This is a genomic window from Candidatus Hydrogenedentota bacterium (assembly GCA_013359265.1).
Lineage (GTDB): Bacteria > Hydrogenedentota > Hydrogenedentia > Hydrogenedentales > SLHB01 > JABWCD01.
The window spans coordinates 1-115343 of sequence record JABWCD010000023.1 but is presented as its reverse complement, the minus strand read 5'-3'; the positions used below and the strand labels follow the sequence as shown (position 1 = coordinate 115343).

Sequence of the window (115343 nt, the reverse complement as noted above, 5' to 3'; positions counted from 1 at the left end):
GACATCGTCGCCAACCTGATATCCGATTGCCAGGGCAAGCGCGTCAAGTACTTCAACAAAGGGATCGGCGCGAACGCGATCTCGCCGCGCAGTCCGGGCTATGCAAATTCGCGCAAACCCAGCGCGATGGAACGATTCGAGAAAGACGTTATCGCGTTGAAGCCCGACCTGTTTATTCTCTGTTACGGCCTGAACGATATGCGCGCCGGCATGCCCATCGACGAGTTCCGTGAAGACATGGCGAGGATCATCGGCGGCGTGAAGGCGGCCTGCGATCCCGTCATCGTCTTGACCACCGTTTACTACATGACCGGATGGCGCAGCTACCCGCCCTACGACAAGGGCAGCGTCGAAGTAACGCTCGCGTACAACGACTGCATTCGTTCGCTGGCGGCGGAGTTCGATTGCATCCTCGCGGACGTGTGGGAAGCGGAAGGCGGCGCCGACTGGCTAATCGATCCCGACGGCGTTCACGCCAACCGCGTGGGCAACATGGTCATCGCACACCGTATCTTCGAAGCTCTGGCTCAACACGCAAGCTGCCTCACCAACGAGACATTCCGCCGCACCACCGACACGAAATGGCGCACGAACACAACCAACGCCCGTGAAAAATCCGGCGACCCATTTGTAAAGACGTGGTGATTACGGCGCGTTCGCCTGCTTGACCCGCCGCGACCAGAACCGCTCCGCGTCGCGGTGCGGCGCAAGCACTTCCTCCAACTTTCGCGGGTCGTCATGCTTGATGCGCGCGATGCGCTCACGGACCCAGTCGAGAAAGAACTGCGCGGACGCGCGGCTGATGCGCTCCTTGCGCTCGCCGACTTCCACATAGTACGGCGCGGTCGAGGCGAAGCGGAACGTCTTGGAATTGTCGGTCACGGCGCGAACGATGAACCAGCCGCATTCGTCGAATCGAAGTGCGCCGAGCGAGCCGGTACGCTTCCATTCCTCGAATGGCACAGTGTGATCGATTGCGCCGTTCTTAATCACTTCGACGTACGGAATTGTGTCCTGGGTCAGAATCTCGGCGGTAATCGCGATATCGATCGGCTCGCCCGATTGGAAGACGTGGCCGGGAATCTCGCCGTTTGCTTTGACAAACAGCATAGGGCCGTTCGTGACGAAACTGCGCCCGGCCCGCAACCCCTCCCACCACGCGTCCCACTGCAGGGCTCCGTCAAGGTGCACGTACACACGGTTGTACCCGACCGGGTTCGGCAACACGCCGGACGCGCTGCCTGCCGATGGAGCAATGCGAATACCGCTGCTCAAAAGCTCGTAATAGATTTCCTGCGACCAGTAACCGTTGCCGCGCGGTCTGGGGAGTCGGGCCGTGTCGCGCCGCTTGCCCCAAGCTTCGCTCTCGTACATGCCGCGCCGGCACATGTGATTGTTCGCGATGCCAATCGAATCGCACAGGCCCTGCGCGATCGCCGTGGGCACGTCCCACCAGAACGGTTTCTCGATATCGATCCACAGTCCCGAATTCGCCCGCTTCGCGTCTGCGAGTATTGTTAACGGTGACGGCCATTCCTTGTCGCACATGGACAAGTCCACCGGCGATGTCCCATTGAAATACAGGAACGCGCCGCCTTCGCGTTCGTCTTCGCCGGCCATCAGGTGATAGAAGCGGTTATCGTCGAACTTCATGGACGGATCGTTCGGGACGCTTCGATTCGACCAATAGTTCTTCGTGTTCCACCACGTAATCACCGGCGCGACATGTACGTCCTCCGCCCGCATCAACAATTCGATGTCCTCCGGCGGACGATGCACGTGCAAGTCTCCGGGCCACCACCCGGCTGCCTGAACGTCGACAAATCGATCCGTTGTCACGGCAACTTCAGTAGTCTGATTGCCACGGATCGAGAAATCCGCCCGCGCGGCACGATATTCCGCGCCGCGTTCAACGATCGCGTGGTAGTGGCTTTCCGGCAAAGACAACGTACCCCCGCCGGGAACGACAAAATGGTCGTGCCACCAGGGAAACTCCGTCACCTTTACGGTTTTCCCATCGAGGTCGGTCAGGTGAACGCGCGCCGGCGTTTCCGTGCCTGCTGCGGCGTCAACGACGCGGATCGACAGCGTTCCCATCGGCTCGGTCTTTTCTCCATCCGCCATGTTCTGTCTCCTCGCGCCCTGCGTGATAGAATCCATGCGCTGTGCGTAAGGGCTGCACACGAATCCGCACTGCAAAAAGGGGGCCCCATGAGTCTATCCCACGCGGCGTACCCGCGCATCATTGCCGTCACGTTCTTCGTAGCGCTCTCGTTTACGGCCCATGCTGCATTCAATGTGCGCGATCATGGCGCCACAGGCAACGGCGAAACGGACGACACCGCCGCGATACAGGCAACCATCGACGCCCTGTCCAATCGCGGCGGGACGGTTTACTTTGAACCGGGCGAGTACCTCACCGGAAGCCTTCATCTCCGCAGCAACATCGCACTCCATCTCGATTCCGGCGCTGTTCTCAAGGGCATACCGGACAGAAACGCGTACGACCCGTACGAAGACCTCGGATTCAAGAACGAGTCCGACGAGGAAACCTCCTATTTCCATCATGCGCTCATCTGGGGTGAGGACATCGAGAACGTCGCGATCTACGGCGGCGGCACAATCGACGCGAACTTTACGAAGCGGCATGGCCCAAAACCGATCGCGCTCAAGCGTTGCAGGTTTGTGCGCATCGGGGGCATCCGCATTTTGAATGCGCCGAACTATTGCATCAGCCTGTTGGGCACCGACTACGTCGAGATCGATGGCGTCACGATCCTCAACGCCTTTTGCGACGGCATCGATCCCGATTCGTGCAAGAACGTGCGCATCTCGAACTGCCACATCGAATCCTGGGACGACGCAATTGTGCCGAAAGCGAGCTTCACGCTTGGCGAGCGCCGCGCAACGGAGAACCTGACGGTAACGAACTGCTACCTTGCGACCGCGTGCAATGCGTTCAAACTTGGTACGGAGTCCGCGGGGGATTTCAAGCGCATAGCCGTCAGCAATTGCGTAATGGATGGGCTGAAAGGAAAACGCGACGCGGTCAGCGGCATTGCCATCGAGTCGGTGGACGGATCGAACATCGACGGCGTTGTCGTGTCGAACATTACAATGGTGAACGTCTGCTCGCCGATCTTCATCCGTCTTGGGAATCGCGGACGCGATATGGAACCGGATGTCCCGGGCACCCTGCGCAACGTATCGATCGACAACGTCGTCGCGACGAACGCGTCGCTCGTATGTTCGATCACCGGCATTCCGGACCGCAACGTCGAAAAAGTTTCGATATCGAACGTGCGGCTGTCGTTCGTCGGCGGCGCACCGTATCGGCCGGTGGAAGAAGCGGTGCCGGAGGTCATTCAGGGCTATCCCAGCGCCGATAACTTCGGCGCGATGCCGGGCTACGCCTTCTACTGTCAGCATGTGCGCGGGCTAACGTTCTCAAATGTCGACGTAAGCTGGGAAGACGGTTTTTGGCGTGCCATGCCGACGGATAAGGATGATTGGGACCTGCCGCTGCGCGGCGTGCCGAAGCAGACGACGCCAAACCCGGAAATCGGAAACGCGCTTGTGATCGACGACGTCCATAACCTTAACATCGCCAATCTGCGTGCGCGGCCGTCCGCCCAAAAACATGCCGTGCTGCGGCTGAACAATGTTCAGAATGCCCTGATCGAATCGTGCGTAGCGCAGGAGTCCACCGATGTTTTTCTCGACGTCCGCGGTGAATTAAGCCGCGACATCGTCTTCTCGGGAAATTCCATGCTGCGTGCGCGCAACAGCGTGTCGACCGGCCCGCTGCCCGCCGATGTGGTGAAGCAAATCGCAAACACCGATCCTGGGCCCTAGGTTGCCGCCCGTGTCGAACGCGAAACCCCACCTCGAACGGACCATCGGTCTCGCGGGCGCGGTCGCTCTCGTCATCGGCGGCGTGATTGGCGCGGGCATCTACGCGTTGATCGGATCGATTGGCGCGAAAGCCGGCAGCGCAACGTGGCTCGCCTTCGTTATCGCGATGTTCGTTTCCGTGGTAGGCGCAATTCCCGTGATCCAGGTGGCAAGCGCGATGCCGCGCGCCGGCGCGGGCTACCTGTTTGCGAGCCGCCTGCTCTTTCCCATGGCGGGCACGGTCACGTCCGGGATCATACTCGTCGCGGGCGCGAGTTCGACTGCGCTCACCATGATCGCGTTGACTACCTATTTGCCCCCTGCTCTCACATTCGGCGCGCCGCCACATTGGATCGCCGTCGGCATGCTCGTAGCCTTCTACCTGATCATGCTGCTCGGCCTGCGCATGGCCATTGGCCTGCAAGTGATCATGGTCGCGCACATGCTCGTCGCGCTGGGCATCTATTGCGTCGCGGGGTTTGCCACGACGCCGCTCGAGTTCTCCTTCACGCCGCGGCTCGGCGGCGGCGAGTTCTTCATCGCAGTTGTTCTCTGCTACAACGCGTGCATGGGGTTTCAGGTACTTGCGGAAATGGGCGAAGAAATTCGCCACGCGAAACGCACCATCCCGCTCGCACTGATCATCGGCGGCGCGATCGTGTCGATCATCTACATCGTCATCGGAACGGTCCTCGTCAACTCACTGCCCTACACGCCCGAGGCCTACGATCCCGGAAACGCGCCGCTCAACGCAAGCGCGCTCCTGTTCCTTCCCGCACCCGTCGTTACCTTCGTTGGTCTTGGCGCGTTGACCGCGGGCCTGACCTCGTTGAATGCCGCCGCCGTCGCCCTGCCGCGCGAACTCTTCGCGCAGTCGCGCGACGGCATGCTGCCAGAGGCCCTCAGCCGCGTCGCGCCGCACACCCACTCGCCCCTCCGCGCGATTACCGCATTCTTCGCGCTGGTCGTAGCGCTCGTGTTGCCCAATCTCGAGCAGGATTTCTACGGGCTTATGGCCGCGATCGGGATTCAGATTGTTACCGCCATGATCTGTCTCGGTTCGCTGCGGCTTTACGTCAAGTATCCCGAACTGTATCGTAGCGCGTACATCGTATTTCCCGTATGGATGCTGTGGGCCTGCACCATCGTAACCGTCGTCGTGACGGCCGGCTTCGTCGTCATGATGGCGGGTGAAATGCCGATCGTGATTGTGTGCTACGCAGTCTTGGCCGTGTGCCTCGCCGTGTACCACGCCGCGCGCGTGGCGTATGCGCGGCGTGCGGGCATTCCGTATGATGAACGCGTGCGCCGAATCCCCGGTGATGACGAAATAGAAAACGATCGCGCGCCGCTGCTCGAAGAGCAAGAGTCCGAGGCGCAGTAGGAGGACACCGCCGTGCTCGCATTTGTGACCATTTGCCTAATGTCCGCGTCCGATCTGCCCGTGATGTTCTTGTCGCCCAGCGACATTTCGGATGCAAACAGCGTGCGCATTGCGCCGCAATTGCCGGAGCCGGGCCTCACGCTCTTGTTCAACAATCACCAGCCTGACCTGTGGTACGCGCCGGTCGCCTCGATTCCCGAAGGCGAGATCGTGCGCATCTGGTACCAGCGCGTGTGCAAAAGCGAAAAGGAGTACTCGGACCAGCGCACGCTGTGCATGGGCGAACTGCGCAGCGACAAATGGTCCTTGCCGGAACTGGACCCGGCGCCGCCCGCGTGGGGCGGGCCCAACAACGTCGTCATGCGGCGGTCGCCGCACAAACCCACCTGGGGCGGGTTCAACGTATTCCAAATCGTGCGCGCGGGCGAGTTCTACCGCATGCTGTATTGGGACCAGCCCGAACTGCCCGCGGAAGCCGGCGCGATGGTCGCGGAATCGAAGGACGGAATTCGATGGGAAAAGCGCGAGGGCACGGTATTCACCGAACACAACGACGCGTACTCGCTCGTCGCCAAGGACAGCGAGTACATTGTCTACCAAACCGCGCTCGAGCCGTGGCCGGACAAGCCGTATCCCGACAACCTCGACAAGTTCAAGCGCGTGCTCTGCGTCCGCACATCGCCGGACCTGATGACCTGGTCGCCGCAAGAGATATTCTTGCGGCCCGACAAAGACGACGCGCCGGAAACCGAGTTCTACCTGCTCAAGGTATTTCCGTATGGCGACGGGTACGCCGGCCTGATCATGAAGTACTACGGCGACCCAAAATTGCCCAACAAGCACAGCGGCATTCTCAAGTACGAACTTATCGTCAGCGACGATGCGCGCACCTGGCAACGGCCGTATCGCGGCGTTGATCTCGGGTTCTGGAGCTACGCCGATCCGTTCGAGAGCAATGGAAAGATGCACTTCGTGATCTGGAAAGACGGGGGTATGAATACCGTCGCGTATCGCAGGAACGGATTGACCGCCGTCGTCGCGGCGGACGCCGGTTCGTTCACGACCCGCGCATTCACCATGCCCGCAAACGGCATCACGCTCAACGCCGACGCGAGCGACGGCTGGATCGAAGCCCAACTCCTCGACGAGTCCGGCAAACCGCTCGATTCCGTACGCGCCCGCGTGGGCCAAACGGATAAGGAAAACATCCCCCTCAATCTCAGCGAGGAGACCATAAAGAAGTTCGCGGGCCACGCGTGCAAACTGCGCATTAGCCTGCAAAACGCGAGGCTATACTCGATTGGCGCCTAGTGGTGGCAAGGCGCTGAAAACGTAAGCTGTCTACAGGAGATTAATTGCATGCTTCGTTCCTGCGCATCGATGCTGGTAGTCGTGTTTGCCGCATCCTCCGACCCCATTAACCCCGCGTTGGGTCCGGGCGACGACGCATTCATGTCCCGCCAGTCGGAAGCGTTTCTGTCGGAGATCGCCAAGACGCTGGACACCGTGCCGCCCGCCGTCCCGGAGCCGCGCGAACGCACGCTCGCTCTACGCCTGTTGGACGCCGTACTGCACGACACACATTCCCCCAACCAGCCCTCCGTGCAGGCCTTCTACCACGCGCGGATGGAACGCGCGATACAACAGATGGAAAAATCGCGCACCACCGAGGGAATGCAGATTTGGAAGGCATACAACCACGGGTTTGTCGTCCGCACTTCATCAATCACGGTTGGCTTCGATCTCTTTCGCGGGCCCGCTCGGTTCCGGTGGGACGGACCGGAAGGCCGCAAGGGAGTCGACGCCCCCGGCTTTCCAATCCCCGATGCGTGGGCCGATCGCCTCGCCGCGCAGTGCGACGTACTGTTCATCAGCCACGAACACCGCGACCATGCGGACCCCTATGTCGCGGAAGCGTTTCTCAAGCTCGGCAAGCCCGTCGTAGCGCCCGTGTCGGTGTTTGCAGACACGCCGCTGCAAGGGCGCATAACGCACATGAAACGCGAAGCCCACACGGTTCAGGAGCTACCCATCCAAAACGGGAAGGTCCAACTGCAGGTCGTCGTCTACCCCGGCTTTCAGTACCAGGACGGCGGACCCGAGAACAACGTAACGCTCGTGATTTCTCCCGAGGGGTATTCGTTCGCGCACAACGGCGATCAGATCAACGACCCATACCCGCAGTATCAGGAAGACTTCAAATGGATCGACGCCGTCAAGGACCATCATCGCGTCGACCTGTTGATGACGAACAACTGGACGAACGACGTCCTGCGCATGGCGCGCGGATTCAACCCGCAACTCGTCATCCCCGGCCACGAGAACGAACTCGGCCACCAGGCGAACGACCGTGTCCCGTACTGGGGCGACGAAACCTTCCTGAAGTTGAATTTCACCGAGATGAAGGCCCAGTTCCCGGCGGTTGTAATGACGTGGGGAGAGACGTATCGATTCGTGCCGAATCGATGAACCGCGCATACGCCCCGCCCGCCGCCTTGCTGTTATCGGCGCAGTCTGGTTAAATACGCGCTTGGGCTTTGGCGCGTTTGCGCACCGACGGAGTAGCGGACGGGGCATCCGGCCCCGTCACCAACCCCACACTGCACGCCATTTCGCGTACGCACGCGTGAAAACATGCAACGGGAGAACTTGGAATGAAGTTGTTTAAGGGTCCCTTCGTAGAGCTTTTTGTCGCGCTGGTACTTATGCTCGTCTTGGCGCCGGCCGTGTCTGCCGACGCGCCCGCGGCTGTCAAGACCACGCCGCTGGACGAATACGTCGCCAAACCCGATCCCGCGTTTGCCTTCGACGAAACGCCCGCTAAGGTCGTGGAAGAGACGGACTATACCGCGCGCACCTACCATATGGTGTCGCAGGAATGGCTCGACCCCACCAAGGTCGATCGCACGAAATGGGAGCATTGGATCGTCGTCTTCGAGCCGAAGGTCGTGGATCACAAAGAGCACGCACTCGTCTTCATCAACGGCGGTAGCAACCGCGACGGAGAAGCCCCCGGCGGCGACGGCGCGTTATCGCGCGTGGCCGTACTCTCGAAATCAATCGTCGTGGACGTCAAGCAGATTCCCAACCAGCCACTCAAGTTTCCCGACGAGAAGATGGACAAGTACAAAGAGCGCGGCCGCAGCGAAGATGAAATGATCTCGTACGCGTGGGACAAGTTTCTGCTCACAAAGGACCCGCTCTGGCTCCCGCGCCTGCCGATGACAAAGGCCGTCGTCCGCGCGATGGACATGACCCAAAAGCTCCATCCCGACATACAACACTTCTTTGTCTGCGGCGGGTCGAAACGCGGCTGGACGACGTGGACCGTTGCCGCCGTGGACAAGCGCGTCTCCGGCATCGCGCCCGCGGTTATCGACGTATTGAGCGTGACGGAATCGCTCGACAACCACTACAAATCCTACGGCTTCTGGGCGCCGGCCATCGGCGATTACGTCGAGATGGATATCGTTTCGCGCATCCACACGCCGGAATTCGCCGAACTGCGCAAAATCGTCGATCCCTACAGCTACATCGATCGCCTCACGATGCCGAAGTTCATCCTCAACGGCGGTGGCGACCAGTTCTTCCCGCCGGATTCGTGGAAGTTCTACTTCGATGATCTCAAAGGCGAAAAGTACATGCGGTACATCGCAAACACGGACCACGGCCTGAACATCGACGCGTACTTCAATCTCGCGTCGTTCTACACAGCGATCCGCACCAATACGCCGCGTCCATCCTTCGCCTGGAAAAAGAACGACGATGGCTCGCTCGAAGTGACCTGCGAAACAAAGCCCACCAAAGTTACCCTGTGGCAGGCGACCAATCCCGAAGGCCGCGACTTCCGCCTCGAGAAGATCGGAAAGGTGTACACGAGTACGCCGGTTGCCGAATCGTCGCCGGGCATGTACCGCGCGGATGTCAAAGCACCCGAAAAAGGCTGGACCGCATTCTTCCTCGAAATGGAATTCCCAAACCCCAGCTTCCCGCACCCGTTCAAATTCTCCACAGGCGTCAGTATCGTGCCGGATACGTATCCCGCGGCGGCCAAATAGTCCGCGAACAATCAACGCTCGTAATCTCTTGTCGAGTGCGGTGGCAAAGTCCGCTTCGGACAGCGCTACCGCTTTCGCTTTCGGCGGAGCCGAGTTCCCGCGGGACTGGCCACCGCGACATTTGACGCGCCGCTCCCAGTTACGGCAATCACACCAATCATGGCGCCGCCGCAAACGATCTACTCGGCAAACAGGCGCGTAGCTGTCTCTTCGTGCTCGTGCTTCGCCACCAGAGCCCCCCTGTGTTTCACGTGACAAGCCAACTATATCCACCGAGCACTGAACGATGTCATGGCACAAGATTCAATGAACGATGTGGTGGCGCTTGAGAAGTACGAGCACGAAGAATTGAGGCAGTCATTCATCCTGAGAATCGTTGGCAGCCAATTCGTCTTCCTCGACAGCGCGCCCCAACCGATCCCCAAACTCTGCTTCTTTTCCGCGATCGACGGGATGGTAATACGATCCGCGTTCGACGCCGTAGTGCTGGGGGACATAGCCGCCGGGAAAGTCGTGCGGGTACTTGTAGCCTTCGCCGCGGCCGAGGCGTTGCGAGCCGGGATAGTGCGTGTCCTGCAAGTGTTTCGGCACGGCGACGGCCTTGCCTTGCTGCACGTCTTCCATCGCGGCGGCGATGCCCAAGTACGCTGCGTTGCTCTTTGGCGCGCATGCTACGTAGGTCGCGGCCTGCGCGAGGATAATCTGCGCTTCGGGCATGCCGATGAATTCGCAGGCCTGCCACGCGGCGGTCGCGACGACGATCGCCATCGGATCGGCGTTGCCGACATCTTCGGACGCGGCGATGCAGATGCGGCGCGCGACGAAGCGCGGGCTTTCGCCCGCGTGCAGCATGCGCGCCATCCAATAGAGCGCGGAATCGGGATCGGTGCCGCGCATACTCTTGATGAACGCGGACGCGGCGTCGTAATGCTCGTCGCCCGTGCCGTCGTAGTGGATGAGCTTGCGCTGGATCGATTCTTCGGCGCCGGCGCGGGTGATGTGGACTGCGCCGGCTTCCCGCGGCGTCGTGAGAACGGCGATCTCGAGCGCGTTCAGCGCGCGCCGCGCGTCGCCTTCGGCGTAGCGCGCGATGTGGTGTAATGCGTCGTCGTCCGCGTTGACGTCGAGGTCTTTCCAGCCGCGTTCAGGGTGCGACAGGGAGCGCCGCAACAATGCGATGACGTGGTCCTCGGTGAGCGGGTGCAGTTCGAATATCTGCGAACGCGACAGCAGCGGCGCAACGACGGAGAAGAACGGGTTTTCCGTTGTGGCGCCGATCAAAACGATGTTGCCGTTTTCGACGTCGGGCAGCAGCGCGTCCTGTTGGGCGCGGTTGAAGCGGTGGATTTCGTCGACGAAGACAATGGTCTTCTTCCCGTCGTGGAGGCGCCGCGCTTTGGCAGTGTCGATGAGCGCGCGCAGTTCCTTTACGCCCGAGGTGACCGCGTTCAGATTGTCGAATGCGGACTGCGTGCGCATGGCAATGACGCGCGCGAGCGCGGTTTTCCCGCAACCCGGGGGGCCGTAGAGAATTAGCGAGGTGATGCGGTCCGCTTCGATTGCGCGGCGCAGGATTTTGCCGGGCCCGAGGATGTGTTCCTGGCCGATGATGTCATCGATTGAGCGCGGGGCGACGCGGCGGGCGAGGGGCGCTTCCTTCTTGATGCGATCGGCGGCGGCGTGTGTGAAGAGGTCTTCGGGCATAGGGACATCGTACAAGAAAACGCTGTGTTCGGGCGCAACCGGTGTTCAAGGGTTTGCGTTTCCGATAGGTCCGGTTTTCGAGCCGCAAAAGGAGGGAGCGGCGGGCCTTGGGAACCCGCCGCTCAGTGCGGGGAGTGCCTGGATACCGTGTTATCCGTGTTCTTGGCGCAAGAGGGTCACGGTATAGCGTACTAACCTGAAACCATTGGGCTGCGGTCGTTGGCCTCAGACGCTACATAGAGCGTGTGGATCCTTAGTGGTCTGGGCTGCGGAACGACCTCCACGGTGCAATGGGGTCGTTGACCAGATCCACACCAAGTGGTTCCAAGCACTGGAGGCATGTTACCACAACATATAGGGGTTGTCAACACCTTTCTTCGGGTTGTCAACAAGAATTTTTTGGGGTGATTTTCACCATAAACTGTAGGCTATTCTATGAGTTGTAGCATGTATTGTGGCTAGTGTAATTGCTCCGTCGAGTAGTATGTTTACAGCTCGCCGTCATCGACGATCTAGATATAGTGGTCTGTATGAAATGCATGCTGCGGATAAATGCGAAAAGCGCCTATTCTTGCGGGTATTTCGTGCGTGTGTTAGGATTTGGATGTGCGGAAGAACGTCTAATTTGGGGCGCGGGAGAATGATCGCATGCCGTTGTTTGGGTTCGTTTGCGAGGATTGCCAGCAGGAGCACGAGCTGTTGGTTCGGGCTGACGCGAAGCCGCTATGTCCGGACTGTGGGTCGAACCGGATGGCAAAGCAACTGAGCGCGTTTGCGGCGGTGACGTCGCGCGCGGCGGAGCCGGCAATGCCATGCGGGGCGCCGTCGTGCTGCCGGATGCCGGGCGGCTGTGGGATGAACTGAGGGCCCACTCGATGGCGGACAGGTCCGACAAATCCGGCGCTGGGGACGAGCCGAAGGAGGTGAAGACCCTCGGCATGCACGTGCGCAAGGGGTGGCAGACCATCGCGGAGTACCGGCCCACCAGCTTCTACCTGTTGCTTGCGATCATCGTTGTCCTGCTGTTGGGGTTGCAGATAGCCGAGTATCGGGAGAACCCTAAGCAGTCGGTCTTCGTGCTCATCTGCCTGTTTATCTTCTTTTTCGCGGTGATGGTGTTTGCGATTCTGGAGGCGGGCCAAATCATCCGCCGGCACTTGCGCGACAAGCGCGAGCTGTGGCAGTCCACCCTTGGCGAGGAAGAGTTCCTCACCGAACTCGGCAAACGTGTCCGCCAACACCGTGATTCCTAGCCAGTCATTTCCGAGAGGACCTTCTTCTTTGCGGAGAGAAAAAGGTTCTCTCGCGCTCTCTCCAAAAAGAAACGGGCTGTGAAGCGTATTCTCGCGCTGGCGCCGAACTGGGTGGGCGACGTGGCGATGTGCACGCCGGCGTTGCGCGCAATTGCGCGGCGGTATCCCGAGGCGGAATTGACCGTGGCGGGTCGGCAGACTGCGTGCGATTTGCTCGACGGATTGCCGTACATTGCGCGGCGCGTTGCGGTGGTGTCGAGGCCGACCTTAATCCAGATATTGAACGCTGCGCGAGAATTGCGGCCGTTCGCGCGCGATGCCGCGATCGTTTTTCCGCACTCGGCGCGCGCGGCAATTCTCGCGTGGATGACGGGCGCGCGGCGGCGCGTCGGATACAAGCGCGGGAACCGTTCGTGGTTGTTGACGGATCGCGTCGAGCCGCATCGCGTGAACGGCGTCATCGAACCGATTTACATGGCGTCGGAGTATCTCCATCTGCTGGCGCCATTGGATTGCGCGGACGACGGGAAGGGACTCGAGCTGCGCGCGAGCGAGGAGGCGCTGGCGCAGGTGCGTCCGCATCTCGAAGGCGGGGGGCCGCTGGTGGGCATTGCGCCGGGCGCGGCGTTTGGTCCGAGCAAGCTGTGGCCGGCGGACCGGTATGCAGCAGTTGCAGATGAACTGAAGGAGAAATCGGGCGCGCGGTGCGTGTTGTTAACTGGGCCCGGCGAGGAAGAGACGCGCAATGCGGTTATTCGCAATGCGAAGTATCCGCTGATTCGGTACGACGAAGGCACACAGACGATCGTGAAACTGAAGGCGGCGATTTCACAGCTCGATCTGTTGATCGGAAACGACTCGGGCACACGCCACATCGCGGTGGCGTTCGGCGTGCCGGTGGTGTGCATCATGGGGCCAACGTCGCCGAAGTATTCGTGCGGGCCGTATGAGAAGGGGAAAGTGCTGCGCGTGGATGTCGATTGCGGACCGTGCCAGAAGCCGGTTTGTTCGACGGATCACCGGTGCATGACGTGGATTACGGTGGAGCGGGTGGTGAGTTCGGCGTTGAAGTATCTGTAGACGTAGCGTTTTACGCCCAACGTTTGAGTGGGTGGGTGCGGTCCTCTACGGGAATTTCCACGCGCTTACCTTGGACGCAGGAGTCGAAGACGGCCTGGATGAGTTCGAGGGCGTCGCGGCCGGAGTTGAGATTGATGACCGGTTGCTTGTCCTTTTCGATCGAGTCGATGAGATCGTTGACGATAATCGAGTAGCGCTGCAGGTGATCGCCTTGGTCGGGGGATTGGGGCGCGTTGGGCAGGGGTTCCCACTTTTTGTCGCTGCCGCCAGGTGACCAGGAGCTGTCTTTCAACACGAAGATTTCGGGGCCGATGTTCTGGCGGATGGACATGACGCCTTGCGTGCCGTAGACGTCGATGCCCCAGCGTCCGCCGTTACCGTCTTTGCTTTTCATACTCGAGAAGAATGCGGGGACGCCGTTGCCGAGACCGAAGGCCGCGGTGATACGATTGCCGACGATGGGGCCGAGGGGTTCGGTCGCTTCGGTGACGTTTTCCTTCGTGGCGGGTTTGCCGTTGAACGTGATGTCCGAATAGCACCACTGCGGTTTGCCGAAGAGGAAGTTGATCATGTCGAAGAGGTGGACACCCAGCACGATCAGGTCTTCGCCGCCGGCGCGGTCATCTTCCTTTCCACGGCTGCGGACTTCGAGGATCGAACCGACAATTCTGTCTTCCACGAGCAGTTTGCGCGCGTGTTGTACGAGGGGCGTCGAGCGGAAATTGAAGCCGATGGTCCACTTCAGTTTCTTTGCGTCGATTGCCGCGATAATCTCGTCGGCTTCGGCGAGATCGACGCAGAGCGGTTTTTCGATGAAGCCGTGCGCGCCGATTTCCGCGCACGCGAGCAGGTACTCCTTGTGGCGGGGCGTCGTGCGCGGGCATACGGCGACAAGGTCCGGTTTTTCCTTCGCGAGCATTTCCTTGTAGTCGGCGTACTGCGTCTTCGCGCCGCAGTCGGCGGCGCGCTGGGCGCGGCCCGCTTCATCAGGATCGGCGAGACCGACGACTTCAACGTCCGGGCGTGTCTTGAAGATGAGGTGGACGTCGTGTCCGTAGCCGCCGTCCTTCGTGTCACCGATGACGCATGCGCGGTATTTCTTGCCTTGGGCGATTGCGCCGCCCGATGCGGACGCGATCGATGCCGCCGCCGTTGCCGCCAAGAAGGTCCGTCGATCGATGGACATGGTTGCTCTCCCACTGGCTATAGTTTCAGTGCCCAGATTCCCGCGATTGTACCGTTTGCGCCGCGCCCCGCACGATATCGCACTTGCCACGCTGCACACAATGGCGCGTGCTGGAGCGCCGGCGCGTTGTTTGTGGTGCGTGGGCAAACAAAGAAGAAAGGCGGAGTTGCCGCTCCGCACTCCAAGGTGCTTCGCGCGAATGCGGGGACTATTAGCGAGGTGCTTCACGCGAACGGGCTGTAAACCCTGCGGGGCGGCGAAGCATCGTAGAATGTGGCGGGAGGGACGAGTTTCAATGTCGGTAGAAGCGAGTACAGAGCACGAGCGACAGCCTGCGTGGTGGCGGACAGACTACGCGATCATCGGATATTTCGCGTTGTTCAAGGTGGTCTTGAACGGCGCGTTTATTACGCGGTACGGATTTCAGCGGGACGAGCTGTACTTCATCGCGTGCGGGCGTCACCTGAGTTTCGGGTATGTGGATCACACGCCGATGGTGCCGTGGATGGCGCGGCTGACGCAGACGCTGTTCGGGGAATCGCTGCTGGCGTTGCGAATCCCGTCGCTCGTGGCGGGAGCGTTGAGTGTGATACTCGCGGGCCTGCTGGTGCGGGAGATGGGCGGTCGGCGGTGGGCGCAGGCGTTCGTGTGCGCGGTGATGGTGGCGACGCCGGCGTATCTGCGGGCGCACAGCATTCTGCACATTCCGACGTTCGAGATGGTGTATTGGACGGCGTGTTTCCTGGTGCTGGCGCGCATCGTGAACGGCGGCAACGAAAAGCTATGGCTGGTGTTTGGCGCGATTGCGGGCGTGGGATTGCTGAACAAGCCGACAGTGCTTTTTCTCGGAACGGGCGTGGCGGTCGCGATTGTGCTCACGCCGCTGCGCAAACACCTCTTGCGTCCGTGGGTGTACTTGGGCGGGGCAATCGCGTTGCTAATCTTCCTGCCGAACCTGATCTGGCAGTACAACCACGATTGGGCAACGTACCGGTTCGTGAAGCAGCTCAACGAGCACACGATGCAGCGAATCTCGTTTCTCGATTTCATGTTGGGGCAGGTGCTTTATATGGGACCGCTCAACGCGTTCGTGTGGGCGCCGGGGCTTGTGTTTCTGTTGTTCACGAAGCGCGGTGGAACGTATCGCGCGCTGGGGCTCATCTGCGCGACGGTGTACACGATCATGGTGATATCGAAAGCGAAGGTGTACTACCTCGCGCCGGTGTATCCCGCGTTGTTCGCGGGCGGCGCGCTCGCGTGGCAGGCGTTTGTCGCGGACAGCCGGTGGCTGAAGCGCGCGGCGTTCGCGTTGCCGGTTGCGGGTCTCATCTGGACGGCGCCGTTGGGATTGCCAATGCTCGATATCGAGACTGCGCCCAAAGCAATCCGAACCATGACGGGCGGCTTGGTTGACGAGAACACGGCGCACGAAATTACCGGCGATTGGCGGGATCAGCACGGTTGGGAAAACCTGGTTGCTGAGGTTGCGAAGGTGTACGAGTCGCTCAGTGCCGAGGAACAGAAGAACTGCATCATCATCACGCGGAATTACGGGCAGGCGGGCGCGATCGATTTCTTCGGGAAGCAGTACGGGTTGCCGGATGCGTTGTGCACGTTTATGACGTATTACTATTGGGGTCCGGGGGAGCGCACGGGCGAGGTTGGCATCACGGTTGGACTCACGCGCGAGAACGTTGCGTTGTATGAAGAAGTGGAGTTGGCGGCGACGGTTACCGGCGAGCACGTGAATCGGTTCGAGAATAATGTGCCAATCCAGATCTGCCGTAAGCCGACGAAGACGGTCCAGGAGGCGTGGAAGACGATCACGCCGCAGGGGTTCTGAGTTGCGGTGCGCTTTCAGCGCGCGTTCGGCAGCGTGTTCGACTTGGTCGACGTGCGAGCACGCGTGCAGTTTGCGTGGGGGCGGGAGGCCAAAGCGGAGCTTTTCAAGAGCGCGTTACCAACTGGAAAGTTTGTAGCGAGAATGGTACTGGGAACGAGGAATCGATGAACGCGACGGCCTATTCAGACCACGCGGGGCTTGAGACGACGCAACGGTAGTTCGAGTCGTTGTAGTGGGGATTGCGCGCGGGTTTGTAGAGTTTGCCGGATTTTGGGTTGTCGCTTTGGGTGTAAACCCAGAGTTCAGTTGGGTCCCACACGACCACTTCGTCGCGGCAGTCGCCGGTTACATCGATGACGTTGTAGGCCATGTCGGGGTGGCCGTCGGCGGGCAAGCGCACGGCGCGTCGTCCCCAGCCATCGACCATTCCGCCTTCGTCGGCGTTGACGGAGAGCACGACAAACTCGGGCGGCGCACCGGTCCAATTGATTGGCATGCAGAGGCTGCCGTGTTGGAACGGTTCGAAATCGAGGTAGGGATCGCCTTCGGCGTTGTAGAAATGAACGATGCCCTGGTTGCTCCAGTAGTTGATCGAGACGGTTTCGAGTCCCAGGAGGTCGGGGCGGAACTCCGCGATGCCGGGGTTCTGCACGTGGCCGAGGCGGTGATGCCTCAATACGTTGCCTTGCATGTCCGCGACGATTGTGCCTTCGTCGCTGCCGACCCACAACGCGCGCCAGGGGCCGTTGTCTGTAAATCGTGCCATTGCGATGCCGTCGGCGTGATCTTTCAGGCCGCTTTCGATCGACCATAGCTTTGTGCCGTCGTTGTCGACGAGCGTGTAGCCGATCAGGACTTCGTCCTTTCCGTCATTGTCGACGTCGGCGGCGTAGGGATAGTGGCCGGTCATGCATTGGCCGCGCCACATGATGTTCAGATCGTTGTCGTAGGCCCAATAGTTCATGTACCGGTCCTTGAGGATCATGTCGGCGTCGCGTCCGGCGCCACGAAGATCACAGAAGTAGATCGAGTCGCCGAGAATCTGTTTGAAGGCGTTGTGCGGGGGCTTCGCATTGGGCGGCGTGTTGGGCGTGGGGACGCGTTTCTTCACGTCGCCGGTCGCGCCATCCAGGACGACGATCTCGAAGTTTGCGCAGTAAATGACTTCGTTCTTGCCGTCGCCGTCCCAGTCGTGAATCTGAAACGCGACGTCGTTCGTGAGATGGTTGCGCCACGTGTCCGGTTTGCCAACCTGCCAGAGCTTCTCACCGTCGAAGGTGTACGCGGTGATGCAACTGATCTCGCTGTTGGTGTCTTTGGGCCCGTGGTGAATGACTTGCCCGGCGGCGAAGTCGATTTGCCCGTCGCCATCGAGATCGCCGAAGCGCAGGTTGCGGCCGACGCCGGTGTCGCGCAGCGCGACTTTCTTCCACAGGACGGTCTCTGGGTTTGCGTCCTGCAGCGCGCTCTCTTCCGCCGCGCGTTTTGCGTTCAGCGCGTGGATACGGTCTTTTTCCTCGGCGCTCATTATGACGAGGGTGCTAAGAAATGTGACCGGCACATCAGACAGCAGCCCCACGCGCCCCCGGTCATATGTTGAATCTTCCGCATTCAGGGAGACAGCGTCGCCCAATTTCGCGTGTAGCTTCGGGCCGTCGACGACGACAAGCGCTCGAATCGTCTTGCCCGGTTCGGGCGTGAAAGGGGCTTGCGCCAACACGACCTCATCGGGATCGCGAAACGCTTTTTCGTGGCGCACGCGAACGAGCAAGGCATTCCGGTCTTGTATGCCAAAGAAATAGTAGCAGCGGTCGTTCTGGTAGCGGACGGCGACGCCGCAACGGCCGGTACTTTCAGGAACGATAAACTCGACCGCAAACGCGTAGTGGGTCCACAGTGGGTCGCCCGCGACGACCATTGGGTGCGTGTGTTTCATCTTGTTCGGCGTCATCATCGCGAGCGCGGGTTTGCCGTCAACGCGAATGGCGCGCCACGCGAGTTGCGACTCGGAGTCGGAGCGGAAGGTGGAAACGGCCCAAGGTCCGCGCGGGGTGGTTTCGGGGAGGTAGTGGTACTCCGCGCGGGCGCCGACGACGCCGAGCAGCGGACCCGCGGGATACGAATTGAAGCTGTTCTGGAGAAAGACGGCTTCCTCGGAGAAAGAGGCTACGGCGGCGAACAGTATCGACACAATTTGCACGTTATGGCGCACGGTATCCTCCGCTTCGATGGTGTGCATGCGTGCTCGCGGGAAGTGTAGCGGGTTCGTTTACGGCAAGGAAAATGGGGCATGCTACTTTTAGGCAGGGCTTGATCTAGGATTAGGGCAATTCCGGAGGGGGCGCGCACATGCTCTTCGAACGGTTTGTATTGTCGGCGCCGGTGGGCATGGCTGTGATCGCGGCATTCGTTGGAGCGGCGCTGCTAACGATGGGGCGGGGGTACCGGCGGTTGGGTGCGGCGTTGGCCATTGTGTTTGGCGCGAGCGTCGTGTTCAGCATCGTGGGATGGTTCGGCGGCGCAGCCGTTGGGCTGGCGATCACGTCGCCGGGCGAAGGCGCGGGCGTCGCGGTGATGCTGTTTGCGTTCCTCGTTGCTGGACTGTGCGGCGCGGGTGCGCTGTTTGGTGGCATTGGTTGGATTGTCTGGAAACGGGAGCGGTATCTCGCCCGTGGGAAACGATCGCGCGCGCTTGTGGCTTTTGCGATTGCGATGTTCGCCGGCGGGGCGGCCCTGGCCGGGATGCAGCTTGTTCGCGTGACGCCGGGGCTGATGTCCGACCGTATGCTCTCGGGTCAGGCATCAGGACCAAATGGTTCGCTGCGGGCGGAGGCGCGCGAGGAATTATTGTCGCGCGGACAGGAAGCGGTGCCTGAAGTTATCGCGGCGCTGCGGTCCGCCGACAAGTCGGATGTGCATATTTTCGAGTCGGGGATCAATGGTGGAATCTTGTATCACCTCGAAATGCTTGGCTTGTTGGGCGGTCCGCAGGCGATTGCGGAGTTGCGCACGTGGTTCATCAGCGATTACGCGCCGGACATTCGGGCGGCGGCGGCGCGCGGGTTGGGCGAGTCGGGTGACTCCGAAAGCGCGCACGCGATTGCCGTGTTGTTGGAGGAGAGGTCGTACGAGTGGCGCAAGAGCCATTTTCAGTTGTTGCGCGCGCTCGCGCTGCTAAAGGCGAAGGACGAATTGCCGCATATCAAAAGCGCGTTGCAGTTTACGCCGGACGAGGAGGGTACGTCGTTTCAGATCGGGTTGCTGGGCGAAGGGATCGCGGCATTGGTCGAGTTCGACACGCCCGAGGCGTGGGAGGCTGTTTCCGAAGTCGCCAACAGCGGGAGCGGCGCGCGCAGGGAGACGGTCGAGCGAATACTGCGCGAGATGGGTAAGGCGTTGCCGGCGGGGAAATGACGCGGAGGACTAAAGGGACCTGAAGGACCTAAACGACCAAGAGGACGAAAAGGACCTAGTGGTCCCCGTCAATCGATTTTGTTGATGTTTGTAGCGCCCGGTCTCCGTGCCGGGCGGTATTCCACGTGACTGGAACCGCAAAATTCAAATGACGTAGAGCACTAGATTTGTGGGGGCGGTCTGACGGGAATTGCGATTGGCTAACGCCGCAGCGCGGGGTACACGCCCACGCTGTAGACGCCCGCAGCGACGGTGCCCAATAGCGCGATGACGAGCAACAACGTCTGGTTCGGGTCCGTTGACGGATCCGGAGCAAAGTGTTGCGGGTAGGCGTCGGGTATGAACGATGGTAATGCGATTTCGCCGGTGGTTGAGCCGGCGTTAACGATGTAGCCGGTGGCAACGAACGTGCGCGCCGATAATTCTGGGGGAAAAGAAAACGCCGGAACAGACACCGCAGTGGACCGCGCCTGCGTGCGCGCGACATCGGGCTGTTGGTATAGGCCGTGCCACCACGCCGTCATTGGAACGGCAAACGCCAGGGCAACGGCGATCAATGCGATTTCGGGCCCGCCGAACTTGCGGCCCATGGGCACTCTGTGCATGGAAGGACTCCCGCACCCCCGCGAGATGACTCCGCACACCGCGCCGCGCAAAACCCAAGTTGCGCCGCGCAACGGAAAAAGGGCTTCTCTCCGCAGCGAGAGAAGCCCTTCATTATCGCGTGCGATGACGCGCTTGTCAATGATCTCGGGCGCGCAAGGTACCCTTGGCGACTCGATTACGCCAACTGCGGGACCTCGAAGCCTTTGCGGTACTCCTTCGTCAGCAGGGCGTTCGCTTCGTCGTCGCCGATGAATTTTTCGGTGGCGGGGTCGAAATTGAGCGAGCGGCCGAGCCGGTACGAAATGTTCGCGAGGTGGCAGTGTGCCGCGGAGATATGCCCTACGAGCGCGTCGCAGGGGTTATCCTCGGGCTTGCGGGAGAGCACGGCCTTCGCGAAATTGATGAAGTTCGAATGGGACGGTGTTTCCGGGTTTGGCGGCGTTTCGATGGGTTTGTCCTCCGTGTCGAAAAAGCCGACGCCTTCGATGTAGTAGCCCTTCGAACCGTAGGCCATCGCGCCGCAGCCGGGACACTCCTTGAACTTGCCGCCGCCGGTGACAGTGCCGTCTTTCTCGATGGTGCCGCCGAGAATCCTGCCGCCTTCTCGGTTGGTGAAGCGATTGCGCACATCGAAGATCAGTTCGGTGCCGTCGGCGTAGGTGAAGATGGCGGTGTTCGTGTTCGGCGTTTCGCCTTGGTCTTTGTACGTGTACCGGCCGCCCGCGCTGTACACGCGTACGGGGAGCCCCTTGTTCATAATCCAAACGGACTTGTCCATTTCGTGGACGCCCTGGTTGCCGATTTCGCCGTTGCCGTAGCGCCAGAACCAGTGCCAGTTGTAGGGCACGTAGTTTTCGTTGTACGGATGATCGGGCACGGGACCCTGCCACAAAGTCCAGTTCAGGCCTTCAGGCGGATCGCTGTCCTCGTGATGGTCGAGTTTTCCGCGGTTGCCATTCTTGTATCCCGTGCCGCGCGCCGTGTGGATTTCGCCGATGATGCCTTCGCGCATGAGTTCGATATCGCGAATCCACGTGTTGCTCGAACGGCTTTGCGTGCCGTGCATCACGACGCGGTTGTACTTCTTTTGCGCGGCGACGAGTTGGCGCCCTTCCCACACGGTATGCGAGAGCGGCTTTTCCACATACACGTCCTTGCCCGCCTGGCAGGCCCAGATTGACACGAGCGTATGCCAATGGTTCGGCGTCGCGGTGGTGACGGCGTCGACGTCGTCGCGCGACATGATCTCGCGCATGTCCACCGTTGCGAACGGCGTCTTGCCGGAGACTTCCTTTACCTTTGCGGCGACACCATCGAGCCGCCCTTTGTCGACGTCGCAGACTGCGACGAGGTCGGCGCACTCGTGTTGCGAGTAGAAGCCGACGTGGCCGGAGCCGCGTCCGCCCGTGCCGATGACCGCGATTTGCACGCGCTCGTTCGCGCCGAATACTTTTCCTTTCGCCATTGTGCCCGCGACGATGACCGCTGTCGCCGAGCTGCCCAAGAATGTCCTTCGATTCATGCCCATACCCTCCCAGAGTTCACTGTGCGTTCAACAATTCCCGGTAGAGCGCCTCGTATTGCGCAACAATCGGGTCGCGCGCGAAATGCGCTTCCGCGTGTTTGCGGCCGCGCGCGCCCATGCCGCGCGCCCGCTCGTCGTCCGTGAGGATGTCGATGGCCCGCGCCGCCATCGTCTCGATGTCGCCCACTTCGCAAAGATACCCCGTTTCGCCGTTGACCACAACTTCGCGGACGCCGCCGCTGTCCGTGCCGAGGACGGGGACGCCGCAGGCCATTGCTTCGAGGGCGACGAGGCCGAAACTTTCGTGTTCACTGGGCTGGAACACGAGATCGGCGCAGGGCAGGATCATCTCGATGTTTTCATTGTTGCCGAGGTACTTGATGCGGTCGGTGATGCCGAGCTGGCGCGCGACACCGACCGCGGAAAGGCGCTCGGGACCGTCGCCGACCATGATAAGGCGCGCATTGACGCGGTCGCTGATCTTCTTGAATGCGCGGACGACGTCGGTGACGCGCTTGACGGGCCGGAAGTTCGAGATGTGCATGACGATCTTCTCGCCCTTTTCGGCGAGCGAGCAGCGTTCGACCTGTTGCGTACCGAACTTTTCCAGGTTGATGAAGTTGTAAATCGTGCGGACGGGGACGCTGAGTTTGAACGCCCGCTGCGTTTCCTCCGTAAGCCAATTCGAAACGGAGGTGACGGCGTCGCTGCTCTCCATGGCGTACTTCGTGAGGCGGAAGAAACCGGGGTCGGTGCCGACGAGGGTGATGTCGGTGCCGTGCAGCGTGGTGACGAGTTTGAACTTTTTCCCGTTGGTCATCATGTCGCGCGCGAGAATGGCGCAGACTGCATGGGGGATGGCGTAATGCGCGTGCCAAATTTCGATGTCGTGTTCCTCGGCCACTTCGGCCATCTTGGTCGTAAGGGCGAGCGAGTACGGCGGGTGGCGGAACAACGGATAGGTCACGAAGTCGACGGAGTGATAGAAGATGTTTTGGTGGAATCCCTGCAAGCGAAACGGAATTTCGTAGCTGACGAAGTGAACGATGTGCCCGCGCTCGGCAAGGGCCAGGCCGAGTTCGGTCGCGAGGATTCCGCTGCCGCCGGCAGACGGATGACACGTGATTCCAATGCGCATGCAGACTCCTTTTCACATCAGTGCGCGCAGACCATTTTCATGCCCACCGCGCCGCGCGACGCGTTACAGCACAGAACTTATCCAAGGCGCCAACTCCGACGGGAGCCAAAGCGGCAGCGTCGTCCGCAGCGGATTCTACGCCCAACCGCACTCCGAAACGCTACAGGCCCGGTAATGTCGAAAGCGCGATTGGCGTTTCGCTGTAGAGCGGTTCACCGTACGCGACGCCGATGCGCGCGCCCCAGTAGGAAGCGCGGGTGGCAATTGAATTCCAGAACGTTTCCGACGACACGAATGTTTCCGCGCCTTCGTATTGGGGGTTGAACAATTGCGATTTGTACGCGCGCAACGCGGCGAGCTTTGTCTCGAAGGTTTCGGACACGTCGATCACCGCATTGGGCGGTGTAGTCTCGCCATAGACGCGGTAGTAGCAAACATGCGCCGCGCGGTGCGGGGCGTGGCCGGTATCGATACGGGCCAACCCGGCGAGGTAGTTCGCGTCGCGCACGAGATAGTGCGCGGCGTCGTGATCCGGATGACGGTCCGTGTGCATCGGACACAGCAAGACGCGCGGGCGTAGCGAACGCAGTATGCCGATGAGCGTCTGGCGCATGGGTCCATCGTTTGCGATGGCTCCATCGGGCAGTTTCGCGTTCGCGCGCTGCGCGATGCCCAGAATCCTTGCGGCGAACTGGGCTTCCGCGCGGCGTTCTTCGACGCTGCCGCGGGTGGCGAGTTCGCCTTCGGTCAGGTCGAGTATCGCGACGCGATGGCCCTGCTTCGCCAATTTCGCGACGATGCCGCCGATTCCCACCTCGACGTCGTCGGGGTGCGCGCCGACGGCCAATACATCTAACTCTGTCATTTGGCTCACAATTCGATCTCGTCGATTCCAAACGTCTCGATATCAATTCCCCGCACGATACGTGGAATAAGGTCCCAGCCGTGCTCGAAGAGGAACGAGAAGATTGTATAGACGCGCTCCTGCGGTTTGCGAAACGGCGCGAAGGCATTGCAGAGGCGTGTAATTTGTCGTCGAACCGCATCGGCCTGCGTCTCGTTGCGCTGAAGTAATTCCGACTCGAACTTTTCAAGTAGTCCACCGACGCGCTCGGCCAAGTCACGCGACGCGGCCACCGACTTGGTGAGTTCGTTCGATAACGAGGTCAATTCTTCCAGGATCGCCTTACGGCGATTTCTGAATCGATCCAACTCCGGGTCTGTAATCGCGGAACGCAGCGCGCTATCCAGCAGTGCCTCGGGCGCGCTTTCGGCCAGATGCGCGGGTTCCAGACCAAACTTAGCGCACAATTGGGCCAACTTTGTAGTCGTGAGCACACACCGCGCGCGCGGATATACCGTCGGCATGGTGACCTCGAAGTGTTCGAACAGCGTCTTGAATTGCGCCCAATACGAAATCTCGCCGGGACCGCCTATGTACGCTCGCGGTACGAAAAGCAACTGCTGCGCAATGCAGCGCAGCGCGACATTCGGCGAAAACAGGAGCGGCTCGTCCTGGAGCATCGAGAGCATCTCGCTCTGCGAATACTTGCTGCGAGCGGTATGCACGACGAAAAGGCCATCGTCGTAGGTGACCTTCGATCGGCGGCCGGCCACTTCGACAAAGAAACCGCACTCGTTGTCTTTCTTCTGGATTTGCGGGGCGAATCCAAGAGATTGAAGACGCCTACCCTGTTCGTTTACAAGCCGCGTTGAAATGAGCGGCTCTTGTATCTCCTTTTCGATGACGTGTTGTGAATAGCCCCGGACCTCAGGCAGTTCCGGCGTTACGATGAGCAGGTTCATCCCGCGAAATAGCCGGGCGATTATTCGCGCGTTCCATTCGGAAAACGACTCCGATGCATCGAGCGAATCGTGCAAGAACGACTGTACCTCTGCGCGGTAATCCGAGCCCGGGGCCGCGTCCGCGGCGTGATCGATTAGCGTATGCAACGCCGGTTCAAGCGGAACCCTGTATAAAGGCATGTCCGCAATGTCCGACGCGGGCTTATAGGTCAGCGCCAGCGGCTCGTGCTTTTTTGTCAGAATGTGTGCGGTGCTTGCTTCCTCGAAGTCGTGGTCGTCACTTCCCATCCAATAGATAGGCGTGACTCGCGACCCGAACTTACTGCCCAGGTGTTCGGCCAAGCGAATCGTTGTCGCGATTTTGTATATCGTGTAAAGGGGGCCGCTCAATAGTGCCGGCTGCTGGCCCGTAACTACTTCGGTGCATTCCATCGCGGGAATGTCATTGCCAATACGTCGTTGGTAAGCTTCAAGTTCCGCCAGCCGATCGGGGTGAACAAAAGCCTCGATCGGCTCCCAGTCGAACAGCGACTCCGGGAAACCGTTATAGAAGGGGAGTAATTCTTCACTGCCGTCCAAATAGGCAGTATCGATTCGCTTTAGCGGCATCGGCAACCTACGAGAATCATTCGTTCAGGTAATGGGCCCTGGGCGTCACAGTATCCACCAAAGATGCGTTGAATCTGCAGGCCCGCAATTGGCAACAATGACCGCATTTCTTGCTCGCTATACAATCGAACAGACTCGAAAAACCGATACGTATCGACACCGTTTGTGCGCACTGTTATGCGCTTGTTGATACGATGCGTTGCCTCATCTATCCAGCGCTTTTCAGCAATCTCGTACCTGCCAGAAACGCGTCGTGATTCGGGTTCCAGTGTATCGCGCACGTGGGCGGGGTTGACGTAGTCGATGAAGAAACGTCCGCCGGGTTTGAGCGCGCGCGCCATTTCGGAGATCACCTGCATGTTGTCCGCGTCGTCCAGAAAGTATCCGAAGCTCGTGAAAAAATTCGTGACTGCGTCAAACGCGGCGTCAAACGGGACGGCCCGCATGTCCGCGCGCACAAGGCGCGTACGCGGCCCGAGAAGCCCACGGCCCTGTAGTAACAAGGGCCGGGAGTAATCTAATCCCACGGCGCAGCCGGCAACTTTCGCGAGGTGGACAAGGTGGCGGCCGCTGCCGCAGCAGAGATCGAGGACGCGGTCGTGCGACGTGAGTTTGAGCACCTGCACGGCGAATGCGGCTTCGGGTGCGGCGGCCTCGACCGTGCGATGCGCGTATATGACGTTGTAAAGATCGCCGAATGCGTCTTCGTACCAATCGGGTGGCGGGGAGATGGGCGGTCGGTCGCTGGGCATGAGGTGTCAGCCGGTCGCACGCCAATTGGGCGGCGGCGGGGACAAGAAAATTTTGGATTTTGGATCTTGGATCTTGGATTGCGGCTGGGAATGGCAGATCGCGGATGCGACGGGTGAAGTAAAGGACGAAAAGGACCAATAGGACGAAGTCAACGCGGACGGGTTGGGTGAGGAGTGTGGCGAGCGTAGGCAACGTGTATTTGGATCGATGAGCATGCCACTACTGCGGGTCCGGACTTTGTTTGCCTGGGCTCCAATCCAAAATCCAAAATCCAAAATCCAAAACTCTTTTTCTATTTGGCTACGTGTCGTCATCGCGTCACACGCTGTGCTCTTCACCGACGCGGTGGAGATGAACGAGGTTAGTGCGGCCGCCGGCGCCGAGGGGAACGCCCGCCACGATGAGAAGTGAATCGCCGAGTGACGCGAGGGACCTTTCGACCATGATTTCGTCGATGTCGCGGATGAGCGCGGTGAGTTCGTCGTGTGGGACGCAGGCGACGGCGTCGACGCCCCAAAAGAGGGCGCACCGCCGCATGGTGTCTTCGCGCAATGTGATGGCGGTGATGGGCGTGCGCGGACGGTAGCGTGAGACGGCGATGGCGCTAAAGCCGGACTTTGTGAGCACGACGATGCGTTTGACATTGATGACCTGTGTGATGCGGACGACGGCCTGGCCTATCGCTTCCTTGAAGCCGGCTTCGTGCGCGCGGCGGTCGCGCAGGCGCGCGTGCATCTCGTGCGCGGGCGCCGCGGCGATCGCGTCGTCGGCGCACGCGACGATTTGCGCCATCGTTTCGACGGTCTCGACGGGGTACTGTCCGTTCGCGGTTTCGCCGGAGAGCATGACGGCGTCGGTGCCGTCGTAGATCGCGTTGGCGACGTCGGCGGCCTCGGCGCGCGTGGGGCGCGCATTGGTCATCATGGATTCGAGCATCTGCGTCGCGGTGATGACGGGCACGCCCATTTCGTTGCACATGCGGATTAGCGTCTTTTGAATCTGCGGGACGCGGTGCAACTCGACTTCGACGCCGAGGTCGCCCCGCGCGACCATGATGGCGTCCGCTGTCTCGATGATGTCCGCGAACCGGGAGAGGGCTTCGGGACGCTCTATCTTCGCGATGACGGCGGCCTGCTTGCCCGTGCGCGCGATGCGCTTCTTGAGATCGATGACATCCTCCGGGCTGCGGACGAAAGAGAGCGCGACATAGTCCACACCGAGGTCGAGGCCGAATTCGAGGTCTTCGATATCCTTTTCGGTGAGGCACGGCGCGCTGACAGCAACCCCAGGGAGGTTCATGCCCTTCTTCTCGCCGAGCATACCGCCGCGCAGCACGGTGCAATACACCTCGGGAGGGGTGACGCGATCGACGCGCAGTTCCATGACGCCATCCGCGAGCAGAATGCGATCGCCGGGTTTGACATCGTGAGCGAGGCGCTCGTACACGGTGGAAATCCGAGTGGCATTTCCGGGCACTTGCTCAGTTGTGACAATTATGGGAGCGTTCGGTACGAGTTGGATCGGTTTACCGTCTTCGAGTTTGCCCGTTCGGATTTTCGGGCCCTGGAGGTCCATGAGCACGGCGACGTTTCGGCCGAGGTCCGACGCGACGCGGCGCAGTAGCGTGTAGGTCTTGCGATGGTCGTCGTGCGAGCCGTGGGAAAAGTTCAGGCGGGCGACGTCCATCCCCGCGCGCATGAGGGCTTCGATCGTTTCGCGCGTGTTGGAACTGGGGCCGAGCGTGCAGACGATTTTGGTGCGGCGCATTACGTGGCTCCAGTTACCCTAGCCGGTAAAGGCGTGGTAGATTGCCCGGACTGCGTGCTCGAGATCGCCTTCTTCCACCCCAACGATGATGTTGTTTTCGGATGACCCCTGATCGATCACGCGGATATTCACGTTTGCGTTCGCAAGCGCGGTAGTGAGGCGCGCGGCGACACCGACGGCGCCGGCCATGCCCTGGCCGACGGTCGCAATCAGCGCGAGGTTTTCGGTCACGGAGATTCTGTCGGGCTGGCAGGTGCGCCGAATCGACTTGATGATGGCGCTCGTCTTGTGCTCGACTTCCTCGTCCTCGATGATAATGGACAAGTTGTCGATTCCCGACGGCATCAGCTCCCAGCTAATGCCGAATTCTTCGAGCACCGTCAGCACACGCCTGCCGAAGCCGCGCTCCTTATTCATCAGGGCCTTTTCGATGTTGATCATCATGAAGCCTTTGCGCCCCGCGATGCCGACGATAGGCTCCCGGGAGACGCGCTCCGCGAGGATCATCGTGCCGGGGTGTTCCGGTTTTTTCGTGTTCCGGATGTTGATGGGAATCCCGGGCTCGCGCACGGGGAAAATGGCTTCGTCGTGGAGCACGTTAGCCCCCATGTACGAAAGCTCGCGGAGTTCCCGATACGTAATTTCGGGGATACCGCGGGCTTCGGGGACGATACGTGGGTCCGCGACGAGAAAGCCGGAGACATCGGTCCAGTTTTCGTAGAGGGACGACTTGGAAGCGCGGGCGACGACGGACCCGGTTACGTCGCTGCCGCCGCGCGAGAATGTCTTGATCCGGCCGTTGGGCAGGGAGCCGTAGAACCCGGGAATGACAAAGATACCGGGACCTTTCAGCTTGTCGCCGAGCAGATCGTAGGTCTGCGAGTCGAGATCGCCGTCGTCCTCGAACAGGACGCATTGCGCGGGATCGACGAAGGTGGCGCCGAGCAGGCGCGCGAGCAATTGTCCGCTGAGGTATTCTCCGCGCGACGCGAGGTAGTCCGGCTCGGCGTACTTTGCGGCTTCGCTCGCGATGCGTTCGAGATGGTCCTGTACGGGGAAATCGATCTGGAGTTCGCGCGCGAGCTCCTCGAAACGCTTGGCAATGATCGTGCGCGGCTGGACGGGGTCGAGTTCCTGCTTCAGGAGGCCGTGCCACGCGTAGAGCAGGTCGGTTATTTTTTTGTCGTCGGGTTTCCGCTTGCCCGGCGCGGACGGAACGATGAAGCGGCGGTCCGGATTGCTCTTGACGATATCGGCGACGGCGCGGTAGCACGACGCGTCCGCGAGTGAAGTCCCGCCGAATTTACATGTAATAGCGCCCATAGATGAATCTACATCCCCCCTGAATCCCCCTCCAAAGGGGGACTAACACCAATTGCCTTTCGAAGGTGCAGCCAATGTCCCGCTCGCAATCGTCCTTTTACGGCATTAAACCCCGAAGCAACCGGCCGATATCGTTGTACGTCACGAACAGCATCAGGCCGATGATGAACACAAGGCCGGCCTGCTGTACCCACTCCATTACTTTCGCGCTGACCGGCTTGCGGCGCACGGCTTCAATGCCGAGGAACAACAGGTGTCCGCCGTCGAGCACCGGCAGCGGAAGCAGATTGAAAATGGCGAGGTTCACGCTGATGAGCGCGGTGATGGCGAGGAGATCGCCTGCGCTGCCGAACCGCGCGGTCGTAGTTGTGATTTGATAGATCATGATCGGCCCGCCCAATTCCTTCGCGCTCACCGCGCCGGTGAGCAGCGATTGGATGGTGCGGACGGTCAGCTTGATGACGCGCTGCGTTTCGTGTAGCGCTTCGGGGAGCACCTGGGCGAGCGGCGCGCGGTAGAACACTTTCCGGTCGTCGAACAGAATACCGACTTTTCCGACGGGCGTTATGGGGACGGAAACGTCCTTCATCGATTCGCCGCGCATGACGCCAAGCGCGATGGCGGGTTTCTTTATCTTGAAGGTGACCGTCTCGCCCATGCGCGTGTTTTGGATTTCGTAGAGCGCGGCCCACGTCGCGGGCTTGCCGTCAACTTGTTCGATGATGTCCTTTGTCTGAAGTCCGGTTGATTCGCTGACCTCTTTCGTTGCGTACAGGACGGTGGGTTGCGCGGTGATATCAAACGGTGTAATCGCCTCGATGAACTGGGCCGCGGTAATATCAGGCAACGTCACCACTTCCGGTTTGCCCAGACCGAAGATGCCGGGGCGCTCGACGACAACCTGGAGCTTGTCCGCGTCCGGCCGGGTCACTATCTGTTTGACAATACCTTCCTTAATGGCTTCGCCGTCGATCGAGATGACCCTATCGCCCTCCTCGAACCCGGTGCCCTGAAGCTTTGCGGCATCCGCTTCATTGACGGGAATTGGTTTTGATTCGTCGATCATAGTCTCTGGCCAGTCGACGGGCGGGTCCAGGAGAATGTCCTTGAACGTGCCGATGGGTTTTGGAGCGACCGTTACTGCGAGCGCTTGTCCGCCCCGATTGACTTCGGCGTTGATGGGTCGGCCGTCAGTGATTTGCGACACGGTCTCCATGAACGACTTTCTGTCGATCAGCTCACCGTTCAGGCGCGTGATAATATCGCCGGGCTGGAATCCCGCGGCGGCGGCCGGCAAGTCGGGAGATACGGACTTTACAAGCGCGGTGCGGAACTCCTCGATTCCCGTGCGCACTTGTTTCTCATCGTCCTGTTCGAGTTCGCGCGGCGTGACCGGCGAGAGATAGTGCGTCACTTTGCCGTCGGGCACGGTGCGTTCGAGTTCAACCAATACACTCTTGCCGCCGCTGAGAATTCCTTCGAGTGCAACGTCACGGATATTGGTGATGCGGTTGCCGTCCACCGAGATGATGGTGTCGCCGGTTTTCCAGCCAGTGGCATCCGGCTGGCGCGAGAAGTCAACGGTCTGTTTTGTATCCGCGACTGCGAACATGGGCGCGGACGCGGCGGGCGAATTGGGTTCGACATGGCCAATGCGGCGGTCGTGCTTCCATTCCGGCTGATTCGCGCCGAAACCGACGAGGATGGCGTAGAGCGCGACGGCGAGCACAAAGTTCATGAATGGCCCGGCGAAGATCACGATGACGCGTTGCCAGACCGGTTTGTTCATGAACCAGCGGTTCGGCGGGATCGTTCCGTACTGTTCCTTGCGTTCTTCTTCGGAGAGCGGTACGTCTTCCTGGCCGGCCATCTTCACGTAGCCGCCGATAGGCAAGAGGCCGATGCAGTAATCCGTCTCGCCGAACTTGAATCCGAACAGGCGCGGCGGCATGCCGAGGCTGAAACGCTCGCAGTAGATGCCGCACGCCTTCGCCGCGAGGAAGTGGCCGAGCTCGTGGAAGAACACGAGTTCTCCGAGCACGAGAATGAAGACTGCGATGTCGAATAGATACGTCAACTTCTATACTCCAAGACCCGTCATGACGTGGCTTGCGCGCTCCCGCGCGAGCGCGTCTGCTTCCAAAACCGACTCGAGCGTCACGTCGCGCGACGCCGGACATTCGTCCATTACATCGCGCACGACTTCACTGATGCGCAGAAACTCGATCTGGCCTTTGCAGAACGCGCCGACGGCGCATTCGTTCGCGGCGTTCAGTATCGCGGGCGCCGTACCGCCCGTGCGCGCGGCCTCGATCGCATAGGCCAAACACGGAAACTCCGAGAAGTCCGGTTTGGCGAAAGTCAGTTCGCGCATCGCCGTCAGGTCGAGCCGGCCCATGGGTTCCGGCACACGTTCCGGCCATGTTAACGCATACTGGATGGGGAATTTCATGTTCGTCAGCCCGAGATGAGCGAGGATGCTGCCATCGGTGAATTCGACGAGGCTGTGGACAATGCTTTGCGGATGGATGACGACCTCGACTTTTTCGAGGGGGAGCCCAAACAACCACATAGCTTCGACGACTTCAAGGCCCTTGTTCATGAGCGTGGCGGAATCGACGCTGATCTTCGCACCCATGTTCCACGTAGGGTGGCGCGTCGCCTGCGCGGGCGTGACGCCCATGAGCGATTCGCGCGGTTTACCGTAGAACGGCCCGCCGGATGCGGTGAGGTGGATGCACTGCACGTCTTCGATGCGGTGGCCCTGAAGGCATTGGAAGATGGCGTTGTGCTCGCTGTCGACCGGGAGCACCATCACATTCTTTCCGCGCGCGCGATCCATGATGAGCGGGCCGGCCATCACGAGCGGTTCCTTGTTCGCGAGGGCGATGGCGTTGCCGGCGTCGATGGCGCTGAGGACGGGTTTGAGCCCGACGGCGCCCACCATGCCACAGAGGACCACATCCGCGGGCACGGCGGCGATTTCTTCGAGGCCTTCGGGACCGGAAGCGACGCGCACACCCGGGAGCCGATCGGCGAGTGTGCGGGCGGCGTCGCGGTCGGCAACTGCAACACATTGTGGACGGAACTCGCGCACCTGTTCGGCGAGCGCGGAAATGTTGGAATGGGCCGCGAGACCGACCACTTCCAGGCGATCGGGATAGTGGCGCACGACATCGAGCGCGCTGGTCCCGATGGACCCGGTCGATCCGAGAATGGTGATTCGGCGCCGCGTAGTAGCCATCACAAAGCGTCCAGGTCCTCGTCCGAGAACTCGCCGAGATATTCTTTCATCGCCCTGCGCTGTTTCGAGCGCCGTTGCATCGTGTCGAGAATCTCGGCTCCGGACGACATGCGCACGGCGCGGAGCGCGAACCGCTTTGCGAGCGACAAGCGAATCTGCGAGATTTCCGCGCGCACGGCCGGGATGGCGACGGAGGACATACTCAACGAAGTGACGCCGAAACCGACCAGAATCTCGCTGAATAGCGGGTCGCCCGCCATTTCGCCGCAGACGCCGATGGGGATGCGGGCGGCCCTTGCGGCGCGCACGGCGCGGCGAATCAGCCGGAGCACGGCGGGATGCGCCGGTTCGTACATGTGCGCGATGCGCGCGTTGTCGCGATCGACGGCGAGGGAGTATTGAATTAAATCGTTTGTGCCGACACTGAAAAAATCGCACTCCCGCGCGAGCACTTCGGCGAGTTCGACGGCGCTTGGCACTTCGATCATCGAACCGACGGGGATTTTCTTCTTGAACTGTACGCCGCGCTTTTCGAGATCGGCGTACACGTCCTTGAGGATCGCTTTTGCGCGCAGGAGTTCGTCCAATCCACTGATCAGCGGAAACATGATTTGGATGTTGCCGTGAACGCTTGCACGGCACATCGCGCGGAGTTGCGCCTTGAAGATGTCCGTCTGTTCGAGGCAAAACCGGATTGCGCGCCAACCCATCTGGGGATTGGTCTCTCCTCCGTCGCCGAGATTATTGGCGACTTTGTCGCCGCCGATATCCAGGGTGCGCAGCGACACGGGCAGCGGATTCATTGTCTGCGCGGCGGAAGCGTAGGCCTCGTACTGCTCTTCCTCGGTCGGGAGCGTGTTGCGGTTCAGGAAGAGGTACTCGGTGCGAAACAGGCCGATGCCCTGCGCGCCGATGCGTTTGCTGTGCTCGACTTCTTCGGGCAGTTCGATGTTCGCCATCGTCGGCACTTCGTGGCCGTCGATGGTGACGCTCGGTTTTTGCACGGCGGCAAGCAGCGCTTCGCGAACGCGGTCTTCGCGCACCTTGCGCGACTCATACTTCGCCAGGGTTTCCTTCGCGGGGCGGATGACGACGTCGCCCTTCGTGCCGTCCACGATAATGGTGTCGCTCGGCATCGCATAGGAACCAACAAAGCGCAGCCCAACCACCGCGGGAATCTCGAAGGCGCGCGCGAGGATCGCGGTGTGCGACGTGGGACCGCCGACGTCCGTGGCGATGCCTTTGACGTTCTTGCGATCGATCTTGGCCGCAACCGAGGGGGGGACGTCGTGCGCGACGACGACGCTGGCGCGTTCGAGACGCTCGAGCGATTCGAGGTCGGTGTTCAGCATGCGCGCAAGGATGCGGTTACCGACATCGACGAAGTCCTGGGTGCGCTCGCGGAAGCGCGGGTCTTCGACGGTTTCGAGCACTTTCGAGTAGCGCGCGATGAGTTCGTTCACGACAAACTCGGGGTTGACCTTTTCCTCGCGCACCTGGCGCTCGACTTCTTCGCGCATGGTGACGTCTTCGAGGAGCAACAGGTGCGCCTTGAAGATGTCTGCATGTTTTTCTCCGATGGCGAGCGCCGTCTGTTCGTGAAGGCGTTGCAATTCGGCGCGCACTTCGGTGACGGCCCGATCGAACCGCGCGATTTCGGCGTCCGCGTTCTTTATTTTTGTGCGCGAGACCTCGATGGAATTGACACGGAAGGTCAGCGCGGGGCCAATGGCAATCCCCGGGGAAACGCCGTCTCCATGCAGCACGATTTCCACTACAATTCCCCGAACCCGGACTCGAACAGAACGCGAACCGCGTCGAGCGCTTGCTGCGCGTCGGCGCCGGTACAGGTGACCGTGACGGTGCTGCCGTGGGCGGCGGCAAGGGTCAACAGGCCCATGATGCTTTTCGCATTGACGCGGTGACCGTTGAGCGAGAGGTAGACATCGCATTTGAACTTGAGCACGGTCTGGACGAGCGCCGCCGCGGGGCGTGCGTGCAGGCCCAGTGGATTGATGATTTGGATGTCTTCGGTTAGTTCGGTCGTTTCCATTGCGTGCTCACTTCCAGGCGCCGCGCCACAGCGATCGCGATACGAGAATGGCGAGAATTACGGTATAGCGTTTTGCCGGCGAGCGACAGAACATGCCAGCGCACCATCTTAGCGCATAACGCCGGAACGATGCAAAAGTTCGGCTCGACGATCAACGGCTAACTGGTTCGTCCGAGCAGGGTTACAGCGGGGTCACACGGGGCGCGGCGCGGCTCACGGCTCGTTGTCGGACATCAGGCTCATAAGCTTCTGGTTGAGCTCCTGGGCGGGGTGGATGCCGAGCTCCTTGAGGCGGTGGTTGAGCGCTGCGACCTCGAGGATGATGGCGATGTTACGGCCGGGGCGCACGGGGATCAGCAGGTAGGGAATGCGCACCCCGAGGATGGAGACGAATTCCTCCGAGAGGCCCGTGCGGTCGTACTGGGACTCTTTGCTCCATTCCTCGAGCTCGATTAACATGCCGATACGCTTGGAGTTACGCACGCGACCGACGCCGTAAACGCTCTTAATGTCGATGATGCCGATACCGCGGATTTCCATGTGGTGCTCGATCATCGGGGAGGACTCGGCGTACAGGGAATCTTCGCGGCGGCGCTTTACTGCGACCACGTCGTCCGCCACGAGACGGTGGCCGCGCTCGACGAGCTCCAGCGCCGTTTCCGACTTACCGATACCCGGAGCGCCGACAATGAGGCAGCCTACGCCGTAGCAGTCGACGGCCGTGCCGTGAACTATGGTTTCCGGCGAGAACTCCTCTGCGAGGAAGAGGATGATGCGGCTGATGACTTCGTCCGTGGACCTCTTGCTGCGCAGGACGGGGATGCCGCGGCGGTTGCACATGTCGAGAAAGAGGTTGCTGGGCATGAGTTGGCGCGAGAGGACAAATGCGGGAATCTCGAACGAAAACATGCTCTCGAGCCGGTGCTGGAGTTGCGCGGCGGAGAGGCGTTCCATGTAGTGGATTTCGGTGTTGCCGAGAATCTGGACGCGGTCGCTCGCGAAATAGTCGAGGTAGCCGCTCAAGGCCAGTCCGGGGCGGTTGATGTCCTGCACGAACACCTGGCGCCCCACACCTTGAAACCCGCCGACGACCTCGAGCTCAAGGTCGTCGGCCATCTGGTCCAACAGCCGCGCGATGGCGATGCTGGTCTTGCGGTTTACGGGGAGGCTTTGGGTATCCATGTATCTAGGTCGAGGTTGGTTCGGATTTGTTTCGTAATCGTAATCGATCTAAACCGTCGGATCGAACGCTGGCGCTACGGCGTAACGAGTGGAACATTCGGAAAGTATGTCCGGTAGCGAGTGGGGTCACGCGTTACCAGTGTCAGCCCTTCAAGCTCGGCATGTGCGCCCACATAGAAGTCCGGCAGCGGAGAGACTTTCGATCCTCCCGTGCGCGGATACTTAACGAACGCTTGCGCCGCGAGCCAGCCCGCCGCATACGGCAACGGAAGCCGACGGAAGATTGCCGGGTCAAGCCAGCGATCTAGGTCGGACTGGGTCGTGAAGGCTGGTGCAAGTTCGGCATAGACGATTGGGTTAATCGCGATCGCACCTTGCGCGACAAATCTGCGCAACTGCCCCTCAGACCAGGCCGACCATGTAGTATCAAGGGTTGCGATGTCGAGCAATACGTTGGTGTCGAATAGTATTCCGCTCATTCCTCGCCACGCGTGACGGCCATTACATCAGCCGTGGTTACACCCGGACGGGCGGCACCGCGCGCCTGCTCGAGCCACAGGTCGGCATTTGCAGACGATTCGCGCGAGGCACGGTGGGCATCGAGCCACGCAGCAAGTTCTTCGACTTGCGGCGTTGGCAGTCGTTCGATGGCTTGCTCAATCTCGATAATGGTGCTCATGCGCCGATTCCCTTGTCTCTCTACTCCGGATCGATATGCCCTATCGTACCGTCGTTCTTCGCATAGACGACGTTGACTTCCTGGGTTTGGGAGTTGCGAAACACGAGAAACGTGTCCTTGGAGAGTTCGAGCTGCATGGCGGCTTCGTCCACGCTCATGGGTTTCATCGGGATGGGCTCGTGAACGACCCTCTTGTGCTCGCCGGGGGTTTGCTCGATGCGCTCCTCGACGGGGACTTCCATGGCTTCGAGGGTCACCACAGCGACCTTTCCGTCGCGGGGCTGGAACCGGTGCTTGCGGTCTTTGAACTTCAGAATCTGCCGGTCAATCTTGCCGATCGCCGTGTCCACGGACGTGTACATGTCCGAGGTGGTTTCCTTGCCGTGCATGCGGACGCCGTTGGCGTGCACGGTGACATCGGCGGTGTGACGGTGCTTTTCGACGCTGAGGACGACGTCTACGTCGATAACGCGGTCGAAGTGGTGGCGCACTTTGTCGAGCCGCGACTCGACGTGCGACCGGAGGGCGTCGGTAAGATCGAGATGACGGGCTGCTATGGATACGCGCATGATGTTGTACCTCCAATGCCGCGTGAGAATGAAGACTCCTGACCGTGATCTTAGCAACCAGCGGAAAAGTTCGTCAATTCCCCAAACGGAAAGATTTCGCCAAGTACACCAATTCCATGCCGGCAGCTTGCCCGCCTAACCGCCAGAACATGAGCAGAAGGGCGTCCTACCCGTTTAATTGCCGGCGGCTGCGTAGACCGGCCACTATTTGCTATGGTGGTGGGAAGCGCAGGAATCATCGTCTCCCATGGGCACACTCATTGTAGTTCGGCACGGCCAGGCCTCTTTTCACGAGGAGGACTACGACAAGTTGTCTCCGCTTGGGGAAGAGCAGGCGCGGCGTTTGGGTAAATACTGGGCGGAACACGGCGTGCGCGTCGATCGCGCGGTGTCGGGGCCGTTGCTGCGGCAGAAGCGCTCGGCGGAATTGGTGCGCGAGGAATACGAGCGGGCGGGCGGCGCATTTCCGGAGATCGAGATTGACGACGCCTTGGCGGAGATGCCGGTCGAACTGCTCGCGAAGCGGTTCATCGCGCAGCTCTGCGCGGAGGACGAGGAGAGTCTTCAGCACATCCAGCGGTTCATGGCTTCGACGGACAAAAAGGAGAAGGAGCGGCTGTTCCAGAAGCCGTTCGAGAAGATGATGCTGAAATGGGCGGCGAAGGACTACCACGACCCGGAGATCGAGACGTTCGACGCGTTTGTCCGGCGGGTGAAAGACAGTTTCGGCGGGCTTATGTCGGGGGGCACAAACGGACAGCGCGTCGCTGCGTTCACGTCCGGCGGGCCGACGGCGGTTGCCATGCACCTCGCGCTGGGCACGTCGTTCGAGACCACGCTCGAACTCGTCTGGCAGGTGCGCAACGCGTCACTCACGGAGTTCATGTTCACCGAGGGACGGTTTACGCTGAGTTCGTTCAATAACGTATCGCACCTGCGCGAACCGGAATTGTGGACATACCGATAGGCAACGAATATCTCATTCTGGGGGAGCTATGGACTTTTCGTTATCACCGCAAATGGAAGAGCTGCTGCCGCAGGTTCGCGAATTTATCGACACGAAAGTGATTCCGCTGGAGCTCTCCGTGAAGAAGAAGGGCTTTCGCGCGTCGCTGCCGGAACTTAACGTGGTCCGCGCGGAGGTGAAGCGGCGCGGGTGGTGGACGCCGCAGATGCACAAGGAGCACGGCGGCATGGGGCTGAGCCTTGTTGACCACGGGTTGCTTAGCGTCGAACTTGGGCGCTGTTCGCTGGGGCATTACGCGTTCAACTGCCAGGCGCCGGACGCGGGGAACATGGAAATCCTCGCGTTGTTTGGCAGCGACGAGCAAAAAGAAACCTATCTGCATCCGATGGTGCGCGGCGAGATTCGCAGTTGTTTCGCGATGACCGAACCGGAACACGCGGGGTCGAACCCGGTGTGGATGAGCACCACCGCGGTGAAGGATGGCGGCGACTATGTCATCAACGGTCACAAGTGGTATACGTCGTCCGCGGACGGCGCGAACTTCACGATCGTGATGGCGGTGACCGATCCGAACCAGCAGCCGCATTTTCGCGCGAGCATGATCATCGTGCCGCTGGACAACCCCGGCTACAAGTTCGTGCGGAACATTTCCGTGATGGGCGACACCGGCGACGACTGGGCGAGCCACGCGGAAGTGCGCTTCGAGGATTGCCGCGTGCCGCAATCGAACTTGCTGGGCGGCGAGGGCATGGGGTTTGCCATCGCACAGGAGCGGCTTGGCCCGGGCCGGATTCATCATTGCATGCGGTGGCTCGGCATCTGCGAGCGCAGCTTCGAGATCATGTGCCAGTACGCGGCGAAACGCGAAGTGGCGCCGGGCGTGCCGCTGGGTACGCGGCAAATGGTGCAACAGTGGATCGCGGAGAGCCGCGCCGAGATCGACGCGGCGAAGTGGATGGTGCTGCACGCGGCATGGGCCATCGAGAAGCACGGACAGAAAGAAGCGCGCGACGAGGTGTCGTGCATCAAGTTCTTTGTCGCGGGCGTTTTGCAGCGCGTCGTGGACCGCGCAGTGCAGGCGCTCGGCGGGCTGGGGGTTTGCGACGATACCCCGCTTTCCTACTACTACCGGCACGAACGCCCCGCACGCATCTACGACGGGCCGGACGAAGTGCACAAGCAGTCGGTGGCGAAGCGCATCCTGAAGCGCTATGGAATCTCGATTACAAAATGAGTTCCGCCTCGATTGACTCGACCGCGGCGATTCGCAACGGCGAAGAACTAAACGCCGCCGCGCTGGAAGCATATCTGCACAACGCCGTCGATGGCGCAATCGGTCCGCTGTCGATCGAGCAGTTTCCAAGCGGTCATTCCAACCTTACGTATCTGTTGCGGCTTGGCGACCGCGAACTCGTATTGCGGCGGCCGCCGTTCGGCAGCAAGGTGAAATCGGCTCACGACATGGGTCGTGAGTACAAGGTGCTGTCGCACCTGCATCCGGTCTATTCGCCCGCGCCGCGCCCGCTCCTGTATTGCGAGGACGAGTCGGTCATCGGCGCGAAGTTTTACGTGATGGAACGCATAAAGGGCGCGATCTTTCGCGCGAAGAAGCCGGCGGACCTTACGCTGACGCCGGACGTCGTGCGCGGGTGCTGCCGGTCGCTGATCGAAAATCTCGCCGACCTGCATGCAATCGATTACACGAAGATTGGCTTGGAAGAACTCTATAAGGGCAGCCACTACGTCGAGCGGCAAGTGAACGGGTGGGCGGAACGCTATAAGGGATCGCAGACCGACGAGATATCCGAAATTGATCAGGTCTTTGCATGGCTGAAAGAACGCATTCCGGCGGATACCGGCACAGTGCTCGTGCACAACGATTACAAGTTCGACAACATCGTGCTCGATCCGGGCGACATCACGAAGATCGTGGGTGTGCTCGATTGGGAGATGGCGACGATCGGCGATCCGCTCGCGGACCTGGGCACCGCGCTGGGCTATTGGATTGAGCCCGACGACGACGCGATGAAGGTTGTGCAGTGCTTCATGACGACGGAGCCCGGCGCGCTTACGCGCATGCAACTCGCGGAAATCTACGCACAACGCACGGGGCGCGACGTCTCGAACATTCTCTATTACTACATTCTTGCGCTGATGAAGCTGGCGGTCATCGTGCAGCAAATCTACTTTCGCTACAAGCAGGGCCTCACGACGGACGAACGCTTCGCGTCCATGATCTTCATGGTTGCGGTCCTCGGGCAGAAAGCCGCCGCGAGCATCGAGTCCGGGCGGATGTAACAATCGACTACAATTACGTAATCGTCTGCATTCCGTGGAGACCTGCGTTGACATCGCGCTCGATGCCGGTCGAGTCAGTACGATTCAAAGTGAGATTTGGAGGAGTTTGATTACGTTCACAAGCGCAGCGGAAGCGACACTCGCGAAGAGAGACGACTTATTCCGTCGCCAACCGAAAAATCTCCCACGCAATCGCGCTGTTCACAATCCCCGACGGCGGCAGCATCGGAATGTCGTAGTTCGGCAACGTCACCACCGCATCGTCCCAAGGCCACATCGGATCAACCCAAATCACGTGCGGATCGTGTATCCAATCGCGGTGCTCGAGCAAGTCAACGTACACGATCTTCGCGCCGCTCGGACGCGCCCGCTCGTATAACCCGTTCGGCGGGTGCTGATACCCAATGTGTATCGCGACATCGCCCATCGCATACGCGTCATCCGGCGGCGCGATCACGGTGAATCCCGAGTTCCACGTCGCCGCCTTGAACTTCGACGCAATCTCGCTCTTCGCCACCTCGTCCGGAACAAAATGCCCCATGCAATACAGGTACACAGTCTTATTGTCCGCCAACGCGCGCGCCGCCCATTCTCCCGCGCGATTCAATTTCTCGCGTTCTTCCTTCTCGACGCGCCGCAATATGCGCGCAACGTCGTGCGCGTACTTGCCCCCGAGACTCAGCGGTCCTTTTACGTGCCAATGGTCCGCGTTATAGTCGATCCAGTACACACCCTTGGCTTGATACTGCTGAATGCGCGGATAACCTCCCGGCAACCCAATCGTCTCGAATGTCACCGGCATCTTGCCCTGCTGCGCGCACGCCTCGATCAAATATCCGGTGTAAACCCACGCGGGAATGATCGACGCCAGCGTCGGCGATATTCCATGCTGCTCCGCATGGCCGGAGAAAACACTCGCCACGCCATCCGTCGGTCCGTCGCCGAACGCGACGATCTGTGCGCCCGATATCAACGTCCCTTCGGCAATCGGTGGCGCGTCCGCCGGACAATACATCACCACGTCGCCCGCGCCCGGCACGTTCTCTCCAAGCGCCTGAATCATCATCAGTCCGCCCGCACGCCCGGACAATTCGCTCACGAACGCGGCATTCCCCGCCGCCCACAACTTCCCTCCCGCGATAAGCCGATTCGCCGCTTCGTGCGCGGACGCCTGCATCGCCGAATTCACCGGCGCGCTCTCGCTGCCCACCTGCTCGACCGCCGCCGCCACGCGCAGGAGGTACGACCCCGCTTCCGCCAACGACGAAACATTCGCGATGAACAACCCGATCGCGGCTATAGCGCAAGGTCTCATCGTTCAACCGAAAGTTCTTGGATGTCCGGATACGTCGTGTTCAGCAGATCGATGAGGTCCTCGACCGATCGCTTTCGGGGCGCACCAATTACAAACTGCATCTCGACCGCTTCTGCGTGCTCGCGCACGGTGAGCCGCGTGTTGTTGATGTGGTACCCATGCTTTTCGATGCACTGCTCGACGTCCCGCACGCGAATCGGTCCGCCTGGCAAACGCACGCGCAATGAAAACTCCGACGTCGCGGACACCCATTCGCTCAACGGTTCGAACAACAGCACCGCCGCAAGCGCTGCCACCGTCGAACACGCGGCAAGCAGGAAATACCCAAGCCCCACCGCAACGCCGAGCACCGCCGCAAACCAGATCATCGCCGCCGTCGTCAGCCCGCGATGAATGTTTCCGACATTGATGATCGCGCCCGCGCCGATGAATCCAATCCCCTGCAAAATACCCGCGACAATACGTCCGCGATCCAATGGCTCTCCCGAATACGCATTCGACCATTCATCGGCCAGGCGGTTCGAGATAATCATGACAAGCGTCGCGGCAAGGCAAACGACAATGTGCGTACGCAGACCCGCGGCACGGTGTTTGCGCTCCCGCTCGAGGCCAAGCAGGCCCCCAAGCGCCGTCGCCAACACAAGCTTGTACACGGCATCCATGACTTCGGGAGGTATCGACATGGCTGCACTCCCCCCTCGATTTCCTTCGCGGCGCTACTGAAGGATGGTGCGCGATTTCTGCTTTTCTTCTTCCGGCGTCGCCCCGGCCTTCTCGCGGCGCGGCGCAACCCGCGCCGGATCGGCGCCGAGACGCTCCGCTTCATCAAGGTACCGCCGCGCCTGCGGCAGGTTCTCACTCGCAATCGCGATGTCGCTTTGGAGCAGCCACGGCTCGGGATCGGCCGCATCCGCCTTCGCCGCATCGGCGAGAATTGCCGACGCGATCGCCGGCTGCTCGAGCTCGATCGCAAGCGCACCAAGGCGAACCAACGGCTTCGCATAGTCCGCGGACTGCGTCGCCGCATGCTCGATGTACGCGCGCGCCGCCGTCCAACGCCCCAGTTCCGCGCACCGCCGCACGAGCTGCATCCAAATCGGCGCGGCCCCTTCCTTCGCCAACGGCGCGACACCGTACTCCTTAATGAATGCGTCCGGCCCGCCCGTTTGCGCGCGCGTCGTGCCCAGCATCAGCCACGCGTCCGCGTCGTCCGGATGCAACTGAAGATACCGCTCGAGTTGGTAGAACGCCGGCAACAGTTGACCGTTCGCAAGCGACGCCTCAATCCGCAGTTTGATGGCCTCGCCGCTGCCGGGATTCGCCCTTTCGGCTTCCTGCGCCTTCACTTCCGCGTCGCGCACCTTTTCGATCAGCGGCTTCAATTGCTCGAGCATCGCCGCTCCCGGCGACTGCGCGTTCCCCGGGGCCGCGAGCGGCGCAACCACCTGCGCCGCGCCGACCGGATTGCCCATCCGCACAAGCAGGTCCGCATAACCCGCCGCAATGTTCGGCGGCAGCGGCCCCAACCGCGCCGCGCGCTGGTAATAATCGTTCGCGCGCAGACGCCCCTCCGTATTGGTGGGATCGGCCGGGTTTGTCGCATACAAGGAACCGAGCGCCGCGGCAATCTCCTGCGATGACGGGCTCAGCCGCAACGCCTCCGTCAGCGCGGCGATCGCTTTGTCGCGCTGGTTCATGAACTGATAAATGCTCCCCAGCGTACCGCGCAACGCCGCGTCGTCCGGTTTCTTTTCCAGCGCCTGCTCGAGCAGGTTCATCGCCGCGCCGAAGTCGCGCTGCGCCTCTTCGCGTTTCGTAAGCGCCGCCGGACGCTGGTTCTCCCGCGCAAGCGTTTCGGCTTCTATCAGCGCGCGCTGACCCGATTCGTACCGCATCGTGCCGAGTCGAATCAGCGGTTCCGGCGTGTACGGCGATTTCAACGCCGCGTCTTCCCACAACTCGACTTCGTTTTGCCATACCCCATTGCGCGTGAACGTGCCCGCCGCCGCCAACAACAAGACCGCGGCCGACGCAAGCCCCGCCGCAAGCTTCAACTTCTTCTTCGTGATCGCCTTCGACACCACCCACGGCGCCAACAGCGCGACGCCGCACAAACTGAAATACAGCGCGCGCTCGCTGAACCGCGTGTACGGCGGAACGAAATACGCCGCCGGTACCAGCGCCACGAGAAACCAAATCAACCCCAGGCCCGCGGCGGATCGCGTCGCCACCAGAATCAGCGCAACAAGACCAAGTCCTACCGCCGTCGAAAACGTCAGGAACGGGTTCGTGCCGGACATCTCGGGATCGAGATAACCGCTCGCCGGCGGAAGATCGTGTTCGATCGCGAGATCGATCGGGTTGATTCCCATCGCCATGCCCAGCGAGTACGCCGCCGACTTCACCGGCGGCGGCACCATTAGCTCGGGATCGAACACCTCGTACGGATTCTTCTCGAGGTTCGACACCGTCATCCACCACGCGCCGAACGCAATCCCTATTGCCCAAAACGCGGCGTGAACGGGAACACGCCTCTTCACGCCCGCGCCGTTCGCAATCCAATCCGCCATCAACACAAACGCCGGCACAAACAGCGCCGAGATGTCGCACGCCCACGCAAGCCCAAAGCTCGCGCCCGCGCCAATGAGCGTGCCCACCGCCCATCCCTCTTCGCGGTCCGCCGCGCGCAACACCAACACAATCGCCAGCAGCGAGAACGTCGTGCACATCAGCGCCGGGCGGCCAATCACCAGGTTCACGCTCTCTGTCGCCAACGGGTGCAGCGCCATCAGCAACCCGCCCAGCATCGCCACGGGCTCGCTGAGTTCGAACCCCGCCTGATCGGGTGCGCGCTTCTTGTTCAACCCCAGCAAGCGCCGCGCGAGAAGATAGACCAGTATTCCGTTCAACGCGTGCAGCACAATGTTCAGCGCGTGATACAGCCCAAGCGAATCCGGCGCGACCTGCCCGTTCAGCGCAATCGTGACCATCGGCAAGAGCGGAATGCCCGTGGACTTCGCGCCCATCGGCGCCATCGCGATCGAGTGTGCTCCCGGATTGCCGGTGATCGCAGTGCGATCGGGATAGGGCAGCGGAATGCCAATCGAATTCGAGTACACGATCAGCGCAACGACTACTATCAAAAACGCGCCAATCCAAACCTGCGCCGCCTCGATTCCCGTACTCCCGTCAAATACGGGTTTGGCAAGCTGATCGTCGAGGTCCGCCTGGCCCGTCAGCTCCTCATCCGCCGACGCCGTTCGGGCGGGTACGGGCGGCTCGCACTCAACTTGCGACGCATTGGTGTCGCGCACGGATTCCTCCGGCGGCGAACCCGTCTCCACTGATTGTTCCGTTACCTCGTCGTGCCCGGCGCTCACGGCAGCCACTTCCTTGATGAGAAACCGCGTTTGAAGAACGCATACTATAGAATGAAGGGGTCAACCCGTTCCAACATCACACGAGGACCGAATTCGTTGATTTCGCGCGACGTGCCTTGCAGGGCGGCGCTGCAACGCCTCCTTCCCGCGCCCGCGACGCGCGGCGCTCCGGGTCGTGCCGGAACCGCCCGCGCACTGGCGGCCACTTCTTTCTCTTGTGCAATTTCTCCAACCAGTGATAGCATGGACCCCGCAAGGCACGCCCTCCGCGGGCCATCTATACCAAAGGAGCCCTCACCGTGAAGAAGCTGTTGGCCGCCTTTGCAGTTCTGGTCCTGTCTATCTGCGCGGGGTGCGGCGGGTCGCAATCCGCCGCGAAGAACGAACCGCCCGACGAGTCCAAAGCGACCCGTCCGAAGAATCTCAACGACCTCGCCGATAAGGCAGGCGTCCAGGCACCCAACCCCGGGGGCTAGCATCCCCGCCTCGGACTCGCGCCCACGCCCCGTAACCCTACCCCGCCGGGGAAGCCGATTTCTCTCGAGTGCAGCAAAGGGCATGAAGCCCACCAGAGCGGCGCGAAGGTCGATGTCACCACCGTTCCAGCCCCGGCGGTGCCTGCCCAGCCCCCCAAAGTCATCGAACCGCTCCCGCAAGCGTATCAACCAACAAATGCACCTCATTATCATTAAAATTAGGGTAAACTTACGTAATATTGATTAAGCTGAGAAATATCGATTGAAAAATATTAAACTCTGATTTAGTATTGACAAATGAGTCAGCTTTCACTGCCCCCGTGGCTCTCCGTGTTCAATGACGCAGACCTTCTATTCCTGAAACGTTTCCTGCTCGCCTCCGGCTCTCTCAAGCAGCTCGCGGAAGTCTACGGCGTCTCCTACCCCACCATTCGTGCGCGCCTCGACCGGCTCATCGAACGCGTCAACGCCGTCGAAGCCCCCGCCACTGGCGACTCCTTCGAGCAACTCGTCGAAACGCTCGTCACCCACGGCGTAATGCTCACCGGCACCGGCCGCACCCTCCTCCAGACCCACAGGCGCATCCTCAAGGAAACAACCGAACGCGCCGCCCGCAACGCGACATCCCCCCCAACCGAAGACGAATGGCAGGAATAAGCCGGGACAACAGGTGCCCATTCGCGCGCAGTTAAATGTGGCGCAGCCGCCAACCATGGCGCGATCTCCAAGTTGCCTTTGAATCCCTTCGGCCCCTTTTGGTCCTTTGGATTCCCTTGATCCTTGGGTCCTTTTAGTCCCTTTGGTCCCTTTCGTCCTTTCGATCCCGTCACAGTCTTCAATGTGCCATCTGATGCGACGATTTCAACAGAGCACGCCTCTACTGAGTACGGTTTCCGCCTTTTCCCCGAAGGGGATGTAGCGCGCAGCAAAGGGTTGGTCCACTGACGCCGCTTCGACGCAGGTGGATGGATCTACCCTGGGAAGGGACGCCACCTACAAATCTTTCAACCCTGTACGGGTTACAGCTTTCTTGTCCGAGGCCTAAAGAAGTGGCACCCGCTCAATCGACGCCGACGATCGTGCTCCTGCGCTCGAACAACACAACATCGCGCCATACCCCGTTCAGCTTGCCCAACTGTTTGCGCGTGCCGATCTCGCGGAACCCGCACCGGGTGTGCAGCGCAATGCTGATCGTATTCTCGGGAAAGATGCCCGCCTGAATCGTCCAGATGCCGTGTCGTTCCGATTCGGCGATGATCGCCTGCAACAGCGCCCGGCCGATGCCCTGCCCCCGCGCGCGTTCCGCGATGTAAATGCTCACTTCCGCCACGCCGCTATACGCGGACCGCACGGAGAACGGCCCCAACGCCGCCCACCCCACAACAATATCCCCGCGCCGCGCGACCAACCGGCAATGTTTCAAATGCCGCCCGTTCCACACCTCCCACGTCGGCGGCTCCGTCTCGATGGACGCGTTCCCAGTCGCAATCCCCTCCGCATAGATGTCGCGCACGGCGTCCCAATCGGCGTCGTACATCTCGCCGATCGTCACATCCGCCCCAACTGTCCGCGCAATCGCCATCGTCTCCACGAATTCTCCAACCAAGTTGGAGAATTATTTTAGGGAGTGCGCCCAACTTGCGCAAGAATTTGCCATCACCAAAACGGGGCTTCTCATGCGTGCAGTTAGTCGGGCACGCAACCCGCGAAGTCGCGCCAGTGCTATACTGCCGCGTGCCGCAGGAGGTCCAACATTATGCGAGGATTCGTGCTAGCCCTGGCGCTCGTGATCCCTTCGCTACATACGCAGGCGTACGTAGGAGTCTCTACTCTGCACGAAGTCGTTGACAACTCGGACGCGATATACGTTGCGAAAGTGGTTGAGATCATCGAATACAAGTCCTATAAGATCGCGAAGGCTCGGGTGAGCGACATACTGAAAGGCCCGCATTACGAATTCGCCTTTTTCCGCGCCGTTTCTACATGGACGTGCGATATCAGTTCGGCCGAGCTTGGCGAGGATGTCGTTCTGGTATTGAACGACAACGTTGATCGGACCATCGTTGACTCGGACAAATACACGAGAGCGACATTCGACGGTGTTTCTGAATTGGAAGCACGGCGGCTAAGCGAGACGCATGTCCCGCTGGCGCTAACGAACAACGAGCGGTTCTACGATCTCGCGTTCTTTGGTCGGGGATATATCCCGATATACAGGTATAACGGCGCAAGGCGAGTTGAAGTATTTGGCGACCTGTATTTGCCCGACGATTTGAAACTGAAGCGAAGCAAATTGGGGCGGGGATACCAATGCGCTGACTTGCACGACTTCCTTGTCGTCGTTAAAGACGCCATTGCACGGCCAGACACAACTAACATGCGTTATGCGTGGTTTAGGGAAGCGTCGAAACGAACTGAAGACGCGCACAAAGAGAGAGCGCTTGGCAAGTCTTCAACGCTGCGTCATGGCAGGTAGCCGAAAAATGCGATAGTATTCTGGGTTACTTTTCACTGAGGGAAATCTGTATGCGCTTCGTATTCATATTTCGTGTCATCGCGCCCGCGTTGTGCCTGGCGCTTATCGGCTGTGCCACGGCAAATGCGCCGTCAACCGCAACCACGCTCGAACCCAAAGCAAGCGCATCCGACGCGTCCCCCAAAAAACTCGGGCAAAAGGAAAAAATCCCCGGCTTCGCGATGACGCACAACGTCAAAAAAGACGGCTCCCCCAACGGCGAATCCTTCGTCACCGAAGCGGACTTCCGCGTTGCCGATTACATCGGTTCCGGCGGCGTCTCCGTCGAAGGCGACGTGTGCCACCTCGCCGAAGGCAACGACATGACCGGCATCACCTGGATCGGCCCCCTCCCAAAAATGAACTTCGAAGTCACCCTCGAAGCCCAACGCACCGCCGGCAGCGACTTCTTCTGCGGCCTCACCGTCCCTTACAACGACAGCAACGTCTCTCTCGTCGTCGGCGGTTGGGGCGGACGCCTCGTCGGCATCTCCTCGCTCGATTGGCTCGACGCCTCCGAAAACGGCACCGCCAAATGGCGCGACTTCGACAACAACAAGTGGTACTCCATCCGCCTCCGGATCACTCCCGAACGTATCGAAGCCTGGATCGACGGCGAACAATTCGTCGACGTCGAAACCAAAGACCGCGGCGTCGGCATTCGCTTCGAAATGGACCCCACCCGCCCCCTCGGCGTCGCCACCTGGCGCACCGCCGGCGCCATAAAAAACATCCGCCTCCGAGCCTTCGAAGAGGGAAGACCATGAGCCCGCTCGCAGTCGATGAGTTCTCAATAGAGCATAGTTAGAATTAACTCGTTACGAAGTTTCCACTTCGTAACGCGCTCTTGAAAAGCTCTGCTTTGTCTTCTTTTGCGATCTACGAACCCAAACGATGTCGCATCAAGGAGCATAGAAAACTGAACGGTTACACGATTTACCGTAAGAGCATTGGCCCTGCGATTCGCCTGTTGGTGTGGACAGTAGGGATCGCTTTCGCCGTTGCATCCGAACTCGGTAGCGTGCCCCCCGGCGGATTCCAATCGCCCGAAGCCGATCCCCGCTTCGCTCCCGAGGCCGGCGTCAAACCGCTCAACAACCTTGTCTTCGAACTGGTCAACCAGGAATCCCCCGGCACCGAACCGCACACCTTCCGCAACCCACGGGACGGCTGGATTTACATCCGCGTTCTTCCGACGGGCGACAACGCCCCCACCTCAATCCTTCTTGACGACACAACCGTCGCGCTAAAAAAGTTTGGCGGACACCTCGAAGCGATGCGCTACGTCTCCGCAGGCGCGCATACCGTTGCGCTCAACGATCAACACGAACCGGCCAAACGCCTGGAAGTGCGTGCCATCGGCGAACTCGTCTACGCGACCTACGGAGACAATCCGCACATCGCGGAGACCGGCGTCTACACCTGGGAGTATCTCCGCGAACACTGCCTCGACCATTACAACAGCATCATTGGCACGACTACGCGAACAGAGGACGGCAAGAGCGCACAGGAAGCGGAAATTCGCGAGTGGACCGCCGAGGGCAAGCGTTGGTTCGTCCGCGAGGACGTACCCTACGATGTATCGACGGTGGACGAAGCCTACGATCGCTGGTCGAACTCGTTGGGCATGCAGCACCCGCTGATGAGCGGCATCTGGGCGGACGAATTCGGGGTCGGCGAAAAGTACGGCAAGCAAACTGCGGAGATGTATCCCATTTGGATCGGCGCGATTAAAAAACTTCGCGCGGACCCCGCCTTCTCGAATCGCATCTTCTACGCCTACGGCCCCTCGCGCCTATTGCCCGCCGAACGGTTCGAGCAGATGTACCCCTTCATCCAAACCATCGTGGAATGCGGCTACCGGCTCGGGCCCGAATGGTACCTCCCCGAATCCCAATCGCGGCCGGGTCGAGTGATCGTCGAAACCGGAGACCTGCTTGCCGAGTTCAGTCCCGCGTGGGAAATGGCCAGCCGCGAATCGTTCGAGCGCGCGAGCAAGGGCGCGGCAACGGAGCGGCTCGTCGTCGTGTCGCTCCTGTCCGAGCCCGGATGGGAGACGGGCGACCTGTTTCCAAACTACGACTTCAACGTCTTTCTCGATTGCGAAATGCAGTTCATCTCGACCGACTCCGCATTCTTCGGCGTCCGTGGGCTGCACGGCTACGTCTCCGGCTACTGCGCCGAGGAGCAGACACGCCTCTTCGCGAAACTCGTCCGCCACTACGCCATCGAGGGCAACACCCACCGTTTCCTCGCCGATCCCTACGTCCTCAGGCACATTCAAAACGCAGACCTCGCAAACGGAACCGACGGGTGGACGCTAAGCCCCGCAATCGACACGCTGGGACAAGAGAGCATCGCCGTCAAGACCGTTCCCGGTTTCGGCACCTTGCAGGCGAAGTACCATGGCCCCGAAGGCGCTGGCGATGTGGCATTGTGGACCCGCCGCTGCGGCGACAAGCCGAACGTCATCTCGCAGCAAATTCAAAACCTCACCCCCGGCCGGCTCTACTCGCTCCGCTTCATCACCGGCGATTTCCAGGGACTCGGAAACGGCGCGTCGAATCGCAGACAACACGCCGTCTCCGCGACCATCCAAAACGCCGACCGGATGATGGAAAAATGCTTCCAGGCAATCGTCCAATGCGGCTACTGGCAACCCTATGGCGAATTCAATTCCAGCAACCCCTACTGGATCAATTACCATCAATACGTGTTTCGTGCGCACGCAATCAACGCCGAATTGCGACTCTCCGATTGGCCCTCAGACAACCCCCCCGGCGCCGACATCGGACAAGAACTAATCTGGAACTTCATCCAGGTGCAACCGTATTTCGAGTAGTCGCGAACATCCGAGTTCCGATTCGGCTACGTTGAATGCAGCCCTCCTTTGCTCGTGACGAAGCTTCCACGTCGTGACGCACTCTTGAAAAGCTCCGCTTTGATCTTCCCCCGCACAACCCACGCAAATTCACTCGTCGATACGCAGCGTCACAATCCCGCTCGCGGGTATCGCGATGCCCCCGGACACCGCCGCCCCCTTGCGCTCCGTCAGGTCGCTATGCCAGACAGACCGCGCATCGTTCCCCGGCCGCGACAGCGTCGCAACGACCGGCCGGCCGGACATGTTCGCCAGCCGCACGATCGTCGCCTTGCCGTCCTCACTCTGCTTGATCGCCGTCACGAACACCGACTCCGGCGAGACAGCCAACGGCGCAGCGCGATCGGTCGCATCCTTTTCCACCGGTATCACAACGAATGGTTGCGTCATCCCCACGGCAAACTGCTCGACGGCGCACTGATCGAACATTCCATGCGGCATGATCGTGTACCGGAACAGGTGGTTGCCGCTCTGGGAATCGCGGTAGTTCGTATGCCAATAGTTGTTCATGACGTACGAGAGGACCGTCTGCGTCGGCTCGAGCCGCGTTATCCACGGCGACTCCGCCGTCGGACTTCCCAGTTCGACCAGTGGCGCGTCGATTGGCGCCCACGCCACGCCGTAATCCTGGTTCGCGACATCGACCCAACGCTGCACCGTAATCCAGTTCTTGCACGACCCGGGCAACTGATCGTATTCGGGCCGCATCACGCTCCACGCAAGGCTCGTGCGCACCACGCCGTCCGGCACGTTAAACGGAAACGCGAAGTGGACGCCCTCTTTCTTGCGCTGTTGGTGTTTGTCGATCCAGTTCCCGATCGAGAGATAGGGCATGCCGTCGACGACTGATATCTCGCGCACCACGCCGTTCGTGCTCGGCGCGCTCGTCGTCACTCTCAACGTTGCAACCACCGGGCCGTTGTCCACGATTTCGATGGTGGCGCGCCCCGCGCGCATCGCGCCTTTCGGGTCCGTTCCCGGCACGTAGAGGTATTCGTTCAGCCCAGGGCCGGCGGCCTGGTTCACAAGGTCCGCGGAAATGTTCCGCGCGGTCAACGATGAAATCGTCCCGTCTTTCAGATTCACAACCGCGGTAACCGATCCATTGCGAATCGTCGTACCATCGATCTGCGCCGCGCCCTCGGCCGTGGCCCTTCCACGCACGACGGTGTAACGGCGCGCGCTCAGCCCGGGCACATCAGCGGCAACGAAAACCAGATCGCCATTCGCCAGTCGCTGCGACGGTACCGGTCTGCCGTCGCGTTCGACACGATCGCCCACACGGCCGGCGCTCTCGGGGACCGCAACCAGTTGCGAACGCGTGAACGAACACGTGTTGAAGACGAGCAGGCCCTCCGCTGTGCCGCTGGCGCGCAGCCCTTGCACGGCGTCGTCTACCAGCGTGCGCGACTGCTTGTCCGCGTCCACCGCAAACGCCTGCTTGATGTCCCACTGCGCCTTGACGAAATCCGAATCCGGTTCGCTGATGCTGTTGTGCGCGCCCCACGTATGTTCGTCATACAGGATTACGTTCCTCCACGCCTCCCGGAACCGATCCAGCGGATACGTCTGCGGCGAAAGCAGCGACCACAATACTTCCGCTTGCACCAACCGTTCCGCGGCGCGGCGGTTGAGCGCCGTCTCCCGCGCCGACGACGCCGCACCATCCTCCCAATACGGCGTTAAGTCGCCCGAGAACGACGGAATGCGGTCCCCGTAACGCTGCTCGAAGTCGGCGAAGCATTCTCTCACCAGCGCGATCCGCAACTTGGGCTGGACATACTTTGCGTTCCAATCTTTGACCGTGTCGGCAATCGTGGTATCGGGCGGCCCGTTATCGCCCCCGATGTTGTACCGCAGTTGAACGACATCGTATGGATAGTTGGACGCTTCCAATTCGTTCAGGTAGGTGACCACCTTGTCGCCAACCGATCCCGCCTTGCCATGGAACCACGAATAACCCTGCGCGGCGATCCAGCACAGGACCTTCTCCTGGCCCGACGGCGACACCCAATAGAACGGCCGATCGCCCCACGCGCTGAGGGTCGTCCCAATGCGGTCGCTTCGGTTCGGCCCGACCGAAAAATAGCGCACGCCGCTTTGCGCGAACACCGGCACAATGCCCCACGTGTACCCCGGCACATCACTGATCATCGCGGTGTCGATCGGCACATCGAGCTCGTCGCGCACCCGGCACGCATAGCTCGTCAACCGCACCAATTCCTCCGGGCGGCACAGCGCAGTCAACTCGTTTCCGTACAGCGCGTCGAGACCGATCGCGCCGCCGCGGACCGCCTCGGCAAACGCCGCCCGCTTTTCCGACGGGGCTGCCCGCAGATACGAGTCGACAGCCCACATGACTTCCGAGTTCCACTTGAACCGGCTGCCGTCGGGATACTCCTTGGTACGCTCCGATTCCGCCAGCGCGTCATCCAGAAAACGCACCTGATCGGCTTCCACCTCCGTCTGCACCTTCGTGTAGCCAATGTCCACGTGCGAATGAGGCAACAGGTACACCGTCCAGTCGCGCACCGGCCGCAACACGACCGTTGCGCTGCCCGCCGGTTTCCCCCGCACCGCCAGCGACACCTCTGCCACGCGCTCGTCCGCAATCGCGGGCACGGCAATGTCGATCGTGTTTTGACCCGAGACGAGTTCAACGCGCCGCTGTCCTGCGGACTCGATTCGAACAGCAGCCTTCGTGGGTTTGCCGGGATTTGCGATGTTCAATCGGACATACTGGCGCTGCCCCTTGCTGTCTTCCGACAAAAGCTGCAGCGGGACCGCCGAAACCAATGCGACAGCGCCCGGCTCGTCCCCGTACGCCTGCACCCCCAGCCCCAGCAGGCAAACCCCCACAACAAACAAAGCGATTCCGGTACGCATAGTAGATCCCCCTCTACTCGGTGACCGCCACAAAGTATACGCCAGCCCCGCCCGGCGATACACCGTCCGGTAAGATAAGCAAACGTCCTGACAGGCGTCCCGAAATTCCCAACTCGTTGCGGAGTCTCGCCCGCGGCGGCGGCGCTTCCTCGCCTTACAGCACCACGACTCGCGACTCGCCTCTCAAGTGCAACACGGTGGGCTAAGGTATAGACATAGGCCATTGCCTGTCCACCGCCCGTCGCCTATACTCGACCCGACACCCGAGTCTTGGCGATGCGGAGGTGCGGTCCATGGCCACCGTGGTATTCACGCTGAACGGCGAGACAAAGTCGGTCACGACGGACGCCGCGCGCACCGTGCTCGAGGTGTTGCGCGAAGACCTCGACACCACCGGCGCGAAGTACGGCTGCGGCGAAGGCTCCTGCCGCGCGTGCGTCGTGCTCGTCGACGGCAGACCCGTAACGTCGTGCCAGACGCCGCTGTCGAAAATCGAGGGCAAGAGTGTTGTGACCATCGAAGGACTCGCGCAGGGCGACGCGCTGCATCCCGTCCAGGAAGCGTTCGTCGCCGAGGGCGCGATGCAATGCGGCTACTGCGTGCCCGGCATGATCCTCACCGCCGTCGCGCTGTTGAAAGCCAACCCGCAACCCACGCGCGCGCAAATCGTCGAGTTCATGGACGGCAACCTCTGTCGCTGCTGTAACTATCCGAACATCGTCCGCGCCATCGAGCGCGCCGCACTCCAGATGCAAGGAGCGGCGAAATGAATCGCGAACTTGAAGCCATCGAACCGGAACGCTACGAACTGGCCGAACCGCCGCGCTACGTGTTTAGCCTGTCGCGCCGCGCGTTCGTGCAAAGCGTCGGCGCGGGCCTGCTTATCACCGCGATCGCCGACGGCGGTTTCGCGCAGGAACGCGGCGGGCGCGGCGAACAGAATCGACCCGCCGCCGGCCGCTTCCACGTCGACAAAGCCGGCCGCATCACCGCGTTCACCGGCAAAGTCGAAGTAGGCCAGGGCGCGCGCACGCAATTGACGATGGCCGCCGCCGAGGAATTGCACGTGCCGCTCTCGGCGATCGCGCTTGTGATGGCGGACACGTCGATTGTACCGAACGACGGCATCACCGCCGGCAGCCGCACCACGCCAAGCACCGTGCCCGCAATGCGCAAGGCCGCCGCCGCCGCGCGCGAACTGCTCCTCGAACTCGCATGCAGGAAATGGAACGTCTCGACCGATGGCGCGGCCATGCGCGACGGGACGATCGAGCATTCGTCCGGTAAGAAGTTGACGCTTGCCGAGTTGGTCGCGGACGCGGGCGATATCGACGCGGCGCTGCGCGAGCGTTCCTCGAGCGACGCCACACTCGCCGCGCCGGACGCGTGGACCATTCTGGGCAAGACTACTCCGCGCATTAACGCCGCGGACGTCGTCACCGGAAAGCACCGTTACACCTCCGACATGAAACGTCCGGGCATGCTCTACGGCGGTGTGTTGCGCCCACCAAGTTACGGCGCAGAGTTGGTCGAAGTCGATCTGAAAGCGGTCGAAAATATGGACGGCATAATCGCCGTGCGCGACGGCGCGTTTGTCGGCGTCGCCGCTCCCACGTCGTATGACGCGCAGAAAGCGATTACCGCGCTCGCATCCACGGCGAAATGGTCCGAAGCCCCGCCGCAACCCTCGAGCGAAGAACTCTTCGCGCATCTCAAGGCGAGCGTGCGCGAAGGTTCCGGCCGCCAGCGTTCGCGCGAAGATGCCGCGGGCGACGTGGACGCCGCCCTGAGCACCGCAAGAAATGTCCTACGCGCGGAATATCACATCCCGTACATCCAGCACGCGCCGATGGAGACGCGCGCCGCCGTCGCCGAGTTCGAGGGCGACGACCTCACCGTCTGGACCGGCACGCAAAATCCGTTCGGCGTAGTCGGCGATGTTGCTGAAGCGCTCGGTATGCCTCCAGGCAACGTGCGCGTCATCGTGCCCGATACCGGCGGCGGCTTCGGCGGAAAGCATCAGGGCGACGCCGCGGTCGAGGCGGCGCGCCTCGCGAAAGCGGCAAAGCGTCCCGTCTCGCTGCAATGGACGCGCAAGGAAGAATTCACATGGGCTTACTTCCGGCCCGCCGGCGTGATCGAGATCGCCGCCGTGCTGGACGAAGCGGGAAAGCTGCTCGCGTGGGACTTCACCAACTACAACTCCGGTACCTCGGGCATCGCCTGCCCCTACGCCACGCCAAACGAGCGGACCCGATTCCGGAACACCGATTCGCCGTTGCGCCAAGGCTCGTACCGCGCGCTCGGGTCCACCGCAAACAACTTCGCGCGTGAAGCGTTCATCGATGAACTCGCCGCGGCCGCGAAGACCGATCCGCTGACATTTCGACAAGAACTACTGGAAGAACCCCGCCTCAAGGCCGTACTGAACGCAGCCGCGGAAAAGTTCGATTTCGCGAACCGCCGCAAGAATGCCGCGAAGAATACCGGCTACGGAATCGCCTGCGGCACCGAGAAGGGTTCATTCGTTGCGTCGTGCGCGGAAGTCACCGTCAACCCCGCCACGAATGAGTACGCCATTGGCCGCACGTGCACCGCGTTCGAGTGCGGCGCGATTCATAACCCGCAAAATCTACAAGCGCAAGTCGAAGGCTGCGTCGTGATGGGTCTCGGCGCGGTCCTGCGCGAAGCAATGGTTTTCGAAGGAGGCAAGATCGCCAATCCCCACTTCACCCAATACGAAGTCCCGCGCTTCAGCGACGTCCCCGAACACGAAATCATCCTCCTCAACCGCCCCGACCTGCCCTCCGCCGGCGCCGGCGAAACCCCCATCATAGCCATCGCCCCCGCCATCGCCAACGCAATTTTTCAAGCGGCCGGAAAACCGCTCCACGCACTACCCCTCAAACTCGCATAGCCGCGAAAGATCGCAAAAAAACTTTTCACCATTTCTTGTGAATTCTCTTTGTGGTCTTTGTGTTCCCTTGTGGCTATTTCCAATTCGAATCAATTATCGAGCGCCCGTGCCGCCACTTCTTCCTTCAGCTTCGCGACGAGCGCGTCGAGCGTTTGCGCGCCGAGATCTCCTTTGCGCCGATGTCGAATCGCCGCGGACATGCTCGCCTGTTCGCGTTCGCCCACGACGAGCATGTACGGCACCTGTCGCGTCTGCGCCTGGCGAATCTTGTACTTCATTGTGTCGGGACCCAAGTCCGCTTCGGCGCGCAGGCCCGCTTCCTGCAACCGGTCGCGCACGTACTTCGCGTAGTTGTCGAACGCGTCAGCCACCGGCACGACGACCGCCTGTACCGGCGCGAGCCACAGCGGAAACGCACCGGCGAAGTGCTCGATCAGAATGCCAAGAAACCGCTCGATCGACCCGTAGATCACCCGGTGAATCACCACCGGCCGGTGCCGATTGCCGTCCGGCCCAATGTACTCGAGATCGAACTTCTCCGGCATCGCGAAATCGAGCTGAATCGTCGCGCACTGCCACGAGCGTTTGAGACTGTCGCGAATGTGGAAGTCGATCTTCGGTCCGTAAAACGCGCCGTCGCCTTCGTTGATCTTGAACGGCATGCCCTTCGCCTCGAGCGCGTTGCGCAGCGCCGTCGTCGCCTTTTCCCACACTTCGTCCGAACCGATCGACTTCTCCGGCCGCGTGCTGAGTTCCACGCCGTACTCGAACCCGAACGCCGTGTACACGTAACCGACGAAATCGATAATCGCGAGCACCTCGTCCTGGATTTGCTCCGGCGTGAGGAACAGGTGCGCATCGTCCTGCGTGAACATGCGCACGCGCGTAAGCCCGTGCAGCACGCCCGACTTCTCGTGCCGGTGTACCGTCCCCACTTCCGCGAGCCGCAACGGCAGGTCGCGGTAACTGCGCAGATCGGTCTTGAACACCAGCATGCTGCCCGGACAGTTCATCGGCTTCACCGCAAAGTCGCGCTCGTCGATCTGCGTGAAGTACATGTTCTCTTTGTAGTGGTCCCAGTGGCCCGACTGCTCCCACAAGACGCGATCGAGAATCATCGGCGTGCGGATTTCCGAGTAGCCGCGCTTCACGTGCTCCTCGCGCCAGAACTGCATCAGCGCGTTCAACACCACCATGCCGTTCGGATGGAAGAACGGAAACCCCGGGCCGTAGGGCTGAAAGCTGAACAGATCGAGTTGGCGCCCAAGCTTGCGGTGATCGCGCTTCTCCGCCTCCGCGCGGAATGCGAGGTACTCGTCCAACTCCTTCTTGCTCGGAAACGCCGTGCCGTAAATGCGCTGCAACATCGGGCGTTTCTCGTCGCCGCGCCAATACGCTCCCGCTACGCTCAACAGCTTGAATGCCTTGATGCGCCCGGTCGACGGCAGGTGCGGGCCGCGGCACAGATCCGTAAAATCGCCGTTCTGGTAGTACGTGATTGGCGCATCCACGGGCAGGTCTTCGATCAACTCGACTTTGTACGTGTCGTTCAATGCGCGGAACCGCGCAAGCGCCTCGTCGCGCCCCACCTCGATGCGCTGAAACGCCAGGTCTTCCTGGACAACCTTCGCCATCTCCGCTTCGATCGCCGGGAAATCCTCTTCGGTGATCGGCGCGTCCAGCTCCATGTCGTAGTAAAAACCGTCCTCGATCGCCGGGCCAATCGCCAGTTTCGTGTTCGGGCGCAACCGCATGATCGCCGTCGCCATCACGTGCGCGCAGCTATGCCGGAACACGTCCTGCCCCGCGCGCGAATCGAAGGTGAGAATCTCGACCGTATCTCCATCGGCCAGCGGCGTCGGCAGGCTCTTTACCTCGCCATTGATGCGCGCGCCCATCGCCGCCTTCGCCAACCGCGGCCCAATCGCCGCCGCCAAATCCAACGCCGAACTCCCCGGCGCCATCTCCCGCGCCGACCCGTCCGGCAGCTTAATCGTCATCATCTGGACACCCACTCCAACCGATTCGCCACGGCTAACCGCCTTATGCCCCTTGGGAATATGCACATAGACCGGTCGCCTCACCACACCACAAAACCGTGCAATTGTGCCACGCACCCGCATCGAATTGCGAGAGGTCCGGGTGTCGCTCGAATGGGATTGCGGCAGCCCCCGAACATGGCATTCAGCACGAAGCCCCAAAACCATCGCCCGACTGCGGACTTAGCGGAGTGTTTTTCTGGAATTTATACATAATATCTTGACAAATGCGCCGTATATCCCTAGTATTGTGGCCGTGAGCGCCTATTCACAGAACGTGGCCAAATGGGCCGTCGTGGTAGCAACCGGGGGACTGGTCGCCGGGCTCCTGGCGGTCTACCCATCGCTGTCCAGGGTCGGCCGGGACATGGGTGTACCGGTGGCCGCGGCAACGGTTTCAGCCGAGGTCAAGCCGACGCCGATCGATGGGGGCAACGCCCTGGCCTTTGCCAAGGCGCTCCAGGCCAACGATTGCGACGAGGTGATCCGCTTGACAGCATGGATGTCGGACCGGCTGCGGCGCGTGGCGCTCGAGTCGTCCGACCCGGTGTACGTTGCGAAGGCGCGCAAGAAACTGTGCGAGAAGATTCTCGCGCGGCCCTACGAGGACAACGTGCTGCGCAAGGAAGGGATCGACGATCAGTTTGTGTTTGCGCCGGGAGCGCAGCTCGAGGTCGTGTCCAAGGACGATGGCCGTTCGGATTTGGGTACCGCCGTGGCCGAGCGCGTGTGGATTCGCGTGACGTATCCGCGGCGCGAGACGGCGCCGCTTGCGCCCGTCGCGGCGGGCAGCCCGGACATGAAGCCGGTGCGGCAGTGGACCGTTGGCGTGAACATCGCCCGCGAGGGCGAACAGGTGTTGAAGGCCGCCGTACAAGGGAACCTGGAGATCAAGAGGGATTCGGCCGTGTTCGATTGGCCGCAGTAGCCGCAGGAGAGACCATATGGCGTTGGCGAGTTGTCGGTCGTGCAAGAAGCTCTTCGAGAAAGTACGGAAAAGCATCTGCCCGGCGTGTGAGGCCGCGGAAGAGGTCCACTACGAGACGGTCCGCGCATTCCTCGCGGAAAACCCCGGCGTCAACGCCGAGCGGGTTGCCGAGGGGACGGCCGTGCCGATCGAAACGGTGTTGCGCTTCATCCAGGAGGGACGAGTCGAGGCATTCGGTATCGGTTCGACCATACCCTGTGGCCAATGCGGCGAACCGGCCATCAGCCCGACCAAGCGGCTGTGCAAATCCTGCCTTGGAAAACTGGAGGCGCAAATCCAGCAGCAACAGTCCCGCATCAAGCTGCCCGAGAAGCGGGACGTCGACGTGGGCAAAGCGCTGAACACGTTTCGCGTGCCGCTGAAAGGCGGCGGACTACCGGGGACAAGCGCGAGCTAGCCCGCATTTCTCACCGCCCCACGACGCGGTAGTGGAAGTAAAGACCTTCGGTGCGGTGAGAAATGCTCACGAGTTGGCGAGAGGATTTTTCACGCGAACAGCCTGTTTAGACGGGAGACTAAGGAACTTCATGTGACGCAACGGATAGCACACGTTTTGGCTGTTCGCGTGAAAAATCCGGACTAGAGCGTTTCAAGGTCGACTGCACCGCGTGCTCGTGCTCCTGCTTCGTCATCGTACTCGATTTTTTCGAGTATCGAGTGCGAGTACGACCCTCCTTTGCCCTCCAAAGTAGCAGGGCTACGGAGGACGGGTGACGACTCACGCAGGAGCACGAAACTGACAGTGTGCTCAAACTTGAATTGCGCTAGCTGAACAACGCTACTTTACGAAAATTTCGTCCTGGCCTACTTCGCGAATTGGGCCGATTTTTGCGAGCCGTGTCATGTCGATCTTGGACTTGTCGCCCGTGATCGAAATCAGTTTCGGGCGGCCGCTAATCTGCGTCTTGTAGAAATCCATCAAGAGATTAACGTCCGCATTGACGGCGGCTTCGTACCGCGCTTTGCGCGGGTCGGGCTCGAGACCGAGCCGTTCCCACGAGCGCACCGAGTTGAGGACCTCGCGGAACCCCAGGCGTGACGAGGTGAAGCTGTTTAACAACGACGCCCTCGAGATAGCGAATCGGTCTTCCGAGACCGGCATAGCGTCGAACAACTCGACAAACCCTTCGATCGCCTCGGGCGTCTTGTCCGTCTGCGTGCCGATGCCGCCCACCATGTAGTTCTGATCGACCGCGCGCGCGCCGGTTACGTACCGGGCGCCGACGGCGTACGCGAGCGCGCGCGCCTCGCGCAGTTCCTGAAACACGAGGCCCGCCATGCCGCCGCCGAAGTAGTTGTTGAACATGTTTATCGCGGGCACGCGCGCCTCGTTATACGGTTCGCTGGGGAAATCGATCTGCACCTGCGACTGCGCCGTTTCCTTGTCGTAGAAGTAGATCTCGGTTCGTTCCGGCTGCCGCATTTGTTTCACGCGATACGGCGGTACGTCTTTCAGCGCACCGTTAATCGGGTGGTACTTTCGGATCAATTCGATAACCCGCTCGCGCGGCAACGACCCAACATAGGAGACCGCGTGTTTGTATTCGAGCAGGCCTTTCGTCAGGCCGAAGAGTTCTTCCGACGTCAGTTGCTTCACTTGATCGCCGGGCATCATGCGGAGGAACGACGAATCCGGTCCATACCGGTGGAACTGCACGACCGCGGCGGAGATGGTCGCCGGGTCTTTTTTGGCATCTTCACGGCGTTCGATGATGATCTGCTTCAATTGATCGACGGTCTGCTGATCCGTGGAGGGATTGTTGATGACGTCCATCATCAACTCGATCGACTTCTCGAGGTTCTCGTCCAGTCCATCGATCGAAAAACTCGATTCCGAATCGCTCACGCCGAAATTGAAGTTGGTGCCGAGCTTGTACCATTCCTTCTTTAGTTCCTCGGCGGGGTACTTCGATGTGCCGGCGAGATCGATCAGTTCGCGCGCGGCGGCGAGCCGATTGTCGTGGTCCGTCCCGAAATCCACGGCAAAGCTCAGCGCAAAGAGGTCGTTCAGGGGGTTGTGCGTGTAGTAGAACCGGATGCCGCCTGGATCGTCGGTGATCGAATAGTCGCCCGGATCGAGAAAGGCCGGCTGCAGCGGCTCGACCGCCATCGCGAGTACGGTCTTCGCGAATTGCGACTCGCGCCCGGGATCGATCTGCACGAGATCAATCTTCGGCTTCTCGATCTTGGGCACGTCATGCTGACCGTCCACGCGGTGGCCCGCGACGAAATCGCCCTTGAAGTACTTCTTCGCCACGCGCTGAATGTCGCGTTTTGTGAGCTTTGCCATGCGGTCCAACTGCGCGACTGAGCGGTCCCAATCCTGAAACGCGATGTACGATTCGCGCATGCTCGATACGCGCGACTCGTCGGATTCCAGTCCGGCCTTCCGCATCTTCTTGAAGTCGGTGATAATCGCGGGGATCACCCAGTCCTCGAGTTCGCCCGATTTGATGATCTCGATCTGATCGAGCAGCAGCTTCTCGACGTCCTCGAGGGATTGTCCGTCTTTTGGAATCCCGAACAGGAATTGCGCGCCATAGTCGTTCTGCAGATACGGAAACGCGCCTGCGCCGCGCACCTTCTGCTGCTGCACGAGGTTCAAGTCGATCAGGCCCGCGGCGGTGTTCGACAACGCCATATCGAGCAGGCTCAGGGCGTCGGCGTCTTTGTGGTTCAGCGGCGCGGTGCGAAACGCAAGCAGCACATACTCCTCGCCCGGATATTGCACGGTCACACGCTCGATCCCGTCCAGCGGTCTCTCGCGCCACCTCGCGGGTTTGGGCAATTTCTGCGGTTTCCACGCCGAGAAGTGCTCGTCAATGACCGCAATCGCTTCGTCCTTCTTGATGTCGCCGGAAACGCAGATCGCCATGTTGTTCGGCACGTAATAGGTCTCGTAGAACTCCATGATGTTGACGAGCGACGGTTTTTTCAGGTGCTCGACCGTGCCCAACGTCGTCTGCTGACCGTAGGGGTGGACCTTATATAGTTTCTCCGAGACCGCTTCGTGAATGAGGCGGTCCTTGTTGTCCATCGATCGGTTCTTCTCTTCGTACACGATCTCGAGTTCCGGTTGAAACAGCCGGAAGATTGGCGCGGTGAACCGTTCCGTCTCGATGACCGCCCACTGCTCGAAACGGTTCGACGGTAGCTCGACCTTGTACACGGTCTCTTCGGTCGAGGTGTGCGCATTGAGATCGGTCGCACCCATCGCCTTGTACAGGCGGTCGAACTCGTTCGGGATGGCGTACTGCGCCGCCTGCTTCGATTCGTCGTTGATGCGCGCGTAGATGGCCTTGCGCTTCTCCGTGTCGTCCTCGTTGAAGTGCTCCTCGTACAACGCGGTGATTGCATCGAGATGGGCTTTCTCCTTCTCATAGTCGAGCGTGCCCATCTTCTGCGTGCCTTTGAACAACAGGTGTTCGAGGTAGTGCGCGAGACCCGTCGTGTCCGCGGGATCATGCTTGCTCCCCGCGCGCACCACGATCTCCGAGTAGAACCGCGGCTGCTCATGGTTTTCGGTGAGGTAGACCGTCAATCCGTTGTCGAGTTCGTATATCGTCACCGCCATCGGATCGTTCGCGGCGGGCTCATGGACTACCTTATAACCCGCCCACGAGGGAAAAGCACTTAGGAAAAAAAGCAACAGACCAGTGCCGAATCTTCCGCTGATACGAGAAATCATTGAGGTGTCTCCAATGCTGACGAAGTTTGCAGTGAATGCGTTCTCTTGTAGGCTGACACCATTATGAGCGCTGTGATCCATAGAATGGCGCCCGGGAGCATTTCGAATATACCCCACCATAGGAGTGCAATCTTGCGTTCGGAAGATAAGGAATTGCCGAGAACCATAGGAAGTTGGATGAACTTGCCATAGGCTAACTGGCCCCGGATCATTAGGTCCCCTATGCCACCGCCAATGATCAGGATATAGATATGGCCGAGTAGTTGCTTCCAAACAATGAGCGCGAGTGTGGCGACGGCGACGATGACTATTAGATCGCTAAACACGGTGCTTGTTCCCGCCTTTATGCCCAGGACATGCGAGAATACCGAAAACAAAGTTCGGACGCTGCCTAGTATTACGATTACTACCGCTAGCTTACTTTTGGTCATGCTTGCCTCCAAGAGTCCCGCAGGTTTGGCGGACGCCTATTCGGTATGCGCAACCCTGTCCGGGTCCCGCTGAAAAATGAAGAAATGCTGCGACGGCAGGAACTCGAGCAGGTCAACCAACTCGAACCCCGCTTCATTCCACTCTGCGAGAACCTGCCTCACCGACATGCGGTGCTCTTCCTTGATGTGCTTTGCGGTATCGCCCAACAACCGGTATTCGATGAGAGCGACCTTACCGTCCGGCTTCAGGCATTCGAGCATCCGCGCCAACATCGGTTCCGGCTGTTGGAACTCGTGGTAGACGTCCGTCAGCAGAATCCAGTCAATCGCCGCCTTGGGCAACTTCGGATCGTCTTCCGCACCCAGAACGGTCTCGACGTTCGTCACGCCTTCCTTCGCGCAATTGGCTTTAACCATTTCAAGGAATTCGGGCTGGATGTCGTTCGCGTAGACCTTCCCGTTTGGCGCGACCGCCTTCGCCATGCGCCGCGAGAAGTAGCCCGTGCCGCAGCCGATATCCGCGACGATATCGCCCGGCTTTAGGCCCATCGTCCTGATGACCTCGTCCGGCATTTCTTCCTGTTCGCGCTCGGGCCGCTCGAGCCACTCCGCCCCGTGGAAGGTCATCACCGGCGCCGGTTTGCGCGGGGCCGGTTCGTCCGCCCAGACAGCGAAGCAGACCGCAAGCGTCACCGCAACAACGCGGGCGATTGGTTCACGGCAAGAACGCAGCATCATCGCAGCCAGACTCCTCGAAGGGGGACACGCTTTGCCGGATGACTATAGGCCAATCGCCGGCGGCGCGACAACCGCATGACGCAACACGCCGTCGTACGCTCGACTGCCCGTCACCCCGGCTGGGCGAGACGTTTTGGACTGCGCCCCTTGGCGGCGCATTTCGTCCGCGGCAGTCAATGTCGGGTCCATTTCCTTCGTTGCGACCGGAGAGTCGCTCCTACTTATACTCCCGCGTTGTTGCACTCCTTCGACGGGAGGTCGGCCCGCGAATTAAGCCGTGATCGGGTGACGACCGGCGCAGATTGGGCGGGTTTGGTTTGGGACGTGACCGGGAGAGAGGATCACGGTGCGTAACCGCATGCTGCGAAACGACCCGTGTTTAATTGACAAGACAGCAAGAATATTGAATTTGGCAGGCGTGAAGCACAAGGACAAAGCGGAGCTTTTCAAGAGCGCGTTACGAAGTGGAAACTTCGTAACGAGTTGAATAATGACTTTGGCGGGCGTGTAGTGCGAGGACAAAGCGGAGCTTTTCAAGAGCGCGCTACGAAGTGGAAACTTCGTAACGAGTTAAGCCGCAGGCGGCCAGTCGATGGGGTGGTCGGAGGACAAAGCAGAGCTTTACAAGAGTGCGTTACGAGGTGGGAACGTTTCTCGATATTCATCGAACATCGGCAACGGATGTGGCGCCCGGCTACCATGCCGGGCATCTGTGCGACACGTGGCGCTACGTGTCCGCGCCCTCCCACCGCAACAGCACCGCCAATACGTCACTGGCCACTTCGGCCCGCGCGTCGCTCCGGTCCCATCCCTTTGCGAGGAGCCGGTCATACTTCGTGTGGACGTGGCGGACATGCGCCTTTACGGCAAGGTCGATCATGGCGGGGTCAAACTCTTTCGCGGCGGCCGAACGCCCGACCCGTCCGCTGTACTTCTCGCAGGCGTGTTCGGCAATAGTTTCCGCTTCGCCGCGCGGACATCCGGGATACCTCGCTGCGATTTGATCGGCGAACGCCGCCACATACTTGGCGTCCGCTTTCTCGCGCAGGACGGCGGCCCGTTCACGCGCCGCGAGCCGTTGCGCTTCGTCGCCGAGGCACTCCTGTTCCGCGCGCGCCAACGCTTCCGGTTCGACGAGCACGCCTTGGCGTTCATAACGCCCGCGCGACCGGCTGAACCGCACCACCACCGCGGACAGCGGAGAATACTTTCGCGCACGGCGCGTCAGCGCGACGTTCCCGCGCGGCAGATACACCAACCGATCCAGGTCCGCGCAGGCCATGCACAGCGGTTTTTCCTTCTCGATGCGAAGGAACGACCCGCGGTCCAGTTCCTCCCCGCATTCCGAACACTTCGACGGATTCACGATCGAGAAGACGACAAGTTCCGCAGCGCCTTTCGCGGTCTCTTCGGACGGGTCGCCTGTCTTTGCGCGGCTCATCGGGTGAACGCCCTGATTTCCCGCTCGGATCGCTCGATGAAATCCAAGTCCCGCAGCTTCCACCGGCCCACCCACTTACGCTTGTGCGGCTTGCACAACGCGCAACTCCGCCGCTTGTCTTTAAGCCGTTTTCGCATGTCTCAACTCCCACCCGCCCCGGATCGTCCCTCGGGGCGTACAATACTCTCCGAGAAAGATTCTACTCCGTTCGCGTAATCCGCTTGGGGAGCGCGACGCCATTCTATCGAAAGGGGGTACTTGCCATGAAAACCTGTCGCAACTTAGCGCCGTTGGTTCCAATCCTTATACTCGCCATTTTCCTCGTCGTCGCCGCAGGATGCCCGGCGATAGACGACTCCGGGTGCGACTGCATCAATCTCGCGGCGGTCATCGTGGGCACCTGGGAACTCCACCAAGGCGGCACGATCACGTTCTACGCGAACGGCGACTTCGAGACCAGCGAAGGGACGGAAGGGGAATACCGGATCGTGAACCAGTCGGTCCTGCTCGATATTGCGAGCATCGAGGGGGAACTGAACCAGGTCCTGACTTACCTCGGCGAACTCCCGAACGGTAGCCTGCTCTTCTCCCAGGAAACCCCGATGGGGTTCGAGCGCGTATAGCAAGTTTTTTGCGCGAGCACCGTGCGTGCCGTATGTCGTTGCCACTGCCTGGCGCGATTGATAGACTGGCTCCGAGGTCGGGCTGCAATCGGAACCAGAATGGATGAGTATGCCGCACGCGAATACGCTGAAATTTGACGGCACGGATCGGTATTACCTCGATCCGGAGTTGAAAGCCATCGTGAACATGGCGCTGGCGATGGAGAAGCCGTTGCTGCTTACGGGCGAGGCGGGCACGGGCAAGACGCAGCTCGCGCTCGAGGTGGCGCGGGCGCTGGGTCTCGATACCGAAATCCTGCGCGCGAAATCGACCATCAAGGGCGAGGAAGCGTGCTACGTACAGGACACCGTCCTACGGCTGAATGACGCACGGTTCGGCAGCGGCGAGACCGGCCGCGTCGTTGACAACTTTTTCGATTACATCATCTGGGGGCCGATTGGCCGGGCATTCCGAGCGGACAAGAAGGTCGTTCTGTTGCTGGACGAGATCGACAAGACGGAGTCGGACGTTCAGGACAACCTGCTCGATATTCTCGAGGAATGCCAATTCACGATTCGCGAAGTGAACCACACCGTGAGAGCGGACATCCGGCCCGCGATCTTCCTGACGTCGAACGCGAAACGCGAGCTGTCCGACCCGTTTCTGCGGCGGTGCTTTTGCCATCACATTGCGTTTCCATCGCCGGACCAGATGCACGAGATTCTCAAGCTGCACTTTCCGAAGACGAGCGCGAAGCTCATGGAGACGGCGATTGCGGTCTTCTACGAATTGCGCGAGCGTGGCTTCGAGAAACCGCCGGCGACGAGCGAACTCATCAACTGGATCGGAGCGCTCGAGCGCAGCGGTGAAATGCCAAACGCAAAGGAACCGCAACTGATCGGCATACTGCTCAAACGCGCCGGCGATATCGCCATGTACCGCGAAGGCGGCAAAGGCAGGAGATACTTGTAGGACCGGGGACAGCCACAGGCCCTGTCGAGGTTTCGTGATATCGTGTCAGTTGACACAGGCAACCGGTGACAGTCCCCGACGCGCAGTAGTGGAGGCGCCATGATCGTACGGAAACGGCGAGGCAGGTTGTGGGAGTTGGTCCACCGTTTGTGGAAGTTCGTGACGCCCATCTCCGCGAACATCGGTATAGTCCCCTCTCTGGTCGGCGGTGTCGCGCTTATGTTGCTTGGGTTCGTGATTCCGGGACTTTTCTCCGTTTCGATTCCGCTGGCGATTCTTGGTTATTTCATCGGGATCCCCGTGTTTATTTTTGGACTGTTCCTTTTCGCGCGCGGAATCATTTAGATGCGCAACGTGACATCGGATTATTCGACTTCACTATTCGCGGACTTGTTTTACCTTCTGCGCGATTACGGTGTACCGGTGAGTCCAAAGGACCTGATTGACTTGAATCAGGGATTCGATCGTGGGCTGGTGAAAACGCTCGACGATCTGTTCGTCTTGTCGAAGCTGACCTTCGTGCGGCGCAAGGAACATCTTGACGCGTTCGAGCGCGCGTTTTCGTATTACTTCTTCGGCATCGAGATTCCCGCGGTCGCGGAGGGCGATCTCGATTTGCTGCGTACGAAGCCGTTCAAGGACTGGCTCGCGCAACAAATCAAGGACGGCAAACTGCCCGAGCGTGCAATCTACACCATGTCCGCCCAGGAACTCATGGACAAGTTCTGGGAAACGCTGCGCGAGCAAATGGAAGCGCACGAAGGCGGAAGTAAATGGGTGGGACAATACGGGAATTCGCCGTTCGGCAATTCGGGAAACGCGCAGCGCGGGGTTCGTGTCGAAGGCGAATCTCGTAACCGTAGCGCGCTTGCGGTCATCGCGAACCGCCGGTATTTATCGTACGCAGACAAGACGGCCGTGCGCTCGGAAAACATCCGCGAAGCGCTCGAATCGATGAAGCACATGAAGGACGTCGGTCCGCGCGCCGTCCTAAATCTCGACGAGACAATCCGGCGCACGGCCCAAAACGGCGGTGAAATTGACCTCGTGTTCGAGCGTGAGTTGCGCGACCGTATCAGTATCGTGCTCTTGATCGACAACGGCGGCTACTCGATGGACCCGTTCATTCAACTTACACGGCTGCTGTTCAAGAAGATGCACGAGCGCTTCGAGGACATGACGACCTATTATTTTCATAACACGATCTATCAGAACGTGTATACGGATTTCCGGCGGACGAAGAAACTGGGCACGGAGCAACTGCTTCAGCGCAATCCGGATACCCGCATCGTCTTCTTCGGCGACGCAACCATGGCCCCGGAAGAGTTGGAGATGCCCCACGGCTCCCTCTATCACTATGCGCGCGAGGCGCGACCCAGCGCATATTGGCTGCGCCGAATAGCGGAACGGTTCAAACACACGGTCTGGCTCAACCCTATCGCCAAGACGTCGTGGCCGAATGCCTACGGCGGCTACACGCTCAATCGCATTCGTCAAATCTTCCATATGGAGGACATGACACTTGGTGGTATTAAGGGAATGGTCGAGCGGCTCAGCGAATCATAGCGAGCGGGGTATCTTCTGGTTTCGTCGAGCCGAACCCTGGGATACGTCCAGCAACCCAAAAAGTCCTTAACTCACAAGTTATCCACACCACAAGAGACCACAGTTTACGTTTCGGAGCGGGTTATTGGAAAATCCATAAAACATATCGGATCACCCGCTTCTCCTTTATAAAGCATTATATTCATTATATTTACAAATTGGACACGATTAGTGATCCAATCGCCAGGACACCCACAAGTGTACATCTTCCCGTGAAACGATGTTCCATAGGCTCTGGAATAGGGTAACTTATCCACAGGCGGGTTTTGGTGCGTAAACTGGGTAATATCCGGGTATTCTGCGAATAGCTTACCGTATACACCGCACGGCGCATTACAGAACACTACCCCGTCAGATGTGACCAGATAGAGTGGGGATTAAAGGCGGATCGGCATCACCACATTTAGGTACTGGTGGGAGGATTTTTCTTCGTAAGGTTTTATCAAGCCGGGGCTTGAAGCATCTTTTAAGATGAGACACAGTTTTTCGGACTCGATTCGGCGCAATACTTCGAGGACATAGTCTGGGTTAAACGCAATATCGAGGTTACCGCCCTCAAACTCAACTTCGAGTTCTTCTTCATACTCGCCGACCTCGGGCGTTACAACATTCAGCTTCATCACAGAACCATTCACGGTGATGCGCACAGAATTGAACTTGTCGTTAGTCATCGTGCGCGTACGGCGCATAGCTTCCATGAACGTCGAGGTCGCAATAATTCCTTCTTTATCGTGCTTTTTCGGGATCACCATGTCGTAATTCGGGAAATTTCCTTCGATCAACGCGGTCACAAGCCGGAGCGAATCAAACTGGAACGCAGCCTGCGCTTCATCAAGGAACAACTGCACCTCGCCATTGTCAGCCAGTAAACGCTCGAGTTCAGTAATCATCTTGCCGGGAATAATGACTTTGGTATTCGCCCCCTTCGGAATACCTTCTCTTTCTGAGTACAGGCTCATGCGACGGCCATCTGTCGCCACAACAGTCAACTTTCCATCGGCGAGTTCGAAGAGTAGACCCGTAAGATTATAGCGACCCTGATCGGTAGATATCGCGAAACTTGTCTTTTGGAACATCTTCCGAAGCAGCTTCTGTTCGATGGCCAGGGGCTCGATGCCCTCGAACGCGCGAACAGGCGGGAATTCCTCCGCACTCATACTGAACAACTTTGTCTTAATCTTGCCGCATTCGAGATTGATCACGTTATTACCTGCGAGGTCAAGCGTGATCTCGCCCTCCGGTAATTCGGCAAGAATGGACGACAAACGTTGCGACGAGACAGTTAACGAACCCGCTTCTTTCACCGTACAATCGACTGTACACTCGATACTGACTTTGAGATCGGTGGCGGTCAGTTTAAGCTGAGATTCGTCGGCCTCCATCAGGATGTGCGAAAGGATCGGCAGCGCCGACTTTGGCGACACAACGGTCTTCACTTTGTTGACGGCATCGAGCAACTCTTGCCGTGGGATGCTAATCTTCATTCGATCTTCTCCACTACTCGGATTCAGCGCGGTTCTTGGTCAGAATTCTCTATCTATTTTGTATCTAAAACTCGTAGTCTTAATAGTAAGCGTATCGAAAGTGTGGATACGTGCTTTAACGAGTTACCTTTACTCAAGATGTGACGTGAGTGAATCCTGTAAAAACGGTCCAATCTTGCATTACCTTTACACAGTCGGGCGATCCACTGTCTCTTCAACCCTACCATGCGGTTAGTAATTAGCCGGAGAAGCACTCACTATCCACCTCGAAATCATCCGGCTATCCACAGCTTATTAGAAGTAGAAGTGAATGAACGCATCTTTACTTATCCACAGCGCGATCCAGCGCAAGTGCTAACATACAGATGCCGGCTATCCACAGGTTCTACACGAAGTTCTACATATTCAACTTTCACTCGGAAGTGTGCCGCAGTAGATTTCACCACAGTGCACAACTACTTATATTCCAGTTCCTTATCAGACCAGGATTATCCAGTGCTCGGCGGCGATATCGAGTACAAACCTGCGCTAAAACACGGGCGTCACGGCGCTGGACGAAAGAATGGATTGGGCCTGGTGTAGACCGGAAACTGGCTCTTATCCACACCTTATACACAGCAACCGCTGTTCTCGGCGGTTTCCCCGCGCGGCATGCTAACAAAGGGTCAAGGGAAAAGCAAGCATCGATCCCACATGTTGTTCGTGTGAAGAATCCCGCTCAGTCCGATGAAACAACGCAGGTCCCGTCATATTGTCGGGAGAAGAGAACGAGCAATCGTGCGCTCATCTGATATGACAACATTCCTGCGTCCACCCGATTAGCCTTGAGGTACGCGTCATTTACTGCGCGGCCAAGGTCTTGGGCGCGACCACCGAAGATGCGCCAGAAGAACTTACTGTACAGCACATCGCTCTGGACGCCCTTGCACCGCAACGCAATAAGGGCACGCGCCGCGGCAGGGTCAATTCGGATCAGCTCGTTCAAAAGTTGCCGTTGTGCAAAGAGATAGCCCGAGTACCGAGTATAAGGATTGTCACTCAGCGCACACGCCAGGAAACCAAAGAAGTTGGCCTCGTCTTCGCTGGAGACACAACGCTGGTGGGCCTTTTCGTGCGCGATGGTCAGGGGCAGTTGAAAAGGTGGAAGTTCGTAGTTGTAGTTCGCTTCGCCGGTCCAAGGCGAATAGAATCCTGCGACGCCCAACCTGCTCATCAAGCGCGAGGCGAGAACTGCTTTGGCCGGGCCGCGCGTCTGCGCAAATGACGGGTCAAGGTCGAGCAGCCGCGCCGCCCGCGCAAATCCGGTCTCCAAGGCTTCGTCGATTTCTGCCACGGTGGCCTTCAATTCGCTGCGCCCTTCGGCCTCCGGTGTGCCCGTTGCGACGGTGTAGTAATGATTGGTAATGAAGACGAGTTGTGTACACAGGGCGACCAGTTCGTCGCGGTCTTCGCGCGTGCCCATGCGCGGCAGGGCCGCAAGACCTGAGTCATCCCATCCGATGCGTAGTGGCAGGGCCGCGCGGGAATAGTTGAACCCCCAGCACAGGTAAAAGATGGCGACTAGAAAGCCCATGAAACCCGCAGTCCGCGCGGCGCCACAGGCCACGGCGTTGCGCACACCGCGCCGCCGCGCCAGCACCGCATAAACGACCGGAATTGCGGGCGCCAACAGCCACAGTACAACAAACGCGATCAGTAATTCGGCAAAGCTGAACGGGGCCACTCCGGTCAACGTGGAAAGTGCTTGGGATATCCGGGCCCCGATACCGTTTGCGTAGAGTTCCTCGACGCGGTCGGGAATGTACGACATGAGACGCGCCAACGTCGCCATCGCGACGGCGCAGCCTACGCCGGTGGCGGCGAAGCGCCATCGCGGCGTACGCCGGAACGTGACACGGTGGACGCCGCCTTGCGCCGCGAACTCGGCCGAGGCGGCGTTCGGTCTATGCAGTGATACGCTAGCCAACCGGAAACTTCTCGTATGACTCACCGAGGACTCGCCTGCATTGTAGCAGGCCCGGCCCCGCGAATGCGCGGTGGCGCTCCGGGCGACGTCCGTTTTGACCAGTGTAACGGCACACGCGATTCTTCGTACTCGGCACACGCGACATAGGCATTGACATGCGCGATCTTAGCGGTTAGGATACGCATGCTCATCGATGTGGGGGGCGGGCAATTTAGCCTTCCGTGAGCACAACATGTCGCGCAGTTAGTTGCACCCGCGCGCTCGGTCTTCCGCGCGGGTAGTGGGAAGGGGAAACATCCGGGTGACTCGAGTCATTCGTATGCGCGAAAAGCCGGGGCGGCGTGAGAGCGGTGGCTTCACGCTGATGGAAGTTGTTGTATCCCTTGCGGTGATCGCCGTTGCCGCCACCATTGGTATATCCCTGTTCGCGGACAGCTATGCCGTTGGCAACGATGTGCGCGACCGGCGCGCCGCGCAGCGCCTCGCCGAAGAAATCCTCTCCGATATGCGGCGAGACCCCGCATCGTTTGTCTGGCCCGCTGCAACAGACCAATTGCAGCCGGTGACCCGAAAGGACGATTCCGCGCAGTCGATGGCGCCGTCGGTCGGCGCGACGTACGAGGCGGCGAACAGGCGCGTCGAGAGTCAATACAATAAGTTCCGTTGGCATGCGTACGTGAAGGCGGCGCCCGGATCGAAGACGGCCGAGCTTACGGTTGTGGTGTCGTGGATTCGCGGGGGCCGGACGCGGGGTTTCACCCTGACGTCGCTGGCGCCGCTTGACATGGTAAGGCCGGCAGCATGAACCGCACGTCGAGACAGGGCTTTACACTGATCGAGTTGCTTGTCGTCATTGCGATACTTTCGGTCGTGACGACGGTGGGGACGGTGACCCTTGTTAATCTCTGGGCACGTTGGGGCGAACTGAAGACCGTAATCGCTATGGACGCCGCCGCCGAAGACATCTTCGACGAGATGCGCAGTGACTTTTCGTCCGCGGTCGCGTCTACAATAGCGGGCACGGCCCTGCAGGCGACCGGCGGCGAGGAACAAGACCCGAAGTTCTACGGGCATCCGCTGGAGAGCGATCGCTTTACGATTCCGGTCGAAGTGCCCACGCCGAACGGGAAATCGACGATACTCGCGGGATATCAGATCGAGCGCAAAGACGGACAATCGCTCCTGGTGCGTACGGAACAGCAGCTTCGCGCGGGGGTCCAACCGCGCACGCGCACGGTGGCGGAGGGCGTGGCGAAGATGCGAGTCGAGTATGCCGGCAGCGAGGGCGGATGGAAGGACAGTTGGGCCGGCCCGGGCAATCCAAGGGCGGTCCGCGTCAGCGTACTGTTGGTGGAACCGGGCAATCCGCAACGCCAGCAGGTTGCGCGTAAGGCCGTGTTTACGGTGAACGTGCCATGACGCGCCGCGGCGGACATAACCGCGGTTCTGCGCTGGTGTTTGCGCTCGCCATTCTGGGCATCATCGTTACCTTTGGATTTGCGATGTACCGCTTTACGCTCCTCGAGAGCGACGCGCTGGGCGACGACATCGACCGGGACCGCGCGCGGTGGGACGCCGCGAGCGGTGTGGAACACGCGATTGCGGAACTGCAGACGGCGATTGGGTCGGGCCAGGTGGACGCGCTGTTGAAGCCCGAAGGCGTCGCGCCGGTTTCGCTCGGAATCTACCGCCTCGCGAGCACGCTGCCGAATTCCGATGCCTCGTTGATTCCCGACGATCGCTACGAGAGCAGTGCGAGTGTGACCATTAGCGACGAGTGCGCGCGCATGAACGTGAACTTGGCGCCGCCCGCGGTGCTGATCTCGATGCTCAAGATCGACGGCGAGAAGGCGCGGCAGGTGCGCGAGAAATTGCCGCGGCTCGATGGCGCGCCCGCGAGTCCTGAAGAAGGCCGGCGCTGGCTTTCGAGCGTCGATGAGCTTTCGGGGTTGCAGGTGCTTGCGCCGGACACGCTCACGCCGGAGCGCGTGAAGGACTTGACGGTGTTCAGTGCGCTGGACATGCAGAACGCGGCGGGCTACGTGAACTTGAACACGGCGTCGAGCGCCGTGATCGAGGCGGCGCTGGGCGTGACGCCGGAAGTGGCGGCGAAGGTGATCGCGGCGCGGCCGCTGAATTCGCTCGATGCGCTTGTGGCCGCGACGGGCAAGGACCCGAACGGATTCAATTTCAAACCCGCCGCCGACAACCCCAGCGGGCTGCCGCGGGAACTCGCGTTCTCGTCGCGCTGTTTCCGCATCACGAGTACGGCGACGCTTACGCGGAAGGCCACACAGGATACGAACACGGCGACGGTGGAAGCGGTGGTGCAGTTCCCAGAAGGCGCGGCCCCCCGCATAGTGTATTGGAACGAACCTTCCGTAGGGGCGAATACAGGGAAGTAATCAATAACCGCGGCGGGCGCATGCGCATGGCCGTGGCCGGATGGAGGACGTGAGTCATGGCGATGAAAGCCGAAAAGGGCGGGCGCGCCTCGAGGGCGGCGGCCGGCGCGAAAAAGTCGGGGACGTCGCGGCGGGTTTCCGCGCGCGGGGCGACCTTCGACCTTGACGAGGCCGTCGCGGCGGAAACGGCGCCGGCGTCGCGGAGTTTCACCGCGACTCTCGCGAACGTCAATATTGGGCGCGCGGTCGGCGGACGCGTGCGCGACCAATACGTGAACGACTTCCTTCGCCAGCTCATCATGTTGCTCGAAGCGGGGACGCCGCTGTTGCGTTCGCTGAACATTTTGTCGACCCGCGGCGAGAAGGCGAGCGTCCGCGCGCTGGTGGCGGACATTGCGCAGTACGTCGAGAACGGGAACGCGCTGTGGCAGGCGTTCGAGCGGTGGCCGCGGAATTTCCTTCCGGTCGAGATCAATCTCATCAAGGCGGCGGAAGCGAGCGGTACGTTGAACGTCGTCCTGAAGCGGTTGGTCATATACCGTGAGCGGCGCTCGATGCTTGCGAAGCGAATCAAGGGCGCGATGTGGTACCCGGCGATCCTCGTCATTACGTGCGTCGCGGTGCTGTTCCTGCTCGCGAAGGTCGTCGTACCGGAATTCCGCGACCTGTTTTCGCGGCTCGACATTTCGCCGGACAAGATTCCGCCGTATACCACGTTTGTCATGAACACGGCGGAGGTCATGACGTCTTTGCCGGCTATCATTATTATCCTGGCCGTGTTGATCGGCGTGCCGGTCGCGTACGTGTTGGCGGTGCGGCTGGTGCCGGGTTTCCGCTACATGATGGATCATATCAAGCTGCGGTTGCCGCGCGTGGGCAAGGCCATTACGAAGAAGTCCGCGGTGGTTGACATGACGCGGTCGATGGCGCTGCTGTTGCGGAGCGGTCTGTCGATGATGGTGACGCTCGATCTGGTTCGCGCGAACGTGCGCAATACGGCGGTCGCGGCCGTCGTGCAACAGGTGCGCGATTCCGTCGAACGCGGCGAAGGCATCGAAGAGCCGTTGCGCCGGGCGAGCGGGATCATTCCGCCGGTCGTCACCGACATGCTCGTGACGGGCGAGGACTCCGGTCAATTGGATCAGATCGCCGAACATATCGCCGACACCTACGAAGAGGAAGTGAACATTACGATCGGCACCATCGGCGAATTGATCCAGCCGATCCTGACGATCTTCCTCGGCGTTGTTGTGTTGGTGCTGTTTGTCTCGCTGTTCATGCCGATGCTCGCGGTCATCAACGACCTCATCAATCAGGCCAGCGGCGCCGGCGGCGACTAAGCGCGTATAGCTCAATTCTTTCAATGCCCCCGAAGCCCGATGGCTTCGGGGGTATTTGCTTTTGGCGCCTTTCCCTCGTGGGGTGGTTTTCGCTTCACCTCGTTCTGATCTATAGCCCATCGTGTTGCACTACTGCGATTCAAGTTTGAGCACGAGGACAAGTCACGAGCACGCGGTGCAGCCGACCTTGAAACGCCCTACTTGGCGTTGATCGCGACGGGGACGTAGACGCGGCTTCCGCCGGGCGCGTCGGTTTCGACGATGACGATGGTGGACGCCCGGTCGGGCGAGGTGGGGTCCAGCGCGGTGACCTCGATTGCGGCAGGTGTGTCCGCGTTGGTCTGTTCGGGCTGGACGACTTCGACCTTCACGACATCTTCTTCGAAGCCGATGTTCACGATCTTGAGTTCCTTACCGGTTACCGGGCGTAAGACGACGCGCTGCTTTGCGCCACCGCGCAGCGCGACGGTCGCGGGTTCCGGGTGCACGGATTCGCCCATGCGGAAGTAGACGGGGATGGCGGTAATCGGCTGGTCCTTGCTGTCGGTCATGACGTAGACGGTGCCGGATTGAGGGCCCGCGCCGACATTGTCCGCTGTATGCACGGCGACCGTGTGCGCGTTCGGTTGCGCGCCTTTAACGACGACGGCTCTTACCGCGCCGACGGCCATCGCGCCGAGCAGCTTGGGCAGGGGCGCGCCCTCCTCGCTGGCGCGCACGGTGATTTCGGAGATGCGTTGTCCGAGCGCGTGCGGAATCTGGGGACTGATGATCGCCGGGGGCGTGACGAGGAGGTCGCCGATGACTTCGCCGTGGAGCGGCGCGGTGATTTGCGCTTCCTCGCCGGCGACGCGCACACGCGCTTCGATCGCGCCCTCGACGATACCGAGCGGCACGTCGGGCGCGATTGTGAACGACGCGACGATCAGGCGTTCGTTGCCGCGGGTTTCTTTTTTTGTGGATACACTGACACCGGGGTGCGTGGATTTGATGTCGATGAGTTCGATGTCGTTCTTCGTGTTTCCGGGCGCGAACTCGAGGGTTTTGCCGATCGGTTTGCCGCGCGGGACGTAGCCCCACACGATGCCGTTCGGCGGGCGCACGACGACCAACGCTTCGATAAAGGCCGTCACATCGAGGGTGAGCGCGGGATTCTCGGGATCGTCCGTCATAATCGCGACAACCGCGCCCTGCGGACCGACGCGGTCTTTCGAGTCGTAACGGATCGGCAGTTGGATGGTTGCGCCGGGTTGCACGGTCGCCTTGTCCACGGGCGGTTTGTCGAACAACACGCAGGGGCACGATGCGTTGACGCGAAGAATGGTGAATGGCGCATCGCCGTCGTTTCGCAGCGGGATCGTTTTCTCGCCGATGTCGCCGCGGAGTATGGTGCCGAAATCGAGCTTCTCGATGCCGAGCACGGCTTTGGGGCCGGCGTGCGCGCTTTGGGAAAGGGTGCACGCGAGGGTGAAGGCTACAATGGACATCATGGACTTCGTGGACGAACTGGACATCCTGGATAAGACCCCTTATGAAAGCCGGGCCTGCGAGGATTCGATACCCGCAGGCCCGGCGATCCGAAAATTAGGACCTATTCACATTAGAACCGCGATGCGTCGTACGTGATGTTGGCGAGCAGGTTCTGGCCGCTGAGGTCCGGATGGAAGCAGTCGACGTCGCTGAGGTTGCCGCGGCTGAACGTCCACTCGAACACGTCATCGTCGAAGAGCACGCCAAGCTGCGCGCTGGCCGTGCGAAGCGCGTTGTTGTACTCGATATTGCGGGCGTCGGCCTGATTACGCTGGGTGGAACCGTTTCGGAGGACGTTGTCGCACCACTGGAACGTCGCCCACTGAAGCAGGCACCCGAGATTGTACTTGCCTACGTCGTACACGCGCTTTACGCGAACGACCTCGGTAACCAGAATCTTGGCGCTCGGAAGTCCCGCCTTTAGGGTGTTGATTGCCGTTCGGAAGTTTGCGTCGTAGCTGGCGACGGAGGTCATTTCCGCCGAACTGTCGGCGCACACGTCGTTGCCGCCCATCTGGATGACGACGTACTGTGCGCCGGACGCTACGGCCGCGTTTGCCTGGCCGGGAAGGTCGGCCATGTTCGCGCCGGATTCGGCGAGGTTGTACGTGTTGCCGCTGATGGCGGGGTTTGCCGCGAGGATACGTTCGTAGTGGCTGTTTACACCGTCGGACGACGAATAGCCCGTGGACCAACTGTGCTCGGGCTGACCGTAGGAAAGTCCGCCGATGGAATTGTCAGCCAGCGCGGCGCGCGTGATGCTGTCACCGAGACCGGCAATCGAGTTTGGATACGCCGCGTGGGCGGTATTGGACAACGCTAACGCAACCGCGAGGGCCGCTACACACATGATTCGATACTGCATGGATCGCGCTCCCATATTACGTTTGAGGTTTATTGTTTCCCCGACTCACAGACCATTGACCAGCCCTGTTTTGCCTTGCCGACACACCCCCTTTCTCCTGCGTGACATGGATCGTCCCAAGGAAATGTGAAAACTCGATTAGAAGACCCCGGCCAGCAGGCCACGAAGTGCGCGGAACAAACATGGAACGCGCCGGTCGCAGCCCCCGCTGTACTCAGCCCGATCGAAAAGCTAAGCTAGCACAGGTAGTGTGATCTGTCAAGGCATTCGGTTAAACAATTGACACATACCGCAGCAAACCGAAAATCTGCTGCCGGTTACGGTGCTAGGTCGAGTTCGGTGGTCACGCCATCGGCGACGGTGACGGGGGTTTTGGTGAGACGCATGCTGTCAATTGGGTCGCCGGCGTCGTCGTCGGGGGTGAAAGCTACGGCAATGATGGTGTAGGCGCCCGGTTCGATTCCTTCAACTCGGAACGCGCCGTCTTCGGCAACCTCCGCGTGCCCCGCGGCCGAGTGGCGTAGCGCGAGCAGCTCCTGCACGCTGCCAGCGTCGGCGTCCGGCTGTCCCGCGACAACGATCACTTCCGCGTGTTCGCCCTCGGCGAGTGACGTCACGCGGCCGGCGATTGCGGTTTGCGCGTCGAGCGCGACGTCGTGCTCCGCGTCTTCTCCGTCACGCAGAGGAAATGTGATCGCTCGTTTCAGCACGCCCGTCGGCTGGTTTGCGATGATCTCGACGTACGCCACGCCGGCGGGCAGGCGTTCCGCTCGGTACGCGCCTTGATCGTTCAGCGGCCCGCCGAACCGTTTGTCGCCCGAGCCGGTGCCGATTACACCGCGCACTTCGCCGTCGATCACCGGTTCGCCGTTCATGGTGACATTCACGGATACGGAGGCGAATGCGGGCGCGAACGCGATCGTCACCGACGTGATCTTGCCTGTCTCGACTTCCGCCGCCGCCGTTAATCGCACCTCGGATGCGGACCCGCCGTCGTCGCTTGGGAGAATCGCCATGACATCGTAGGCGCCGCCGCCGAGTCCGCTAACCATGAACCGTCCATCCGCGTCTGTTGTGGTTTGCCGGTATTCCTCGCTGCGGAAGGACGGGTCCTGGTTCGAGCCGGGCTGCGTGTTAATGTGGATGCGTGCATTCGCGGCGGGCGCGCCGTTGTTTGTCACCACGCCTTCGATTGCGCCGCCGGTGGCCATGACCAATCTGACGCGGGATTCAATTCCAGCGGCGGCGGTTACGTCCGCGCGCGCGAAACCGTACTCGGGATGGACAGCGGAAACGACAAGTGTGGCCGCGGGAAGATCGTCGATAGTGAACGCGCCATCGGCATCGCTGCGCGCGGCGTCCTCGAGGGATACTCCGGTTGTCCCAATGACGATGGCCGCGTCCGCCACCGGTACGCCGCGATCGGTTTCCACGATGCCGGCAATTGTTGCGCCGCGTGCGAGGCGTATGACGATACCGTCGATCGATTCCCCCGGCGCGACGGCGTCGCACGGCGCAAAGGCGCTGCTGTGTCCTTTCGCGCGCGCGGCCACCGCGAACGGTTGATCGCTCAGCACGTCGTTGATCTCGAATGCGCCGGAAGCATCGGAGACCGGAGACCACGCCACGGAACTGCCGAGACTTCGCGCATTCCAATCCGCGGCGTTCTCTGGCGGCGGGAAAACGAATGCGACCTCGAACGCGGTGACGGGGGCTCCGGTGGATGCGTCGACGACGATGCCGCGCGCAGCGCTCATCGGTTCGAGCGCCAGTACAACGTCGTCGGTTCCGGGCGAGACGTTTTCGGCGGCGGCCTCGTTGAAGTGGGGCGCATTCGCGCTGACGCGATAGGTGCGCGATGTGTCGAGGCCGCCAATCGAGAAGCGGCCGTTCGAATCGGAGGTGGTCTTCTTCGCGCCGAGATTGGGATCGTACGCCGCGATTTCGGCCCGAGCGACCGGCGCGCTGGTATGATCGGTGACGGCGCCGGAGATGGCGTTGGGGCCGTGCGATTGGGGCGCCGGCGCTGTTTCGGGTTCGAGCTCTGGCGTTGATAGGGAGGGAGTGCTTTCGGCCTGTTCCAGCACGGGCGTTGCGGGCGACGCCGCGGGTTTCGCGGATTGAGGCTCCGGAGACTGGAACGCGTACCAGACGAATCCGAATAGCACGACGAATGCTAAGAGCAAGATTCTGGCGCGTATGAGTGACCGAAGCATGTTGGGCCCAGTGGGAGTAGTTGTCATGCCCCGTGGGGCGCCCGTCAAGGATGAAGCGCAAAGCGGAGCTTTTCAAGAGGGCGTTACGAAGTGGAAACTTCGTAACGAGTGTCGCGAGTAAAACGCGCTCGCTCCGTTTGATTTTTTGGCGATTTTCCCGCTATCGTTTGGCGCTCTTTGGGTGCACCCCGCCTTGTTGTCACGAAAGGACGCGGCATGAAACTTCACGAATATCAGGGCAAGGACTTGTTCCGCCAGTACGGCATTCCGACGCCGCCGGGCGAGGCGGTGAAGACGGCGGTCCACGCGGTGCGGGCGGCTTCCGTCGTGGGCGTGCCGGTGGTGCTGAAGGCGCAGGTGCACGTAGGCGGGCGCGGCAAGGCGGGCGGCGTAAAAGTTGTCGAGAAGATTACGGACGTGGAGAAGGTCGCCAAACAGATTCTCGACCTGACTATCAAAGGTTTGCCGGTCAAACAGCTCCTCGTGACGCCGGCGGCGAACATTGCGAAGGAAGTCTACCTCAGCATTCTCATCGATCGCGGCGCGCGCAAGGCCGTGTTCATCGGTTGCGCGGAGGGCGGAGTCGAGATCGAGGTGACGGCGAAGGAATCGCCGGAGAAGATTTTGCGGCTGGAAGTGCCGGCGGCGGAGTTGCGCAACGGCACGGCCGCGGACTACACCGCGTTCGCATCGAAACTGTTCAGCGACGCGGATCAAGCTACGCAGGCCGCCGACATCATGGCGAAGATGGCGAAGCTGTTCGCCGAGAAAGACTGCTCGCTGGTGGAGATCAATCCGCTCATTGTCGATGACAAGGGCCAGGTGATCGCGCTCGATGCGAAAGTGTTGCTCGACGATAACGCGTTGTTTCGCCACGAAGACCTGGTCACGCTGCGCGACATGGATTCCGAAGACGCTGACGAACTCTCCGCGAAGGAAGGCGGACTGTCGTTCATCCGCCTTGACGGCAGCATCGGGTGCATGGTGAACGGCGCGGGCCTCGCAATGGCGACGATGGACACGATCAAGCATTTCGGCGGCGAGCCCGCAAACTTTCTCGATGTCGGCGGCAGCTCGAACCCGAAGAAGGTTGTCGCGGCGTTCAAACTGATTCTGAAAGACCCGGATGTGAAGGTCATTCTGATCAACATCTTTGGCGGCATCACGCGGTGCGACGATATTGCGCGGGGCATTCTCGAATCGTTGAACGAGTTCGACGTGAAGGTGCCGATCGTCGTGCGGCTCATCGGCACGAATGAGAAGGAAGGCCGCGCGTTGCTGGAGGGCACAAAACTGACGCCTGCGACGACACTCGAAGAAGGCGCGACATTGGCGGCGAAGTTGGGAGGCAACGCGTGAGCATTCTTATCGATAAAGACACGAAGGTCATCGTGCAGGGCATCACCGGGCGCGACGGCTCGTTTCATACGCAGCAGATGATCGAGTACGGCACGAAGATCGCCGGCGGCGTGACGCCCGGCAAGGGCGGACAGACGGCGTGCGGCGTGCCAGTGTTTAATTCCGTTGCCGAAGCGGTGAAAGCGACGGGGGCGACGGCTTCGGTCATGTATGTTCCGGCGGCGTTTGCGAAGGGAGCGATGCTCGATGCGGCGAACTCGGACATCGAACTGCTCGTCGCGATCACGGAAGGCGTCCCCACGCTGGACGTATTGGAGGCGTACGAAGCGCTGACGGCGAAGGGCATCCGCCTGATCGGACCGAATTGCCCGGGGCTCATTACGCCGGGCGCGTGCAAGATCGGTATCATGCCGGGACAGATTCACAAGCCGGGGCGCATCGGTGTCATCTCGCGCAGCGGGACGCTGACCTATGAAATTGTAAAGGAACTGACGGACTCGGGCCTCGGCGAATCGACGTGCATCGGCATTGGCGGCGATCCGATCATTGGAAGCAAGTTCGTCGATCTGCTTCCGCTCTTCGAGGCGGATAAGGACACGGACGCGGTCGTGCTCGTGGGCGAGATCGGCGGGCAGGACGAGGTGATCGCGGCGGAGTACTTCACGAAGAATATGAAGAAGCCGATCGTCGGCTTTATGGCGGGCCTGACCGCGCCGCCGGGACGCCGCATGGGCCACGCGGGCGCGATTGTCGGCGGCGAGGACGACACGGCGGCGTCGAAGATCGCGAAACTCGAAGCAGCGGGAATCCCGGTCGCGCGGATTATCAGCGACGTCGTGAAGTTGGTGAAGCGGGAACTGAACTAGAGCGTTTCACGGTCGGCTGCACCGCGTGCTCGTGCTCTTGCTTGTCATCGTACTTGATCTTATCGAGTATCGAGTGCGAGTACGATGACGACACACGAGCAGGAGCACGAAACAAACTGTGCTCTCAAACTTGAATTCTTCTAGCCGCACGAAATCTTTAACCACGGAGACACGGAGAATGCAAAACAGATACTCAAGAGTATCTCCGTGTACTCCGTGTCTTCGTGGTTTTCTTTCTTAGATGCAAGCCTGTGTTCTACACGCCGTTGGCGATCTTCGGTGCGAAACGGCCACCGATCCCAAGCCCCGCGTGGGCGAGGTGCTCGTGCGCGTGGCGGCGTGCGGTGTGTGCGGTTCGGACATTCCGCGCGTGTACAAGACGGGTACCTATCGGTTTCCGCTGATTCCGGGACACGAGTTTTCCGGCACGATCGTTTCCGTCGGCGACGGAGTCGACGCGTCGCTGATTGGAACGCGCGCGACGATCTTCCCGCTGATTCCTTGCATGAAGTGCACGATGTGCGCGGCGAACGAATTCGCATTGTGTGCCGACTACGATTACCTGGGATCGCGGTCGAACGGCGCGTTCGCGGAATTCGTTTGCGCGCCCGCGTGGAACGTACTTCCCATTCCGGACACGCTTTCGCTCGAGGAGGCGGCCATGACTGAACCGGCGGCGGTGGCGTTGCATGCGTTGGGTCATGGGGGGGTGAAAGCGGGCGACGTTGTGCTCGTCATGGGCGCGGGGCCGATCGGGCTACTTGTTGCGATGGCGGCGCGCGCCTTCGGCGCCGGGGCGGTGATGCTCGCGGATATCGACGAGCGCAAGTTGGAATTCGCGCGGACGCTTGGATTTGCGCACGTATGCAACCCGCGTATAACGGCGATCGCGGACGCGATGCGTGCACTTGATTGCGCCGGGGCGGACGTCGTTATCGAAGCGTCGGGCAGTTCCGTGGCGTTCGAGCAGTGCATGGCCGCCGCGAGACCGTTCGGGCGCGTGGTGCTGCTTGGCAATCCCGAAGGCGACATGAGCCTGCCGAAAGATGCGTACTGGGCAATCCTGCGCAAACAACTGCGCATCGTTGGTTCGTGGAATTCGTCGTACAACCCCAGCGGGTGCGACGACTGGCATACGGCAATCGAGTTCATGTCGAACGGAAAGTTGGATGTGACGCCGCTCGTCACGCACCGCGTCGGGTTGCCGGAGCTTGCCGGCGCGATGGAGAGAATGCGCGACCGCTCGGAGTTCTCAAACAAGATACTGTACGTTAATTCGATCCGGTAAATGGGTCGTATCACAGCAACGACGACAAGGACCCAAGGGACGCAAATGCACCGCTTGGACGGTTGACACATTTCGATTTGTTCCGTTGGTCGCAAAGCTCTCGTTTCTCTTTTCGACTTCCTCGTAGTCCGCTTGTTTTGCTACACTTTGCGCTCGGCGCGGTGAAATACGGGGGTTGCGGTTTCAGATGACCGATCCAGACGACGACATCGATCGTTCGCCGCGCGAAGGCGCTTTCGACGCGCAGCTTTCTTTCGCGGTGCCGTTTGTCGAGGCGCCATCCCCGATCCAATGGATTGTGAAGCGCGATGGGCGCGAGGCGCCGTTCGAGCAGCGGAAGATTGCCGATGCAATCTTCAATGCGGCCCACGCGATCGGCGGCGAGGATCGGGACCGCGCGGAGAGCCTCGCGTCGGGCGTCACGATTTACCTCGCGAAACGGTTGAACGGCGCGACGCCGACGGTGGACCACGTACACGACGCGGTCGAGCGCGTTTTGATCGAGATGGGCCACGGCCGGACGGCGTTGGCGTATGCGCGCTATCGCGACCAACGCGCGCGCCTGCGCAAACTGCGCAGCGGCGACGTGAGCGCGATTCTCAAAGAACTCGACGAGGCACGGGAACAGCGCGATGCGCTCGAACCGGCCCTTCAACAACCGCTGTTCGTGCGCACGAGCGACGAACGGCTCGCGGGATGGGATCGCGAACGCATCGTGCAGGCACTGGTCCGCGAGGCGCGCTTGCCTGAAGGCGACGCGCGACGTGTCGCGGCGGAGGTGGAGGTGCAGGTTACGCGGGCGGGGCTGACGACGTTGACGGCCGCGCTCGTGCGCGAACTCGTGGACGCGAAACTCGTCGAGCTGGGTCTCGAGCGGTTCCGCGCGCGGCACATGCGGCTAGGCGTGCCGTTGTACGACGCGGAACAGATCGTCTGCACGCCGAACCAGGGGGAAGTGGAAGGGCAACAGGACCCGTCATCGACAGACATCGCACTGGCACGGCGCGTGAAGCGCGAGTTCGCGTTGTCGGCAGTGCATTCGGCTGAAGTCACCGAAGCGCACCTGCGCGGCGATATTCATTTGCACGATCTCTCGCAGGTTGACCGCTTCCACAGCGCGTGGCATTCGCTCGAGTTTGTGAAGCGCTTTGGGCTCGCCATTTTCTCCGGCAGCCGGTATGCGCCGCCGCCGGAGACGGCGGACGCGCTGATCGCGCAAACGTCGCGGTTCAACGCGGCGATGCAGCGGCACTTTGTCGAGGGCACGCGTTGGAGCGCGTTCAACGAATCGTTGTCGCCGCTGCTGCACAGCGCGGCGGACATGGACCGCATCGCGCGGCTCGCGCTGTTCGCGATGATGACGCCGGGGGCGTTGCGGCCGGCGACGATTGAATTCCGATGGGACCAGGCGAACATCGCGTCGTGCATGTTTGCGATGCAGTTCGCGGAGGTCTGGGGCGCGGCGATCGATGAAGGCAGCGCATTGGCCATTCCGTGGATCGCCGTGCGCGTGAACGCCGAAGCGCTGGGTCAGCCCGATTTTCGCGTGTGGCTCGAATCGCTGCTCGAATCGCCGGAGCGCCGCGCACGTGTGACGCTCGCGTTCGATCGCCGGGCGGACACCGCGCCGAACCCGAATTGGCCCGCTCGCGATGCGATTGGCGGGATCGTTACGCTGAATTTGGCGCGTGCGGCGTACGAGGCTGGCAACGAGGACGCGCTCTGCAACTCACTTGCGACGCGCGGGCGTGTGGCGCTCGAAGCGCTCGCGGAGAAGAAGGGATTCCTTGAGCGCTTGTTTGCGTTTGGCGGTATCGGCCCGCTCGCGGCGCTGGCGTTTCGGCATGGGGGCATTGCGTACGCGGACCCGCGGCACGGCCGGTACGTCCTTGGCGTGACCGGTCTCAACGAGTGCGTGCAGCACCTTACGGGCGACGCGCTGTACGGTTCTCCCGAGTCGGCGGCGTGCGCGCAGCGAGTGGTCCTCGCTCTGCGAAATGCGGCAGACGCTTATTCGCCGACAGGCATCGACGTTATCGTGGCCGCGTACGAAGGTGAGGCGTGCGCGCGGCGGTTGGCGCGGCTTGATCTGCAATTGCATACAGACTGCGCCCGGGCCGTAGTCAAACACGATCCGATTACGCGCGACGCGACGTATACGCCGGGTATCGGTACGACGATTTTGCCCAACACGAAAGACAGATTTCGCGAGGAGGGCGCGCTGCACGATTTGGCGGGCCCCCATGTTCTGGCGCCGGTGCGCGTGGAATCCTCCGGTATGGCAACGGCGGAGTTGATGAGTACTATCGAGTTTGCGTTCGCTCAAACGCAGTGCTCTGCAGTGCAGTTCGTGTGCGAACGCAGGCAGATGGATTTCGATTCACTGTAGCGCGGCGTCCGGCGTCATCGCGATGCCGTATGGCTCGATCTCGAGCGGTTTTTCCACGCCGGGAATCGATACCGTTATCGGATTGTCGCTGAAGTTGAGGACGGCGAATGCGCCGGTCGCGAGCACGCTGACATAGACCTCGTCGGAGTGCTCCGTGTTGAGCATGGCGTGTGTGCGCCGGTCGAGGTTGGGCATCGACTTCAATGCGTTTGCGACGCCGCGCGCGAGGCGTTGGGGCGGCTCGCGGTCGTCGGGCACGAACACGACATTCCCGTTGCCGAAATCTCCGGTCATCCAGGCGTCCCACACGTTCGTATCGCCTTCGACGGTCATGACGGGGGCGCCACGCCAATCGGAGCAGATGAGCGTGCCGCCGCCGCGCACCCATTGGTCGATGGCGTTGAGCGCGTTCGCCTCGACGACGAAGTTCCAGGGAACGATCAACGCTTTGTAACGCGGGAGCGCACCGTCGAGGATCATGCGCTCGCTGCAGAAGTCGAAATCGAACAGCGGGCGGAACGCGGCGATTCGCGTGTTGAACGTGAACGCGTAGAGGTTGCGGAACACGCTGTCATCGAGCTTGCTCATCGTGTCGGGGTAGAGCGCGGCGATCTCGATGAGCGGTTCTGCGCGGCGGTCGAGCAGTGGCGCGTACTTCAGCCAGCGATCGATCGCCTGATCGTTGTTCACGAGATTGCCGTGGTAATAGAAGAGGTGCTGGCCGTTGTTCACGAGGATGTTGAACAGGCGGCCCATCACGCCGCGCGCGGAACCAAACCCCGCGGGTTCCGCGCCGAAGGGTACGTCGTAGAACCGCGCCGCGGAGGTGGGCATGCGCGTGGCGTAGAACGTCTGCACGTAGCTGTCCACTTCATTGGTCGATCGGATGCCGCCCTTGATTTTCGCCATGCTCGCGGTTTGATCGGTGAAGTCCGTGCCCGACTCGACGAAGCCCCATCCGCCGGACGATTGATAGATCGGTTTGTCGGGCATGGCCTCGCGGGCCCAGACGGCCCAGCGTTCGCACCAATCCGTCATCGCGCCGAGGTACCAATCGACGAAATCTTTGCGTTGGCGGCGGCTTTCAGCGAATTGCGGGATGAAAGGTTTGACGTCGGAAAAGGACGCAAAGGACTGAAGGGAACCAAAAGGCGGTTTCCACGCCACATTCAACGCTTCGATTGTTGGGTATTTCGCTTTTAGGAAGTCTTGGAAATGCGCGGCAGCAAAATCGTCGCCGGCCCACCAGCCGATGTGGATGTGTTCCTTCTCGCCGGCGAAGCCCAGGTTTCCGCCCGCGGGATACTGCGATTCGCCGTAGTTGCCGCTGGGGCCGAGGCGAATACCCAGCAGCGCATCCGTGTCGCCGTAGTGTTCGCCGAATTTCTTTAGAAACGTTTGCGCATATGGCGTGTGCACTTCCGTGAAGATGGTCTGAATGTTGTTGGACTTGTTGTGTTCGAGGCATTTGAACCCGATATTCTCGGGCGAATCGTGGTACCAGGCGGGGATCGTGTATGCCGACCCCGTCACAACCAGGGGGAACCATTTCAATCCATGTTTCGCGGCGTTCGCGGCGAATTGATCGTAGAAGCTCCAGTCCCACTTTCCCTTTTCGCGCTCGATGGCCGACCACTTGACGTAGACCTCGACCGCATTAAACCCGAGCGCGCGCATCATCGGGCAGAGTTCGTCCATCTGCGCGGGTAGTCCCGGTATGTTCGGGATCGCGGTCGCGTCCGTACTGAGACTGACGACCAATTGCATCGGGTTCTTCAACGTGAACTGCGGGTTTGGCAATTGCGGGATTTCGCGGCGCGCCTGCTCGATAGCGTCCGCGGGCCGGTCCGTCGTGAGCGTCACGCGGAGGAGCGACTTCACGCCTTCGATCTGGATATCGCCGCCGTTGCGTTGACGATGTTGAAACGTGGGCGCGACAAGCCGGAACACCGCATGCCGCAATTGACCCGTGCCCGTGGCGGTATATCCGGCCAATGCCGTCGCGTTTGCGTACGCGGCCGGGCGGTACACGTTTGGCTTAGCGGGATCGCTGTCCCGGTCATACCGAACCGCAACCTGCGCAATGTTCCAGTCGAGGTGCTCGATGATCAGATACGCGTCGTTGCCGCCGCGCGGAAATGATTGCGGCACGCGCAGGCGTATGCCATCGCGCTCGAAGTAGTCGGAGTTCTCGATTGGCGCGAGCACCGAGCCACCGTCCGACGTTTGGCGCATGACGGGAACGTCATCCACGAGCTTCAATTCGTTCGACTCTCTATTGGCGTCGAATTGGATTGTCTCCGCGCGCGCGACCGGATGGATCGCAGTCGCGAGAGCTATTGTCGCGACTGACGCGAACGCTCGTAGGAAATGCCGGTGATACGTTATGTCCATGGAATTTGCCCCTCCCCCGAAAAAGTGCGCATAGAATACCGAAACAGCGGGGCTTAACGACAGCGACGAGGGTGGGACGCCGGCTCGAATCCCGGCGCGGTTGAACGCTATAATGAGACGTTTTTCGTATCCAACCTTTTCTCAGCGGGAGCCAACGCACCATGAAGACGAAGTCCGGCAGCGGCAACGGCCGCAAGTCCCTCCATCGCGTGTATTCTTCGCAGATCACCGAATCCGTCGAGCGCGCGCCGAGCCGCGCAATGCTGCACGCGGTAGGGTTTTCGGACAAGGACTTCAAGAAGTCGCAGGTGGGCATTGCGTCGACGTGGAGCATGGTGACGCCGTGCAACATGCACATCAACAAGCTGGCGGCGATGGCGGCGGAAGGGGTCAATGCGGCGGGCGGCAAGGCGGTCGAGTTCAATACGATTACAATCTCCGATGGCATCTCGATGGGCACCGAGGGCATGAAGTATTCGCTGGTGTCGCGCGAGGTGATCGCGGATTCGATCGAGACTGTCGCGGGCTGCGAGTGGTTCGACGGCCTCGTCACCATCGGTGGATGCGATAAGAACATGCCGGGGTGCATCATCGCGATGGCGCGGCTTAATCGTCCGTCGGTGTTTGTTTACGGCGGCACGATCATGCCCGGCAAAGTGCAGGGCAAGGATGTGGATATCGTATCCGTGTTCGAAGCCGTGGGCGCGCACGCGCGCGGCGATATCGGCGACAAGCAGTTGAAGGAGATTGAGGCGAAGTCAATCCCCGGACCGGGTTCCTGCGGGGGTATGTACACCGCGAACACGATGGGGTCCGCGATTGAAGCGCTGGGCATGAGCTTGCCGAACAGTTCCGCGCAGGCGGCCATTTCCGAAGAAAAAGCTCGCGACTGCCGCAACGCGGGCGCTGCGGTGCTCGATCTCATCAAGCGCGGAATCCGCCCGAGCGACATCATGACGAAAGAGGCGTTCGAGAATGCGATCGCGGTAGTCACCGCGCTCGGCGGATCGACGAACGCTGTGCTTCACCTGATAGCGATGGCGCATGCGATTGGCGTGAAGTTGACGCTCGAGGACTTTACGCGCGTAGGCAAGCGCACGCCCGTGCTCGCGGACCTCAAGCCGAGCGGCACGTATGTAATGGCGCGGTTCGTCGAAATTGGCGGACTGCTGCCGCTAATGAAGACGATGCTCGACGCGGGCCTGCTCCACGGCGATTGCCTCACCGTTACCGGCAAGACGATCAAACAAAACCTTGCGGGTGTGAAGCCGTACCCGAAGGGACAGACCGTCGTGCGGCCGCTGTCCGATCCGATCAAAAAAGATGGCCACCTCGTTATCCTCTACGGCAATCTCGCCCCGAAGGGCGCCGTCGCGAAAATATCCGGCAAAGAAGGATTGAAGTTTACCGGCAAGGCGCGCGTGTTCAACAGCGAAGAGACGGCGCTGAAGGCGATTCTCGACGGTACGGTGAAGAAGGGCGATGTGATCGTGATCCGTTACGAAGGTCCGAAAGGCGGACCGGGCATGCGCGAGATGCTCGCCCCGACGTCTGCAGTCATGGGCAAGGGCCTTGGCAAAGATGTCGCCTTGATCACGGATGGACGGTTCTCCGGCGGAAGCCACGGGTTTGTCGTCGGTCACATCACGCCCGAGGCGCAGGTTGGCGGGCCGATAGCGATTATCAAGAATGGCGATCCCATCACCATCGACGCGCAGAAGCGCACGCTTAACCTCGACGTTCCGAAAGCGGAGATTGACAAACGCCTTAAGGCGTGGAAGGCGCCTAAACCGCGTTACACCCGCGGCGTTCTCGCGAAATACGCGAGTGAAGTGAACACCGCATCCGAGGGCGCGGTAACCGATGCGATGTTGACGCTCGCGTAGCCGACCCGCGGACCGCCCGGCGCAAGCATGAGCGGCGGTGAACACCCGTTCCCCGCCTCCGACTACTTCCTGATCAGCCAGACCTCAGGCACCTGTACGGCGCGGCCGGAGACGAGTTGCCATTCGAGTTCGAGGGCGCCGTCGGCGGTCGCCTCTGCGGGGATGTCGAATTCCACCGGCCAGATGGGTTCGGGTTGTTGCATCGGTTTGTGGATTTCGTGTTTGCCGTCGGCGACAAGGCGCAACTCGGGATTGTACCGGCTGTGATACGTCACGCGGACTTTGTATGCGGCTTTTGTGTCCAGCTTCTCGTACTTCATCTTGAGCGACGTGGTGCCGCCAGCTTCGACGTAGTCCATCCACGAATACTTCAATGGCGCGATTTCCTTGGTCTGGTTGTCCATGACGCGGAAGAAGGCATCGAGCGGGGATTCTACAAAGCCCGGATCGTCTTCATACGGCGCCCAACCCACGACGTGGGGTTCGCGTCCAATGTGGCCGAGATCGTCGTAGAACCCGCCGGGGCCGGGATTTTCCCAGTCTACGATCGTGTCAATCATCGCCAATTGTTTCGTTTTGTCCGGTTCGCTCAGAATTTTTTTGAACTGTACCTCAAGCCAGAGGCGATCGTTCAGTGGCATGTCCACCTTGTCGAGCATCGCGCCGCGTTCGGGATTGCGCGCGAAGTACGGCGCATCCACGCTGAGTTGGTAGCCGATGCTCTCGTGCATTTGCGGGCCAAGCGCGAACATGAGTTCACGCGTTTTCGCGCCGGCGGTATCCGAATCGGCTTTGGCCAACGCCGCGCGCGCATTGTTGATCGAAGTCTCAACGCCGTCTGAAGCCGCCCGTATCAATGCGGCGTACGCTTCTTTCTCGTATTGTTGCTCAGCGATTCCGCGCTCGCGGACGTGGGCGTCGAACGCGGCGCGGCACAGGTACATCTGGTAGCGCCAATTCTTGGCGAGCCGGCCGTCTGTGCGCGCGCCGATTTCCTTCCACAACTCGAGGGTCTTTTCGATGCCCTTGTTTTCGAGCGGCGAACCGCGCCAGTTCTCTTCAAGTAGGCGCAGGGCCCTCGCGACGTCCGCGGCGACGTCGCGGCCGAAGAACACGCACCCATAGTCGTGGAGTACATCGTCGACACTGGCGTTCGGGTCCCACGCGAGCGAACTCCACAGCATCTTGTTCAGGTCGTCGTTGTTGCCGTCGGAATAGGCGACAAACCCGTCGGAGCCTTCCGAGGTTGCCTTGAAGATAATCGCTTCGTCCACGGGCCGTGGGTTCGGCGGTTCGCGATCGAGCGTTTGCGAGAAGAGCCGGTGCCAATTCGGCACGGGAAACTGGCAGCGCAGGCTGTGCGTAATGTCGGGGTAGGTGCGAATCAGATACTGCTTCGGCAGGCGCCGGCGCGTTTCTATGACTGTGCCGGGGCTGCGCGGCCCATAAACGAGCCCGCGAATCTTCTTCGGCTGGTTCTTGGAAAGGTAGTCGGTGAAAATGTCGCCGACATCCGGACCGAAGCGAAACTTTTGGTTTGACACCCACACGTTGGCGTGCGGGAACTTTGCGTGAAGCACGTCGGCCATGCGCTCGAGCCAGGGAAACAGGTCTGCCGGCTCGGTGTGGCCGGGGTCGCCGCCGGGGACCATGATGTGAGTGATCTCCGCGGCGGCATCGAAAAACTTCGCGCGGTCGTCAAGCTCTTTTTGGGCGACTTGCGGGTCGCGGACGTCACCTTCGAGCGGCATCCAGAACCAGACGTCCATGCCGTATTTTTTCAGCAGCTTCGTCAGGTCGACGTTCATGTCCCACTGCCTGCGCGCCATGACCTTGCCTTCCACGAACTTCGGGTCGAGCGAGGTGATGAGTTCGACCGAGTTCGTGCCGAAAATGATGAGATCGCGGATGTATTGTTCGTAGGTTTCGACGGACCACGCGTCGTACGTGTTCGCCGTTTCGCGGTAGCCCATCTGATGACCGCGCACGCGCTGCGCCGGGGCAGACGTAACGTTGACCGTATCGGACAACGAAATCTGGCCCGGACCCAGATCGAGCAGACGGATCAGTTTGCCGACGCCAAACAACACGCCGCGCGGATCGTGGCCCAGCACGTAGACAGTGGACGATCCGGCGTTGGCGTAAATCGCGTATGCGTCCGCCTGCGCGCGCAACGATACGACGGGGATGTCGATGGGTACTGCAGGCTGCTTCTCGCGCACGCACAGTACAATGGTGGTTTGGCCTGGCACGAGGTTCGCGACCGGCTTCAGGCGGGTGCCGGAACGCGCTTCGACTTCGTCTTGCAGCATGTCCGCGGCGGCAGCCACGACGGGGTCGGAAGAAGCGTTGAGCACGGCAGCGTTAGACAGGTCCAACGCCGCGACGCGCGCCGACGACGCAATGGCAAGTATTAGGAGAACGGACACATGATTGCAGCGCATTACGACTCTCCCCCTTTCGGGCGTTCGCCCATGAACTCACGGAGTGGGCACGCGCCCGCACACACCAATCCAAACCGAAGCACCGGATTCGCCGATATAAAAGGGAAGAATGGTCGGGGCGACTGGATTCGAACCAGCGGCCCCCTGCTCCCAAAGCAGGTGCGCTACCGGACTGCGCTACGCCCCGACGTTCGCCGCGTACTTTACCACAGGAATGCGCACCAGACGAACTCGAAATCCGGTCACAGGGTTTGACATACCCCCCATCGCTTGCTAAACTATCTATTCGACGAATATGACGCGGGGTGGAGCAGTCTGGTAGCTCGTTGGGCTCATAACCCAAAGGTCGTAGGTTCGAATCCTACCCCCGCTACCATTTTAGTATCAGGGACTTACGGTGATCTGTGAGTCCCTTATTTTTGGCTGTCTGTATCTCGCTTTGCTACTTGTTATGAAATCCTCCGTCTCATTGTCTCTCTCCCTTCTACGCGGTAGAATCTTCTCTTGGATTTCGGTTCCCGCCAAATCCCTCTAACTTGATCGCTTTTCCCAGACAGAACGCATTACTTCGGCGTTGCCTTCCTATCTAATCGCAAAGCGGATGAATTCGACGCCAGATATCAGTCTGTGCCGTCTTCTTGACCTTTGCTCATTCGCTGGGCTACACACCCAGAGGTTGCCGGTCTTGGTGACTACTAGTTCCGAAGCCAGGTCCTCTTTCTTCTGAAAGTATCCCCGCCGGCTCTGACGGGGGATATTCACTTGGTAAGCGGAGCCGGCCGCGCGGTCTGTTCCTTGGACGGGAATCGTAAATCAATTCAAGTTTGAGTATGGCGCCTGTTTCGTGCTCGTCATCGTAATCAATTCTTTCGAGTATCGTGTGCCAGTACGATGGCGACTCACGAACACGATCACGCGAACAGGTACAGCCATTCTTGAACTGCTTTAGCTGAATTCGGTCACGCCCGGCTGGGGTGGCGGCGTGAGATCAATCTTGGTGTCCCAGTCGAGGTGGTCGGGGACGAGTTTTTGCTGCGAATTCAGAGCCTGCTCCCAGGTGATTTCCTGGCCGGTGTAGGCCGCCATGCGGCCCATGAGCGCCATGAGGCTCGTGTGGGCCATGCGCTGTCCGTCGTTGATCGGACTCCCGGCGCGGATCGAGGCGAAGAATTCATCTTGCTCCTTCTGGTGCATGCGGTCTCGCTCGCCGCTGAAGGTCCAGGGGTTCGCGCCGGTGATGACCGGAACCGACCCTCTTCCGATTGTGCAGACGCCGTCTGAGCCGATGATGTAGTCGGCGTTTTCATTGTGGCAGCCGTCCTGCGCGCGCACGCCGAGGAAGCCGCGCACGCCGTCGCTGTATTCATAGGTGATCTGGCAGTGGTCAAAGGTGTTGCCCTCCCCTGGGAACTGCCGGCCGCCGACACCGACCGCTTTAATTGGCATCACGTCATCCATCCACCAAGCCATCTTGTCCGCGCTGTGCCCGCCGGACAGCCCGATGCAGAGGTCGCCGCCGAGCCAAAGAAAGTCCGCCCAGTCGCGAATCTGCCATTCGAGGTCGGTCCACTCCGGACGGCGCTCGCCGCCGTAGTGCTTGTTGAAGCTCTCCCGGTAGTAGGTGGCGTACACGGCACGCACGTTTCCAATGGCTCCCGCTTTGATTTGTTCTTTCACGGCGCGGGCGGAGTTGTCGTAGCGCCAGCAGAAACCCGAAAGGATGCCGAGTCCCTTCTCTTTCGCTACCAAGGAAGAATCGAGGAAGGAACGGATGCCGGGGGCATCCACGGCCGCAATGCACTCCGCAAAGGCGTGCTTCCCGGCCTCAATAGCGGCCTTGAGGTGCAGCGGACGAAATGCGGGCGGCGTGGCGAGCAGGACAACGTCCACATCGCCGGCGATGACGTCTTGATACGCGTCGAAGCCAAGAAAACAGCGGCCCTTGTCCACTTTTATGCGGTCCGGCGCGTGTTTGCGCAGCGTTTCCAAACTGGAGGTGAGCCGATCTTCGAAAACATCGCCCATCGCAACGACGGCGGTGTTCGCGTCGGCATTGAGCGCCTCAATGGCCGCGCCCGTGCCGCGGTTGCCGCAGCCGATCAGCCCAATGCGCAGCGTTTGTGTGTTTGGCGCGGCGGAAAGGATCGCCGGAAAGGCCAGACCGCTTACCAGCGGGCCAACGGCGGCTTGCTTCATGAAGTCTCGGCGGTTGGATACCTGGGGGCGTAGGTTCATGGGTTCAGGGCTCCGTGGTTAGAGTGTCCGAGGGTTCCGCAAGAAATTTGTCATAGAGAGCAAGCGGCTGCGACATCTGTTCGTCCAACGGCGTGAGGACGAGCCGCACCTGCGCGGTGCGCAGGTCGCCGGGCACGAGATCATCGCCGAAGACGAGGAAATCCACCGCGCTATAGGTCGTCGCACGGTCCTCTATGCGGGGCGTGTAGTAGCGGGCGCTAATGGCGGAGCAGGCGGCGCGTTTCATCATCAGCACGGCAGCGTGCTTCTTTTCCGTGTCGGTCATGAAGGTGACCGGATGCGCGTAATGCCGCATAGGAAAGAAGGGAGCGACATTCGCGCCCAACTCGCTGCGGTCCCAGCGCCCGTCGAGTGGACGGCGTGCTGCGTGCGCATCGCGGGGAAACACAAGTGAGCACCCTCGATACACCTCACTGAATCCCGGAACCACGAGGTCGGCCTCCGGCGTTTTCCCGTCAATCATTCGGCGCAACAGGTAGACATGCGGGACCATCGCTTGGTCGAAGTAGTTCGGCAGCAGCAGCTCGTAGCCCGCATAGGTTCCCTTCACCCGCAGCGTTAGGTGCAGATCGATCGTGTCAGGGCCGCTCACCGCGTAGCGCGCGGTAATCTCGCCCTGATGGTTCTCGGTCGCCGGCCAAAAAATTTCCACGGTCGTGTCGGTGGATTTCACCTCGCGCGACGTCAGGCGCGGCGTGCCCATACCGAGATTCACGGCCATTAGCTTGAAAAGGTTCAGCACGGAATAACGCGAATCGTTGATCAGCTTCCCCGATCGCTTGTCGAAGAGACCGGCCACCCCGTGGTACGGCCCTTCGGTGACGATGCTGCCTGACATCAGCGGCGTGTCGAAGTCGAATGCGCCGGTCTCGGCATTCTTAGTGAGTCGGGCCGGCTGAGTCCCTTCTTGCGGAGAAGGCGTCGCATCATCGGCATTGACCAGACCTGGCGCGTTCAACCCGAGCAGACTCACGCCCCCAATGCGCAGCAACTCGCGCCGGCTCACGAGCGGCCCGCCGCCGTGTTTGAAGCGGGTTACTGGTCTGAACAGGTTCACTGGACGGCCTCCAGCCGTTGTACGGTGTCCCAAATGACTTCGCGATCCGCGGTGTCGTATCCGTGAATCAGTCCGTCTCGCATGCGCGAAACGGCGAACCATGGAATCTGCTGGAAATCATCCCGAAATTCTGAAGTGAGGCGCTTCGCGGCGTCGGCGCTGGCCATTATCCGGTGTTGGGCAGCGAAGTGCAATGCCCTGAAGGCATCCTCCGGGTTTCCCAAGCTAACTGGAATCGTGATACCTCTCCATATATGCACGCAACCAATCAGGGACCGCAATTCGAGATGATGGTATCAAGGCCTGCAACCATTATAACTAAATGCGCTCCGCCGGTTCCTGGCCATTTCACGGTGAGTATACCTGCCAGAAGTCGTCCCAGATAGTTCATGCACTGTTCGAACTGATCACCTCCACGATGGGGGTATCGAATACCCGGCTATTTGTGGATACGCCTCGCCGGAACGGTGGTACTGAATTTGGGATTTCGTTTCGGTCTTCCCAAGTCGTCAGTTTCATGCGAAGTCAAGCGTATCCACGGATGTCAGTATCGTCCGCTTTGTCTGCCACTAGAAGTTGATTCAATCCGCTTCACAGCATCAGCGGCATAGTGGGCATTGCCGTTTCAGCAACTCGTCCCCTCCCCGGCGAACGCCCCTGAGAAGGCGCGCTTCCACTCTCCGTTCGAACGTCGAACACATTCTGGATAAAATGGGGATGATCCACGGGTTCAAAATCGCAATACGGTTCTCTTCAGAGGCGAAACTAACACAAAGATGGCGCGGGGGTTATTCATGGAGAAATCTCTTCGTAAACGGCGAAAAGTCAAGAAGACGGCCCAAAAGACCTCGCCCACGCGAAAACCGGAGCACCTGTCGGTCGACGAATGGCAACGGACCTTGCGTCGCGAGTACGGGCGCGCGCAATCGTTTCGAGTGAAGAATGTGGGACAAGAGCCGGTATATTCCGAGTTCGCGGTCACAAACCCTGCGAGCGGACGCACGTATCGCGTCGCGATTCGTGGACGAGACCCGGGCCTCAACTTCTGCTCGTGTCCGGATTTCTCCGTCAATACGCTTGGAACGTGCAAACACATCGAGTGGCTAATCGCCATGCTCATGCGCAAGCACGGCGCAAAAAAGGCATTTGCCGGCGCGTTCAGACCGGCGTACACGGAAGTCTTTCTGGAATACGGAGCGCAGCGGCGTGTGCGCTTTCAACCAGGAACAGATTGCCCCAGCGCCCTGCTGAAAGCAGCGGAGCGGTATTTCGACCCCGGCGGGTATTTGCATCCGGGTTCCCACAAAACGTTTGACACGTTCGTTCGCGCGTCGCGAAGTTCCGAAGCCGACGTGCGGATATACGATGACGCCATCGACTTCGTCGCGAGGCTGCGCGACGACGAATGCCGTCGCGAAGCGATCGCAGAAAAGTTCGACGGACCCGCGGGGATCAAAGCCTTGAACGCGATACTCAAGGTAAAGCTGTATCCTTACCAGCGTGAGGGCGCGCTTTTCGCGGCCAAAGCGGGGCGTTGCCTTATCGCCGACGATATGGGGCTGGGAAAGACGATTCAATCGATCGCGGCCGTAGAAATACTGGCCCGGACTACAGGAATCGAACGGGTGCTCGTTGTGTGCCCCACCGCGCTCAAGTACCAATGGAAACAAGAGATTGAGCGCTTCACGGCACGATTTGCGACAGTGCTTGAAGGATTCAAGCTCGATCGCGAGAAGCAGTATGCATCCGAGAGTTTCTATAAGATCACCAATTACGAGACCGTCCACCGTGACCTCGACATCATCAACGGGTGGCATCCCGATCTGGTCCTTCTTGACGAAGCGCAACGGATCAAGAACTGGGAAACGCGCCGGGCTAAGAGCATAAAGCAGATAGACTCGACGCATGCCATCGTGCTGACCGGTACGCCGCTCGAAAACAGGCTCGCCGAACTGCACTCGATCATGGAATTCGTCGATCGGTTTCATTTGGGGCCCCTGTTTCGCTTTCTCGATGAACATCAACACACGGATCCAGACGGCAGGGTAATCGGATACAAGCATCTCGATCGGATCAAGACGAGCCTCTCGCCGGTGCTGCTGCGGCGGCACAAACGAGACGTGCTTCAGGAACTGCCTGAACGCACGGACAAACACCTCTTCGTCGAAATGACCGCCGCGCAGAGGGCAATTCACGAAGAGTTTCGCGAGGTAGTCGCCAAAATCATTGCGAAATGGCGGCGTCGCGGGTTTCTTTCCGACGAGGACCAGCGGCGGCTGATGGTAGCTTTGCAGTACATGCGCATGGCCTGCAACAGCACCTATCTCATCGACAAGACCAGCGATGAAGGCCCGAAAATGGATGAATGCTGCATATTGCTCGACGATATTCTGGCTATTCCCGAAAACAAGGCCGTCATCTTCAGTCAATGGATAGGGACCCATGAACTCTTAATCCGACGCTTTGAGGCAGAGGACCGGTCCTATGCCTTCTACCATGGCTCGCTCGATGGGAAGGCCAGAAAGAAGACCCTCGACGACTTCAAACGCAATGGAAAATGCCGCATCCTTTTGTGCACCGAAACGGGCGGCGTCGGGCTAAACCTTCAGGAAGCCTCTGTCGTCATCAACATGGATCAGCCTTGGAATCCCGCGGTGCTCGAACAGCGCATTGGCCGCGTGCATCGCCTCGGCCAACACCGCAATGTGCAGGTCTACCACTTCGTTTCGCGCGGCACCATCGAGCATGGAATGCTTGGTGTGCTCAAGTTCAAGTCGTCGCTCTCAGAAGGCGTACTCGACGGCGGCGAGAGCGAGATTTTCCTGGGCGGCACGAAGATGAAGCAATTCATGGAATCTGTCGAAAAGGTGGCGGAGTCGATTCCACTGCACGTGCCGACCGTCGAGGAAACGAGCGACGCTATCGCGGCGCAGGAATCCGCGGTGCCTGTTACTGGCGAACCCGCGACGGATGACGCCCCGGCCGGGCGCGCACCGCAACAACCTTGGGACGAGCTACTCGCAGCCGGCCTCGACCTTCTCGGAAAACTCGGTCAAGTCATGCAGCCATCAAGTACGGCGCGAACCGCCGCATCGCCAATGGCAGGCTTGATTGCGCGCAACGAGCAAACGGGCGCGGCGGAGCTTCGCATACCTTTACCCGATGCGGAGACCGCGGTACGCGTGTCGTCGCTGCTTGAAGGCTTGGCGAACGTGCTTCGGGCCAGTGCACAAGTAAGGAAATAAACGCCGGTTCTCATATAGACCGAAGACCTGCGCGACGTCTTCGGGCCGGTCTGCCATATCCAAGGCGATTCCACGGCTGGATCGGATAAGGCCATCTTTGGTCACCGGCCCGTGATTCGGTCCGTAAGGTTGTCGAGGGTCAGGAAGTGCACCCTTGCTTCACCATATTCCTTTGTAAAGGCTGGCTTAGCGTCGTGGGCCGTTACCAGTAGTGTCGCCTTTGGATAATGGCGCGCGAAAACGAGCATGTTTCGCGGGTCAAAATCGCGTGACGACCACTTGCACTCGATCGCGACTGGAGGTTTTCCTCGTGGCGTCCAAACCAGGTCTATCTCATGACCCTGCTTGTCGCGCCAGTAGCGCAGGTTCGTTGCTTGGAGATGCGCTGTCAGTTCGTTGAGCACATAGTGTTCCCAAAGGTGACCCAGATCGTCAGGGCGAAGAGTGGTCCAGCCGCGGTACGCGCAGACAAATCCAGTATCGAATCCATACACTTTCGGCGCAGCAACGATTTCGTTGGCACGGCGAGTACTAAATGGCCGAAGCACGAGGGCTACAGAAGTCGCCTCGAGTACTGCCAAATAGTTTGTGATTGTCGCACGGCTAACTTCACACGGCTTCGCGAATCGGGTGGCTTCGAAAATACCACCGCTCTGGACCAACAGCAATTCCACAAATCGCTGGAAAGAGGCGCGGCGCTCCAGGCGAAAGAGTTCTTGAATGTCCTTCGCCCAATACGCATCCATCCATTCCTGGAAATCGCGCTCGGGTAATTCCTTGGAAAGAAAGAATGGAGGTAGACCGCCGTGCAGCATCCGGTGACGGACATCGGAGCGATTAAAGTCGACGAGGTCAGCATTAATCATCGGCGTTAGCCACAGTTCGGTTTTGCGGCCGGCGAGGGTATCGCGAAAGCGGCTGCTCGCTCCCAACGTTGAGGAGCCGGTAGCCAGGACGTGGATGTCGGGAAAATGATCCGCGGCGATCTTTAATAGTTCCGAAGGATTCTGCAACCGATGGATTTCGTCGAGGACCACTCGCTTCTTGCGCAATCCCTTCAAGAAAGCTTCGGGGTCTTCCATGGCGATTCGGACCCGTGGGAGTTCGCAGTCAAAGTATTCGATGTTGTCCAGCGATTGCGCTAAGAATGTTTTGCCCGCGCGACGGACACCGCGCAACCAAAGGATGGATCGGTGTCGCCACTGTTTCTCGATGTGCTTAATCCAAAAGTGACGCTTTACCATACGGTGATATATTAGCGTCTAGCATGACTATGTGCAAACCTATCTCTTTTTGGTTTTCACTCACGTACCCGCCGATCTCGGCACAACGACCGTCGGCATCAACTGGGCCGCCGCCGCCGTTCATATGATCGGTCGCGCGGTGGCCCGGATGCTCCACGGCAGGTGGCTCGTTTTCCTGGGCGAACATGGTTATCGAGGGGGAAACGGCGAGGACACAGAGGGGTCATCTGCCGACCCCCGTATTAATCGCGGCCTTTCTGACGGCCCGGCTTACTGCGCGGGCGACCCTTTTGTCGAAAACGCTGGGCACGATGAGTTCTTCGAAGAGGTCTTCTTCGGGAATGATCGACGCGATGGCGTGCGCGGCGGCGAGCTTCATTTCCTCGTTGATTCCGGTGGCGCGCGCTTCCAACGCGCCTTTGAAGATTCCCGGGAACGCGAGCACGTTGTTGATCTGATTGGGATAATCGGAACGGCCGGTCGCGATAATCCGTGCGTACGGCGCGGCCTCTTCGGGCAGGATTTCCGGCGTGGGGTTCGCCAACGCAAAGACGATCGGCTTTTTCGCCATCCGCTTGAGCGCCTCGAGTGGGAACAAGCCGGGTCCGGAAAGGCCAAGAAACATGTGGCGCCCGTTCGCGACGTCAACGATGCCGCCGCGGACGCGATCGGGATTTGTGTGGTCCGCGAACCATTCTTTGGCGGGCGTCATGTTGCCGGTGCGGCCGTGGTAAATTGCGCCGTTGCGATCGACGCCCACGATGTCCTTCACACCGAAGTTCAGCATCATTTTCGCGCAAGCCATGCCGGCGGCGCCGACGCCTGAGATGACGACGCGGAGTTCTTCCGGGCGCATGTCGATGAGTTTCAGTGCGTTGATCAGCGCGGCGAGGACCACAACGGCGGTGCCATGCTGGTCGTCGTGGAACACGGGGATTCTCAATCGGCCCTTCAACTTTTCCTCGATCTCGAAACACCGCGGCGCCGATATGTCTTCGAGGTTGATTCCACCAAAGCCCGGCGCAATCAGCTCGACCGTCCGCACGATCTCGTCGACGTCTTTGGTCGCCAGGCAGATTGGCCAGGCGTCGATATCGCCGAATTCTTTGAACAACATCGCCTTGCCTTCCATCACCGGCAGGGCTGCTTCCGGCCCGATATCGCCGAGACCGAGCACGGCGGTGCCATCGGTGACGACTGCGACGGAGTTGCCCTTGATCGTGAGTCCGTTCACGCGCTCGGGATGCTGGTGGATCATGGTGCAGACGCGCGCGACACCCGGCGTGTAGACGATCGACAGATCGTCCCGTGTGCGCACCGGCAGGCGATTCTGGATTTCGATCTTGCCCCCCTGGTGGCTTCGGAAAACGCGGTCCCACCAGCGCAGGACTTTTATGCGCTTCAATTTTCTCAGCGCGTGCAGAATTTCTTGAAGATGGTCTTCGTCGCGCGCGAGCACGGTTAAGTCCCGGATTGTGCTGGCGCGCGAACCCTCGACAAGATCGATCGCGTCCATCTGCCCGCCCTTGTCGCCGATGGCGGACAGTACTTTGGCGAGGCTGCCGGGCTTATTCTCGATGGATACGCGGACGGTCGCGGAATAGCTTGCCGTCGTGTGTGCGGTGTTCTCGTCCATGGCGTTTTACCCCCCAACCGAAGCCACGGCGGATGTCATGAACCGACCGCCGCCAGGGCTGTCGGACTACTTGATTCGCCCCACCAAGCGCAGCAGCCCATCCAGGATGGTTAACGGATGCGGCGGGCAGCCCGGGATATACAAATCGATCGGCAATAAACGATCCGCGCCGTCGTTTACAGCGTGGCTGCCGCGGTACGGCCCGCCGCTAATCGCACACGCGCCAAGCGCAATGACGATCTTCGGTTTCGGGACTGCCGCGTAGGTCTCCATTAGTGCGTGTTCCATATTCTTGGTGACCGGGCCCGTCACGAGCAGGCCGTCCGCGTGACGCGGCGACGCGACAAACTGGATGCCGAAACGCGAAAGGTCCCAACCGACGGTGTTCAATACGTTGGTATCCAAATCGCACCCGTTGCAGCTTCCGGCGCACACTTCGCGCAGGCGCAGGGCGCGGCCCAGCACGCGGAACAGTTCGTCGCCCATGCGCTGCGCCAGTTCGAGGCCGGGCCCATCCAACACAAGTTGGCCGCGCGTGTTCACGGCCATGCGATAGTCTTGCGTGTATGCGATGGCCCCTTCCGGACATGCCTCGACGCACGCCGTGCAAAACACGCACTTTCCCAAATCCAACGATAGATTGTCCGTGACGTCAATTGCTTCCGTTGGGCATGCATCGGCGCACGCGCGGCACCCGTCGATGCACTTGGACGCATCGACTGCGGGCCGGCCGCGGAACCGCTCCGGAAGGGATGGGACCTGATCAGGGAACGCCATCGTACGATGGCCCTGTTTCATTCTAGTTCGGATGATGTCGAGCATCTGTAGTTTGCCTTACGTCAACGCCGCGTATTCGCTTCTGTCACAGATCGTGCCCCGCATAGCTCAAGTTGAAACTTTTGTTGCACAACGGGAAATCGGAGATGGGCGTCCCGCGCATGGCGAGGGCCAATCCGAACCAGTTGTGAATGGACGGGTCTTTGACTTTTACGAAATCCAGGTCGCCCGCTGCGTTCGTGAAAGCCACGTGCATAGCCTCGCCGCGCCACGTCTCGCACATTGCGATCGCAAGTGCGTTTGGCCTGAACGTGCGCATGGGCGCGAAGGTGCCGCCGGCGGGCTTGGTGCCCATATGTTCGAGCAGGAACTCGATCGAGCGCTGCACTTCGAGCCATCGAACGACCGCACGCGCGTAGACGTCGCCCGTCGTTTCGTTCGCGACGGGAATGTGGCTGAACTGGAACATGCCGAAGGGGAAATCCTGGCGGACGTCCCGCGTACAGCCGCACGCACGCGCGGCCGGCCCCACCAATCCGATTTCGTCCGCTTGCTGTTCGCTCAAGGCGCCCGTGCCTTCGAACCGCGCCAACACGGAGGACTGCGAAAACATCATATCCAACACATCGAGCACTTCTGGTTGCAGCGCTTCGAGGCGTTTGCGAAGTGTGTCGGACAGCGACGGCGAAATATCGAACGCAGTCCCGCCGGGACGAACCAGGTTTCTTCCGAACCGGTTGCCGCAGATTTCGAGGGTAAGATTGAGAAAGTCACCGCGCAGCCGTCCGAGATAGGATGCACCAGGAAGAAAAGCCACGTCGTTGCACAGCGCGCCTAGATCGCCGACGTGGTTCGCGAGACGTTCGAGTTCGAGCGCGATCCCGCGAATGGCGTGCGCGCGCGCGCTCACGGCGACGCCCGCCAAGGCTTCGAGCGCCATGCAGTACGCGGTGGCGTGACCAATCGACGTGTCGCCCGCGATCGTTTCGGCAACGATCGCGCCGCGCGTTCGATTGGGATGCACCAGAAGTTTCTCAGCGCCGCGATGCTGGTATCCGAGCATGATTTCCAGGTGCAAGACGTCCTCGCCATGACACTGGAAACGAAAGTGACCGGGTTCGATCACGCCCGCGTGGACGGGGCCGACGGCCACCTCGTGCACTTCGTCGCCTTCGACACGGTAGAACGGGTAGTCCCCCGGGATGACTTTGTTGGCGTCGAATGGCCCCCACGGCGCCGGGGCGCCTGTATCGGTCGCGTGGTAGCGGAGGGGCTTGAGCCACGGATGGCCAAGCGGCGTCACGCCGTACTGCTCGGCGAGCTCGCGCTCGAACGCCTGCGCCGCGGGCCATTGTTCGGAGATCGATGGGTACTCCAACCGGCCGAAACCATGCGCGGCGCCGAGGTGCGTGGCGCTGACTTCGACAACTCCGTCGGCGTCGTACGCCACAAATGCGTAGACGGTAACGCCGCCATCGTGCGCGCGCCGCCCAAATAGTTGGGCCAGCCTTCCGCCGCGGGCACGGCCATCGAGTACCCACGCGGTGAAGTCCTCGGGCTTCAGTACGGGAAGGTCGGACAAACTCGCATCGTCGCCGTTTCTTAGGACGAGACCCCGCGATGGGTATGCTGCCGCGGCCATTACCGATCTCCTCGAGCCGATGCCAGCGGCGCGATAGCGGACTGGCCGGGCTGTTCGATCGTTTGTGCGGCCGCGACCAACGCCGCGCGCACGCCCGCGGGCTGATACGCGCCGAGTCCGAAACCCGCGACAAGGAGCAGGGCCGCCGGCGCGAGCATCACGGTGCGACGCCACCGCCGTTCGCCCGAATCGGCCCGTGCGAGGTCTTCCGGCGGCGGCCCAAAAACCATGGGCAGCATGGCCGTCATGACGCCTACGAAGACAATGGCAAGCGTCACGCTGAACACGCCCATGACCAACCACTGCGAACGGCCCGCGGCCGCAAACAGAATCCCGAGTTCGCTGAAGAACATGCCGAAAGGTGGAAGCCCGCAGGTTGCGCACAACCCTCCAAGGAATAGGAACCCGGCGACGGGATGGTGGTGCAGCGCGCCGCGAACGTCGCTCACCTTGTTGCTCGCGTAAATCCGAAAGAAGTAACCCGCGACGAAGAAGAGCACGCCTTTATTGAACGTGTTGTGGAGCGCGTGCAGCACGCTCGCGTACGCGCCATCCATTCCGAGCCCCGCGCCGAGCGCGAGTACGCCCATATGTTCAACGCTTGTGTATGCGAATATCCGGCGGTAGTCGTTATTGCCGACGACAAAGATCGCCGCGGTCGCAATCGAAAGCAAACCAAACAGGATGAGCCACTGCGAGGCGAACGCGTGCAGGTCCGCGGCGATGCATACACCGTAGACGCGCAACAGTCCGATGAACGCGCCCAGCGTCACGCCTCCCGAGAGGAGGGCGGCGACATGGGGCGGGGCCTCTCCGTAGGCGTCGGGCTTCCAACTGTGCAGCGGCGAAAGCCCCATCTTCGTTCCGAACCCGACCAAGGCGAGCAGAAACCCCGCGCGCAGCCACGTCACGTCCAGTTCGCGCGCGCGCGCCGTCATGTCGCCAAGCGACAGGGACACTCCCGGCTCGATACCCAGCGTGGCGATCGCGTAGCAAAAGATTCCGAGGAGCGCGAGCGCAATGCCGACCGAGTTCATCAACAGAAATTTCCACGTGGCCTCGAGAGAACGCGCGCTGAGATGGAAATAGATGAGCGGCGTCGACGCCAACGACGCGGCCTCGAGACAGACCCACAGCACGCCGAGGTGTTGGCTCATGCACAACGCGCTCAATGCGGCCAGGAGCGCCAGCATGCACGCGAGAAATCCCCGGTGCGAGATGTGGGACTCCTGGTGATAGCCCACGAAATAGACGGAGGTCGCGAGGAACAACACGCTGATCAGCGTTACGAACAAGTGCGCCAGCGGATCGAGCGCGAAGAAGTACAACGGCCCGCCTTCAACGCCCGGTTGCCACGTCCAGATCGTTATCCCAAGATGACCAGCCGCCCCACCTAAAACGACGGCAAGGCGCAGCCGTGCATAGGGCGTCAACAGGCAAATGCCCGCGGCGGCGGCGGGAACCAGTATTAACAGGAGATGCACGTCACGACTCCTTCAACGTATCCAGCAGGTGCGTGTCCATGTGATCGAACTCCTGACGAATGTGGTAGACGACGATTCCCATGATGAACACCGCGACGAACAGGTCGAGCAGAATCCCCAACTCGACGAGTATCGGGAGTTGTTCGAGGAGCAATAGGCCAAGTATGAATACGCCGTTCTCGACCACGAGATAGCCGATGACCTGTGTGAGCGCTTTCAACCGGCTGACGAGAATGACCATGCCGATCAGCACGGTCGAAATCGCGACGGGCAGAATGAGGTCGGCCGCGGGCGCGACGGGCAGCGTAAGGCGGTGCGACAAACCGAAACTCGCAATGACGATGACCGCGCCGAAGAGGACCGACGACGTGAACCCGAGGAACGGCTGAATCTCCCGGTGGATTTCTCCACTCCGCAGGATTCTGAGAAGAATCCACGGGATCAGAATTCCTTTCAGCCCGATCGCGCCCAGGGCTATCGCCGCGGCATGCGCGCCAACGTTCCCTGAATTGTGCAACTCCAGCAGCACCGGCAAGACGGACAAGACTACGCTCTGCGATGCGAATAGGCGTATGCAGCCGGAGAGGCGGCTCGTTCCCAGCATGGCGAGGTCCAACAGGACGGCCACCATCAACAGCGAATCCACGAGCGTCGAAATCACGACAGGCCCCTCCCCAGCACCAACACCACTGCAAGCGCGGACAGCACGCTCGAACCCGCCAGAAGAAGCGGCACGCGGTTCAACCGCAGGCGCGCCATGACTGACTCGACAGTACCGGCCGCACCCGCCAGCGCGACGAGTTCGGCGAGGCGCAACACCGGATCCACGATATGCAGGGCGGCGGGGTGCGGTATGGCGGCGTGCAAGAGTAACGAGCCCAACAGCGCAAACTTGAGCGACGCGCCATACGTGATGTACGCGAGTTCCGGCCCGCTGTGGTCGAGCACCATTACCTCGTGGATCATCGTGAGCTCGAGATGCGTCGCAGGATCGTCAACGGGGACCCGGCAGGTCTCGGTCAACAGCACGATGAACAGCGCGCCCAACAAGAGCACCATTGCGGGCCCGGTCGTCTGCCACGCGCCGAGGAGTTGCGGCCCGAGCATTTCGTCCAGTCGCAGGCTGTGGGTCGCAACAGAAAGTACGACGAACGCGAGAAACAACGCCGGCTCGACCATCGCGCCGAACGTCACTTCGCGCGACGCGCCCATGCCTTCGAAGCTGCTCCCAGTGTCCATCGCGGCGAGGACCGTGAACATCCGGCCCAGCGCAAGTAGATACGCGAAGAGAATGAGGTCTCCCGAAAAGCCCAGCAATGAACGGCTGGAGAGCACAGGCATGAGCGTGGCCGCCGTTAACAGTGCCGCCAGATTGACGACCGGCCCCGCGCGGAATATCCACGTCGTGGTCGAGCTGTACACCGGCTCTTTGCGCACGAGCTTGTACAAGTCGTAATAGGGTTGCAGCCACGGCGGGCCGGCACGCCCGGCGAACCACGCCTTGGTTTTTACGATCACGCTGGCGAGAAACGGCGCAACGGCGAGCGTCGCCAACAATTCCAATGTCGTTATGGCGAGAGTGATCGCGGTCATTGAGTTTGTCCTGTGGTAACAGTGCTATCCGGCGCAGTGGGGCCGGGAGAAATCCGCGCGCGATGAAACACAAGACCTTCGAGCGCGAACAACAGAATCAGGGTTATCACGATGAATAGGAGATACACCTGGATCGCGCCCCTGCGAAGCGCCACAACCGTATTGGTCACTACAGTCCGAAGGGGCCCCAGCCGTTCGTGTGCGGCGCTCGCGCGTGTGCCCGCCGCCGGAGCGCCGGACCAGGTGAAGTGGCGCCACATTGCCGAGGCCCGGGCGATTCCGCGAAATAGCGGCGCAAATACGTCGTGCTCGGCGAAATCGGGGACGTGCGTCTCGGCGTGACTCGCGCCGGGGAACGGGCCACATGGCGCCGCGTAACGGAACTCCGGCCAGAGCAGCCCGCGAAATCCTCGGATGAGCGGAAGCGCGAACGACGTGGCGGAGTATTGCATGCGCGCTGTGGGATAGCCGTACCCGCAGCCCCACGTGGTCACGCGACTCGGCGTTTCGGCGCGCGACCTGGTTGTGGACGCGATGCGCCGTGCCAGCGCCAATGCCGTGCAGACGCACAGGAAAACAGCGGCCATCCACGAGAGCCGCGTTCCCCAACTCAATACCGAACCGTAAGCGTGGCGGACGTGTTCGATGTCAGTTCCCACCAGCGAACTCGTGGCGCTGTATGTCAGCGGTATCCAAAGGCCGGGTGCGAGGCCGATACACGCGCAGGCGATCGCGGGCATGGCCATGGCGGCTTTCATCGCGAACGGCGTGGCGTGCGCGCTCAACGCGGGATCGCGTGGCGCCCCGAGAAACACCACGCCGAACACCTTGGCGAAACATGCGAGCGCGAGGCTCCCCATCAGCGCGAGCGAGAACACGCCGACGGCGGGCAATCCGCCCGATACTCCGATCGATTGTTGCGCGCCGGTCACCAACCCGGCGTAAATCACCCACTCTCCGACAAACCCGTTCAACGGCGGCAAGCCGCAGATCGCAACGGCCCCCGCGAGAAACAGCAGTGCGTTCACAGGGGTCTTATGCGCCAGCCCACCCAACCGCTCGATGGCGAGCGTGCCGGTGCCGTGGTGCACAGCGCCGGCAGAAAGAAAAAGAAGTCCCTTGAACAATGCGTGGTTCGTGACGTGCAGGAGCGCGCCGCCGTAACCGAGCGCGGCCACCGCGGGCGCGTTTACCGCCTGGCCCAACATGCCCATCGAAATGGCGATGGCGATGATGCCGATGTTTTCGATCGTGTGGTACGCCAGCAGGCGCTTGAGATCGTGCTGGGCCAGCGCGTACAGCACGCCGAGCACACCGCTCACAATCCCCACTGCGAGCAGGATACCTGCGCATGCCGTCGGCAGCGGCGGCAGCCACGTGAGGAGGCGCAGCAAGCCGTAGATTCCCATTTTGACGACGACGCCGGACAGAAACGCGGATACCGGCGTGGGCGCGACGGGGTGCGCCGCGGGCAACCAGATGTGCAGCGGGAAGAACCCGGCTTTCGCGCCGAACCCGAACACACCGAGAAGAAAGATGGCGATCAGGAAGTTCCTGTCTGTGCCACGCAGCGTCTGCGCGATGGTATCGAAGCCGGTTGTCCCCGTCGCCCCGTACACCAGCGCGAGTAACGGTGCGAGGCACAGGCCGGTGGCAAGGTGTGTCGCAATGAGATACATCCACGCGCCGCGGCGCACGTCCGGTCTCTCGTCATGAAATATCACAAGGAGGAACGCGGACAACGTCATCAGTTCCCACCCGATGAGAAACACGACAACGTCGAACGCGCACACGAATACAATCAGCGACGCCACCAACATGCACAGGAGCGCACCGAACCGTTCGACAGGTTCCCGGCCTACGTACGGGCGCATGTACGCGACCGAATACGGCGCGGTGCACACCGCGAGGAGTCCGATGGTCATGAGAAACCATGCGGACAATCCGTCCAACGACAGCGAGACGTGGCCCATCGGCACGGACCACGCGATATGCGTCGGCGCAACGTCGCCCGCGCGCAACAGCACGGGAACGGATGCCGCCAACAATAATAGGCCCCCAATGAACAGCGCCGACATCGATACGACGAGCGCAATGCGCGGGACGCGAGACAGGCACAGCGGCAGCGCAATTCCGATCGACAAAATTGCGAGGCTGGAAATTGCCCAAATCATTTCGCGGACCCGCTCCCGCTCGTCGCGGCTGCGGCTACCGGGCGAGCTTCTGCATCCGGCACGCGAGTATCGGAATGGAAAGGTGTAAACCGCGACTCGGCCAGGAACACCAGGAAGATCGTAGCGACGATGTATACCAAATAGAGTTGCACGCGGCCGTGTTGGAGCGGCCACAGTTTTTCGAAGAATCGTTCTATCCTCAGAAACGAGGGCCGGTACGCGTTATCCAGGGCCAAATCCCGCTGCGCGGTTTCGAGCCGCGCCGGTTCCGGAAAACATCCGCTTCCCAAGCCCGGGAAACGCCGCTGTGGCCGGACGGCTTGCCGGAACGCGGACAACAGAGTCCAGCTATAGGAAGATCCGGTGTATTGCATCGCGCTGGCCGGACGTGCGTACCCGCAGCCCCACGTCGCGGCCTCGCCGCCGCGAGGCAGCGCTCTTCGCGCTCCCCATAGGATCAGCGCAATTACCGCGAACACCAGCAACGGAATCGCGGGTGAGACAGTATACGGTCCGACGTCTTGAAGCGGATTGTCTGACAGCCCGGAGTAGCGCTGCGTCGCCACGCCGAGTGCCGTCGCCACCGCGCCGGGTAACGCGACCACCGCTACGCAGCAGATTGCCAGAAACATCATCGCGGCGTTCATCGTCGCCGGGACTTTGTGCATGCGGATGCTTGTGTCTCGGGGATGGCCAAGAAACGTCACGGCGAATACCTTTGAGAATACGAGCAGTGCGATCGCGCCCGTGAGTGCGAGGACGGTGATCGCCGCTGCGGAGATCCCCGCGTAGGACAAGGGCAAGCTCTCCGAGCCGTGAAGCAGTCCTTTGTAGATCAGAAATTCGCTGACGAATCCGTTCAATGGCGGCAGCGCGCATATGGCCACCGAGCCGGTGAGGAAAGCCAGACTCGTTCCCGGCGCGTACTTTGACAGCCCGCCAAGTCGTTCGATGTCTCCCGTTCCCGCGCCGTGCAACACGGCTCCCGCGGAGAGAAACAGCATGCCCTTGAACAGCGAGTGGTTGAGCGCGTGCAGCAAGGCGCCACTCAGTCCGCACGCGACGAGAAGCGGAACGTGAAGCGAACGGCCCAACATTGCCACGGATAACCCGAGGCCGACGATGCCGATGTTTTCCACACTCGAGTAGGCGAGCATCCGCTTTATGTCGCGTTGTCCCAGCGCATTCAGAATGGCGAGCAGCGCCGTGATCGCGGATAGAAACAGCAATGCCGATCCGCACGATGCGGGTAAGTCCGGCAGCCAGGACACGGTCCGGAACAAACCGTATATTCCAATCTTGATCACGACTCCCGACATTAGCGCCGAGACTGGGCTCGGTGCTACAGGGTGCGCCAGCGGCAGCCATACGTGAAAGGGAAAGAAGCCGGCCTTTGTGCCAAAACCAACAACACCCAACGCGAATGCGGCGGCGGCGACGGCGTCCGCGCCGGTGAACGCTTCCGGAAACAACGCCATATCGCTGCTGCCCGTGCGCGAAATGAACAGCGCGAACAGGGGCAACACGCCGAACGCGGTGCCGAGATGGGCGGCGATAAGGTATGTCCATGCGCCGTACCGCGAATCGGCGTCGCGATCGTTGAGACCAACTAGAAAGAATGCGGAAAGACTCGTCAGCTCCCAGCCGATGAGAAAGACGAGCGCGTCCCCAGCGGCGACGGTGAGAATGAGCGCGGCTAACACCACGCAAAACAGCAGCGGATACGCGCGGTTGTATTCCTTGCTTTTTCCTCCATCGTAGTAGCCCCACGAGTAGACCGTTGCGCACAGGCCGACGGTGCCGATCATAAGCAGGAACCACGCGGATAGTCCGTCCAAAACGAGCCGAAACGTTCCCAATGGAAGCGGCCAGGCTATCTCCGCGGGCAAAGGGTTCTCTCCCGTTAATGTGCGCAGCGCGCCAGCGAGGATTGCCACGCACGCGAAAACACTCGACATGAGCCCCGCCGCCAGCGCGGCCTTTCGCCATGAGGAGAGCACAACGGATACCGCCGCACCGGAGACCAATAGGGTCAGCGCGGCAAGGACCATGTTCATCGAGCGGCGCCCTTCGACGCGTCCACCTTCGCGAATTCCTCTTCGAGCCGCTGCAACTCCGCGAGCAGATCGTCCTGGCTTGCCCGTTTTGCCAACAGCCCGAGGAAGGGTTTGCTCTTCAACGCGAACATCAAGTGGCTTAGCACCAGGAGATGATTGCGTACGGTTGTGCTCACGATAACGAACATCGTGTGTACCGGCTTTCCGTCAAGTGCGCCGAATTCGATCGGCTTCTTCGGGAATGCCACCGTCACTTGTGGCTCGGAAACGCCCAGCACGATCGGGCTGCGTGGGTGCGGAATGGCAATGCCATTCCCGATCGCGGTCGAACACAACGCCTCGCGCGCGGCAAGGACACCCGCCAACTCCGTCCGGTCTACTTCCTCTGGCAGCGGCATGGCGCGGCACACGGCGCTGAGCGCGGAAAGCTTGTCCGTACATTCGAGACTGGCGACGACGCCACCGAGCCGGACGGCGTCGCATAACACGAACTCGTGCGGCTTCTTTCCGTTCGACGCGAACATCTGCGGCGCAACGGCCCGCTTCTGCTCCGCCGCCCACTCGAGAAGCTCGACACGATTCAGGCGCGTCTTGTCCCCAACCGTGTAGCTGGGGATGGCGCCGTCCGCGATCCACTGGCGGATCGTGCGTTCGTCCACGTTGAGAAGTTTGGCCGCGTCCTTTGCGGTTAAATCCATGTTCGGTACTCCGATGAAAAACGGTGTCGACGCGAAGCGTCGTCCCCGGTATTGTGTGTATGCGATAGAAACATTGGGGGTTCTGTTCCGAAAATCGACGGATCACGCTGCCGCCTTAATGCTCGGCGTAATGCGCGTAATCGTCATCGTACCTGTAATCGATCTACCTGCCCCGCCCGTAGGCGGCCAAACTCTCACTCGTTTCGAAGTCGCACTTGCACTACTCGTTACGAAGTTTCCACTTGGACAACTCGTTACGAAGTTTCTACTTCGTAACGCACTCTTGAAAAGCTCCGCTTTGTCCTCTCGATGCTCCGGCACGCCCCGCAAGACGCGTCAGCGGCCGCTCCATTAATACTCCGCGACGACGTTTGGGACCTGATCGGAAACGTGTGCGCCTAACAATCATTCGACAAGTTCGGAGCTTGCGGCTTCTTCGACCGCCAGCATATGGAGCAAGTCCGCCGCCTCGGACAAGTGGCTCATGAAGTACTGCCGCATAATCTCCAGCACGTCCACGAGCATCTGGTGCTTGAGCGAATAAATGACCTGGTTGCCGTCTTTCCGGCTCGAGACGATCCCCTTCGCCCGCAACACCGCAAGGTGCTGGGACACATTGGCTTGCTCCAACTCGAGCCGCTCGAGAATTGCGCCGGCGGAATGCTCGCCCTCCCGGAGAATCTCCACAATGGCCACCCGGGTCGGATGCGCCAGTGCACGGAATATCCCCGCCTTAAACTCTCGCATGGCTCTGTTTTGCATAGCACAAGTATATTCGCAATATCGAATATTTGCAAGTTACTTCAATCCCCTCTGTTGGCGCTGCCGCCGTTGCGTCGTTTGAGTGGGCGAAGCCTCAATTTGCAGAATGGGATTGAGTTAGCCAAACCATTGTGGTGGCGGGATTTGCAGCTCTTCTACGAAGTGTCACGGCGTGAAGACCTACTGGCGCGCGCGCGATCAAATCGTCGAGCCGGAACTCGGCCAGTTCGCCCACGCCAAACCCGACTTGGCCGTCGCCAAGGAAGGTCGTCTCGGCCTGGATGGATTGGATGTCCGTGGCCCCGGCGAGCAGTTGTTTAACGGTGACGACTTCGCGGTCCTCGCCTTCAAGCTCGCCGGAGAGTTCGACGGTGACCTGGTGCCACCGGTCCTGTGGGATTTCCACCGCAACGCCGCCGAGTTCGGTGACCACGTTGTTGTTCCACTCGCGCAGGTAGATGCCGTCGGGCTGGATCACCAACACTACGAATTTGCGTGGCTCGCCGGGATCTCTAACTAGGGCCTCAGATACTGGTACCACACGTTCTTGCGTCCCTCGAAATGGTCTCGAAGTCGATCCTCTACATGTTCCGGATCCCAGACCGCAGCACATTCGAGTTCTTTGCATTCATCGTAGGTCGCAGGAATCTCTTGGCTACCATCGACAGTAATGGTTAGCCTGCCGGTAATTGGATCCTTCTTGAAGAAACGCGGTGTAACGGTCAATTCCTGGGAAAGAGGAACATGCCCGATGATTCGCCAAAGTCTTCTTTCTATAGCATAGTCCATCACCCAAATCTTAAAGATCATTGGGTGAGCCACGATTTCCTCAACAGGCGGACAAGTCGAAGCTCGCAAATCATAGAAACCAAAAACATTTCGAAGTACCCTACCGTAAGCATAAGACCCGTCCTTCAGATCTACTTCAAATACATCGCCTGGCACAATCTTTTGCTTCATCAAACAGTACTCTCCGCGTTAGCCCAACTTCCGCAGTTATTTTTGTAAGTGGTTGTCATTATTGATCGGGTTGTCGAAAGTCTTCACTACATTTTGTGAGTTTCGAGTCGTTGGGG

General features: G+C 60.6%; 89 protein-coding genes, 2 tRNA genes and 1 pseudogene (1 of these 92 running past the window's edge). 39 read left to right on the top strand and 53 right to left on the bottom strand.

Features of this window, described 5'->3' with window-relative positions:
- Positions 1-645 carry the 3' portion of a hypothetical protein gene (locus tag HUU46_19130; protein ID NUM55760.1) on the top strand. Its footprint begins 234 nt before the window's first position, so 645 of the gene's 879 nt are visible here — the last part of the coding sequence; the start codon falls outside the window, past its left edge; its stop codon occupies positions 643-645.
- On the opposite strand, the gene HUU46_19125 is transcribed toward HUU46_19130, so the two are convergent.
- Complete coding sequence (locus HUU46_19125; GenBank protein ID NUM55759.1) at positions 646-2124, bottom strand: CehA/McbA family metallohydrolase; 1479 nt, start codon at positions 2122-2124, stop codon at positions 646-648.
- A gap of 87 nt (positions 2125-2211) precedes the next feature.
- Here HUU46_19125 and HUU46_19120 point away from each other — a divergent pair, with 87 nt between their 5' ends.
- The 5 genes from HUU46_19120 to HUU46_19100 all read left to right on the top strand — a co-directional run bounded on the left by HUU46_19120 (position 2212) and on the right by HUU46_19100 (position 9336).
- Positions 2212-3855 (top strand): right-handed parallel beta-helix repeat-containing protein, encoded by a 1644-nt coding sequence (locus tag HUU46_19120; protein NUM55758.1) that lies wholly within the window; start codon positions 2212-2214, stop codon positions 3853-3855.
- Positions 3856-3865: 10 nt separating this feature from the next.
- Positions 3866-5278, top strand: a complete 1413-nt coding sequence (locus tag HUU46_19115) for an APC family permease (protein ID NUM55757.1) — start codon at positions 3866-3868, stop codon at positions 5276-5278.
- A gap of 12 nt (positions 5279-5290) precedes the next feature.
- Positions 5291-6589, top strand: coding sequence for a hypothetical protein (locus HUU46_19110; GenBank protein ID NUM55756.1), 1299 nt, complete (start codon positions 5291-5293; stop codon positions 6587-6589).
- A 48-nt stretch (positions 6590-6637) separates the two neighbouring features.
- Positions 6638-7747 carry an MBL fold metallo-hydrolase gene (locus HUU46_19105; protein ID NUM55755.1) on the top strand — a complete coding sequence of 370 codons (1110 nt, stop codon included), beginning with the start codon at positions 6638-6640 and terminating at the stop codon, positions 7745-7747.
- A gap of 185 nt (positions 7748-7932) precedes the next feature.
- Positions 7933-9336 (top strand): PhoPQ-activated pathogenicity, encoded by a 1404-nt coding sequence (locus tag HUU46_19100; GenBank protein ID NUM55754.1) that lies wholly within the window; start codon positions 7933-7935, stop codon positions 9334-9336.
- A gap of 357 nt (positions 9337-9693) precedes the next feature.
- Here the strand turns inward: HUU46_19100 and HUU46_19095 are convergent, their stop codons facing one another.
- A complete protein-coding gene (locus HUU46_19095) occupies positions 9694-11040 on the bottom strand; it encodes a replication-associated recombination protein A (protein NUM55753.1) in 1347 nt (448 codons plus the stop codon).
- Positions 11041-11688: 648 nt separating this feature from the next.
- Here HUU46_19095 and HUU46_19090 point away from each other — a divergent pair.
- The 3 genes from HUU46_19090 to waaF all read left to right on the top strand — a co-directional run bounded on the left by HUU46_19090 (position 11689) and on the right by waaF (position 13373).
- Entirely contained in the window at positions 11689-11904 is a 216-nt protein-coding gene (locus tag HUU46_19090; GenBank protein NUM55752.1) for a zinc ribbon domain-containing protein, read from the top strand.
- Positions 11853-12293, top strand: coding sequence for a hypothetical protein (locus HUU46_19085; GenBank protein NUM55751.1), 441 nt, complete (start codon positions 11853-11855; stop codon positions 12291-12293). Before HUU46_19090 ends, HUU46_19085 begins: the two co-directional genes overlap by 52 nt.
- Before the next feature lie 78 nt (positions 12294-12371).
- On the top strand, positions 12372-13373 hold the full coding sequence (gene waaF, locus HUU46_19080; protein NUM55750.1) for a lipopolysaccharide heptosyltransferase II: 1002 nt from the start codon (positions 12372-12374) through the stop codon (positions 13371-13373).
- Between the two features lie 10 nt (positions 13374-13383).
- On the opposite strand, the gene HUU46_19075 is transcribed toward waaF, so the two are convergent.
- Positions 13384-14559 (bottom strand): Gfo/Idh/MocA family oxidoreductase, encoded by a 1176-nt coding sequence (locus HUU46_19075; protein ID NUM55749.1) that lies wholly within the window; start codon positions 14557-14559, stop codon positions 13384-13386.
- A 295-nt stretch (positions 14560-14854) separates the two neighbouring features.
- On the opposite strand from HUU46_19075, the gene HUU46_19070 reads away from it, so the two are divergent.
- Positions 14855-16402, top strand: coding sequence for a glycosyltransferase family 39 protein (locus HUU46_19070; protein NUM55748.1), 1548 nt, complete (start codon positions 14855-14857; stop codon positions 16400-16402).
- 178 nt (positions 16403-16580) lie between these two features.
- Here the strand turns inward: HUU46_19070 and HUU46_19065 are convergent, their stop codons facing one another.
- Positions 16581-18641 (bottom strand): hypothetical protein, encoded by a 2061-nt coding sequence (locus HUU46_19065; GenBank protein NUM55747.1) that lies wholly within the window; start codon positions 18639-18641, stop codon positions 16581-16583.
- A gap of 110 nt (positions 18642-18751) precedes the next feature.
- Here HUU46_19065 and HUU46_19060 point away from each other — a divergent pair, with 110 nt between their 5' ends.
- A complete protein-coding gene (locus HUU46_19060; GenBank protein ID NUM55746.1) occupies positions 18752-19816 on the top strand; it encodes a HEAT repeat domain-containing protein in 1065 nt (354 codons plus the stop codon).
- Positions 19817-20016: 200 nt separating this feature from the next.
- Here HUU46_19060 and HUU46_19055 read toward each other — a convergent pair whose 3' ends face one another.
- From HUU46_19055 to raiA, 16 genes are all read right to left on the bottom strand, one after another.
- On the bottom strand, positions 20017-20421 hold the full coding sequence (locus tag HUU46_19055; protein ID NUM55745.1) for a hypothetical protein: 405 nt from the start codon (positions 20419-20421) through the stop codon (positions 20017-20019).
- Positions 20422-20597: 176 nt separating this feature from the next.
- Positions 20598-21944, bottom strand: a complete 1347-nt coding sequence (locus HUU46_19050) for a Gfo/Idh/MocA family oxidoreductase (GenBank protein ID NUM55744.1) — start codon at positions 21942-21944, stop codon at positions 20598-20600.
- A gap of 19 nt (positions 21945-21963) precedes the next feature.
- On the bottom strand, positions 21964-23085 hold the full coding sequence (gene bshA / locus HUU46_19045) for an N-acetyl-alpha-D-glucosaminyl L-malate synthase BshA (GenBank protein NUM55743.1): 1122 nt from the start codon (positions 23083-23085) through the stop codon (positions 21964-21966).
- A gap of 160 nt (positions 23086-23245) precedes the next feature.
- On the bottom strand, positions 23246-23959 hold the full coding sequence (gene bshB1 / locus HUU46_19040) for a bacillithiol biosynthesis deacetylase BshB1 (protein NUM55742.1): 714 nt from the start codon (positions 23957-23959) through the stop codon (positions 23246-23248).
- On the bottom strand, positions 23956-25500 hold the full coding sequence (gene bshC, locus HUU46_19035) for a bacillithiol biosynthesis cysteine-adding enzyme BshC (protein NUM55741.1): 1545 nt from the start codon (positions 25498-25500) through the stop codon (positions 23956-23958). Before bshC ends, bshB1 begins: the two co-directional genes overlap by 4 nt.
- Positions 25491-26252, bottom strand: coding sequence for a class I SAM-dependent methyltransferase (locus HUU46_19030; protein NUM55740.1), 762 nt, complete (start codon positions 26250-26252; stop codon positions 25491-25493). Before HUU46_19030 ends, bshC begins: the two co-directional genes overlap by 10 nt.
- A gap of 319 nt (positions 26253-26571) precedes the next feature.
- Positions 26572-28020 carry a pyruvate kinase gene (gene pyk, locus HUU46_19025; protein ID NUM55739.1) on the bottom strand — a complete coding sequence of 483 codons (1449 nt, stop codon included), beginning with the start codon at positions 28018-28020 and terminating at the stop codon, positions 26572-26574.
- Positions 28021-28038: 18 nt separating this feature from the next.
- Positions 28039-29343: an aspartate kinase gene (locus tag HUU46_19020; protein ID NUM55738.1), complete on the bottom strand. Its 1305-nt coding sequence runs from the start codon at positions 29341-29343 to the stop codon at positions 28039-28041.
- 97 nt (positions 29344-29440) lie between these two features.
- Complete coding sequence (gene rseP / locus HUU46_19015) at positions 29441-31420, bottom strand: RIP metalloprotease RseP (GenBank protein ID NUM55737.1); 1980 nt, start codon at positions 31418-31420, stop codon at positions 29441-29443.
- Positions 31421-31423: 3 nt separating this feature from the next.
- Complete coding sequence (locus tag HUU46_19010) at positions 31424-32587, bottom strand: 1-deoxy-D-xylulose-5-phosphate reductoisomerase (protein NUM55736.1); 1164 nt, start codon at positions 32585-32587, stop codon at positions 31424-31426.
- Complete coding sequence (gene ptsP, locus HUU46_19005; protein NUM55735.1) at positions 32587-34362, bottom strand: phosphoenolpyruvate--protein phosphotransferase; 1776 nt, start codon at positions 34360-34362, stop codon at positions 32587-32589. Before ptsP ends, HUU46_19010 begins: the two co-directional genes overlap by 1 nt.
- A complete protein-coding gene (locus HUU46_19000) occupies positions 34362-34640 on the bottom strand; it encodes an HPr family phosphocarrier protein (GenBank protein NUM55734.1) in 279 nt (92 codons plus the stop codon). Before HUU46_19000 ends, ptsP begins: the two co-directional genes overlap by 1 nt.
- A 213-nt stretch (positions 34641-34853) precedes the next feature.
- Positions 34854-35822 carry an HPr(Ser) kinase/phosphatase gene (gene hprK / locus HUU46_18995; GenBank protein ID NUM55733.1) on the bottom strand — a complete coding sequence of 323 codons (969 nt, stop codon included), beginning with the start codon at positions 35820-35822 and terminating at the stop codon, positions 34854-34856.
- A 74-nt stretch (positions 35823-35896) separates the two neighbouring features.
- Entirely contained in the window at positions 35897-36301 is a 405-nt protein-coding gene (locus tag HUU46_18990; protein NUM55732.1) for a type II toxin-antitoxin system VapC family toxin, read from the bottom strand.
- Complete coding sequence (locus HUU46_18985) at positions 36298-36501, bottom strand: hypothetical protein (protein ID NUM55731.1); 204 nt, start codon at positions 36499-36501, stop codon at positions 36298-36300. The genes HUU46_18990 and HUU46_18985 overlap by 4 nt, the downstream gene beginning before the upstream one ends.
- Before the next feature lie 20 nt (positions 36502-36521).
- A complete protein-coding gene (gene raiA / locus HUU46_18980) occupies positions 36522-37070 on the bottom strand; it encodes a ribosome-associated translation inhibitor RaiA (GenBank protein NUM55730.1) in 549 nt (182 codons plus the stop codon).
- 247 nt (positions 37071-37317) lie between these two features.
- Between raiA and HUU46_18975 the strand changes: the two genes are divergently transcribed.
- From HUU46_18975 to HUU46_18965, 3 genes are read left to right on the top strand one after another with little or no spacing between them, the layout of a single operon-like run.
- On the top strand, positions 37318-38037 hold the full coding sequence (locus tag HUU46_18975) for a histidine phosphatase family protein (GenBank protein NUM55729.1): 720 nt from the start codon (positions 37318-37320) through the stop codon (positions 38035-38037).
- A gap of 28 nt (positions 38038-38065) precedes the next feature.
- Positions 38066-39271 (top strand): acyl-CoA dehydrogenase family protein, encoded by a 1206-nt coding sequence (locus HUU46_18970; protein ID NUM55728.1) that lies wholly within the window; start codon positions 38066-38068, stop codon positions 39269-39271.
- A complete protein-coding gene (locus HUU46_18965; protein NUM55727.1) occupies positions 39268-40335 on the top strand; it encodes a phosphotransferase family protein in 1068 nt (355 codons plus the stop codon). The genes HUU46_18970 and HUU46_18965 overlap by 4 nt, the downstream gene beginning before the upstream one ends.
- Positions 40336-40492: 157 nt before the next feature.
- On the opposite strand, the gene HUU46_18960 is transcribed toward HUU46_18965, so the two are convergent.
- Genes HUU46_18960 through HUU46_18950 form a run of 3 tightly spaced genes read right to left on the bottom strand, consistent with a single transcriptional unit; the run spans position 40493 to position 45030 of the window.
- Entirely contained in the window at positions 40493-41650 is a 1158-nt protein-coding gene (locus tag HUU46_18960; protein NUM55726.1) for a hypothetical protein, read from the bottom strand.
- Entirely contained in the window at positions 41647-42333 is a 687-nt protein-coding gene (locus tag HUU46_18955) for an MgtC/SapB family protein (protein ID NUM55725.1), read from the bottom strand. The genes HUU46_18960 and HUU46_18955 overlap by 4 nt, the downstream gene beginning before the upstream one ends.
- A 33-nt stretch (positions 42334-42366) precedes the next feature.
- Positions 42367-45030: a tetratricopeptide repeat protein gene (locus HUU46_18950; protein NUM55724.1), complete on the bottom strand. Its 2664-nt coding sequence runs from the start codon at positions 45028-45030 to the stop codon at positions 42367-42369.
- 299 nt (positions 45031-45329) lie between these two features.
- Between HUU46_18950 and HUU46_18945 the strand changes: the two genes are divergently transcribed.
- Positions 45330-45506 carry a hypothetical protein gene (locus HUU46_18945; GenBank protein ID NUM55723.1) on the top strand — a complete coding sequence of 59 codons (177 nt, stop codon included), beginning with the start codon at positions 45330-45332 and terminating at the stop codon, positions 45504-45506.
- Positions 45507-45803: 297 nt separating this feature from the next.
- On the top strand, positions 45804-46163 hold the full coding sequence (locus tag HUU46_18940) for a DUF2089 family protein (GenBank protein ID NUM55722.1): 360 nt from the start codon (positions 45804-45806) through the stop codon (positions 46161-46163).
- Positions 46164-46566: 403 nt separating this feature from the next.
- Here HUU46_18940 and HUU46_18935 read toward each other — a convergent pair whose 3' ends face one another.
- The gene (locus HUU46_18935) at positions 46567-47088 is read right to left on the bottom strand and encodes an N-acetyltransferase family protein (protein ID NUM55721.1); all 522 of its coding nucleotides are present in this window, start codon (positions 47086-47088) and stop codon (positions 46567-46569) included.
- 174 nt (positions 47089-47262) lie between these two features.
- On the opposite strand from HUU46_18935, the gene HUU46_18930 reads away from it, so the two are divergent.
- From HUU46_18930 to HUU46_18920, 3 genes are all read left to right on the top strand, one after another.
- Positions 47263-47982, top strand: a complete 720-nt coding sequence (locus HUU46_18930; protein NUM55720.1) for a hypothetical protein — start codon at positions 47263-47265, stop codon at positions 47980-47982.
- A gap of 221 nt (positions 47983-48203) precedes the next feature.
- Complete coding sequence (locus HUU46_18925; protein NUM55719.1) at positions 48204-48788, top strand: DUF1080 domain-containing protein; 585 nt, start codon at positions 48204-48206, stop codon at positions 48786-48788.
- A 95-nt stretch (positions 48789-48883) separates the two neighbouring features.
- The gene (locus HUU46_18920) at positions 48884-50863 is read left to right on the top strand and encodes a hypothetical protein (GenBank protein NUM55718.1); all 1980 of its coding nucleotides are present in this window, start codon (positions 48884-48886) and stop codon (positions 50861-50863) included.
- A 129-nt stretch (positions 50864-50992) separates the two neighbouring features.
- On the opposite strand, the gene HUU46_18915 is transcribed toward HUU46_18920, so the two are convergent.
- Entirely contained in the window at positions 50993-53788 is a 2796-nt protein-coding gene (locus HUU46_18915) for a hypothetical protein (GenBank protein ID NUM55717.1), read from the bottom strand.
- A 293-nt stretch (positions 53789-54081) separates the two neighbouring features.
- Between HUU46_18915 and HUU46_18910 the strand changes: the two genes are divergently transcribed.
- Together HUU46_18910 and HUU46_18905 are read left to right on the top strand one after the other, a co-directional pair.
- Positions 54082-54558: a (2Fe-2S)-binding protein gene (locus HUU46_18910; GenBank protein ID NUM55716.1), complete on the top strand. Its 477-nt coding sequence runs from the start codon at positions 54082-54084 to the stop codon at positions 54556-54558.
- Complete coding sequence (locus HUU46_18905) at positions 54555-56705, top strand: xanthine dehydrogenase family protein molybdopterin-binding subunit (protein NUM55715.1); 2151 nt, start codon at positions 54555-54557, stop codon at positions 56703-56705. The genes HUU46_18910 and HUU46_18905 overlap by 4 nt, the downstream gene beginning before the upstream one ends.
- Positions 56706-56794: 89 nt before the next feature.
- On the opposite strand, the gene thrS is transcribed toward HUU46_18905, so the two are convergent.
- Positions 56795-58708 (bottom strand): threonine--tRNA ligase, encoded by a 1914-nt coding sequence (thrS, locus tag HUU46_18900; protein ID NUM55714.1) that lies wholly within the window; start codon positions 58706-58708, stop codon positions 56795-56797.
- Between the two features lie 292 nt (positions 58709-59000).
- Between thrS and HUU46_18895 the strand changes: the two genes are divergently transcribed.
- Together HUU46_18895 and HUU46_18890 are read left to right on the top strand one after the other, a co-directional pair.
- Positions 59001-59672: a hypothetical protein gene (locus tag HUU46_18895; protein ID NUM55713.1), complete on the top strand. Its 672-nt coding sequence runs from the start codon at positions 59001-59003 to the stop codon at positions 59670-59672.
- Between the two features lie 16 nt (positions 59673-59688).
- A complete protein-coding gene (locus HUU46_18890; GenBank protein NUM55712.1) occupies positions 59689-60129 on the top strand; it encodes a hypothetical protein in 441 nt (146 codons plus the stop codon).
- Between the two features lie 381 nt (positions 60130-60510).
- On the opposite strand, the gene HUU46_18885 is transcribed toward HUU46_18890, so the two are convergent.
- The 4 genes from HUU46_18885 to HUU46_18870 form a co-directional block, all read right to left on the bottom strand.
- Complete coding sequence (locus HUU46_18885; protein NUM55711.1) at positions 60511-63420, bottom strand: insulinase family protein; 2910 nt, start codon at positions 63418-63420, stop codon at positions 60511-60513.
- Between the two features lie 467 nt (positions 63421-63887).
- Entirely contained in the window at positions 63888-64586 is a 699-nt protein-coding gene (locus HUU46_18880) for a class I SAM-dependent methyltransferase (protein ID NUM55710.1), read from the bottom strand.
- 730 nt (positions 64587-65316) lie between these two features.
- Entirely contained in the window at positions 65317-66030 is a 714-nt protein-coding gene (locus HUU46_18875) for a DUF2293 domain-containing protein (GenBank protein ID NUM55709.1), read from the bottom strand.
- Complete coding sequence (locus tag HUU46_18870; protein NUM55708.1) at positions 66027-66167, bottom strand: hypothetical protein; 141 nt, start codon at positions 66165-66167, stop codon at positions 66027-66029. Before HUU46_18870 ends, HUU46_18875 begins: the two co-directional genes overlap by 4 nt.
- Before the next feature lie 126 nt (positions 66168-66293).
- Here HUU46_18870 and HUU46_18865 point away from each other — a divergent pair, with 126 nt between their 5' ends.
- From HUU46_18865 to HUU46_18850, 4 genes are all read left to right on the top strand, one after another.
- The gene (locus tag HUU46_18865) at positions 66294-66653 is read left to right on the top strand and encodes a hypothetical protein (GenBank protein NUM55707.1); all 360 of its coding nucleotides are present in this window, start codon (positions 66294-66296) and stop codon (positions 66651-66653) included.
- A gap of 109 nt (positions 66654-66762) precedes the next feature.
- Positions 66763-67605 (top strand): MoxR family ATPase, encoded by an 843-nt coding sequence (locus tag HUU46_18860; protein ID NUM55706.1) that lies wholly within the window; start codon positions 66763-66765, stop codon positions 67603-67605.
- Positions 67606-67704: 99 nt separating this feature from the next.
- Positions 67705-67950, top strand: a complete 246-nt coding sequence (locus HUU46_18855; protein NUM55705.1) for a hypothetical protein — start codon at positions 67705-67707, stop codon at positions 67948-67950.
- On the top strand, positions 67951-69171 hold the full coding sequence (locus HUU46_18850) for a hypothetical protein (GenBank protein NUM55704.1): 1221 nt from the start codon (positions 67951-67953) through the stop codon (positions 69169-69171).
- A gap of 416 nt (positions 69172-69587) precedes the next feature.
- Here HUU46_18850 and dnaN read toward each other — a convergent pair whose 3' ends face one another.
- Positions 69588-70694 (bottom strand): DNA polymerase III subunit beta, encoded by a 1107-nt coding sequence (dnaN, locus tag HUU46_18845; protein NUM55703.1) that lies wholly within the window; start codon positions 70692-70694, stop codon positions 69588-69590.
- Between the two features lie 718 nt (positions 70695-71412).
- The gene (locus HUU46_18840) at positions 71413-72660 is read right to left on the bottom strand and encodes a DUF3810 domain-containing protein (GenBank protein ID NUM55702.1); all 1248 of its coding nucleotides are present in this window, start codon (positions 72658-72660) and stop codon (positions 71413-71415) included.
- A 301-nt stretch (positions 72661-72961) separates the two neighbouring features.
- On the opposite strand from HUU46_18840, the gene HUU46_18835 reads away from it, so the two are divergent.
- Genes HUU46_18835 through HUU46_18820 form a run of 4 tightly spaced genes read left to right on the top strand, consistent with a single transcriptional unit; the run spans position 72962 to position 76405 of the window.
- Positions 72962-73465, top strand: a complete 504-nt coding sequence (locus HUU46_18835; GenBank protein ID NUM55701.1) for a type II secretion system protein — start codon at positions 72962-72964, stop codon at positions 73463-73465.
- A complete protein-coding gene (locus HUU46_18830; GenBank protein NUM55700.1) occupies positions 73462-74079 on the top strand; it encodes a prepilin-type N-terminal cleavage/methylation domain-containing protein in 618 nt (205 codons plus the stop codon). Before HUU46_18835 ends, HUU46_18830 begins: the two co-directional genes overlap by 4 nt.
- Entirely contained in the window at positions 74076-75065 is a 990-nt protein-coding gene (locus HUU46_18825; protein NUM55699.1) for a general secretion pathway protein GspK, read from the top strand. Before HUU46_18830 ends, HUU46_18825 begins: the two co-directional genes overlap by 4 nt.
- A gap of 56 nt (positions 75066-75121) precedes the next feature.
- Positions 75122-76405: a type II secretion system F family protein gene (locus HUU46_18820; protein NUM55698.1), complete on the top strand. Its 1284-nt coding sequence runs from the start codon at positions 75122-75124 to the stop codon at positions 76403-76405.
- Positions 76406-76602: 197 nt separating this feature from the next.
- Here the strand turns inward: HUU46_18820 and HUU46_18815 are convergent, their stop codons facing one another.
- The 3 genes from HUU46_18815 to HUU46_18805 all read right to left on the bottom strand — a co-directional run bounded on the left by HUU46_18815 (position 76603) and on the right by HUU46_18805 (position 80986).
- The gene (locus HUU46_18815) at positions 76603-77919 is read right to left on the bottom strand and encodes a DUF1573 domain-containing protein (protein ID NUM55697.1); all 1317 of its coding nucleotides are present in this window, start codon (positions 77917-77919) and stop codon (positions 76603-76605) included.
- Between the two features lie 86 nt (positions 77920-78005).
- Positions 78006-78800, bottom strand: coding sequence for an SGNH/GDSL hydrolase family protein (locus tag HUU46_18810; protein NUM55696.1), 795 nt, complete (start codon positions 78798-78800; stop codon positions 78006-78008).
- A gap of 317 nt (positions 78801-79117) precedes the next feature.
- Positions 79118-80986: a carboxypeptidase regulatory-like domain-containing protein gene (locus HUU46_18805; GenBank protein ID NUM55695.1), complete on the bottom strand. Its 1869-nt coding sequence runs from the start codon at positions 80984-80986 to the stop codon at positions 79118-79120.
- 246 nt (positions 80987-81232) lie between these two features.
- On the opposite strand from HUU46_18805, the gene sucC reads away from it, so the two are divergent.
- From sucC to HUU46_18785, 4 genes and pseudogenes are all read left to right on the top strand, one after another.
- Positions 81233-82375, top strand: coding sequence for an ADP-forming succinate--CoA ligase subunit beta (gene sucC, locus HUU46_18800; GenBank protein ID NUM55694.1), 1143 nt, complete (start codon positions 81233-81235; stop codon positions 82373-82375).
- Positions 82372-83241, top strand: a complete 870-nt coding sequence (gene sucD, locus HUU46_18795; protein NUM55693.1) for a succinate--CoA ligase subunit alpha — start codon at positions 82372-82374, stop codon at positions 83239-83241. The genes sucC and sucD overlap by 4 nt, the downstream gene beginning before the upstream one ends.
- Positions 83242-83419: 178 nt before the next feature.
- Positions 83420-84529: pseudogene (locus HUU46_18790) on the top strand (galactitol-1-phosphate 5-dehydrogenase).
- 187 nt (positions 84530-84716) lie between these two features.
- Positions 84717-86918, top strand: a complete 2202-nt coding sequence (locus HUU46_18785) for a hypothetical protein (GenBank protein ID NUM55692.1) — start codon at positions 84717-84719, stop codon at positions 86916-86918.
- On the opposite strand, the gene HUU46_18780 is transcribed toward HUU46_18785, so the two are convergent.
- Complete coding sequence (locus tag HUU46_18780) at positions 86910-89312, bottom strand: beta-galactosidase (GenBank protein ID NUM55691.1); 2403 nt, start codon at positions 89310-89312, stop codon at positions 86910-86912. The genes HUU46_18785 and HUU46_18780 overlap by 9 nt on opposite strands.
- A gap of 161 nt (positions 89313-89473) precedes the next feature.
- On the opposite strand from HUU46_18780, the gene ilvD reads away from it, so the two are divergent.
- A complete protein-coding gene (gene ilvD, locus HUU46_18775; protein ID NUM55690.1) occupies positions 89474-91198 on the top strand; it encodes a dihydroxy-acid dehydratase in 1725 nt (574 codons plus the stop codon).
- A 62-nt stretch (positions 91199-91260) separates the two neighbouring features.
- Here the strand turns inward: ilvD and HUU46_18770 are convergent, their stop codons facing one another.
- Complete coding sequence (locus tag HUU46_18770) at positions 91261-93642, bottom strand: hypothetical protein (GenBank protein ID NUM55689.1); 2382 nt, start codon at positions 93640-93642, stop codon at positions 91261-91263.
- A 110-nt stretch (positions 93643-93752) separates the two neighbouring features.
- Positions 93753-93829: transfer RNA gene (locus HUU46_18765), tRNA-Pro, on the bottom strand.
- Between the two features lie 112 nt (positions 93830-93941).
- Between HUU46_18765 and HUU46_18760 the strand changes: the two genes are divergently transcribed.
- Positions 93942-94018: transfer RNA gene (locus tag HUU46_18760), tRNA-Met, on the top strand.
- A gap of 569 nt (positions 94019-94587) precedes the next feature.
- Here the strand turns inward: HUU46_18760 and HUU46_18755 are convergent.
- The 3 genes from HUU46_18755 to HUU46_18745 are packed head-to-tail and all read right to left on the bottom strand — an operon-like array spanning position 94588 to position 97122.
- The gene (locus HUU46_18755; GenBank protein NUM55688.1) at positions 94588-95877 is read right to left on the bottom strand and encodes a Gfo/Idh/MocA family oxidoreductase; all 1290 of its coding nucleotides are present in this window, start codon (positions 95875-95877) and stop codon (positions 94588-94590) included.
- Between the two features lie 4 nt (positions 95878-95881).
- Complete coding sequence (locus HUU46_18750; GenBank protein NUM55687.1) at positions 95882-96955, bottom strand: hypothetical protein; 1074 nt, start codon at positions 96953-96955, stop codon at positions 95882-95884.
- On the bottom strand, positions 96952-97122 hold the full coding sequence (locus HUU46_18745; protein NUM55686.1) for a DUF86 domain-containing protein: 171 nt from the start codon (positions 97120-97122) through the stop codon (positions 96952-96954). The genes HUU46_18750 and HUU46_18745 overlap by 4 nt, the downstream gene beginning before the upstream one ends.
- A 627-nt stretch (positions 97123-97749) precedes the next feature.
- On the opposite strand from HUU46_18745, the gene HUU46_18740 reads away from it, so the two are divergent.
- Complete coding sequence (locus HUU46_18740) at positions 97750-100200, top strand: DEAD/DEAH box helicase (protein ID NUM55685.1); 2451 nt, start codon at positions 97750-97752, stop codon at positions 100198-100200.
- A 101-nt stretch (positions 100201-100301) separates the two neighbouring features.
- Here the strand turns inward: HUU46_18740 and HUU46_18735 are convergent, their stop codons facing one another.
- From HUU46_18735 to HUU46_18685, 11 genes are all read right to left on the bottom strand, one after another.
- Complete coding sequence (locus HUU46_18735) at positions 100302-101444, bottom strand: ATP-binding protein (GenBank protein ID NUM55684.1); 1143 nt, start codon at positions 101442-101444, stop codon at positions 100302-100304.
- A 223-nt stretch (positions 101445-101667) separates the two neighbouring features.
- Positions 101668-103080: an NAD-dependent malic enzyme gene (locus tag HUU46_18730; GenBank protein ID NUM55683.1), complete on the bottom strand. Its 1413-nt coding sequence runs from the start codon at positions 103078-103080 to the stop codon at positions 101668-101670.
- Positions 103081-103146: 66 nt separating this feature from the next.
- Positions 103147-103902, bottom strand: coding sequence for an NADH-quinone oxidoreductase subunit NuoB (gene nuoB / locus HUU46_18725; protein NUM55682.1), 756 nt, complete (start codon positions 103900-103902; stop codon positions 103147-103149).
- 40 nt (positions 103903-103942) lie between these two features.
- The gene (locus HUU46_18720; GenBank protein NUM55681.1) at positions 103943-105499 is read right to left on the bottom strand and encodes an NADH-quinone oxidoreductase subunit C; all 1557 of its coding nucleotides are present in this window, start codon (positions 105497-105499) and stop codon (positions 103943-103945) included.
- Positions 105499-106983, bottom strand: a complete 1485-nt coding sequence (locus HUU46_18715; protein ID NUM55680.1) for a hypothetical protein — start codon at positions 106981-106983, stop codon at positions 105499-105501. Before HUU46_18715 ends, HUU46_18720 begins: the two co-directional genes overlap by 1 nt.
- A 1-nt stretch (position 106984) precedes the next feature.
- Complete coding sequence (locus tag HUU46_18710) at positions 106985-107644, bottom strand: hydrogenase (GenBank protein ID NUM55679.1); 660 nt, start codon at positions 107642-107644, stop codon at positions 106985-106987.
- Positions 107641-108576, bottom strand: a complete 936-nt coding sequence (locus tag HUU46_18705) for an NADH-quinone oxidoreductase subunit H (protein NUM55678.1) — start codon at positions 108574-108576, stop codon at positions 107641-107643. Before HUU46_18705 ends, HUU46_18710 begins: the two co-directional genes overlap by 4 nt.
- A complete protein-coding gene (locus HUU46_18700) occupies positions 108573-110750 on the bottom strand; it encodes a hypothetical protein (GenBank protein NUM55677.1) in 2178 nt (725 codons plus the stop codon). The genes HUU46_18705 and HUU46_18700 overlap by 4 nt, the downstream gene beginning before the upstream one ends.
- On the bottom strand, positions 110747-112807 hold the full coding sequence (locus tag HUU46_18695; protein NUM55676.1) for an oxidoreductase: 2061 nt from the start codon (positions 112805-112807) through the stop codon (positions 110747-110749). The genes HUU46_18700 and HUU46_18695 overlap by 4 nt, the downstream gene beginning before the upstream one ends.
- A complete protein-coding gene (locus HUU46_18690; GenBank protein ID NUM55675.1) occupies positions 112804-113505 on the bottom strand; it encodes a PTS sugar transporter subunit IIA in 702 nt (233 codons plus the stop codon). Before HUU46_18690 ends, HUU46_18695 begins: the two co-directional genes overlap by 4 nt.
- A 405-nt stretch (positions 113506-113910) precedes the next feature.
- Positions 113911-114267, bottom strand: coding sequence for a winged helix-turn-helix transcriptional regulator (locus tag HUU46_18685; GenBank protein ID NUM55674.1), 357 nt, complete (start codon positions 114265-114267; stop codon positions 113911-113913).
- Positions 114268-114439: 172 nt separating this feature from the next.
- Between HUU46_18685 and HUU46_18680 the strand changes: the two genes are divergently transcribed.
- Positions 114440-114787, top strand: coding sequence for a hypothetical protein (locus tag HUU46_18680; protein NUM55673.1), 348 nt, complete (start codon positions 114440-114442; stop codon positions 114785-114787).
- On the opposite strand, the gene HUU46_18675 is transcribed toward HUU46_18680, so the two are convergent.
- A complete protein-coding gene (locus HUU46_18675) occupies positions 114784-115227 on the bottom strand; it encodes an immunity 26/phosphotriesterase HocA family protein (protein ID NUM55672.1) in 444 nt (147 codons plus the stop codon). The two genes, HUU46_18680 and HUU46_18675, sit on opposite strands and share 4 nt — an antisense overlap.
- Positions 115228-115343: the final 116 nt, after the last annotated feature.

Coding starts and splice junctions, on each gene's coding strand:
- HUU46_18960 (NUM55726.1), bottom strand. CDS start 41,650: ATGAGACCTTGCGCTATAGCCGCGATCGGGTTGTTCATCGCGAATGTT.
- nuoB (NUM55682.1), bottom strand. CDS start 103,902: ATGCTCGACATCATCCGAACTAGAATGAAACAGGGCCATCGTACGATG.
- HUU46_18910 (NUM55716.1), top strand. CDS start 54,082: ATGGCCACCGTGGTATTCACGCTGAACGGCGAGACAAAGTCGGTCACG.
- HUU46_18875 (NUM55709.1), bottom strand. CDS start 66,030: ATGAGCCGCGCAAAGACAGGCGACCCGTCCGAAGAGACCGCGAAAGGC.
- bshC (NUM55741.1), bottom strand. CDS start 25,500: ATGCCGCTAAAGCGAATCGATACTGCCTATTTGGACGGCAGTGAAGAA.
- HUU46_19105 (NUM55755.1), top strand. CDS start 6,638: ATGCTTCGTTCCTGCGCATCGATGCTGGTAGTCGTGTTTGCCGCATCC.
- HUU46_19000 (NUM55734.1), bottom strand. CDS start 34,640: ATGGAAACGACCGAACTAACCGAAGACATCCAAATCATCAATCCACTG.
- HUU46_18935 (NUM55721.1), bottom strand. CDS start 47,088: ATGGCGATTGCGCGGACAGTTGGGGCGGATGTGACGATCGGCGAGATG.
- bshA (NUM55743.1), bottom strand. CDS start 23,085: ATGCGCATTGGAATCACGTGTCATCCGTCTGCCGGCGGCAGCGGAATC.
- HUU46_18695 (NUM55676.1), bottom strand. CDS start 112,807: ATGAACATGGTCCTTGCCGCGCTGACCCTATTGGTCTCCGGTGCGGCG.
- HUU46_18785 (NUM55692.1), top strand. CDS start 84,717: ATGACCGATCCAGACGACGACATCGATCGTTCGCCGCGCGAAGGCGCT.
- HUU46_18855 (NUM55705.1), top strand. CDS start 67,705: ATGATCGTACGGAAACGGCGAGGCAGGTTGTGGGAGTTGGTCCACCGT.
- dnaN (NUM55703.1), bottom strand. CDS start 70,694: ATGAAGATTAGCATCCCACGGCAAGAGTTGCTCGATGCCGTCAACAAA.
- HUU46_18990 (NUM55732.1), bottom strand. CDS start 36,301: ATGAGCGGAATACTATTCGACACCAACGTATTGCTCGACATCGCAACC.
- HUU46_18730 (NUM55683.1), bottom strand. CDS start 103,080: ATGGACGAGAACACCGCACACACGACGGCAAGCTATTCCGCGACCGTC.
- HUU46_19050 (NUM55744.1), bottom strand. CDS start 21,944: ATGAATCGAAGGACATTCTTGGGCAGCTCGGCGACAGCGGTCATCGTC.
- HUU46_18705 (NUM55678.1), bottom strand. CDS start 108,576: ATGACCGCGATCACTCTCGCCATAACGACATTGGAATTGTTGGCGACG.
- HUU46_18700 (NUM55677.1), bottom strand. CDS start 110,750: ATGATTTGGGCAATTTCCAGCCTCGCAATTTTGTCGATCGGAATTGCG.
- HUU46_19085 (NUM55751.1), top strand. CDS start 11,853: ATGCGGGGCGCCGTCGTGCTGCCGGATGCCGGGCGGCTGTGGGATGAA.
- HUU46_18825 (NUM55699.1), top strand. CDS start 74,076: ATGACGCGCCGCGGCGGACATAACCGCGGTTCTGCGCTGGTGTTTGCG.
- HUU46_19055 (NUM55745.1), bottom strand. CDS start 20,421: ATGCACAGAGTGCCCATGGGCCGCAAGTTCGGCGGGCCCGAAATCGCA.
- ilvD (NUM55690.1), top strand. CDS start 89,474: ATGAAGACGAAGTCCGGCAGCGGCAACGGCCGCAAGTCCCTCCATCGC.
- HUU46_18890 (NUM55712.1), top strand. CDS start 59,689: ATGGCGTTGGCGAGTTGTCGGTCGTGCAAGAAGCTCTTCGAGAAAGTA.
- HUU46_18685 (NUM55674.1), bottom strand. CDS start 114,267: ATGCAAAACAGAGCCATGCGAGAGTTTAAGGCGGGGATATTCCGTGCA.
- HUU46_18745 (NUM55686.1), bottom strand. CDS start 97,122: ATGGCCAGCGCCGACGCCGCGAAGCGCCTCACTTCAGAATTTCGGGAT.
- HUU46_19060 (NUM55746.1), top strand. CDS start 18,752: ATGCTCTTCGAACGGTTTGTATTGTCGGCGCCGGTGGGCATGGCTGTG.
- HUU46_18810 (NUM55696.1), bottom strand. CDS start 78,800: ATGCAGTATCGAATCATGTGTGTAGCGGCCCTCGCGGTTGCGTTAGCG.
- HUU46_18850 (NUM55704.1), top strand. CDS start 67,951: ATGCGCAACGTGACATCGGATTATTCGACTTCACTATTCGCGGACTTG.
- hprK (NUM55733.1), bottom strand. CDS start 35,822: ATGGATACCCAAAGCCTCCCCGTAAACCGCAAGACCAGCATCGCCATC.
- HUU46_19095 (NUM55753.1), bottom strand. CDS start 11,040: ATGCCCGAAGACCTCTTCACACACGCCGCCGCCGATCGCATCAAGAAG.
- HUU46_19100 (NUM55754.1), top strand. CDS start 7,933: ATGAAGTTGTTTAAGGGTCCCTTCGTAGAGCTTTTTGTCGCGCTGGTA.
- HUU46_19020 (NUM55738.1), bottom strand. CDS start 29,343: ATGGGCGCTATTACATGTAAATTCGGCGGGACTTCACTCGCGGACGCG.
- HUU46_18755 (NUM55688.1), bottom strand. CDS start 95,877: ATGAACCTACGCCCCCAGGTATCCAACCGCCGAGACTTCATGAAGCAA.
- HUU46_18970 (NUM55728.1), top strand. CDS start 38,066: ATGGACTTTTCGTTATCACCGCAAATGGAAGAGCTGCTGCCGCAGGTT.
- HUU46_18720 (NUM55681.1), bottom strand. CDS start 105,499: ATGGCCGCGGCAGCATACCCATCGCGGGGTCTCGTCCTAAGAAACGGC.
- raiA (NUM55730.1), bottom strand. CDS start 37,070: ATGCGCGTATCCATAGCAGCCCGTCATCTCGATCTTACCGACGCCCTC.
- HUU46_18865 (NUM55707.1), top strand. CDS start 66,294: ATGAAAACCTGTCGCAACTTAGCGCCGTTGGTTCCAATCCTTATACTC.
- HUU46_19010 (NUM55736.1), bottom strand. CDS start 32,587: ATGGCTACTACGCGGCGCCGAATCACCATTCTCGGATCGACCGGGTCC.
- HUU46_18880 (NUM55710.1), bottom strand. CDS start 64,586: ATGCTGCGTTCTTGCCGTGAACCAATCGCCCGCGTTGTTGCGGTGACG.
- pyk (NUM55739.1), bottom strand. CDS start 28,020: ATGCGCCGCACCAAAATCGTCTGCACGCTCGGCCCCAGTTCCAACACG.
- HUU46_18925 (NUM55719.1), top strand. CDS start 48,204: ATGACGCACAACGTCAAAAAAGACGGCTCCCCCAACGGCGAATCCTTC.
- HUU46_18690 (NUM55675.1), bottom strand. CDS start 113,505: ATGGATTTAACCGCAAAGGACGCGGCCAAACTTCTCAACGTGGACGAA.
- HUU46_18965 (NUM55727.1), top strand. CDS start 39,268: ATGAGTTCCGCCTCGATTGACTCGACCGCGGCGATTCGCAACGGCGAA.
- HUU46_19070 (NUM55748.1), top strand. CDS start 14,855: ATGTCGGTAGAAGCGAGTACAGAGCACGAGCGACAGCCTGCGTGGTGG.
- HUU46_18675 (NUM55672.1), bottom strand. CDS start 115,227: ATGAAGCAAAAGATTGTGCCAGGCGATGTATTTGAAGTAGATCTGAAG.
- HUU46_18820 (NUM55698.1), top strand. CDS start 75,122: ATGGCGATGAAAGCCGAAAAGGGCGGGCGCGCCTCGAGGGCGGCGGCC.
- HUU46_18860 (NUM55706.1), top strand. CDS start 66,763: ATGCCGCACGCGAATACGCTGAAATTTGACGGCACGGATCGGTATTAC.
- HUU46_18955 (NUM55725.1), bottom strand. CDS start 42,333: ATGTCGATACCTCCCGAAGTCATGGATGCCGTGTACAAGCTTGTGTTG.
- HUU46_19120 (NUM55758.1), top strand. CDS start 2,212: ATGAGTCTATCCCACGCGGCGTACCCGCGCATCATTGCCGTCACGTTC.
- HUU46_19125 (NUM55759.1), bottom strand. CDS start 2,124: ATGGCGGATGGAGAAAAGACCGAGCCGATGGGAACGCTGTCGATCCGC.
- HUU46_18885 (NUM55711.1), bottom strand. CDS start 63,420: ATGATTTCTCGTATCAGCGGAAGATTCGGCACTGGTCTGTTGCTTTTT.
- HUU46_18780 (NUM55691.1), bottom strand. CDS start 89,312: ATGGACATAACGTATCACCGGCATTTCCTACGAGCGTTCGCGTCAGTC.
- HUU46_18770 (NUM55689.1), bottom strand. CDS start 93,642: ATGCGCTGCAATCATGTGTCCGTTCTCCTAATACTTGCCATTGCGTCG.
- HUU46_18930 (NUM55720.1), top strand. CDS start 47,263: ATGCGAGGATTCGTGCTAGCCCTGGCGCTCGTGATCCCTTCGCTACAT.
- thrS (NUM55714.1), bottom strand. CDS start 58,708: ATGATGACGATTAAGCTGCCGGACGGGTCGGCGCGGGAGATGGCGCCG.
- HUU46_18975 (NUM55729.1), top strand. CDS start 37,318: ATGGGCACACTCATTGTAGTTCGGCACGGCCAGGCCTCTTTTCACGAG.
- HUU46_18870 (NUM55708.1), bottom strand. CDS start 66,167: ATGCGAAAACGGCTTAAAGACAAGCGGCGGAGTTGCGCGTTGTGCAAG.
- HUU46_18830 (NUM55700.1), top strand. CDS start 73,462: ATGAACCGCACGTCGAGACAGGGCTTTACACTGATCGAGTTGCTTGTC.
- HUU46_18985 (NUM55731.1), bottom strand. CDS start 36,501: ATGAGCACCATTATCGAGATTGAGCAAGCCATCGAACGACTGCCAACG.
- HUU46_19075 (NUM55749.1), bottom strand. CDS start 14,559: ATGTCCATCGATCGACGGACCTTCTTGGCGGCAACGGCGGCGGCATCG.
- sucC (NUM55694.1), top strand. CDS start 81,233: ATGAAACTTCACGAATATCAGGGCAAGGACTTGTTCCGCCAGTACGGC.
- HUU46_18905 (NUM55715.1), top strand. CDS start 54,555: ATGAATCGCGAACTTGAAGCCATCGAACCGGAACGCTACGAACTGGCC.
- HUU46_18740 (NUM55685.1), top strand. CDS start 97,750: ATGGAGAAATCTCTTCGTAAACGGCGAAAAGTCAAGAAGACGGCCCAA.
- HUU46_19065 (NUM55747.1), bottom strand. CDS start 18,641: ATGCACACCATCGAAGCGGAGGATACCGTGCGCCATAACGTGCAAATT.
- HUU46_19090 (NUM55752.1), top strand. CDS start 11,689: ATGCCGTTGTTTGGGTTCGTTTGCGAGGATTGCCAGCAGGAGCACGAG.
- HUU46_18915 (NUM55717.1), bottom strand. CDS start 53,788: ATGCGTACCGGAATCGCTTTGTTTGTTGTGGGGGTTTGCCTGCTGGGG.
- HUU46_18735 (NUM55684.1), bottom strand. CDS start 101,444: ATGGTAAAGCGTCACTTTTGGATTAAGCACATCGAGAAACAGTGGCGA.
- HUU46_19030 (NUM55740.1), bottom strand. CDS start 26,252: ATGCCCAGCGACCGACCGCCCATCTCCCCGCCACCCGATTGGTACGAA.
- HUU46_18815 (NUM55697.1), bottom strand. CDS start 77,919: ATGTCCAGTTCGTCCACGAAGTCCATGATGTCCATTGTAGCCTTCACC.
- HUU46_18940 (NUM55722.1), top strand. CDS start 45,804: ATGAGTCAGCTTTCACTGCCCCCGTGGCTCTCCGTGTTCAATGACGCA.